Here is a 113,386-nt window from a genome sequence, read left to right as displayed (position 1 = left end):
CGTGGAGTCGGTCGAGGCCGTGGTGGACGAGCCGGAGGCGGCGCTGGCCGGGGCGGCGTCGCCCGGGCTGGACGGCGATCCGGCCGACGGGCTCGACCCGGGCTTTGGATCCGGTCTCGGCGAGGGCCCCTACCTCGACGATTCGGGCGGCCCGTCGCCGATGTGAGGGGCGGCCCGTCGCCGGTGTAGCGGGGCGGCCCGTCGCCGGACTGAGGGGCGGGCCTGTCGCCGGTGTGACGGGCAGGTCCGCCGCCGGTGTGGAGGGCAGACCCGTCACCTGCGCGAGGGGAGTCGTCCGGCGGGTGGGAACCCGCCGGGCTTCCGCGGTGTAGGAGAAGTGACAGCAGTGCAGCAGGGGGCGGCGCTCACGGGGGCCGCCAGTAAGGAGGCAGTCATGGTGGACTCGACGCGCCCGGCCCCGGACACGGTCGGCTTTCTCTACCCCGGATACTCCGCCGAGGACGAATACCCCCGCCTGGAAGGCATGCTCGGCGGCGACAGCGGCGATATCCGGCTTCCCCTGGTCCATACCGACATCGGTGAGGACGCCCATCGGGTGGACGCCCTGCTGGAGATGGGTTCCGCGGCCCGCCTCGCGGCCGGGGTCGCCGAGCTCGCCGAGCGCGGTGCCCGGGCCGTGGTCTGGGCCTGCACCAGCGCCAGCTTCGTCTTCGGCTGGGAGGGTGCCCATGAGCAGGTGCGCGAGCTGAGCGAGACGGCCGGCTTGCCCGCCTCCAGCACCTCCTTCGCCTTCGCCCACGCGGTGCAGGCGCTCGGCGCCGAGCGGGTGGCCATCGCCGCCACCTATCCGGAGGATGTCGCCGACCACTTCAGGGCATTTTTGAAGGCGGCGGGCGCCGAGGTGGTCGCGATGCGCGGCAGCGGGATCATCACGGCCGCGGAGGTCGGCACCTGGGGCCGGGAAGAGGTGCTGGAGCTGGCCCGCGCCGGGGACCACCCCGAGGCCCAGGCGGTGCTCCTGCCGGACACCGCCCTGCACACCGCCGCCTGGATTCCGGATCTGGAGGCGGAGCTGGGCAAGCCGGTGCTCACGGCCAACCAGGTCACGGTCTGGGAGGGGCTGCGGCTGCTGGGCCGCGATCCGGTCCATGACCGGCTGGGCACGCTCTTCGCCCGGAGCGGCGGATAGCGGCGGGTGGTCCGGCCGCGGAGGGGCGCGGCACGGTGGCCGAGAAGGCCGGTGACGGGGAGCTGAATCCCGGCGGAATTCCATGTCGCTCTTTCGCCATCATGGCATTCCGCTTATCGGACTGCGCCTAGCATGCAGCCGTGCGTCGCCAACATCTCTCCCCGGTCCCGCCGGCACGTCATCTGCTGGTCGCCGGTGCGGTGACGGTGGCCGCGGCCGTCGGAATCGGCGTGCTGGCGGTCGGCGGAGACTCCTCGGACGGCCCTCGTGCGAACCCCTCCGCGAGCGGAAGCGCGTCCGCGAAGGCATCGGACGGGCTTCGGCACACCTCCGTCGAGGTGTCCGAGGGCGGCTGCGGCCGTGGCTGGACCGATGCCACCCGTGGCAAGCAGGTCTTCGATCTGCGGAACACCTCCAGCAGACCGGCCGAGGTCTATCTCACCGATCCGGCGAACGGCGCCGTCTACGGAGAGGTGGAGGGCCTGGGCCCCGGCACCAGCAGACCGCTGAGCGTCACGCTCGGCGGCGGCTCCTACGCCTTCGTCTGCCTGCCCGAGGAGGTGGACGCGGTCACCGGACCCACCGTCACCGTCCCCGGACCGGCGCGGGGCGGTGGACCGGCCGCGGTTCCGGTCGGCCAGCAGGATCTGATCCCGCCCACCATCGCCTACCAGAAGTGGGTGACGGGCCGGATGGACGAGCTGGTGCGGCGCACGGACGCGCTGCGCTCGGCCATCCGCTGCGGTGATCTGGCCACGGCCCGTGCGGCCTGGCTGCCCGCCCATCTGGTGTACGAGCGGATGGGCGCCGCCTATGGTGCCTTCGGCGACGCCGACGGGGCCATCAACGGCACCACGGCGGGGCTGTCCGGCGGGGTCCATGACCCGGACTTCACCGGATTCCACCGCCTCGAGTACGGCCTGTGGCACGGCCAGTCCGCGAGCTCCCTGCGCCCGGTCGCCGACCGGCTCGTCAAGGACGTCCGAGGGCTGCGGGACCACTGGCCGCAGGAGCGGATGGACCCGGCCGACCTGGGCCTGCGGGCGCACGAAATCATGGAGAACACCGTGCAGTTCGAGCTGACCGGCCGCACCGACTACGGCAGCGGCACCAATGTGGCCACCGCGCGGGCCAACCTCGACGGCACCCGGGCCGTGCTGACCCGGCTGGAGCCGCTGCTGAAGACCCGTGCCCCGTGGCTGCCCGAGCTGAAGAGCGATCTGGACCGCACCGAGCGGACCGTGGAGCGCGCGCACCACGGGGACCGCTGGACCCCGCTGGACCGGCTGAGCCGCACCGACCGCCAGCGGCTCAACGCGGACGCGGGCGCGCTGGTGGAGCGGCTGGCGCAGGTGGCGGCGCTGATGGATGTGCGGAGGACCCGGTGAGCGAGGTGCTGCGCAGGGGCTTTCTGCTGGGCGCGGCCGCGGGCACGGTCGGCGCGGTGGCGGGCGTGGCCGGGGGTACGGCGGCCGCGAAGGAGGGGGAGCGGGAGAAGAAGCCCACCCGCGTGCCCTTCCACGGCGCCCATCAGGCCGGCATCCTCACCCCGCCCCAGCGGGCCACCGCCCTCATCGCCTTCGACGCCATGGCCGAGGGGCGCGAGGAGCTGGCCGACGCCTTCCGTACGCTCACCGAGCGGTGCCGTTTTCTCACCACCGGAGGCACCCCCGACCCGGTCGGGATCACCGCGCCGCCCGCCGACTCCGGCACCCTGGGCTCCCAGGTGGCCGCCGACCGGCTGACCGCGACGGTCGGCGTGGGCGCCTCGCTCTTCGACGAGCGGTACGGACTGCGGGACCGCAAGCCCCGGCGGCTGACCGCGATGCGGTCCTTCCCCGACGACGATCTCGACCCCGACTGGTGCCATGGCGATCTGAGCCTTCAGCTCTGCGCCGACAGCACGGACACGGTGCTGCACGCGCTGCGCGATATCGCCCGGCACACCCGGGGCGCGCTGCAGATCCGCTGGCGCGTCGACGGCTTCGTCAGCCCGCCGCGCCCGTCCGGCACCCCGCGCAACCACATGGGGTTCAAGGACGGCACCGCCAACCCGGACACCGATGACGCCCGTGCGATGGACCGTCTGGTGTGGGTGGGCGCCCACTCCGCGGAGCCGGCCTGGACGACCGGCGGCAGCTATCAGGTGATCCGGCTGATCCGGATGCTGGTGGAGTTCTGGGACCGGGTCTCGATCAGCGAGCAGGAGCGCATGTTCGGCCGCAACCGGGACTCGGGCGCCCCGCTGGACGGTCAGCACGAGTTCGACACCCCGCGCTACGCACAGGACCCCAAGGGCGACATCATCCCGCTGGACAGCCATATACGGATGGCCAATCCGCGCACCGCCCGGACCGAGGATCAGCGCATACTCCGCCGTGCCTACAACTACGACCGGGGCATGGACGCCAACGGCACCTTGGACATGGGGCTGCTGTTCTGCTGCTATCAGCAGGATCTCGTGCGTCAGTTCGAAACCGTGCAGAAGCGTCTGGCGGGGGAGCCGCTGGTGGACTACATCACCCCCTTCGGCGGCGGCTATTTCTTCGCGCTTCCCGGTGTGCAGGACCGCTCCGACTGGCTGGGACGGACCCTTCTGTCCTGACACCGCCCCACCTTCCGGTCAAGAACACCTCAAGAGTTCCTTGGATTCTTCTGACCCTCTATTCACTCGGCCGCCTCCATGGATTCCATCGGAGAGTCCTGCCCGCGGCACAGGATCAGGCGCAGGCGTGAATCGCGAATCGTGTGGAGGCATGGCATGGGCGGCACGGCAGGATCCGAAGGCGGCCGACGACGTGGCCGGGTCGCGCGCTGGGGTGCCCTGGCCGGCGCCGCGGCCCTGGCGACCGTGGGCGGGGTGGCCCCCGCATGGGCCGCGCCCGCCAAGGGCGGCGACACCGCGACCCCGGTGAAGCATGTGGTGGTGATCTTCGACGAGAACATCTCGTTCGACCACTACTTCGGCACGTACCCGAAGGCGGCGAACACGGACGGCACGAAGTTCACGCCGTCCAAGCACACGCCCAAGAACATCGACACCCTGGCGCACGCCGGGCTGCTGAAGAAGAACCCCAATCTCTACAAGCCCAAGCGGCTGGCCAGTGACCAGGCCATGACCTGCGACCAGAACCACTCCTACGGTCCCGAGCAGTACGCGGCCAATGGCGGCAAGGCCGATAAATTCGTGGAGAACACCGAGGTCAGCAAGTGCACCGGGCTGTTCGGCGAGCCCGGCCTGGTGATGGACTACTACGACGGCAACACTGTCACCGGCCTGTGGAACTACGCCCAGCACTATGCGATGAGCGACCGTTCCTTCAGCTCGGCCTACGGTCCCTCCACTCCCGGAGCGCTGGAGCTGATCTCGGGCCAGACCCACGGCGTGATCTCCACCGACCCCAAGTCCTCCACCGAGAACCCCCAGCAGACCGACAAGCCGGACGCGTACACGGTGGCCTCGCCGGATGCCAAGGGCGTCGGCACGATGATCAACGACCCGGATCCGGCCTTCGACGACTGCTCCAACAAGGACCACACCAGCGCGAACGCCCTGGCCCGTATGCAGGGCAGGAACCTCGGTGATCTGCTCAACGCCAAGGGCGTGACCTGGGGCTGGTTCCAGGGCGGCTTCCGGCCCAGCACCGCCTGGGACGGCGAGCAGGACCACTACGCCAAGTGCTCCGGCACCACCCATAAGAACGTCGGCGGCGCCGAGTCGGTGGACTACAGCCCGCACCACGCGCCGTTCCAGTACTACAAGTCCACGGCCAACCCGCATCACCTCCCGCCGAAGAATGTGCGGGAGATCGGCCGGAGCGGTCAGGCCAACCACAACTACGACCTCACCGACTTCGACGCGGCGCTCAAGACGGGCCATCTGCCGGCCGTCAGCTTCCTGAAGGCCGCCGAGTACCAGGACGGCCACGCCGCTTACTCCGACCCGATCGACGAGCAGCACTTCCTGGTCAAGCAGATCAACGCGATCCAGAAGTCGCCGCAGTGGAAGGACACCGCTGTCGTCGTCGCGTACGACGACAGCGACGGCTGGTACGACCACGCCTACGCCAAGCCGCTCAACGGTTCGAAGGACAAGACCGCCGGCTCCAACGGGAAGGCCACCGACAGCCCCGCCTGCCAGTCCGGCCCCGAGCCCGCGGCCGGCTACCAGGACCGCTGCGGCCCCGGCCCCCGGCAGCCGCTGCTGGTGATCTCCCCCTTCAGCAAGGCCAACAAGGTCGACCACACCCAGACCGAGCAGACTTCGGTCACCCGCTTCATCGAGGACAACTGGCACACCGGCCGGATCGGTGACGCCTCCTTCGACAGCCGGGCGAACTCCCTCTCCGGGCTGTTCGACTTCCGCCACCCCAACAACACCCAGGTGCTGCTGAAGTCCGACGGCTCGGTCGCGTCGGTCCACAAGGCCGGTCACTACACGACCTCCGCACTGGCCGCCCACGCCCCGATCGTGAACGCGGCGGCCGCCAACGCGCTGACCACCCGGCGTCTCGCCGACGACCGGGGCACCTCCGTCGCCCTGCCCATCGGCCTCACGGCGGGTGTGCTGGTGCTCGGCGGTGCCGGTACGGCGCTGGCCATCCACCGCCGCCGCACCGTGCGGACCGCGGGCTAGGCCCGTCCGCGCGAGCACGGCACACCGCCGTCGGGTCCGCCGCCACACCTCCTCCCCAGGTGGCGGCGGACCCGGCCATATGCGGGGGCGGGGAGACAGCGGCGGGGTGCAGCGGCGGGGAAGCAGCGGCTGGGAATAAAGCGGAGCCTTTCTCCGGTTGAATGCAGGCGGTAGACGTAGAGGCGTACCCGGACAGACGTACGCGCACCGCAGTGCGACCAGGGAGGCGGGCCACCGTGGCCGATGAGCAGGACCGGCGAGACGACCAGCACGACACCATCCGGGCCCGGCCCCTTGGCAGCGCACCGGTGCCCCTGTCGGTGCTGGACCTCGCGACCGTCGGCAGCGGGGTGACGGCCGCCGAGGCGCTGCGGACCACCACCGAGCTCGCCCGGCTCACCGAGCGCCGGGGCTTCCACCGCTTCTGGGTGGCCGAGCACCACTCCATGCCCGGGGTCGCCAGTACCTCCCCGGCGGTGATCCTCGCCCATCTCGCCGCGTACACCGAGCGGATCCGGCTGGGCTCCGGCGGGGTGATGCTCCCCAACCACGCCCCGCTGGTCATCGCGGAGCAGTTCGGCACCCTGGAGGCGCTCGCCCCCGGCCGGGTGGACCTCGGCCTCGGCCGCGCGCCCGGCACCGACGGGGCCACGGCCGCCGCCCTGCGCCGCACCGACCGGCTGCGCGAGGGCGCCGACGACTTCCCCCAGCAGCTCGCCGAGCTGACCCGATTCCTCGACGACGACTTCCCCGACGGCCACCGCTACGCCCGTATCCACGCGGTGCCGGGGCCGGTGCAGGGCACCGTGCCCGGCGGGGTCCAGTCCGCCGACCGGCCCTCGATCTGGCTGCTGGGCTCCAGTGGATTCAGCGCCCGGCTCGCCGGGATGCTCGGTCTGCCGTTCTCCTTCGCCCACCACTTCTCCGCGGCCAACACCGTCCCCGCGCTCGACCTCTACCGTGAGACCTTCCGGCCGTCCGCCGCGCTGGACCGGCCGTACGCCTCGATCGGCGTCTCGGCCTTCGCCGCCGAGGACGAGAAGGAGGCCCACCGGCAGGTGCTCACCGGCGCACTGGCCATGGTCCGGCTGCGCACCGGACGCCCCGGCCTGGTGCCGACGCCCGAGGAGGCCGAGGCGTACGAGTTCAACGAGATCGAGCGCGACTTCATCAACAGCTGGCTCGCCAACGTCGAATACGGCACCCCGGACCAGGTCCGCGAGGGGCTCGACGGGCTGATCAAGCGCACCGGAGTGGACGAAATCAAGATCACGGCCAATGCGCACGGCCGTGACGCGCGTCTGCGCTCGTACGAGCTGATCGCGGATGCCTACGATCTCCCGACGGCGCAGACGGAGGCGTAGCCCTAGCCGGACGCCGGGCAGGTGATCATCGTCTGTATGCGGTCCGGCGGCACCGGACGGGAGTAGAACCACCCCTGTCCCGTGTCGCAGCCGATCCGCCTCAGCCGCTCCGCCTGCTCGGCGCTCTCCACGCATTCGGCCGTCACGGTGAGGCCCAGCCGGTGCGCGAGCTGCACCAGCGCCTCGACGATGGTCTCGTCGGCCGGATTCGGATGCTCCTCCGCCCGGAACCCCTGGACGAACGAACCGTCCAGCTTGAGCGTGGAGACCGGCAGCCGGCTGAGATAGGCGAGGTTGGAGTAGCCCGTCCCGAAGTCGTCGATCGCGATGGGCACCCCCATGTCGCTGAGCCGCTGCAGCGCCTGCAGCGGACGCCCCGTCGACCCCATCACCGCCGACTCGGTCAGCTCCAGCTGCAGCAGATGCGGCGGCAGCCCGGTCTCCGCCAGGATCGTGCCGACATCGGCGACCAGGTCGGAGTCCCACACCTGGCGGACCGCCACATTGACGCTGACCACCAGCGGATGGGTCGGATTGGCCAGCTGCCAGGCGCGGGCCTGGCGGCAGGCGGTGCGCAGCACCCACCGCCCCAGCGGCACGATCGCGCCGTTCTCCTCGGCCAGCGGGATGAACCGGTTCGGCGACAGCCGCCCGAACTGCGGATGGTCCCAGCGCACCAGCGCCTCCACCCCGCGGACGACCCCGTCGCCCAGCCCCACCAGCGGCTGGTAGTCGAGCACGAACTCGTCCCGCTCGACCGCCGGGCGCAGGGTGCTGGACAGCGCCTGCCGGGTCATCCGATGGGCGTTGCGCTCCGGGTCGAAGAGGGTCCAGCGCGCCTTGCCGTCCTCCTTGGCCCAGTACAGCGTGGTGTCCGCGGCCTGCATCAGCCAGGTGGTGTGGGTGCCGGCCGCGGGCCGCTCCACCACGCCGATGCTCGCCGACACCGACAGCCGCTGCCCGCCCACGTCGAACGGGTCCTGCAGGGCGGCCAGCAGCGACCGGGCGAGGTCGCACAGCTGCTCGGTGCCGGTGGAGTTGCGGACCAGCAGGGCGAACTCGTCCCCGCCGAGCCGCGCCACCAGATGGCCGCCGGGCGCCGCGCATTCGGTGAGCCGCTGGGCGACCGCGCCGAGCAGCCGGTCGCCGACCCGGTGGCCGAGGGTGTCGTTGACCGCCTTGAAACCGTCCAGGTCGAGATAGCAGAGCCCGATCCGGCCGGTGCCTCCGTGGTCGTAGGTGGCCGCCTCCAGTGCCGAGGTCATCCGCTCGAAGAACAGGCTGCGGTTGGGCAGCCGGGTCACCGGATCGTGCATCTGCAGATGGCGCAGCCGTCCCTGGAGATCCCGCTGGTCGCTGATGTCGGCCATCGACAGCAGCAGACTGCGGCTGTCCGGCGCGGGCTCGATGGTGACCTCGGCCCACAGGGCATGGCCGTCGGCGCGCAGCAGACGCCGGGTGCGGCGCAGCCGCGCGAGACGGCCGCCCAGGACGTCCCGGTACTCCTTCCAGGTGCGCGGATCCTCGCGCAGATTGGCGAGATCCGCCGCGCTGCGGGTGGTCAGCACGGCCGGATCGGTGCCGAGCAGGGCGCCGAGCGCGGGGTTGGCGTCGCGCACCCTGCCCTCGCGGTCGACGACGGCCATGGCGAGGCGCGCCACATTGAAGGCGGCGCGGTAGTCGCCGGGCGCGGGGCCCGGGGTTGGGCCGGCGCCCGGGGGCGCGCCTGACGCCGAGGGCGCCCCCGGTGTCGGAGCCGCCCCCGGTGTCGGGGGCGCGCCCAGGGCTGGGGGCGCGCCCGGGGCTGGGGGCGCGCCCGGGGCTGACGGCGCGCCGATGGCCGGGCGAGGTGCGCCGGCGTCCTCCGCAACAGGGAGGACGCTGGGGGCAGCATCACGCTCTGTGATCGTCGGCAGCGTCGCGCCCAGGGCGCGGCCCTGCCCGTCAGGGATTCCGCTCACCGCTCGCTCCCGCGTGGCGTTCGTTGTGTCCAGGTTGTTCGTACGCATCTTGTTGTCTCACACCGGGTGCCGGGCAGACCGTAATTTCCTGCCTGAAGGGGGATTCCCCGCTGGACATGTGCCGATCATAGGGGCTCGTACTCCGGGCGTTCCATCGACGTCATCGCGCTCACCGCCGTCTTGACAATGTGTTTGGTCGTATCTGTTCGACTCTGCGCGGGCCAACAGTCGCTCTGACCGATTGTGACCGTCTGTTACGTACCCGGATCGCGGCCTCTTCACTCGACCAGCCCATCCCAACAGGGCGTGCCCCGCCAATTCACCTCAGGGTGGAGTGGGTGTTCGGACTACGCCCGGGAGGTCGACATGGCGCGTCCTCAGGTACCCGAGGGGGTGCACCGACAGCCTCGGCTGCGCCGGACCGGGGCCCTGCTGACCTCGTTGAGCGCGCTCATCGCGACCACCGTGGTGGCGGGCCCCGCTGTCGCGGCCGGCCCCGGCGGACCCTGTGACCTGGAACGTACCGACGCCCACCACTCGGAGGGCCTGGAGACCTGGAACTCCCGCTATCCGCGCCCGGTGCGTCGACTGGACGCGGCGATGGTCTTCCTGTCGTTCCCGGACGCCAAGCCCAGAGTAACCCCGGCCCGGTTGGCCGCCGACCATATTCCCGCGACTCCCGACTTCTTCAAGCGGGCGTCCTACGGGAAGTTCGCGCTGCGGGTGCATCCACTGCGGCGCTGGCTCACCATGCCCCAGCGCTCCACCGCGTACGCCATACAGCGCGACTGGAACGCCAAGCGCCGCGCCGCGTATCTGCGCGACGCCATCGCGTCCGCCGATCCGCACCTCGACTTCGGCCGCTATGACCTCGTCTATCTGGTCGCCGACCCCGATGCTCCCGGTGTGGACGCCGACGCGACGAAAGTGGTCAACTTCGAAAAGCCACTGCGCGCCGACGGTGTTGATCTGCGCCGTCTGGTCACTGTTTTCGAACACCATCCGCCGGACCGCAATGTCCTGGCCCATGAGACCGGCCATGTCTTCGACCTGCCCGACCTCTACCACCGGCCGAAGGACACCGACGCCAGCGCCGAATGGGACACCTACGTCGGCGACTGGGATCTGATGGGAAGCCAGTTCGGCATGGCACCCGATCCGTTCGGCTGGCACAAGTGGAAGCTGGGCTGGCTCGGCGCGCGCCAGGTGGTCTGCGACCGCGCCATCGGTCCGCGCCGGTACACCCTCCAGCCCCTCGCCGCGCCCATGGGGCGAGGCAGGCCCGGCGCCGACACCCGCACCCGGCTGGTCGTGGTCCGCACCGGGCCCACCACCGCGCTGGCCATCGAGGCGCGCGGCGGCCGTGGCAACGACGCGGGCACCTGCACCGAGGGCGTGCTGGTCTACCGCGTCCACAACGACAAGGCGTCGGGCGACGGCCCCGTCCAGGTGCTGGACGGCCACCCCGCCACCTCCGCCTGCTGGAACGAGTCGGTCTACCCCGAACTCGCCGACGCCCCGCTCGGCGTCGGCGACAGCCTGTCGGTCAAGGAGGACTCCGTACGGATCACGGTGGCCGGCCGCGCCGCCGACGGGGGCTGGACCGTCCGGGTCAACCGCCGGGCGCGGTGATGACGGTGCCGCGCCGACGTCCAGCCGCGCCGATGCCCAGCCGCGCCGACGTCCAGCCGCGCCGATGTCCAGCCGCGCCGCTGACGACGCCCCGAAGATGACCAGGTCGGGCCGCTGACGGAGCCGCGCCGATCGCCGGGGCGCGCTCATAACCGGTGATCAAGTCGGCTTCGAGGTGCCGCTTCGAGACTGTGGGCCCCTTTCCGACGTCGGGCGCCCGGGAGTTGAGAATGCCGCGACACGCGAATCTGGCCGAGGCCCTGAAGGAACGGGCCCTCCGGCACGCCGACGGTACGGCGCTCGCCCACCCCGCCGACGACGGCACCGAACACCGCGTGTCATACGCCGCGCTCGACGCCCGCGCCGACGCCGTGGCCGTCTGGCTGCGCGCCCGGGACGCCGCCGGCCGCCGGGTGCTGCTCGCCATGGACCCCGGTCCGCACGCCGCGGTGGCGCTGCTCGGCTGTCTGTACGCGGGCGCCGTCGCGGTGCCCGTCCCCGCGCCGTCCGCCTCCCGGACCGATACCGAGCGCACCGCCTCGATCGTCCGTGACGCCGCCGTGGACCTCGTCCTCACCGAGACCGCCCACGCCACTGAGACCTCCCGCAGGCTCTCCCGGGTCGGCCGCGCCGGTCTGACCTGCCTCGCCGTCGACGGACTCCGCCCCGACGCGTACGCCGACGCGCCCTGGCAACCCGTCCGCACCACCGTCGACAGCCTCGCGCTGCTCGCCTACGACTCGGGGCCAGCCACCGCCCCACGCGGCGCCCTGCTCACCCATGGCAGCCTTACGGCGGCCATGGCCGGGCTGCGGCGGACGCTCGGCACCGACCGCCACTCCCGGATCGGCGGCTGGCTGCCCCGTTGCCACACCCCCGGGCTGATCGGGCAGGTGCTGCATCCGCTGTGGCTGGGCGCCACCGCCGTGACACTTCCGGCGGAGCCGTTCCGCACCGATCCGCTCGGCTGGCTGCGGGCCATCAGCCGCCACGGCATCACCGAAACCGTCGCGCCCGACATCCTCCACGCCCGCTGCGCCGCCCTCCTCGGCGACGAGCCACCGGCCGGGCTCGACTTCTCCCGCTGGCGGACCGCGCTGAACGCCGGGGAGCCGGTCTCGGCCGGGACCATGGCCGCGTTCCCCCACCGCTGCGCGCCGCTGGGGCTGCGCCCGGGCACCCTGGTGGCCGGATACGTCCCGGCCGAGGGATCCCCGGTGGCGCTGGCCACGGGGCGCGCACCGGTGCCGGGCGCGGACTTCGCCGTCGCGGACCCGCTGACCGGGCGCCGGCTGCCGGACGGGGCGCCCGGGGAGATCTGGGTGCGCGGCCCCGCCGTCGCCACCGGCCACTGGGGCGGTCCTCCGGACACCGCGCTGCTGTTCGCCGCCCGCGTCGCCGAGGGCCCGGGCGGCTTTCTGCGCACCGGTGACCTCGGCCTTACGGTGAACGGCCGGCTCCGGATGACCGGCCGGGTCCGTGACGCACTCCTGGTGGACGGCCACACCCTGCATCCACAGGACGTGGAGCGCGAACTGCTGCGCTGCGCACGGGCGCTGGGGTCGGCCCGGGTGTTCTGCGCGGGGCCCGGCGCGGGGGCGCTGGTGGTCGTCCAGGAGGTCGTCCGTACGGCGGGCGGGGCGCGCACCGGGCTGCCCCGGCTGGCGGCGCGGATCCGCGCCCTGATCGCGGAGGAGTTCGGCGTCGTGACCGGCGCGCTGCTGCTGGTGCGCCCCGGCACCGTGCGCGGGGCGGGAACCGCCAAGGTGCGGCGCGCCCTGCTGCGCGAGCGCTATTTACGAGGTGAAGTGCGCGCCCTGCACGCCGAGTTCGGTCCGGAGGTCGGTGAGCCCTGCCGGGGTGGTGCGGCATGACACGGGGGCGCGCGGTAGCGCTCGCGCAACGAGATATGCGTTCGACGGGCGTATTTGCCCGCGAATCTATGGAAGGGCCGGGAGAGCGCGGGAATAATCGGCATGCGGGTGATGACGGGGCGGGGAAAGCAGGGGGCGGAATGGTCAGGGTGCTGATCGCGGAAGACATGCATATGTTGCGCAAGGCATTGGTCGCCCTGCTGGAGTTCGAACCGGACATCGAGGTGGTGGCCGATTTCTCCAACGGCGCCGATATCCTGCCGCGCGCCCGTGAACTCCGCCCGGATGTCGCGGTCCTCGACATCGATCTGCCGGGTATGGACGGGCTCACCGCCGCGGCCGAGTTGAGCACCGCCGTTCCAGAATGCCGCACCATGATGCTCACCAGCCTCGGCCGCCCCGGAAATCTGCGCCGGGCGCTGGCCGCCCATGTCTCCGGCTTTCTGCTGAAGGACAGCAGCCCCGAGAAGCTGAGCGACGCCATCCGCGCCGTCGCCCAGGGCGAGCGAGTGATCGATCCACAGCTCGCGCTGGCCGCCCTCGACGACGGTCCGCAGCCGCTGACGCCGCGTGAGCTGGAAGTCCTGCGGTTCGCCGCGAAGGGGGAGGAGTCCGCGCAGATCGCGGCCAAGCTCTTTCTGTCGGTGGGCACGGTGCGCAACTATCTGACGTCCGCCGTGACCAAGCTGGACGCCCGCAACCGGGTCGACGCCATCCGGATCGCCCGCGAGGCGGGCTGGCTGTAGACCGCGTCAGCCCGTCACGCCCGTCGGGCCCGCACGCCCGTCACGCCGTCACGGCCGGCCCCGGGCCGTACTCCTCCTTCGAGTCCTTCGAGTCCTTCGAACCGCGCTCCCGGCCGCTCCGCGGCGGCGCGTCCACGGACACATCCAGCTCCGCCCGTAACTCGAAGCAGCCGTCCGGCCGTACGCCCGCGCGCAGCCGCCCGCCGAGGTTCTCCACCCGGACCCGGAGGTTGCCGATTCCGCTGCCGCCGTCCGTGCTGTCGGTGCGCAGGATCGTGGACGGCCGGCCGACCCCGTCGTTCACGAGGGTCAGCCACACCTGGTGCCCGCTGCGCCGCGCCTCGATCGCGCAGTGGTCGGCCTTGCTGTGACGCAGCACATTGGTCAGCCCCTCGCGCAACACGCTCGCCAGCACCGTGTCCACCAGCTCCGGCAGCGGCCCGCAGTCGATCGCGGACGTGGCGCTGATGCCCGCCGCGGCCAGCATCGAGCGGGCCGTCGCCGACTCCGCCGACAGCGACATCTTGCGATAGCCGCTGGCCACGGCCCGTACGTCGGCGAGGGCCTGACGGGCGGTCTGCAGGATCTCGGAAAGCTCCTGCTGGGCACGGGAGTTCTGCCGGGGCACCAGCCGGTGCACCAGCTCGCATTTGAGGGTGATCGTGGACAGGCTGTACCCGAGCAGATCGTGCACATCCCGGGAGAACCGCAGCCGCTCCTGGGCGACCGCCAGCCGGGCCAGCTCCGCCCGGGACCGGGACACCTCGGAGACCAGCCCGGACAGCCGTGAGAGCCCGAAGACCACCAGCCCGGTCAGCGCGGTGGAGACCGAGGTGTACGCGACCTGGCCCCAGCCGAAGCCGACCTGGAACAGCAGCACATCCGTGCACAGCAGGATGGCCGCGAACGCCGGCCACGCCAGCGCCGGTGCCAGCACCAGCAGCGAGGAACCGGCCAGAAAGCCCGGCATGCCCAGCCAGGCGTGCTTGAAGACCGCGAAGGGGGCGAAGGTCAGCACCGCCTGGAGCGTCAGCGTCCAGCGGCGCGCGCCGCTGAGCCGGGGCGCGAGACCGGGGAAGGAGTGCAGCATCTGGAGGCAGAGCAGCATGGTCATCGGCAGCAGGGCCAGCCCGAGCATCGCCGCGTCGATCGTCCTGCCCGAACGATTGCCGTCGACCACATAGGTGACGGCCACGGCGAAGTAGCCCACCAGCACGAGGACCGTGATGACGACGGCCAGGCGCGGCGCCAGATTGTCGTGCTGGCGCGGTGGGTGGTTCCCGGCATCGTCGGGCAAGAGGCTCCCCTGCACTCGTCCTCCGGATGGTCGGGCCGGATTGGGCGGCTTGCCCGAGAGTATCCGATCTTTGCCGGGGGTGGAGAGGCCGCGTGGAAGGCTCATGGTGTACGCAGAGTTACTCGTTATCACGGGGGATCACAGGAAAAACGGAATCGGGTTGAGGTCCGCGTAGAGCGTGGGCCCCGGCAGCCGCCCGAGCGCGACCGGGACGTCGAAGAGCCGGCCGGGCGCGAACCGGGCCCAGTGCGGGCGCATTCCGGGCGCCAGCACCTTGGCCACCGGCAGCCCCACATCCGGCCGGGTCTGGTCCAGCACCAGCAACTCCATCCCGCGTTGCCGCGCCAACTCCCTTACGGCGGCGAGTGCGCCGCCCTCCGGGGGGCCGGATATCCCCGAGGGCGGTACGGCGGCCGGGTCGGGCGTCAGATACGGGTGGCCGGCCACGGTCGCGGTGCGGAACCAGCGCAGCGCCTCGGGCTCGGCGGCGCCGTAGCCCCCGCCGTCGGCGCGGGCCTCGACCACCGCCGGGAGCATCTGGTTCAGCTCGGCGAAGGCGTGGCACAGCGCGGTGTGCCGGTCGAAGTGGGCGCCGAAGCCGAGGGTGATGTCCTCCGCGGGCTTGTCGAGGCGCCGGGAGAGCGCGGCGACTACCGGGATGCCGAAGTCCGTGGTGAGGTCCAGGGCCCACACCTCGCGCCGCAACCCCCGGTGGGCGGCGCGCACTTCGGCCAGCCACGGGTCGTCGAAGGCGTCGAGGGCCACGGCGGGCTGCCGGGTGCGGTTGTACCACCACAGGGCGACCGCGTCCCGCTCCACCAGCTCCAGGAAGCCCCGTACGACGGCGTCGGCCAGCGTGCCGCCCGCCGCCGCGCCGTTGGAGTCCGCCCGGCAGCAGCGGTGGCCCGGGGGCTGCGGGGCGCCGTAGTACAGCAGCGCGGTGGGCAGCAGCCGGTGGCGCTCGGCGGTGAGCGACCACATCGGGGTCCAGTCCAGCTCCGCGCCCTCGTCGAACGGATCGCGGATCCGGTGGCGCGCGGGGAGGGCAGGGTCACGGAACTGGCGCGGGTCGAAGAGCTGGACGGTGTCCGGGTGCACCGCGTCGTCCGGGTGCAGATCGCGGTAGCGGGCGCGCTGCCGTGGCTCGTCCCCCTGGAAATGGCCGCTGTAGTGCTCCAGGGCCTCGCACAGCGCGCTCGCCCGCGCCTGCTCGGCGGTGCGGCCCTTACCGTGGGCGGCAGCCCGCAGCCCGGCCCTTACGGCGTCCAGGCCGCTCTGGGGGCCCGCTCCCGCGTACGAAGGGTGGCGGGCGTGGAAGCAGTTGAGGACGGCGGGGCCGCGCGGATCGCGCCGGATCTCGGTGACCAGCCCGGTGACGGGGTCCACCAGATGTCCGTAGCGTTCCATGATCCGGCGCGGGGAGGTGTCGGTGCCGGTTTCGGCCAGCGGCTCCCGTGGCGACGGCAGCGCCAGGGGCGCCCGTATCCGGGCCGCGACGAGCGCCGGATCGCCGCAGCCGGCGCACTGCGGGCGGCGGGAGAGCGGATGGCGGTCCACGGTGGCGGTGAGGCTGTCCAGGGTGCGCAGCTCCCGCTGGCCCGGATGCCGGTGCCCGGCCAGCCACTTGGCGGCCTCCAGTGCGGCGAGCTGGAGCGCGGCGGCGCGGCTCGCGGGCAGTGAGGCGGGCGGGCGCGGCACCGGTCCGGGGCGGCCGAGCCGGTGCTGGAGATACGCCTCGGCCTGCCGTCCGCGCCACAGCCGGTCGGCCAGACAGACCCAGCACGGGTCGTCGGGGGCGCCGAGGAACGGGCCCAGCCACGCCTGGGTGCCCACTGGTTTGACGGGCAGCCAGCGCCGGCCGGCGGCGCGGTGCGCGGCGTCCACGGCGGCGAGCCGCGGATCGAGGTAGTCATCGCACACCACAAGGGTGAGTTCTGCGTCGCCATATTGACGGGGGGCGATTTGACATATCTCGCGCCGAGGGCTAGTGGCCCCGGAAGCCGGCGGATCGCCGTCCGCCGCCTTCCCGTCCACGGTCCTCAGGTCCGCGATCCTCAGCCCCGCGGCGCGCAGCGCCCGGACCACCTCGCCCGGGTCGGCCGAGCCGAGGACCAGCGGGGCCACGGCGGGGCGGGTGGGCTGGGGCGCGGGGGCCGGGGCGGAGCCGCCCGCGGTGTTCAGCCCGGCCAGCTCCCAGTACGCCTCCTCGGGGGTCCAGGTGTGGTCCCGCTCGGAGACCAGCCCGGCCGCGCGGAGGCGGGCGATCACGCGCTCGGCCTGCCCGGCCGGGACCGCGCCGGGCGGGACCGCCCCGGGCGGACCCGCGGCGCGGGCGGGCGCGGCGGCCTCGGTGAGGATGTGGGCGAGGTCCCGCGACCCGTCGAGCAGCGGCGCGAGCGCGGCGATCGCCCGCCCGTGCAGCGCCGTGACCCCGTGCTCGGAGACGAGATACACGGCCTCGCCCGGTACCGGCTCGACCCGCAGATGTGGTGTGAAGCCCAGTTCGCCGGTCATCGGCCGGTTATTCGGCGCCGACGGTGCAGATGCAGATGGCGGGCGCGCCGATGGGCCAGGCGGCGTCGGAGAGGTCCTCGATGACCAGGTCGTCGTCCTCGGCGGGCGGCTGAAGGGCCTCGGCGGCGGTCCCGATGGACCCGGCGGTGGTCCCGATGGCCCCGGCGCGCCGGGTGATCCTGGCGCGCTCGGCGATCTCGACGACTCCGGTGACCTCGGTGTTCTCGGCGGAACGAGCCAGGACGGCGGGGCTCGTGGACTCATGTGGGACGGGCGTATCGGTCATCGCGGACTCTCTCATCGCCAGGGTGTGAATTTGTCATGGTGCGACGCTCTGGAACTCATATCGATCTCGTTACTCCGGCACTGGCCGCACAGGTCGCCCACAAGCGAGGCTCTTAAATGCCTCGGTGGCAGGCCGCGCGGCCAGGAGGCACTTGACGGACCGTTGACGGAGGTACACGACCATGGACATCAAGGTGTTGGGGCCGCTGAGCGTCGAGGCGTGCGGTCAGTCGATCGTGCCCAGCGCGGGCAAGCCGCGCCAGATCCTTGCACTGCTTTCCGTCTACGCCAACCAGATGCTGCCGGTGCCCACTCTTATGGAGGAAATCTGGGGCACGCAGATGCCGCGCAGCGCGCTCACCACTTTGCAGACCTACATCCTGCAGCTGCGCCGCAGGCTGGCCACGGCCTACGGGCCGCAGGCCCCGCAGGCTTCCAAGGACGTCCTGGCCACGCGCTACGGCGGATATGTGCTGGAGGCCCAGCCGGGCGCGGTGGACATCCATGAGTACGACCGGCTGGTGGCCGCGGGGCGGGACGCGCTGGACGCCGGGGACGATGTCCAGGCGTCCCTGCTGCTGCGCCAGGCGCTGGCCGTCTGGCGCGGCCCCGCGCTGGTGGATGTGAAGGTCGGGCCGGTCCTGGAGATCGAGCTGGCCCGTCTGGAGGAGAGCCGGCTCGGCGTCCTGGAGCGCCGTATCGAGGCCGATCTGCGGCTGGGTCGCCATGCCGAGCTGCTCACGGAGCTCACCGAGTTGACCGCCCGTCATCCGCTGCACGAGGGGCTGCACGCCCAGTGCATGGCCGCTCTCTACCGCGCGGGCCGCCCCTGGCAAGCGCTGGAGGTCTACCAGGGGCTGCGCGCCAGACTGGTCGAGGACCTCGGACTGGAGCCGTCGCCGCGACTGCAGAAGCTCCAGCAGGCGGTGCTCGCCTCCGACCCGGCGCTCGATCTGGATCTGGACGGCCAATGGCGCCGCCCGGTGCTCGACCTGTTCGCCGCATAGCCCAACAGCCAACAGTCCACAGCCAATAGCCAACAGTCCACAGCCGATAGCCCCCACAGCCCCGACACGGCCCTCGTCCGGAGCCCGTTAGCCCCCCCACCAGTCGTCCCCGTCCGGCGAACCATCCCCCCCAAGAACGCCCGGCGCCGCCCTTCAGCCGGGCTCGCTACGGCTCCGCTGCCCGATCCCCCCGCGCGGGCAAGCGGAGCCGTAGTGCGTCCAGGGGATGCCACAGGCGCCCGATGCCCATGTCCTGGAGCTCGACCAGCAGGAGGCGCGATGACGCGCGAGATCGACACCGATGTGTGCGTGGTCGGCGGCGGCCCGGCCGGTCTGGTGCTGGCGCTGCTGATGCTGCGGTCGGGGGCCCGGGTGACCGTGGTGGAGTGCGCCCGCGCGCATCAGCGCGTGTTCCGCGGCGAAATCCTCCAACCCGGCGCGATGGCGCTGTTGGACGCGCTCGACGTGCTCGCCGGCGCCCGCGCCCGCGGTGCCGAGCACGACCGATTCCTGGTCATCGAGGGCGAGCGAGTGCTGCTGGAGGCCGACTACCGGCTGCTTGCGGCCCCGTACGACCACCTGTTGAGCGTTCCGCGCCCCCATCTGCTGGATGAGCTCCTCGCCCGCTGCCGCCGCTCGCCAGGCTTCCGCTATCTGCCCGGACGGCGGGCCGGAGCCCTGCTGTGGCGGGAGGAGCGGATCGCCGGGGTCATCGCCGAGGGACCGCCGGACCGCTGTGCCGTGCGAGCCCGGGTCGTCGTCGGCGCGGACGGCCGGTTCTCGCGGATCCGGCGGCTGGCGGGCATCGGAGCGGGCCGCGCCGACGCGTTCGCCCAGGATGTGCTGTGGTGCACGCTCATCGCGCCCAGGGAAGAGCCGCCGCGAAGCGATGTGCGGGTGTTCCGCACCGGCGGCGGCCCGGTGCTGGTCTACGGCTCCTGGCCGAACCGGATCCAGATCGGCTGGACCCTGCCGCACCGGCGCTACGGCCATATCGCCGCCCTCGGCCTCGACCATGTCAAGGAGCGGCTGGTGCGTGCCGTGCCGGGGTACGCCACGCTGATCCGCGATCAGATCCGCACCCCGGCCGACCTCGGCGTGCTCGAGGTCTTCTCCGCACGCGCCGAGCGCTGGGTCGCCGATGGGCTGGTGCTGATCGGCGACGCCGCCCACACCCACAGCCCGATCGGCGCCCAGGGCATCAACCTCGCGGTGCAGGACGCGGTGGTGCTGCACCCCCTGTTGGCCCGCGCCCTGGCCGAGGGCGACACCAGCGCCGAGCGGCTGGCGGAGTTCGAGCGGCGGCGCGGGCCCGATATCGCGGCGGTGATGCGGATGCAGACCCTGCAGAGCCGGGCGATCCTCTCGCAGGGCACGTTCACCACCCGGGTGCGCCCCCGTCTCGCGCGGGCGCTGCGTCGTACGCCGCTCTATCGCAAGATCCTGCAGCGCATGGCCTACGGCAACCCGTCGATCCGCATCGCCGACGCCGGAGCGTGTGGCCGGATATGACACCCCGGAGCGCGATGGCTGGAAAACACTACTGCACCGACTTATCGCCACCCCGACTTCGACCGCATATGCCGCACCGCCTAAGTTGAGGCCATGCACACTGTCGTGATCCTGGCGCTGGACCAGGTCATCCCCTTCGATCTGGCCACCCCGATCGAGGTCTTCACCCGCACCCGGCTGCCCGACGGCCGGGAGCCCTACCGGGTCCGGGTCTGCGGCCCCGCCCCCAGCGTCGACGCCGGGGCGTTCGCTCTCCAGGCCCCGTACGGGCTCGAGGCGCTCGCCGAGGCCGACACGATCGTCGTACCCGGCCGCAGCGACGCGCTGCTCCCGGTCCCCGACGAGGTGATCGACGCGTTGCGGGACGCCGCCGACCGGGGCACCCGTATCGCCTCGATCTGCTCCGGAGCCTTCGTCCTCGCCGCCACCGGGCTGCTCGACGGACACCGCGCCACCACCCACTGGCTCGCCGGTGCGCTGCTTTCCGAGCTCCATCCGAAGATCCAGGTCGACCCGGATGTGCTCTATGTGGACAACGGCCAGATCCTCACCTCGGCGGGCGCCGCGGCCGGGCTCGATCTGTGTCTGCACATGATCCGGCGCGATCATGGCTCCGCCGTGGCCGCCGACGCCGCGCGGCTGTCCGTGATGCCCCTGGAACGGGAGGGCGGCCAGGCCCAGTTCATCGTTCACGACCAGCCGCCCGTACCGCGCGGATCGCTGTTCGAACCGCTGCTGCGGTGGATGGAGGACAACGCCGGACGGGACCTCACCCTCAACGAGATCGCCGCCCACATCGGCATGAGCACCCGCACCCTCAACCGCCGGTTCCGGGAGCACACCGGAACCACCCCGCTGCAGTGGCTGCACCGCGCCCGGATCCGGCAGGCGCAGTATCTGCTGGAGGCCACCACCCACCCGGTCGAGCGCATCGCCACTCAGGTCGGCTTCGGCTCGCCCACCTCCTTCCGGGACCGCTTCAAGCGCGTCGTCGGCACCAGCCCGCACAGCTACCGCTCCGCCTTCCAGCGAAACGCCGGATAGCCGCCGAGCGGTCCCCTGGGCAGCCTCGGGCACAGGTCGAGGCGTACTCGAGTCACGGCGGCGACCATGGCCTTCTCAGTGGGAACGACCGCGAGGAGCGCCCATGTTGGACCTCGGCCTTGAGGGGCGCACGGTCCTGGTCACCGGGGCCACCGGGGCCATCGGCCGGGCCGCCGCACGCGCCTTCGCGGAGCAGGGCGCCCGGGTGGCGCTCGCCTTCCGGCACCACCGCGAGGCCGCCGAGGCGCTGGCCGCCGAGCTGTCCGGACCGGACGGTGGCAGGGCCTTCGCCGTGCCGTACGCCCTGGACGACGCCGCGTCGCCGCGCTGGGTCGTGGCCGCCGTGGAGGAGCACTGGGGCGGGCTCGACGTGCTGGTGGCGGCCGCCCGGCAGCGGGGCGCGCGACGCGATCCGCACACCCGGTTCGAGGACGTACCGGAGGAGCACTGGCGGCCCCTCGTCGCCGACGGCTTCGTGCCCGCTATGCGCACCGTCCAGTGGGCCGTCGCCGGGATGCGCAAGCGCGGCTGGGGCCGGATCGCGCTGGTGGCCTCGCCGCAGGCACCGGACGGCGCGGTCGACGGTGAGTTCCACGCGGTGGCGCGGGCCGGGCTGCACGGTCTGGTCCGCGGTCTGGCGGGCGAAGTGGGCGGCGATGGAGTGCTGATCAACGCCGTGTGCCCCGGGCCGACCTCGCCCGACCGGCCGTCGACTCCGCCTGACCGGCCGCCCGCCTCGCCTGACCGGCCGCCCACCACCCCCGAGGACATCGCCCGCGCCCTTCTCTTCCTGTGCTCGGCGGCCAACGGCACGGTCACCGGCGAAGCGCTGACGCTCGGGGGGTGCCGCTGAGCCCGGCGAGGGGAGCGATGGGTCGGCTCGGTGTCATGTCCATCGGCCGGACCGGGCGGTCCGGCCGGCTCAACCTCTGCGGGAGGTGAACCGTGCGCGTCCTCTTCACGACCTGGGCCTCGGGCGCCCATCTCGTTCCCATGGTGCCGCTGGCGCGCGCCCTGCTCGGAGCCGGGCACCAGGTGCGGGTCGCGGTGCCGTCCGAGTGCGCGGCGGCCGTCGCCCGGACCGGCCTGGTGCCGGTGCAGATCGGTGCCCTGCCCGTGGCGGTGGTCAGGGCACCGGACGCGACGCGGCGCCCGCGCGGCGTCTGGCCGACGGACTGGCCGGTGCGGCCCGCCGCGCTCACCGCGGAGCAGCACGGCGTGCTGCGCGCGTTGGGCGATCGGCAGGTGCGGATCGCCGAGGCGATGGCCCAGGGTCTGGTGGCCTTCGCCCGCTGCTGGCAGCCGGAGCTGGTGGTGCATGACGCCAGCGCGTACGCGGGCACGGTGGCCGCGGGGGCGCTGGGGGTGCCCGCGATCGGCCAGCTGTGGGGGAGCGCGGCCGTGCTGCGGTTGGACCGGCAGCGGCTCGAAGGCCCGCCGCTGCCCGGCTACGCCCGGCTGATGCGGCGTTACGGCGCCGACCCGGCGCGCGAGCCCGACCTCTGGCTCGACCCCTGCCCGCCGAGCCTCGCACTGCCCTCGCGGGCGCGGCGGATGCCGGTGCGCCTCGTTCCGCAGGACGGCTCGTCGCCGCATGAGGCGCCGTCGCCTTACGAGGCCCGCCGCGCCGGGCCGTACCCCGCGCGCCAGGTCACCGTGTCGAACGGGCGGCACGGGCCGGGCGGCCCGAGGCGCTCCGGGCCGGTGCGGGTGTGCGCGGCGTGGGACGACGCCAGTGGCCCGCCGGACGCCGTAAGGGCCGCACTGTGGGCCGCAGAGGCGCGGGGCGTGGAGGTCGTCCGGGTCGGCAGCGCTGCCGAGGGGCGGCCGCCCGCCGGGCCGCTGCACCGGGTGCTGCCGGGCTGCCGGGCCCTGCTCCACCAGGGCGGGGGCGCGGCGGTGCTGGCCGCCGCCACGGCCGGGGTGCCGCAGCTGGTCGTCGCGCCCCGCCTCGAGCAGCAGCTGAACGGAGCGCGGCTGGCCCGGGCGGGCGCCGGGATGTATCTGCCCGTCGACGCCCTCGACGGCACGCGGCACGGGGCGCGGGCGGCGGGCGGCCGACTGGCCCTGGACCTGTTCACACTGCTGGAACAGCCCTCGTACGCCGCGGCGGCGCACGCCCTGCGGCGGGAGGCGCTGGCGATGCCCGGCCCGGACAAGGCGGTGCTGGCGGTCACCCGGCTCACGGGCCCGGCGACGTGAGGGTCGTCGTACGCGAAAGGCCCCTCACCGAAGTGAGGGGCCTTTCGCTGTCTGTGCGCCGCCAGGGACTCGAACCCCGGACCCGCTGATTAAGAGTCAGCTGCTCTAACCAACTGAGCTAGCGGCGCCTGCTGACGTAGGAGACCTTAGCACCCGGACGCCACGGAGCGAAAATCGATAACTTTCAGCCCGGAAAGACGGCGGGTGTGCTGGTCACAGCCGTGCCGACAAGATCACAACCGGCGGCGCGGGCCGCCCTCACACAGGCCCACAGCAGCACCTCGGGACCGGGCAGCCAGGGCTTGCGGACATCGGGCGCGACCAGCCAGCGCGGCGACGGCACCGGGGCGCACTCCCGGGCGCCGGGCTCATGGGTCCCGGTCTCCCGGGCGTCGCGCTCCAGGGGCGCCGCCTCCGGCGGATCGGGGTCCGGCGGGAACAGTGGCGGCACGGTCACCGCGTCGCCCCGCCCGTAGCAGAGCAGTGGGGGAGCGGTCGCGCCCCACTCCTCCCAGCCGAGCAGCGCCGGCAGCCGCTGGGCGGTGCCCGGGGTGGCGAAGAGCATGACGCGCCCGCCCCGGGCCGCGACCGGCCCGGTGCCGGGGCCGTCGGTCCATAACCGGCCCACCACCCGGCGGCCGAAGAGCGCGTCCATGCTGATGACGTCGAACGCCGTACCGCACGGCAGCGTCACCGCCGCGGTCGGGGCTCCGGCCCACAGGGCCTGCACACCGCGCGGCGAGGCGCTGGCCGAGGCGAGCCAGTCCGCGCCCGCCGGGGTGACATAGGCGGCGGTGTGCAGTGCGTCCTGCGGCGTTCTGGTCATGTTTCCACCTTTACCGTCGGCGATGACGGTGTAGAGAGATGAGGCGAAACCGGGACATCGGGTGTCGGCATCGGGTATCTTCCGCCCGCATATGCCCCAGGCTCACGCCTGCCGTCAGTCCGGCACCTCGCCGCTCCGCATCAGCTCACGGCCGAACTCGACCATCTTCTTGGCGTAGTCCTCGGTCCACTCGGCACGCTCGGCGATCACGGCGGGAGTCAGCCGATCGAACCGCCTCGGGTCGGCGAGCTGGGCGGCCGCCATCGCCTGGAACTCCATGGCCCGGTCCGTCGCCGCGCGGAACGCCAGCACCAGCTCCGTCGAGCGGGACAGCAGCTCACGCGGGTCCTCGATCGACTCCAGGTCGAAGAAGTGCGCCTCGTCCGAGGCGGCGGCGGCCGGTTCGAAGAGCAGGGGCGCTGGTTTCAGCCGCCGGGGCGCAGAGCCGTGCCGGCCTTGAGCCGCATCCGGCTCGGGCATGTGATCTCTCCTCCTGGGTCGTGAGGCACCTACGGTTCGCGGTGGTTCTGTTGTCTCCATTGTCGCGCGTAGGGCAAGGGCGCCCCCGCCGTACGCCGCCGACCTGGGGTCTCTCCCCACCCCGCCGCCCCCTGAACCATGGCCGGACCGTCGCCCCTGGTGACGCACCGTACGGCCGCCGGTGACGCGTCGCCCTTACGGCCGCCACCGACACGCCGCTACGGCCTTACGGCTGCCGCCGACACAGCCTTACGGCCGCTGCCGACACACCCTCACGCCAGCAATGGCCGCCGCCAACGCGCCCTTACGGCCGCCATGTCACGCGGTGCTCGGCCAGATGCGCCAGCACCGCGTGGTTGGCCTCCCAGCCATCAGGGAACTTCACCGTGACGCCCAGTTGCACCGGCTCCGTGGACGGATGCTCGTCCAGCAGCTCGGCCACCCCCGCCCGGCACACCACCACACACGCCTGCCGGTGCCGCGACGCCAGCACGCACAGCCGCCCCGTCTCCAGATGGAAGGCCGTGGCGTCCGGCCGCCCCGACAGCGGGTGCAGAACGACCGTGACCTCGAACTCACGCCCTTGGAGTCGATTGGCGGTGTCGACGGTGACGCCGGAGACCCCGAGCCCCGTCAGCGCAGCCCGGACCGCCGCCGCCTGGTCCCGGTGGGCCGTGCCCACCGCGATCCGGTCCGCCGCGACCGGCAGCGGTTCGTCGGACCGCTCGCTGACCGCCACCGCGCCCCGGTCCAGCAATCGCCGCACCACCTGGGCCACGGCCGCCACCGCCTCCGGGTCGGTGCGCGGGGTGCGCCGGGCGGGCAGCTCCAGCAGGCCCCAGCCGGACGCGGCGGCCTCGTCCAGCACCCGGTCCGGCCCGGAGCCGTCGGAGGCCACCCCGAAGCTCAGCCGCCGCTCGCCGTGGCCGGTGCCGCTGCGGAAGGGCGTGTACGGATAGAACGCGTCCGAGACCAGCGGCGCGGCCGAGGCCGGCAGCCGCCAGGAGACCGGCAGCCGGTGCTGCGGAAGCCGCGGATTGTGCGCGAGCAGGGTGGTGACCGCGCTCGCCGACGGGTCGTACGAAAGCCCCGCCCACTGGTCGGCGCCCACCACGCTGAACGGGTCGAGCTGCCCCGGGTCGCCCACGAACAGCGCCCGCTCGAACAGCCCGGCGACCGCCAGCAGCGCGTCGGAGCGCATCTGGTACGCCTCGTCCACGATCGCGTGCCGCCATGGCTCGACGTTCTTGATGTGCGCCCACTTGGCGGCCGTGGAGACGACGATGTCGAGCCCGGCGAGGTCGGCGATCTTCGCGGAGGCGCGGACCGACGCATGACCGTCGAGCACCGGGTCGTACGGATGCGGATCGCTGCTGTGCAGCCGCCCCACCGGCAGGTCGGGGTCCGCCGTGGCCAGCCGGTCCACCAGGTCGTCCACCTGGGCGTTGGTCTGCGCGACCACCATCAGCGGCCGCCCGGCGGCGGCCAGCTCCCGCGCCGCCCGCACCACGAGTGTCGACTTGCCCGCACCGGGCGGGGAGTCCACGACGACGCCGCGGTCCGCTCCGTGCAGCGTGTCCCGCAGGATCGCCTCGGTCGCGCGCGCCGCCGCGGCCGACGGGTCGAACGGCTCGCCCGCTCGGGCACGGCCCGGGTGGGCCGCGGCGGCGGCCGGGTCCGCGCCGATCACAGATAGTCCTCCTCGGTCATCGGGTCGGGCTCGGGGCCCTGAGCGGGCGCGGCGGCGTCCGGCGGGCCGCCATGGGTCCACGGAGTGCTCTCCGCGTCGGGCAGCTCCGGGCCGCCGCGCGGGGCGTGCTCGAACAGCGTCCAGCACACTCGGTCGCCCTTCTCGGGCACCGAGCCCGGCTCCGGCTGCTTGCCCCGGCCCATCCCGCCGGTCAGCCGCACCACCAGCGCGCGGGCCGGGTCCTCCGCGGCGCCCGAAGCGTCCGCCTCGTCGATGCCGTCGGGCTCGACGGCTTCACCAGGATCGTCGGTGTCCGCGAAACCGGCGAACTCCCCGCTCTGCGCCTTGCCGTCGGCCATGACCCGGTGCAGCTTGACCCGCTCGGCCAGATGCGGACGGTCCTCGGTGCGGACCGTGACCAGCGGGCGCGGGCGTGGCACCTTCGCGTCCGACCAGGCCATCTCCACATCGATCACCTCGCCCGCGAACGCCTCACCGGCCAGCCGCCGCCCCGCCATGACCAGCGGATCGTCCAGCGCCTCATGGGCGTCCAGCTGGGCCTGCGCGGTCTCGCGCGCGGCGAGCTTCTGCGCCGCCGTCACCGCGTCGTCCCGCTTGGGCTGCGGCGGCTCCCCGGCCCGGACCCGGTCCCGGTGGCCGGTGTAGGACCAGCGGTCCCGCTTCCAGCGGTCCGCCACCCGCGTGCCCTCCGGGAGGGCGCGCAGCAGATCCACCCCGTGCCACAGCGCGTCCCAGGTGGGCCGTAGCTGCGACTCGATCAGCCCGCGCAGCTCCGCCTCGGCGAGCCGCAGCCGCGCCTCGCCCCCGGCGATGCCCTGGGACGTCTCGGTACGCGCCGCGTCGTAGCGGGACATCGCCGGTGCCAGCAGCTTGTTGTCGAAGGCGGGGTCGGTGGCCGGGCCGGCGGGCGGGCAGCGCAACTGGCCGTCCTCGTCCCGCTCCGACTCCGCCCGCAGCGCCGCCTCCGCCCCCGGTACGTCCTCCGGGGGGTCGATCCAGGCCAGCAGCGAGCCCAGGTGCTGATCCTCCAGGTTGCTCTGCCCGGTCGCCCAGTGACGGCTCAGCAGCTCGGTGAGCGACAGCAGCAGAGACGAGCCGGGCACCCGCGACCGCTCCCCGTAGTGGGTCAGCCAGCGGCCGAGCAGCGGCACCCGCGCGGGCGCCGGGAAGGGCGTCTCCGGGTCCTGCTCGGCGGTCCGCCGGAACCGCATCGACCGGCCCAGCAGCCGGACGAACGCCACGCCCGCGGCGCTGGGCACCAGGAGCTGCGGCGCGTCCTCGCACAGCTCGACCTGGACCGGCACCTTCTTACCGGTCTCCGGATCGGTCTCCTTGCGCTCCTCCAGCTCGACCTGGTCCGCGTACGAGTCCAGATACGGCTGGATCTCCTCCGCGAGCGCGGCGAGGAACGCGAACCGCAGGTCGCGGTCGCGCGGCTGGGCCACGATCAGCAGCCGCGGCGCGTCCCGGTCGGTGCCCACCAGCGCCCCGAGCGGCGCCCCCGCCTCACCGGCGGTGGTGAGCGGGACGAACGCCAGCGGACGCTCCGACAGATGGCGGTGGCGCACGGTGGTCAGGGGCTGGGCCCGCCCCTCCCGGACCGCCTCCATCCGGGCCAGGGTGGTGATCAGCGACATGCCACCGCCTCGGGGTGGGACGCGAGTGCCTCGGCGCGCAGGGCCGCCGCGCGGCGCAGGGCATCCACGGTGGGGTCGCCGGTGGGGGCGTCGTCGGCGGGGCGTTCCATGGCGGCCGTAAGGACGGCGTCCATGGTGGTGAGCCCGCCCAGCTCGCCTCGGACGCCACGGCCCAGCGCCTCCACCCGGCCCGCCGCGCGGGACCGCGTCCGGCAGTGGGCGGCCAGCTCGCACGTGGACAGGCACTCCGGGGCGTACGCCGCGTCCACCGCCTCGACGGCGGCCGTCAGCTCCTCGACCGGCCGGGTCGGGGTCCGGCCGTCGTCGGTGAGCCGGAGGTCGAAGGTGGTGCCCTCGGGGAGGGCGGCGGCGATCTCCTCGATCCGGGTCAGCCGGTCCAGCTGCCGCCGGGTGACCGCGAGCTGCTTGCGCACGTCGACCATTTCGGCGGTCGGCAGGTTGGAGAAGTCCTTGGGGCAGACGAGCAGCACGTGATGCCGCACCCGGGCCCGCAAAGCGGCCTCCGCCGGGGTCACCGGGCGCTCCCGCGCCGCCGTTCCGGCCGGGTCATCCGAGGCTGCCGCCTCCGCCGGGGCCACCGGACCTGCCGTTTCAGCTCCCCCGGCCGCCTCAGCCGTCTTCGCCGCGCTCGCCGTCTCCACGGCCACGGCGTCCACGGCGTCTGCCGCGTCCGCCGTGTCGCCCCCGTCCTCCGGCAGTCGGCGGATCATCGACGCCACCCGCTCCAGCGCCAGGGTGTAGACCGCCGACTGGCGGGCCGCCGCGCCCACCTTGGCCGGGTCGGCGGAGCCGTCCACCATGGGAAAGGACTTGATCTCGACGACCGTCCACGACCCGTCGGGGTGGACCACGACCGCGTCCGGCTCCAGGAAGGCGGGCGAGCCCGCGACCTCCAGGCTCACCATCGGATGGTCCAGCAGCGCCCAGCGCCCCGCCTCCGTGGCCTCGCGCAGCGCTAGCGCCGTACGGGCCGTGCGGCCCTGCGGCCCGGGCGCGGTCAGATCGGGGGTCGCGACGGCGCCGGGACCGGGCGGCTCCGAGCCGTCACGCAGCCGCTCGTGCAGCAGCCGCACCAGATCCGCGCCGCCGTCGGCCTTGACCCGGGCCTCGAAGGAGTTGCCGCGCTGATGCGCGAACTGCGACTGGCCGAAGTTCGCGGGAGCCCCCAGCGCCGACGCCAGCGCGCCCTTGTCGACCCCGGCCCCGTCCAGCAGCGCGCGGCGGCGGCAGCCCGGGTTGGCGGCCAGCGCCGCCAGCGCGCGGGCGTCCATCGGATGCGGAACGGTGGCCGGGCCGCGCAGCTCAGCGAGCCGCTGCCGTAGCCCCGTCACCTGCCGCGGGGGCCGGGCCGCTCGCAGTGGCTTCCCGGCCGCCTCCGGCACTGGCACCGGCTCCCCGGCCGCCGTCATCCGCGGCACCGTCGGTGCGTTGCCTGTCCGCGCCCCTGCCCTGCTGTCGGGGGATCCGTTCCCGTTCACGCGCCGAAGTCTCGCACTTGTCACCGACATTCGCGGGCACACCCGCGTTTCGGGAGGCGGCGACGGTCTCGCGGGCCGGGCGCAGGCGGTTGCGCAGCGACTCCGTGAGCCGCAGCGCGGGGACCGTCAGCAGCGCCCCGAGCCCCATGGTGGCGGCGCCGGCGGCAGCGTCCAGGAAGTAGTGGTTGGCGGTGCCCATCACCACGAGCGTGATCGCCAGTGGATAGCCGACCGCGCCGATCTTGGTCCACGTCGAGCGTCCGTGCCGCCACAGGGCGACCCCGCACCACAGCGCCCATCCCACGTGGAGGCTGGGCATCGCCGCGTACTGGTTGGTCAGCCCGCCCAGTCCGCGCGGTGCGCTGGCGTCCCCGCCCCACCAGCCGTACGACCTGTACTGCGCCATGGTGTCGACGAAGCCGTGGCTCCCCTCCAGAAGCCGCGGCGGGCAGGTCGGCAGCAGCGTGAAGCCGATGAGCCCGATGATCGTGGAGACCAGCAGCCAGGTGCGCAGAAAGCGGTAGTCCGACGCCTTACGGCGCTTCCACATCCATATCAGGATCGCGGGGGTCAGGACGTAGTGCAGCGAGGCGTAGGCGAAGTCCGCCGGTATGCCTATCACCGCGTGGGCCGTGAACAGATCGTTCAGCGGCGACTCGAAGTCGATGTTCAGACGCTGTTCGAAATGGAGGATCGCCAGACCATGATCGACGGCGCTGGACACGTCGCCGCGGGCCAGCAGCCGACCGGCCGAGTAGGCGGCGTACACCACCGCTATGAGCGGCAGTTCGGTCCACCAACGGGGCCGACTGCCCTGTGCTGCTCCGGCACGGGGCACCGTATGGGGCATTCGGACGCTCTCCAAAGTTCGGGCGGCCACAAGAAGGCGCGCGGTCAACCGTACGGTGTAGGCGAAGCGACCAACGCACCGCCCCCGTCCGCGAGCGGCGCCCACTGTCGGAACCCCCCTGGCGGACCCGCGCGCAGACTGGAAGACGCCAGGAGTGACCCGGAGGTTGCCCGCCGATCACATGCGCGATGATGGAGGGATGGCGATCGGCCATGTGCCGGTCCCGAAGAGTGCATGAAACCGCAGGCAGCGGCGTGTAATGGCGCACGGCGCCGCGGCGGTGCGAAACCGGTGAAAGAAGGCAGTACCCATGCCCCCACGCATCCTCCTGGCCCGGCACGGACAGACGCGGTGGTCGCTCTCCGGGAAGCACACCGGCCGTACGGACATCCCGCTGCTGGACGAGGGGCGGCGCGGTGCCAAGCTGCTCGGCGAGCGGCTGCACCACGGCCCCTGGGCGGGCCTTCCGGACGTCGAGGTGCGCACCAGCCCGCTGTCGCGGGCGAAGGAGACCTGCGGGCTGGCCGGCTTCGGCGACCGGGCGCGGGAGTGGGACGCGCTCCTGGAGTGGGACTACGGCGCGTACGAGGGGATGACCCCCGCCGAGATCAAGGCCACCCGGCCCGACTGGCTCATCTGGCGCGACGGGGTGCCCGAGGGCGAGTCGATCGCCTCGATCGCGGCGCGGGCCGACGAGGTCGTGGAGTGGGCGCGCTCGGCCGACCGCGATGTGCTGGTCTTCGCACACGGCCACATCCTGCGGACGCTGGGCGCCCGTTGGCTCGGCCATGACGCCTCCTTCGCCGCCCGTATCCGGCTCGATCCGACGTCCCTGTCGGTGCTCGGCTGGGCCTACGGCGAACCCGCCATCGAGCGCTGGAACGACACCGGCCATCTCGACTGAGAGCCGAACCGGCGTCAGACCGGGCAGGCGCGGCCGGCCGCCTCAGGGTGGGTGACGGCCGCCTCGGGACGGGTGACGGTCGCCTCATGGCGGTCGAGGAAGTCCGCGACCGCCTCATCGCGACCGTAAGGACGCAGTATCCGGGCCGTGTCGTCGAGCATCCGGCGGATCCGCGACGACTTCACCTGGTCCAGCAGGCCCAGGGCCCGGTCGGCCGCGGCGGCGGCGGCGTCCGGTGCGCCCCCGGCCACCAGATCGCTCGCCAACTCCGTGGTGAACAGCGCGATATTGCGCGTGAAGTGCGGGTTCTGGAGGGCGACCGCGCGCCGGGCGTGCTCCGCGGCGCGCTTCCAGTCGCCGAGCGCCGACCAGCACTGCGCCTCCAGCCCCTCCAGTTCGGCCTCCCCGAAGAAGCTCATCCACTCGGGGTCGGCGTCGCAGGGCCCGCGCCCGAACTGTGTCCGGGCGCGCAGCAGCGCCCGCTCACAGCCGCCCCGGTCGGGCAGCCAGGCGAGCCCCCCGGCCTCGCGCAGCGCGAGCAGCGACAGCAGCCGTGGCGAGGCGAGCCGCTCGGCGACCCGCTGGGCCGCCTGCGCCGCCCGTACGGCCTCGCGGGGGCGCCCGGCGTCGCGGGCGAGGAAGGCGGTGTTGCAGAACGCGTGCGTCTCCAGGGCGGCGTCGCCGGAAACCCGCGCGGTGGCCAGGGCCTCGGCGTAGTGGGACCGTGCGTCGGACAGCCGCCCGGAGTCATGGGCCAGCCAGCCCACCGAGATGGCCAGTTCACCGGCGCCCGCGAAGAGCCGCTCGGCGATCGAGCGGCTGTAGCCGCCCGCGTCGAGCAGCGCGTAGGCGGCGCTCAGCGGTTTGGCGGTGTGCGCATAGAGGGGATCGGCGCCGTGCTGGTCGTCCAGTACCCGGATCCGCCGTACGGCCTCCTCCACGGCGGCGGCCTCGGCCTCTCCTACCCGTCGCCCCGTCCGCCGGGGCGGCGTCCCGGCCCGGGGGGCGGCGGCCACGGCGGCGGCCGCCGCCCCACCGGCCATGAACGAGCGCCGTAGCAGTTCGCTCTCCTCGAAGATGTCGACGGTCCCCTTGTCCTGGGGCTCGGAAGGCCCGGGGCGCGGGCCGGGGAGCGATACGGGCACGGTCAGGGGTACGTGAGGGCCCGCGGGGCCGCGGGCCTGGTGGCCGCGCACCGACTCACGGGAGGCGAAGCCGAGATCCGTAAGGGTGCGGCCGGGGAACATATGGCGGAAGACCCGCTCGTAGGCGTAGTTGGGGCAGCGGATCGCCCCCGACTCGACACGGCCGATATAGCGGGCGTCGCAGGAGACCTGCTCGCCGATCTCTCGGGCCGCGCGGCGCACGGATGCCGCGAACTCCGCGGGCGAGAGCTGTCCGCGCAGTCGGCGGAACGCGGTGTTCGGCCGGGGAGGCGGGGGCTCCGGAAGCGGCGTCATGCTGTGCCTCTCCCTTGGTGAGGCCAGGTGGGCGGGGGAGAACCGTACCGGCTGCGAGATCTCCGACACTCGGAGATTTCCGGCAAACGTTACATCTCGCCCGTGATCTGCCATGAACTGCCATCCTTTACGGCGGCATTCGGCCGTAGCCGTTGACACCGCCGCGCGTTGAATCAGGTGCGACCCGATGAAGAGGGAGGCCGGAGTGGACATCAGCCGCTCGCGGACGACTGCCCAGCACCCCCAGCGCCAGGACTGCGATCTCGTCACCGTGCCCGCCCGCCAGGGGCTGGAGGCGGTGGACATCCTGCGTCGTGCGTGTGACGGCCTTGGTCCCGTCCTGCATGACAACGCCGGCGACACTCTCGGCTTCCTGGTGCCGCCCGGAACGGCGGACGGCTGGGATCTGCCGGGCTCGGCGTGTACCCAGACATCCGGGCGTGGAATCCGGATAAATATCGGCTCCGGCACCGGCACCCCCGCCGAAGCCGGAGACCCCCAATCCGCAGAGACCCGAGCCGGGGACATCCCGTCCGGAGACGCCGCCTACGGAGACACCGAAGCCGGAGACATCGAATCCGGAGCGGCCGGGGACGACGCGCCGCCCGGCATCGGCACCGGCTGGCTGGTGCCGCCCGACGCGGCGTACACGGTCGCCACCGACCCCGCCGAGCTCCGGGCGGCGCTCGGCGAGGCGGCCCGCACGATCGAGGCCGTCGACCGCTGCCAGTGAGGCGGTGAGGCGGTGACCATCCGCCCCTTCCTGCCGGCGACCGGCTGTCAGTGGTCCGCCGCATACTGGGACACATGGCGAAAGGCACGAACAAGCGAGCCGCGCGCGGGCGCGGAGCGGCGCGGGGGCGCAGCCCCGAGCCGGTCACCGCATCCGTCGACGGGGGGCTCGCCGAGCTCGTGCCGGACCGGGACCGGCCACGCGGCTGGACGCTGCTGCTCGACGGCAAGCCGCAGTCGCATGTGGATCTCGACGACCCCGCGTATCTCGACTTCGAGTACCAGCGCAGATTCGGCCATGTCGCCGATCTCGTCGCCCCTCCCGGCCGTCCGCTGCACGCGGTCCATCTGGGTGGCGGTGCCTTCACGCTCGCCCGCTATATAGCGGCGACCCGCCCCCGTTCCACCCAGCAGATCATCGAGATCGACGCCCCGCTCGTCCAGTTCGTCCGCGGTGAGCTGCCGCTGGACCCCGGCGATCGGATACGGGTGCGCGGCGCCGACGCCCGGGCCGGGCTCGCCAAGGTGCCCGACGGCTGGGCGGATCTGATCATCGCGGATGTCTTCAGCGGGGCCCGTACGCCCGCCCACCTCACCAGTGTGGAGTTCCTGGCCGAGGTGCGGCGCGCCCTGCGCCCGGACGGGTGGTACGCCGCGAATCTCGCCGACGGTCCGCCGCTGGCCCATCTGAAGGCCCAGATCGCCACCGCCCGCGCCGCGTTCGGCCAGGTGTGTCTGACTGCCGACCCCGCCCTGCTGCGCGGCCGCCGCTTCGGCAATGCCGTGCTGCTGGCCGCCGACCGTGACCTGCCGCTGGCCGAGCTCACCCGCCGGGCCGCCGGAGATCCGCACCCCGCCCGGGTCGAACACGGGCGCGGGCTCGCGGACTTCACCGGTGGCGCGGCCCCGGTCACCGACGCTACCGCCGCCCCCTCCCCGGCCCCGCCGCCCGCCGTCTTCACCTGACCGGAGACCAGCACGGCCTCAGTAGATCGGCGGAAGTCGGCCGCGGTGCGAAAGGCGCCGTGAAGGGGGGCGGGGCTGTGCCGATGTGCGGCTCCGCCGCGTGGGACCGGCCACGCCGCCGCCGCGGACGATCGACGGCAGGTCAGGGCACTTCCAGTGAAGTGCTCAGTGCTCGTCGATGCGGACCTGCGGCGGGCCGTCATGCCAGGTGCAGAAGATCGTGGTGGTGTCGGCCCCGGAGACGAAGTCCACCCGGATCCACTCGCTCTGCTTCCACACCTGCATCTGCCAGCCGCCGTCCGGTGTGGCCGAGACCAGATCCGCCGACGCCGCCCGGATGTCGAAGACCGCCCGGCCGCCCTTGGCCGGATAGCTGCGCACCTCTCCGCTCTCCTCCGGCCGTGCCGTTTCCCGCCGGGTCGGCACCTGCGTCGGCTTCCGGGTGCGCCCGGCAGAACCGGACCCCTTGTCCTTGTCTCCATCGGCCCCCGCGTCCGCCCCGGGACGTGAAGGCGAGGACGGGGAAGAGGGTGAAGTCGCCGAGGACGAGGGCGGTTTGGGCCGGTGCGTCGAGGAGGACCAGGCCCCGGTCGCCGAACGGGAGCCGTCCGCGATCGGAAGTGCGCGCGGCGGATCGTAGGCCGTCCCGGTCAGCACGGTCCGCACGCCGTACCACGACAGCGTGACCGCGGCGCCGGTCGCGAGGACCCACGCCAGACATTGGACCAGACCTCTTCGCATCTTCCCCATCTTGCCTCACCCGAATGGCGTACGGTGCCGCTCATGGCAAGTGTGCTCGTGGTCGAGGACGACCAGTTCGTACGCTCAGCCCTCATACGGCAGTTGACCGAGGCGTCCCATACCGTGCGCAGCGTCGGCACCGCCCTGGAGGCGTTGCGCGAGGTGGCACAGATCGGATTCGACGTCGTCATCCTTGACCTCGGCCTGCCTGATCTGGACGGGGCGGAGGCGCTCAAGATGCTGCGCGGCATCACCGATGTGCCGGTCATCGTGGCCACCGCCCGTGACGACGAGGGCGAGATCGTCCGGCTGCTCAACGACGGTGCCGACGACTACCTGGTCAAGCCGTTCTCCGTGGCGCATCTCTCCGCCCGGATGACCGCCGTGCTGCGCCGCGTCCGCGGCGGCGGGGCGGGCGAGCCGGGCGGTGTGGCGGCGCCCCCGGCGGTGCTCCGGGTCGGCGGTCTCGCCGTCGATCCGCTGCGCCGCCAGGCCCAGTTGGACGGGGTGACGCTCGATCTGACCCGGCGGGAATTCGATCTGCTGGCCTATCTCGCCGGGCGGCCCGGCGTCGTGGTGCCGCGCAGGGAGCTCCTCGCCGAGGTCTGGCGGCAGGCGTACGGGGACGACCAGACGATAGACGTCCATCTGTCCTGGCTGCGCCGCAAGTTGGGCGAGACGGCCGCCCGGCCGCGCTATCTCCATACGCTGCGCGGGGTCGGCGTCAAACTGGAGCCCCCGGCGGAGCCCGCGTGAGATGGGCCCTGGTCAAGGTCTGCCTGGCGGTCACCGCGATGGTGGTGGTCGCCTTCGCCGTACCGCTCGGCCTCGTCGTCAAGGAGCTGGCCCGGGACCGTGCGTTCGCCGATGCCGAGCGGCAGGCCGCCACCATCGGCCCGGCGCTCGCCATCACCACCGAGCGGGCGCGGCTGCAGCGCGCGGTCGCCAGCACCCAGGCGGGCGGGGACGGCCGGATGGCGGTGCATGTCCCCGATGAGCCGGGCGAGCGGGGGAGCGGCTACGACCTCGGCAAGAGCCGTGCCGCCAAGGGCGAGCTGGCCACCGCGCGGCGACTGGGCCGCGCCTCGGTGTCCACCGTCCCCGGGGGCTACGCACTGCTCCAGCCGACCGCGCTGAGCAGCGGTCAGGTCGCGGTCGTGGAGGTGTATGTCCCGCGTGGGGTGGTCACCAGCGGGGTGACGACGTCCTGGCTGGTGCTGGCGGGCGTCGGCCTGGCGTTGATCGTCGGCGCGGTCGCCACCGCCGACCGGCTCGGCACCCGGCTGGTGCGTCCGGCCGGGCGGCTCGCCGAAGCCGCCCACGACCTGGGCCATGGCGAGCTCGGGGTGCGGGTCCCGGAGGACGGCCCGGCCGAACTCCGGGCGGCCGCCGCCGCGTTCAACTCCATGGCCGACCAGGTGGTCCAGCTCCTGGCCGGTGAGCGCGAGCTGGCCGCCGACCTCTCCCACCGGCTCCGTACGCCGCTCACCGTGCTGCGCCTGAACGCCGCTTCGCTGGGCGAGGGACCGGCGGCCGACCAGACCCGGGCCGCCGTCGCCCAGTTGGAGGGCGAGGTCGACCAGATCATCCGCACCGCGCGCCAGCAGAAGACGCATACCCCTTCCGGCTGTGACGCCTCCGAGGTGATCCGGGACCGGATGGAGTTCTGGTCCGCGCTCGCCGAGGACGAGGACCGTACGGTGCGGCTGGCCGGGGTCGACCGGACCGTTCGGGTGCCGGTGGCCCGCCCCGAACTCGGCGCCGCGCTGGACGCCCTGCTCGGCAATGTCTTCCGGCACACGCCCGAGGGGACGGCGCTCGCGGTCGACGTCCACAACGGCGAGGACAGTGTGATCATCCTGGTCTCCGACGCGGGCCCCGGCATCGCCGACCCGGACGCGGCGCTCCGCCGTGGCCATGGCGACGGCGGCCCCGGCTCGACCGGCCTCGGCCTGGACATCGTGCGCCGGGTCGCGGAGTCCACGGGTGGCGATCTGCGGATCGGGCGGTCGGTGCTGGGCGGCACCGAGGTACGGGTGTGGCTCTCGCTGAACGGCGGCGGCTCGGCGGACCCGCGGCAGCGGCGGCGCGGCCGTAAGCGGAAGACCCGGGGCCGCACTCGGCCCAAGGAGCCCGCGGAGCATTAATCGCCGCCGATGGGTTCCTTAAGGCAGCCATAAGATCCGTGGCCGGTGCACGGATCCTGCCGTTTGTCCGACTTCCCCTCGCTAGCGTGGCGCCCGCACCATCACCCCCCACATCCGCACAGCGAAGGCAGGGACCTGATGAGCAGCACGCACCGTCGCAAGGCGAGCCGGACCACCAAGGCGATCGGCGCGACCGTCGCCGCCGTCGTGGCCGGCGGCACGGCGTTCGCGCTCAGCGGGGCGGCGAACGCGGGCACCGTCTCCGAGAAGCCCGCCGCCTCCGAGAAGGCCGCCGCGGCGGCGAGCGGTGGCTTCGCCCCGTACATCGACACCTCGCTCTACCCCGCCTACGACATGGTGGGCACCGCCGAGAAGACCGGCGTCAAGCAGTTCAACCTCGCCTTCATCACCTCCGGTGGCGGCTGTACCCCCAAGTGGGGCGGCGTCACCGAGGTCGGCGACGACGCCGTGGCCAAGCAGACCGAGCAACTGCGGGCGGCCGGCGGCGACGTCCGGGTCTCCTTCGGCGGGGCGTCCGGCTCCGAGCTGGGCCTGGCCTGCACCTCGGCGGACGAGCTCGCCGCCGCCTACGGCAAGGTCGTGGACACCCTCAAGCTCACCAAGGTCGACTTCGACATCGAGGGCAGCGCGCTTCCGAACAAGGAGGCCAACACCCGCCGCGCCCAAGCCATCGCCAAGCTGCAGCAGAACAACCCCGACCTGGACGTCTCCTTCACCCTGCCGGTGCTTCCGACCGGCCTCACCCAGGACGGTGTCGACCTCGTCGCCGACGCCAAGAAGAACGGGGTGAAGGTCTCCGCCGTCAACATCATGGCGATGGACTACGGACCCTCCTTCGGCGACGACATGGGCCAGTACGCCATCGACGCCGCCACGGCGACCCAGGGCCAGATCAAGGGCGCCCTCGAGCTGAGCGACGACGAGGCGTGGAAGGCCGTCGCGGTCACCCCGATGATCGGCGTCAACGACGTCAAGAACGAGATATTCAAGGTCGACGACGCCTCCCAGGTGGTGGAGTTCGCCAAGTCCAAGGGGCTGGCCTGGCTGTCGATGTGGTCCGCGACCCGCGACAAGCAGTGCCCCAGCCCGCAGGACACCGCGTCGCCGACCTGCAGCTCGATCGACCAGGAAGAGTTCGCCTTCACCAAGGCGTTCGGCGCCTACAACGGCTGAACGGCTGACGCCGGCTGACACCGGGGCGGCCCCGCACCGCCTGTCAGCCGCATAAGCCGCGGGGCCTGTCAGCCCCATGGGCCCCACCATCACCACCCCCCACGGCACCCCCCCACACGGCGGGGCGCGGACGGAATCCCCCACCCGCCGCGCCCCGCCGTTTCCGTCGCCTTGAGGGGTGTCGTCACAGGTCACGCCCACATCCGGCTTCGCCGTGGCGGGGCCGCCTGGATCAGGTCGCGTGGAGAGCGAGGGTGGGGGACAGATGGGAGGCGCGGACCGCTGGGTAGAGGCCCGCGAGGGTGCCGATGGCGAGGGTGGCGCCGAAGCCGCCGCGGATCGTCCACGGCGGGATCACCCAGGGAACGCCGCTGCTGATCGTGTAGATGCCGGTGGCGGCGGCGCCCAGGAAGACGAGACGGTCGCGGTCGTCACCGCCGGACTCTCCGACGAGGCCCACGAAAGGCGATTACGGTCACGACCACCGTGGAGCCGCTGACGGTTCCGGGCGACCCGGTCCTGCTCGCCCATCTGGTCCGTAATCTCGTCGCCAACGCGGTGGCGTACTACCACCAGGGTGGCCGCATCCGCGTCGACCTCACCGGCCGGGTGCTGCGGGTTTCCAACACCGGCCCGGAGATCCCCGCGGACACGCTCCCCCGGCTCTTCGAACCGTTCCGCCGTCTGAACGAGCGCGCGCACACCGCCGGGGAAGGCGCCGGACTCGGCCTGTCCATCCTCGCGTCCATCGCGCGCGCCCACGGCGCCGAGGCCACCGCGGACGCCAACCCGGGCGGCGGCCTCTCGGTCAGGATCCGCTTCCCATAAGGGAGCTAGGGGCGCTGGGGCTCCTCGGCCCTCTCCTCCTCCTCGTGCTCCTCGTGCTCCGCCACCTGCTCCTTCGTGGGCTTGGCGATCTGGCCGTCGATACCGAAGTAGCTCCGGGACAGCGAGACGCGCAGCCGCTCCATGAAGGAGAGCTTGCGGGCGACCCCGGCCTCGTCGACCGTCGGTGGCAGCTCCAGCGGCTCGTACTGTTCGTACGCGGTCAGCGTGTACCTCTCCGCCGCCGACAGTGGCTCGTGCACTTCGACGAACTCGCCGTGCGGCAGCCGCTCGATGATGCCGGTCTCGCGGCCGTGCAGCAGCAGTTCCCGGTCCTTGCGCTGGAGGCCGAGACAGATCCGCTTGGTGATGACGAAGACCACGACCGGCGCCACGAAGAAGCCGATCCGGCAGGTCCAGGTGATCGCGTTGATCGACAGATCGAAGTGGGTGGCGATGAGGTCGTTGCCGCCGCCCGCCAGCAGGACCGCGTAGAGGGCCATCCAGGCGGTGCCGAAGGCGGTGCGGGTCGGGGCGTTGCGCGGGCGCTGGTTCAGATGGTGCTCGCGCCTGTCCCCGGTGATCCATGCCTCCAGGAATGGATAGAACCAGATGACCAGCAGCACCGTGGGGAAGATCAGGAACGGGATCAGCACCCCGAGTACCAGAGTGTGGCCCCAGAGATTGATCTCCCAGCCCGGCATCAGCCGGATCAGCCCTTCGGAATAGCCCATGTACCAGTCGGGCTGGGCGTCGGTGGACACCTGGTCGGGCCGGTAGGGGCCATAGGCCCACACCGGGTTGATCTGGGCGATGGCCGACATCAGCGTGGTGACGCCGAAGACCAGGAAGAAGAAACCGCCGGACTTGGCCACATAGACCGGCCACAGGGGCGGCCCCACGATATTCATGTTCCTTCTGCCGGGCCCCGGGAGATGCGTGTGCTTGTGGTAGACGAGCAGGATCATATGGAGCGCCAGCAGCCCGAGCATGATGCCCGGAATCAGCAGTACGTGCACGGTGAACAGCCGTGGCACGATGTCGGTTCCCGGGAATTGACCGCCGAAGAAGAAGAACGACAGATAGGTGCCGACGATCGGGATCGACAGGATCGCGCCTTCCATGAAGCGCAGACCGGTGCCGGACAGCAGATCGTCGGGCAGTGAATAGCCCATGAAGCCGTCGAACATCCCGAGAAACAGCAGAGCGGCGCCGGAGAGCCAGTTGATCTCACGGGGTTTGCGGAAGACGCCGTTGAAGAACGTCCGCATCATATGGGCGAGCATGCTGGCGATGAAGACGATCGCCGCCCAGTGGTGGACCTGCCGCATCAGCAGCCCGCCGCGCACATCGAAGCTGATGTCCAGTGTGGACTCGAAAGCCTGCGACATGCGGATGCCGTTCAGCGGCGTCCACCGGCCGTGGTAGACCACCTCGTTCATCGCCGGTTTGAAGAACAGGGTCAGATAGACCCCGGTCAGAATGATGATGACGAACGTGTAGAGGGCGATCTCGCCGATCAGGAAGGTCCAGTGGTCGGGGAAGACCTTGCGCAGATTGGCCTTGCCCATCTTGAAGAGGCCCACCCGACCGTCCAACCAGTCGGCGAGGGCCTCACCTTTTCCGGCGGGCGCGCGCCGACCGGATCCCTCATTGCGGAACCTCTGTCGGCGCTCCGGAAATGCTCTCATGTCTCAATGGGTTTACCAGGCATTCTCCATGGATGACGGCTCTCTTCGGCCGGGTGGATCAGGGTGTAACCCCTTTGAAGGAAGAACGCACCGGCCCGGTTGCGCCCCTGCGCCCCGCCTCGACTGCCGTCCGCGGCGCCGCCCGCCCCCCGGCGGGCGGCGCCGCGGACGCGGGTCCGCTACGCCGCCGGAAGCTCTCCGGTGCGGGCCACCTGGGCATACCAGCGGGCGCTGGACTTCGGCACCCGGGCCTGCGTCTGATAGTCGACGTAGACCGCGCCGAAGCGCTTGCTGTAGCCGTACGCCCATTCGAAGTTGTCCATCAGCGACCACAGGAAATAGCCGCGCAGATCGGCGCCGTCCGCGATGGCCTGGTGGGCGACGGCCAGATGGTCCCGGAGGTAGTCGATCCGCCGCGGGTCGTGGACCGCGCCCTCCGCGTCCGGCTTGTCGTCGAACGCGGCGCCGTTCTCGGTGATGTACAGCGGTACGCCCGGCGCCTCACGGCTGTAGCGCATCAGCAGGTCGTGCAGTCCGGTCGGGTCGATCGTCCAGCCCATCTCGGTGCGCTCGCCCGGCGTCTGGTGGAAGGCCACCTGCTCCGAGCCCGGCCAGGGGGAGTGGGTGCTGGCGCCGTGGCCGTCGTGGCGGGCGGGCGAGCCCTCGTTGTCGGTGCCCGCTGCTACCAATGACGGTGTGTAGTAGTTGATGCCCAGCGCGTCGAGGGGGTGCTTGATGACGGCCAGATCTCCGTCCCGGACGAACGACCAGTCGGTGATCGAGGCGGTGTCCTTGATCAGGTCGGTGGGGTACGCACCGCGCAGCAGCGGCCCGGTGAAGACGCGATTGGCCAGCGCGTCGATACGCCGCGCTGCGTCCAGGTCCTCGGGCTTGTCGCTGAGCGGCCGGACCACCGCCGGGTTGAGGCTGATGGCGATCTGGGCGCGGGCGGGGAGCGCGGCGCGCAGCGCCTGGGCGCCGAGGCCATGGGCGAGGTTCAGATGGTGGGCGGCGCGGAGCGGGGCCAGCCGCTCGGTGCGGCCCGGGGCGTGCACCCCCGAGCCATAGCCCAGGAAGGCGCTGCACCACGGCTCGTTGAGGGTGGTCCAGAACTCGACGCGGTCGCCGAGCGCCTCGGCCACGATGCCCGCGTACTCGGCGAACCGCTCGGCGGTCTCGCGCTCCGGCCACCCGCCAGCGCTCTCCAGCTCCTGGGGGAGGTCCCAGTGGTAGAGGGTGAGCACCGGCTGGATGCCCGCGCCCAGCAGCTCGTCCACCAGCGAGCGGTAGAAGTCGAGCCCGCGCTGCACAGCCGGTCCCCGGCCGGTGGGCTGCACCCGGGACCAGGACACCGAGAAGCGGTACGCCGCCAGGTTCAGCTCCGCCATCAGCCGGACGTCCTCGCGGAAGCGGTGGTAGTGGTCGACGGCGACATCACCGGTGTCACCGGCGAGCACCTTGCCGGGGGTGTGGCTGAAGGTGTCCCAGATGGACGGGGTGCGGCCGTCCTCCTGCGCGGCGCCCTCGACCTGGTAGGCGGCCGAGGCAGCGCCCCACAGGAATCCGGGCGGGAAGGTAAGGGTCATGGAAGCGCTCCCATTCGAGGTCGTGGGGAGGGGAAACGGGGAGGGAGGACTGAGTGGTGGTGGCGGGCCGCTCAGCCCTTGACCGCGCCCTGCATGATGCCCCCCACAATCTGCTTGCCGAAGAGGACGAAGGCGATCAGCAGCGGCAGGGTGCCCAGCAGCGCCCCCGCCATGATCAGTGATTGATCCGGGGTGTACCCCCGGCTCAGACCGGTCAATGCCACCTGCATGGTCGGGTTGCCGTTCTGCGTGAGCGCGATGAACGGCCAGAAGAAGTCGTTCCACGATTGGACGAAGGTGAGCATTCCCAGCACCGCCATCGCCGGACGCGCCGCCGGGAAGACGACATGCCAGATGATCCGCAAGCTGCTCGCGCCGTCCATCCGCGCCGCCTCGATCAGCTCGGTCGGCAGCGCCTGGGTGAGGTACTGCCGCATGAAGAAGACCCCGAAGGCGCTGACGAGTGTCGGCACGATGACCGCCTGGAGCTGGTCGGTCCACTCCAGCTTGGCCACCATCATGTACAGCGGCACGACGCTGAGCTGGGGCGGCACCATCATCGTCCCGATGGTGAGCATCAGCAGGATGTTCTTGAAGCGGAAGCGCAGCTTGGCGAAGGCGAAGCCCGCGATGGTCGAGAACAGCACAGTCGACGCCGCGACCGTGCCCGCCACCACCGTCGTGTTGAGCAGCGCGGTGCCCATGTTGGCGCCGTTCCACGCCTTGTCCAAGTTGTTGAGGAGGTTGCCGCCGAACCACAGGGGAGGGGGTGTCTGGGCCAGCCGGGTGTTGGTGCGGGAGGCGGCGATGGCGGTCCACACCAGCGGGAAGAGCGAGCCGATGGTGAACAGGATCAGCACGGCGTAGGTGATCTTGCCCCCGTGCAGCTGCCTGCCCGCTCGGCCGCGGCCCTTTCCGCCCCGCGGAGTGGTGCGCGCGGGAGCTGCCGGATCGAGTGTCCGCCGGGAAGAGACAGTGGCGCTCATGGTTCTCCTCGTCTCCCTCACTGGCTCTTTCGCAGCCGTCGCGCGAACAGCGCGTTGGCCGCGGCGATCAGCAGCAGGATCAGGAACATCGTCCAGGCGATGGCGGAGGCCCGGCCGAGGTGCAGGTTCACCCAGCCCTGCTCGTACATGTACAGGCCGAGCGTCTGGTACTGGTGATCGGCGCCGCCGGTGGCCGTCCCCGCGGTGTTGAACAGCAGCGGCTCACCGAAGAGCTGGGTGGCCCCGATCGTGGAGACGACGACCGTGAAGAGGATGGTGGGCCGCAGCGACGGGACGGTGACATGCAGGAACTGCTTCCAGCGCGAGGCCCCGTCCAGCGCCGCCGACTCGTACAGATCGTTCGGCACGGCCTGCATGGCGGCCAGGTAGATCAGCGCGTTGTAACCGGTCCACCGCCAGATGACGATCGTGGAGACCGCGATCTGCGAGGTCCAGGTGCCGTTCTGCCAGTCGATGCCGTCCAGTCCGACCAGCCCCAGAGACCAGTTGACCATGCCGTAGTCATGCCCGAAGAGCAGCGCGAACACCAGCGTGGCGGCAGCGACGGAGGTGGCGTACGGGGTGAGGATCGCCACCCGGAAGAACATCGAGGCGCGCAGCCGGTAGTTGAGCAGATGCGCGATCCCGAGGGCCATCATCAGCTGGGGAACGGTGGAGATCACCCCGATGGTGAAGGTGTTCCGCAGCGCTTTCCAGAAGAACTCGTCTTCCCACAGCCTGGAGTAGTTGTGCCACCCCGCCCACTCCATGTGGGTGGGGTTGGTGAGCTCCACTTGGTGCAGCGAGGCCCACCCTGTGTAGAGCAGGGGGAAGAGGCCGAAGGCGGCGAAGAAGACGAAGAAGGGGGCGACGAAGGCGTACGGGCTCCATCGCACATCCCAGCGGTAGCGGCGGCTGCGCCGGTCGCGACGCCGCTGCTCGGCCGGGTCGGGCGCCGGCGCGGTCGCGGCGCGCGGGGCCGCGCCCCCCTGCCCTGCGGGGGGCGCGGCCGTATCAGGGGTGAAACCGGAAGGTGCGGTCATGTCCGGGTCACTGGTCCAGCGCGTTGTCGTTCGTCTTGATCGCGGCCTTCCAGCCTTCGTTGGCGGACTTGCCCTGCTGCTCGACCTGGAGCAGGCCGACATCGGTGAAGTTCTGCTTGATGACGGCGTCCTTCGGGCCCAGGACCTGCGTCGGACTGTCCTTCGCGGCCTGGGAGAAGATCTTGCCGATGGGCGCGTTGTTGAAGTAGGGGAGCTTGGCGTCGGCCACCTGGGGCAGGTCGTACGCGGCCTGGGCGCTGGGGAAGCTCGCCTGCTTCTCGAAGAGCTTGGCCTGCTGCTCGGGTGCGGTCAGCCAGGTGGCGAGCTTGACCGCCTCGTCCTTGTTCTTCGCCGCCTGCGGCACCGAGAGGAAGGAGCCGCCCCAGTTGGCGGGCTTGGGGGCGGCGGCGACATCCCACTTGCCCTTGTACTTGTCCCCGGCGTACTCCTTGATCTGGCCGAGCATCCAGGCCGGGCAGGAGGCGGTGGCGAACTTGCCGTTGGCAAGCGCCTGCTGCCAGGGCTTGGTGAACTCCTGTAGCCCTGCGGAGAGTTTGGCCGTGGACGCGTCGGTCGCCAGCTTCCACGCCTTCTTGACGGCCGGGCTGTCCTTGTAGATGGGCTTCCCGCTCTTGTCGTAATAGACCTCCGAGCCGCCGGAGACCGCCGCGTTGAACAGCCCGCCGGCCGAGTCCAGGAACGCGGCTCCGCCCGGCGCCTTCTTCGCATAGTCCTTGCCGGCGTCGAGGTACTTCTGCCAGTCGCCCGCCCAGAGCTCGGAGACCGCGTTACGGTCGGCCGGGAGCCCGGCCTGCTGGAAGAGGTCCTTGCGGTAGCAGATCGCCATCGGGCCCACGTCCGTGCCGAGGCCGATCGTCTTTCCGTCCTTGGCGGTGGCCTGCGCCCACTTCCAGTCGAGGAAGTTCTCTTTTTTGACGCCGTCCGCCTTCGAAAGATCAACGAACTTGTCGGCCTGGGTGGTGGTGACCTCATTGATGTTGCCCACCTCGACCGCCTGGATATCGGCGAGCCCGCTGCCCGAGCCGAGATGGGTGAGCAGCTGCGGGTAGTAGTTCGAGGCCGGGTCGATCACATTCTCTTCGATCTTGATATCCGGGTGCAGCTTTGTGTACTCGTCATAGAGCCCGGCCTGTTTGAAACCCATGACGCCGTACGTGCCGACGGTCACGACCGTCTTGCCCTTGCTGTCGCCGCCGCCGGAGGAGCCGGCGGATCCGTCGTCGCCGTCATCGGCGCAACCGCTGAGCAGCCCAGCTCCTAAAGCGGCGACGGCCGCGAGGACCACGGCTGTGCCGCGGTGACTACCAGTGTTCCTGCGCATTCCGTCCTCCTAGCGCCCCGCCCAACGGCTTCCGGCCAATAAGTAGCGATACATGGGTCTTTGAGATGCATCGAGCCGGGTGGACATCGTGCGGGTTGTGTATGGCTCAGGTACTGTGGGAGCGCTCCCAGCTGTGATGTGTTGAAGGGTCGCGGCTCCCCGCTGGGGTGTCAAGGGAGTGCGCGAAACAACTTCCCGAAACCACACTGCTGTTGAATGACTCCGCAGCCGCCCATTGGGGGGTTGGAGCTGCTGGGTACGGACGGCTGGAGGCGCGATATGGCAGGAACGCGGCGGCATGGCGGGGGGCGGGGACGGCCGACCCTCGAGGAAGTGGCGGCCCGCGCCGGAGTCGGCCGCGGCACCGTCTCCCGCGTGATCAACGGTTCGCCGCGGGTCAGCGACCGCACCCGGACAGCCGTCGAGCAGGCCGTCGCCGAACTCGGCTATGTGCCCAACCGGGTGGCCCGCGCGCTCGCCGCCAACCGTGCCGACGCCGTCGCCCTGGTCATCCCCGAGCCCGAGACCCGGCTCTTCGCCGAACCGTACTTCTCCGACATCATCCGCGGCGTCGGCGCCGAGCTCGCCGACACCGACCTGCAACTGCTGCTGACCCTCATCCGCACCCCCAAGGAACGGCAGCGGCTCGCGGACTACCTCTCCGCGCGCCGGGTCGACGGGGTGCTGCTGGTCTCCGTGCACGCGGACGATCCGCTGCCGGACCTGCTGGAGCAGATCGAGATGCCCGCGGTGCTCAGCGGCCGCCGCTCGGCGCATGAATCGGTCCCGTACGTCGACTCGGACAACACCGGGGGCGCCCAGTCCGCCGTGGAACACCTCATCGGCCGCGGCCGCACGACGGTCGCCACCATCACCGGACCGCTGGACATGTATGTCGCCCAGTGCCGCCTGGAGGGCTACGGCGCCGCGGTCCGGGCGGCGGGCCGGGAAGTGGAACCGGAGCTGGTGGCTTCCGCGGACTTCACCGAGGAGGGTGGCCGCCGGGCCATGCGCCAACTCCTCGACCAGCGCCCGGACCTGGACGGCGTCTTCGCCGCCTCGGACGTGATGGCCGCGGGCGCCCGGCAGGTGCTGCGCGAGAGCGGGCGCCACGTCCCGGACGACGTGGCGCTGGTCGGCTTCGAGGACTCGGCCGTCGCCCGCCATATGGACCCTCCGCTCACCAGCGTTCGGCAGGCCACGGAGGAGATGGGCCGGGCGATGGTGCGGGTGCTGCTGGAGGAGATCGAGGGGCTGTCGGACCGCACCTCCAAGCGGCCGCAGATGGTACTTCCTACCCAGCTGGTGCGGCGGGAGTCTTCCTGAGGGCACGGCTCGCGCATCCGGGTGCTGGGGTCTTCCGGCCGGGGGTACCTCCCAGCGGTAGCTGGGGGAGGCTGAGGCGCCCCGGAGGCGAACCGGGCCCCGAAAAGGAGCGGGGCCGGTGGACAGTGTCCACCGGCCCCACGATCAGGGGACGGGCCAGGCGCTTACAGCGCCGGGTAGGCGTTCTTCAGCAGTTCCTGGAACTGGGCCGAGAACCAGTGGCCCGACAGCGGAGCGTTCGCCAGCGCCCCCGACATGTTGTTGCCGTTGCGCGGGTTGCCGGTGTACGTCGGGTCGCACATCCGGTCGAAGCCCTTGCCCTCGTCGTTCGGAATCGAGGAGCTGGAGCCGTCCGACTCGCCCGGGGGCTTCATCCACACATACGCGTCGATCCCGGACGCGGGTGCCGCCTTGGGCCGCTCACCGAGTCCGGCACCGGACTGGTTGCACCAGTTGCCGATGTGGATCCGGCGGTCGTAGCGCCCGCCGTTGACGTACGTGTCCACGTCCGACTTCGCGCCGGGGCCGCTGGGCCGGGCGCTGCCGCCCCAGCCGTTGCGGGAGGTGTCGATCAGCGCGCCGACGTTGCTCGGGAAGCCGACGTTGACCAGCTCCTGGCGGAACGCCTGGGCGAAGGAGAGCTCGTCGACGTACCGGTTCCAGTCCACCCACTTCGACTGGCGCACGGTGGTCCCGTTGACCGAGTCGTCGATGGTGTAGTTGTTCTCCTTCAGCGCGCTGTAGTTGGCCGTGTTGACGATGATGCCGGCCACCTTGTCGACCGTGCTGCCCTCGGCCGTCGCCGCCTGCTTGAGCACCTGGGCGGTGGCGTTGAAGTTGTCGTCCCAGCCGATCCAGCCGTGGTGCCCGGCGTCCACATAGTTGTAGACGTTGCCGATGGCGCCCAGCTTGTTGAGGGCGTAGCCGACGCCCTTCACGTAGTTGCCGTTCGCCTTCATCGTGTCGCACTGCGGGGTCGCGGTGGGACGGCCGCCGGTGTTGGTGACCAGGTTGGGCAGTGAGTCGATCTCGATCGTGGTCACGATCCGCAGATTGGAGTTGGCGTACTTCGACTCGGAGAGAATCGCCGCGATCGGGTCGATGAACTGCGTCTTGTACTTGTCGATCTCGGTCGGGCCGAGCTCGCCGTTGGACGCCAGCGCGGCGCAGTCACGGCCGGGCAGGTCGTAGACCACTAACTGGACGACGGTCGGGCTGCCGGCCGACTGCTGCAGCGCCTTGTCGAGGTGGGCGCGCAGCCCCATCGCGCCGTTCGCGCCGTTGATCGCGGCGATGCGGTCCAGCCAGACGCCGGTCGGCTGGTTGGAGATCTTGCTGCCGCCCGGTTCGGCGGCGGCCTTCGCCGACCAGTCGGGGTTCACGTACACCTTGGCGCCCGCGTACGGGTTGTCGACCTTCGTGGCGGCCGCCCTGCCGCTGTCCACCTGGGCGGACGCCACACCGGTCAGCGCCCCCATGGTCAGCGCGGAGGCGGCGAGCAAAGTGCCCGCCATTCGGATTCTGCGGCTCATCTGATCTCCTCCGAGGAAGGAAGCCCCGCCCTTCAGGGTGGGGAGGAATCGGACTCCTGCGGAGCAGGGGCAAGGAAAGCCGGTTCGCCGTCAGGGCGGACCGGCGTCCACCCCCAACTATCCGCAGTGAGTCACAAGTTGATGCGTTAGCGTGTGAGACGTGAGGACCACGCACGTGAAACGGGCGTATCGGTACCGCTTCTATCCGTCCGATGCGCAGGCGGCCGAGCTGTCGCGCACGTTCGGGTGCGTGCGGAAGGTCTACAATCTGGCCCTGGCAGCGCGCACCCAGGCGTGGGCGCTGCGGCAGGAGCGGGTGAACTACAACGCCACCTCGGCCATGCTCACCGCGTGGAAGAAGACCGAGGAACTCGCCTACCTGAACGACGTTTCCTCCGTCCCCCTGCAACAGACCCTGCGCCACCTTCAGGCAGCGTTCACCCACTTCTTCGCCAAGCGGGCCCGGTACCCGCGGTACAAGTCGCGCAAGAAGTCCCGCAAGTCGGCGGAGTACACCACCAGCGCGTTCCGCCTCCAGGACGGAAAGCTGACCCTGGCGAAGATGACCGAGCCGCTGGACATCGTGTGGTCCCGCCCCCTGCCGGAGGGGGTCGCACCGTCCACGGTGACCGTTTCGCAGGACGCGGCCGGACGCTGGTTCGTGTCTGTGCTGTGCGAGGACCCCCGTGTGAAGCCACTTCCCACCACGGACGCGGTGGTCGGCGTGGACGCCGGGCTGGACCACCTGCTGACCCTGTCGACCGGGGAAAAGATCACCAACCCCCGCCACGAGCGGCAGGACCGTGCACGGCTGGCCAAGGCGCAGCGGGAACTGGCCCGTAAAGCCAAGGGGGACGGAGCCAACCGGAGCAAGGCCCGCCGGAAGGTCACCCGCATCCACGCCCAGATCGCCGACCGGCGGCGCGACACGTTGCACAAGATCACTACTCGGCTCGTTCGTGACAACCAAACGATCGTGATCGAGGACCTCACCGTTCGGAACCTGCTCAAGAACGGCAGGCTGGCCCGCGCCATCTCGGACGCGGCCTGGTCGGAATTCCGCACGATGCTGGAGTACAAGGCCCAGTGGTACGGCCGCGCAGTGATCGCGGTCGACCGCTGGTTCCCCTCCTCCAAGCTGTGCTCGAACTGCGGAACCCTGCAGAACACGATGCCGCTCAGCGTCCGCACCTGGACCTGCGGCAGTTGTGGCGTCACCCATGACCGCGACGTGAACGCGGCGCGGAACATTTTGGCCGCCGGGCTGGCGGTGTCGGCCTGTGGAGCAGGTGTAAGACCTCAACGGAGCTCTCCGGGCGGGCAGTCGGCGATGAAACAGGAACCTCTACGGCGCGAGCCGTAGGAATCCCCCCTTCCGGAGGGCGGAGGAAGTCAATGCATTCCCTTCAGGTGATCGCGGAGTCCCACGCCGAAGTTGGTCGACGTGCCGTTGTCATCGCTGATGGCCTTGACGGACGCGTCGTCCATGGGGCCGTCGAAGATGCCACGCCCCCGGACGCACATGAACTCACCGCCGGAGCGGTTGACGCCGAGCAGCCGCCGGGTGGCGCCGTTCTCGTCGACCAGCTCGTTGCCCGAGGCGCGCAGCTTCGGCGGTGCGGCGTTCGGGCGGAGCGGCTTGGACGGCGCGTCGGCGGGGGCGACCGACGCGGTGGTCATGGCCGGGCCGCTCGCCGCCGACGCGGTGGTGGGCGCCAGGGCGGTGCCCACCACGGATAAGGCCGCGGCGGCCACCAAGGCATAAAGGCGCGGGGGTGCTCGCATGGAGCGACTCCTTGAGGTCCAAGCGCCGTTCGATACGGCGCAGACTGCTGGAACCGCTCCCACTGGTTGAAGTGAAGGTAGCGCTCGACGGGCGCATGTCAACAGTTCCCGTTCACGGAATTATCGGTAGAAGACCTCTGAGCAGCCGGTGTTGTTCAAAGACTTGACACCTCATCAGCCTGATATGAACCTTGGGAGCGCTCCCACTGGTTCGCACTTTCCCCCACCACCCGCACGAACCGCGAGGAGGTCCCCCGATGCGCGTACAGCGTGGCTCGCCCTTATCCGGCGCACGACTTTCAGGGGCACGGCTCTCAGGGGCACGACGACGCATGAGACGGCTGGTGACCGCCCTGGCCGCCGCGCTCTCGCTCCCCGTGGCCATGACCGCGGCGGGCGGCGCCGCCCCCGCGCACGCCGCGGCGGTCCAGTGCGGGGTCGACTACAAGACCAACGACTGGGGCTCCGGCTTCACCGCCGACCTCACCCTCACCAACCCCGGCGCCGACGCCATCGACGGCTGGACCCTGACGTACGACTACGCCGGCGACCAGAAGCTGAGCAACGGCTGGAACGGTAGCTGGTCGCAGTCCGGCAAGACCGTCACCGTCACCAACGCGGGGCACAACGCGAAGATCGCGGCCGGGGGCAATGTCACCACCGGCGCCCAGTTCACCTACAGCGGCACCAACGCCGCCCCCACCTCCTTCGCCGTCAACGGCGTGGCCTGCCGGGGCGCCCATCAGCCGCCCATCGCGGTGCTGAGCAGCCCGTCCCCCGGCGCCGTCTTCACCTCCGGCGGCACCGTCCCGATGACGGCCACGGCCGCGGCGGCCGACGGGGCGACGATCACCAAGGTCGAGTTCTACAGCGACACCAAGCTCCTCGGCACCGACACCACCTCCCCGTACGCCTTCGACCACCAGGACGTCCCGGCGGGCGACTACTCGCTCTATGCCAAGGCGTACGACAGCCAGGGCGCCTCGGCCGAGTCCACCCCCGTCGGCATCCATGTGGCGGGCGGCCCCACGCTGGTGGCGAGCCCCGGTCAACTCGGGGTGCAGCAGGGCAAGAGCGGGACGTTCGGCGTCAAGCTGTCCACCAAGCCGTCCGCGAACGTCAGCGTCTCCGTGGCCCGCACCTCGGGCAACACCGGGCTGACGATCTCCTCGGGCGCCACCCTCACCTTCACCCCCGCCAACTGGGACACCGCCCAGCAGGTGACCGTGGCCGCCGCCAACAGCGGCACCGGCGCCGCCACCTTCACCGCGACCGCCGCCGGCCACACCAAGGCCGAGGTCACCGTCACCCAGCTGGCCGCCGCGAAGGTCTACGACGCCCGCTTCCTGGACCTCTACAACAAGATCACCGCACCGTCGGCGGGCTACTTCTCGCCCGAGGGCGTTCCGTACCACTCGGTGGAGACCCTGATCGTCGAGGCCCCCGACCACGGCCATGAGACGACCTCCGAGGCGTACAGCTATCTGATCTGGCTGCAGGCGATGTACGGCAAGGTCACCGGCGACTGGGCCAAGTTCAACAACGCGTGGGACATCATGGAGAAGTACATGATCCCCACCCACGCCGACCAGCCCACGGGCGGCTTCTACAACGCCTCCAAGCCGGCCACCTACGCGCCCGAATGGGATCAGCCCTCCCAGTACCCCTCCCAGCTCAACGGCAATGTGCCGGTCGGCAACGACCCCATCGCCGCCGAGCTGAAGAGCGCGTACGGCACCGATGACATCTACGGCATGCACTGGATCCAGGACGTCGACAACGTCTACGGCTACGGCAACGCGCCCGGCAAGTGCGAGGCGGGCCCGAGCGACACCGGCCCGAGCTATGTCAACACCTTCCAGCGCGGCCCGCAGGAGTCGGTCTGGGAGACCGTGACCCAGCCCACCTGCGACGGCTTCAAGTACGGCGGCAAGAACGGCTATCTGGACCTGTTCACCGGCGACGCCGCCTACGCCAAGCAGTGGAAGTTCACCAACGCCCCCGACGCCGACGCCCGCGTCGTCCAGGCCGCTTACTGGGCCTCGGAGTGGGCCAAGGCGCAGGGCAAGGGCGGCCAGATCTCCGGGAACATCGCCAAGGCCGCCAAGATGGGCGACTATCTGCGCTACGCGATGTACGACAAGTACTTCAAGAAGATCGGCAACTGCGTCGGCGAGACCGGCTGCGCGGCGGGTAATGGCAAGAACAGCTCCCACTACCTGCTGTCCTGGTACTACGCCTGGGGCGGCGCCACCGACACCTCCGCGGGCTGGTCCTGGCGCATCGGCTCCAGCCACGCCCACGGCGGCTACCAGAACCCCATGGCGGCCTGGGCCCTCAGCTCGTACGCCGACCTCAAGCCCAAGTCCGCGACGGGCGCGAGCGACTGGTCCACCAGCCTCAAGCGCCAGCTCGAGTTCTACCGCTGGCTGCAGTCCAGCGAGGGCGCCATCGCGGGCGGCGCCACCAATAGCTGGCAGGGCCGCTACGCCACGCCGCCGTCGGGCACGTCCACCTTCTACGGCATGTACTACGACGAGAAGCCGGTCTACCACGACCCGCCGTCCAACCAGTGGTTCGGCTTCCAGGCATGGTCCATGGAGCGGGTCGCGGAGTACTACAACCGCACCGGCGACGCCTCCGCGAAGACGGTCCTGGACAAGTGGGTCAAGTGGGCGCTGTCCAAGACCACCGTCAACGCCAACGGCACCTACCAGATCCCGTCCACCCTCCAGTGGTCCGGCCGGCCCGACACCTGGAACGCCTCCAGCCCCGGCGCCAACGCGAGCCTGCACGTCACCGTCGCCGACTACACCAATGATGTGGGCGTGGCGGCCGCGTACGCCAAGACCCTGTCCTACTACGCCGCCAAGTCCGGCGACACCCAGGCCAGGGACACCGCGAAGGCGCTGCTGGACGGCATGTGGAACAACTACCAGGACGCCCTCGGCATCGCGGTCCCCGAGTCCCGCGCCGACTACAACCGCTTCGACGACCCGGTCTACGTCCCCAGCGGATGGACGGGGACCATGCCGAACGGTGACAAGATCGACGCCGGCTCCACCTTCCAGTCGATCCGCTCCTTCTACAAGAACGACCCGGCCTGGTCGAAGGTCGAGGCGTATCTGAAGGGCGGCGCGGTGCCCAGCTTCACGTACCACCGGTTCTGGGCCCAGGCGGACATCGCGCTGGCGATGGGGTCGTACGCGGACCTCTTCGAGTAGCGGCACACGCACGAACAGCGGCACACACCTCCCGGGACGCGCCACCCGGGACGCGGGGCGGGGCTCCACCAGGAGCCCCGCGCTCGCTGCTCTCAGACGGGCACCGGGTCGTTCCGTTCGGCCAGTGCCCGCTCCAGCCGCTGGATGTGACGGTGCTGCAGCCGCGCCGAGCGCTGCAGCGTCATGACCACCCGCAGAAACTGGTCCATATCGGCCGCCCGGGTGAGGATGTCGTCGGGCACCCGATCATCGGCCAGGCACTCCCGCTCGTCCTGGGCGAGCACGGCCTGTGCCCAGGCCAGGGTGACCGGCTTGAACATCGTGGGGTGGCCCGCCACGATCCTGGCGCGGACCGCCAGGTCGTTCTCGGCCGCCTCCACATGCAGTCCGTCGTCCTTGTTGCGCGCCCCGAACAGCGCGTCGTGGAGGTGATGGGCCGTGAAGCCGCGCTCGGCGCAGGCGATCCAGAAGTCCCAGTCCTCCCCGGCACGCATGTCCTCGGCGTAGCCGCCCACCGTCTGCCACACCTCGCGGCGGTAGAGCGAGCAGTAGAACATGATCAGCCGCCGCAGCAGCAGGTCCTTGTCGTAGGCCGGGAGCTGCAGCGCCTGCGCGGGCAGTCCGTCGTCGGTGAAGACGGAGACGTCTGTGGAGACGATGGCGATGTCCGGCCTTTGGTCCAGCACCGCCACCGTACGCTCCAGCATGGTGGGGGCGATCACGTCGTCGGCGTCCAGCGGCAGTACGTAGCGGCCGGTGGTGGCCGCGATGCCCGCGTTACGGGCGGCCGAGACACCCGCGTTGGCCTGGCGCAGCAGCCGGATGCGCCGATCGGGGTGGTCGGCGATCAGCGACCGGGCGACCGCCGCGGTGTCGTCGGTGCTGCCGTCGTCGACCACGACGAGCTCCCAGTCCGGGTGGGTCTGGGCCAGCACGCTGTGCACCGCCTGCGGCAGGTAGTGGCCGTAGTCGTGGCAGGGGATGACCACCGAGACCAGGGCAGGCGAGCCGCACCCCTCGGACGGCGACGCCGACGACGCTGCGGCCCCCGGGAGGCATCCAGCCTCCAGGGGGCCGCGTTCCGGGCCGGAGGGAGCCGAGGTCATCGGAGCCCGTTGCCGTACCGGCTTTGCCCGGACCCGCCGGGCTGGGCCGCCTTGGACCTCGGTTGGCCGGAGACGGCGATGTTGGCGCAGTGCGAGCCCGTCCCGGAGCCGCCGGGGGGAACGACGATGGTCACGTTGGCCGAGGTGCCGACGGTGGTGTCGCAGTGGTTCTGCTGCACCACGCCGTGCGGGTCGCCGAAGATCTGCGCGAAGTTGAGGCAGTGCGACCCCGCCCCCGGCCCCGAGACGCCCACCCCGCGCTTGGAGTCGCAGTCGTTGACCTGCTGGGTGGCGTTGTCCCAAGAGAGCGCGCCGGCGTCGCCCCCGCCGAAGGCCACTGCCCCGGCCGCCGCTGTCACCAGCGCCGCCGTCTTGCCGATGTTCATGTGATTCTCCTCCTCTTCGCAGAGACCTGCGGACGCCTGGCTAACGACGCTCGACGCCACGGGCTTCGCTCTCGGTGGCGGCTTCACCTGCCTGGCTCAGCGGGCCACCACCCGGGTGGGCGGGGTGCACCACTTCCACCCCGGGCAGCGCCCAGCACGTGACGCCCATGTCCTGGGCCAGTGCGGCCAGCCCCTCGGTCTCGATGAGCCGCCGGTAGGGGACGGCCGGGAACACCAGCCCGTCGCGGTGCAGATCGGCGTGGACCAGCAGGGCCGTACCGCCGACCGCGTCGACGCGGACCCGCTCGTGCCCGCGCAGCTCGTCGAGATAGCTGCGGGCGAATCCCTTGGGCGGCTGCAGGATCCCGTCCCGGAGCCATCGGTCCCAGTCCAAAGCGCCGGCGTCCGGGTGCAGGACGAAGGTGTTGAGGTCGAAGCTGGGCCCGCCGGGCTCGGTGACGCAGTGCGCGGTGACGATCTCCTCACGCGCGCCGAGCAGCCGCTGGACGAGGTCGGCCGGATGGTCCGTCACATCGACGTCGAGCCACAGGACCCACCGCTCGTCCGCGAGCGCGCGCGACAGGAGGTGGTTACGGGCCATGGCCAGCGCCGACCGCCGCTGCCGCTGGACGCTCCGCTCCCAGCGCGGCCCGGTGAGCCGCAGGCCGAAGTGGCGTCGTACGAGGGTGACCCGCCGGAAGTCCGCCTCCAGCGCGGGCAGGGCGTCCTGGAGGGCCTGCCAGGTGCCGTCACGGCTGTCGCCCTCCAGCAGGCCGACAGAGAGCGCGTCGCGCGGGTGGTCGAGAGCGCGCAGGTTGTCCAGGTAGCGGGGGAGGAAGGCGGCGGCGTCCTTGAGGGGGGTGAGGACGAGCAGCGGCGGGTGCCCGTCCGCGTCCGCGTGTACGTACACGGGGGCGGGCCGTCTGGCGTGAGGGACGCGCGCCGACGGGTCGGGGGTGTTCTCCGCGGTGTCTTCCGCGGTGTCTTCCGCCTCCGGGACATCCGCCGAGTCGAGGGGCAGCCGCGCCGCCATCGCGTGCACCTGGTCCACGTAGGCGCTCCCCGTGGACCACACCTGGGTCGCGGCGTCGAAGAGGCTCGTGAAGTGCGGCTCGTCGAAGGTGTTGGCCCCGTGGAACACATAGGTGTAGAGCTCCGGCGCGTCCAGGGACACCGTCCGTCCGCCGCGCACCACGGCCTCCGCGACCGGGGAGTCCTCGCCACGCCGCAGCTGGGGATAGCGGGGAAGTGCCTCCTTCGCGCAGAGCATGGAGCCCTCCCACACCCGTACCCCGGAGATCGCCATCGTGCGGCGAGCGGGCCACCACAGCCGCTCCCGGGCCAGGAAACACGCCGTGGCATCCAGCGCGAGAACCGCCGCCAACTGCACTTCGATCCGCTCCGGGTCGTACAGGTCGTCGTCGTCCCACTGGCACACGTAGGACCCGGTGGCCAGGTCCACGGCGATGTTGCGCAGCTCGCCCAGCGTCCGCCCCTCCGGTGGCAGCCGGTGCAGCCGGATCCGCTCGTCGGCGAGGTCTCGTACGTGGTCCTCGATGGCGCCGTCCGCGCCGTCGTCGACCACGACCAGCTCCGCGCGGGAGTAGGTCTGGGCGAGGAAGCACCGGATCGCCCGCTCGGCCAGCGGCAGCCGGTCCTTGGTCACCATCAGACAGGACACCGTGGGCGCGGGCGAACCCGCGGCCCAGCGCCTGCGCTGGGCGTCGAGGTCGACCAGGCCGTGGGCGCAGGGCTGCAGATCCTGGCTCGTCCAGAAGCTGACCTGGCGCCTGGTGGAGACCCCCGTTGCCCCGGAGTCCTCCCGGTCCCAGCTGCCCGACCAGTGGTGCACGGCATGCGCCCGGTCCAGGTCCACCTGCCGCGGCCCGAACAGCTCCGCCGCGGCCGGGCTCAGCTTGGGGTACAGGACGTCGGCCTCCAGTAGCGTGGGGGAGCAGCCCTCGGGGGCGCTGTCGACCGCGCGCGTGAGGAAGAACGGGCCCGTCGCGCCCAGCGGGTCGGACAGGGTATGGGCGCCCACCAACTGCCGGTGCGCATGAGACCAGAACGGATGGCCGGGCCGCGACGCCATGAACGCGTTGCAGACGATGCGCCGCATACCGTTCCGGCGGCTCCATGGCAGCCGGGCGTGCTCCCCCGGTTCGAGACCGAGGACGAGCTCCTTCCCGGAGAGGAGCCCGGTCACCGGGCGCAGGCACTCGAAGTCCATGTCGACGTACAGCCCGCCGAAGTGGTCGAGCAGGAAGTAGCGGATCGCGTCGGCCCGTTTGATCGGCTCGGGATAGCCGTCGTAGACGGGCAGGAACCACGCGTAGTGCTCCTCGAGGAACGCGCGGTTGTCCTCGTCCGTCCACAGCCGGTACTCCCAGTCGGGGTGGTGCCGGCGCCAGGACTCCGACCAGGTCCGCCATTCGTGCGGTACGTCCGTGTTCTTCCAAGTCTGGTGGATCAGGGGTGCGATTCCCCGCTTCTCGGGCATCTGTGCAGTATGTTCGCGGGTCGTGTCCACCGGCGGGCGGCGCGAGAGGGGAACATCGCCCGTCCGGCCCAGCGCGCGCGTCGGACCGGGCGGGAAAGGTACTGCTGGCGGCGGTTGGCCGAGTCAGGACAACGGCACCGAGAACAGCACTCGTTCGGTACCGACCCGGTGTTCGGCCGCAAAGCAACATTCGCACGATGGTGGTATGCGCTTCGTTTCCAGTATCGCGTCACCTTGACGCCCGGCCAGCGCATCCGTGCTGCCAGGGGCCGTGCTGTCCCTGCCCTGCATGCCAGTCCGCCCCGCCAGGGAGAACGCGCGTCACGCCCGCACGCGTGAAACCCCGGGGTACACGGCGGCCACGTTGTCCGTCGGCTTCGGCCGGTGCTCCGCGCAGGGGCCCGCCGCGAAGGCGCGCAGCAGATTCTCCGTGGTGCGGGTGACGAAGGCCCTGGTGCGTGCGTCCATCCCGTGATCGCGCCCGTTCTCATGGGTCCCCGCCATCAGGGCCTCCACCCAGCGCATCGTCCCCGAGGCGAAGACCCCCGCCCCGCTCGCCACGGTGTAGTACGCGGAGTCCGAGTGGCTGTGCCGCCCCCGGCAGACCAGGGGGGAGTGGGCGATGATCCGCAGCGGCGCCGGGGTGGGATAGCCCGGGGTGACCCGGTCGTACTCCACACCCACCAGATGGTCGAAGGAGTCGCCGTCGTCCACCCCGGCCCCGGCGAACAGCCAGTGGCCGCTGTCCAGGACGACGTACGGGGCGTCGGTCGGGTAGCCCTCGTAGAGGACGCCGGTCAGCGAGGACTCGGGATCGGGCGCGGGGGGCTGACGGAAGTCGGTGGTCGCCAGGTCGCGATGGTTCACCAGATACGGGTCATCCCGGTAGGCGGTCTTGTAGCAGACCACGGTGCGCGCGGGGGCACCGCCGGGGCCGGGCTCCAGCCGGATCCGGCGGAAGCAGGTGTTGGCGCCGAGGAAGGCCAGATTGGTGCCGTCGTCCCGGGCCCGGGTCACGTACCGCCGCTGCTGCGGGCTCCAGTACTCGTCGTGACCGAGCGACAGGGCGGCCGAGGCGCCCTTCAGCACGGCCGGTCGCAGATGGACGTCCACGCCCGTGGTGTACGCGAGCGGAAGGCCCAGCCGTTCGGCGAGGACCACCAGGGCCCGCTCGTAGACCAGGAACTTCTCCGCCCCGCTTTTCGCGTACGGCCGGTCGAAGCTGACGGCCAGCGAGCGGCTCCCGTACGCACCGTCCCGGCCCTGGTAGAGGCTGTAGCCGCCCCAGGTGTTGTACGCCTGCCAGGTGGCCGGTGCGTGCATCAGCAGCGTCCGGCCCCGCGCCTGCCGTGAGCGCACGATCAGCGGCACATAGCGCTGATGGCCGTTCGAGGCGTCCAGCCGCAGCAGATACGCGCCCTCCGGCCAGTTCCGGGCGCGTATGCGCAGTGAACGGTCCCAGTCGGCCCGCACCGTGCGGGTGGCGTCGAGAAACAGGGGCACGCCTTGCTTTCTGCCGTCCACCCGGCCCGACCGCCACACCAGCCGCGCCTGCGCCCCGCCGTACCAGCCGATCCGGTAGGCCGATACGCGGAAGGCGGGGGCGGTGGTCGACACATGGAGGCCGACCTCCTCGTCGGGCAGCACGCTCACCTGGTCGGTATAGCCCTCGATGGCGTCGGGCGGCCCCGTCGAGCGGATGCGCCAGTCGGCACTGCCCGGCCGGGCCCGTTCCGCCTCCTCCGCCTGGCGCGCGGCGTCGGCGCGACGGGAGGGGCGGGCGCGGTGGCCATCGCGTCCGGAGGAGTCGCAGCCCGTCGCGGCCACCCCGGCGGCCCCGGCACCGGCCGCCGCCGCGGCCCCGAGGAAGCCCCGGCGGACCAGCCCGCCGGTTGTGCGGCCCTGTTCTCCGTCCACCGGATCATCGTGGGCCGCGCCGCGGACGCGGGCGAGCCGGTGCGGTCCGACGGAGTATCCGGCCGCGCGGTCCGGCGCCTCCGAGGTGCGGCGTGGGGGCGCGGGGAGCAGCCTGGGACATATGACGGAATCCCAGGCGCCGCGCATTCACCGGCCTCCGATCGTGGTGCTCGGCGTGCAGCAGAACGACCCCCCGTACCGTCTGGTCGAGATCGCCGGTGAGCTGGCGGGCAAGGCGCACTCGGTCCTGGACGTCATCGAGATCGCCCGGGAGGTGGGTCTGGACGATGTCGATCTGGACGATCCGGATGTGGTCCGGTGGGTGGGCGGCGACAAGTTCACCTGGACGTCGTTCTGGCCCCCGCATCGGTCGCACCACGAGCACCGCGGCTAGGCGGGCCCGCGGGCGGCTCGAGCTTGGATTCACTGTCAACCCGACGTTGACACCCTGCGGAGTGTCAACCTATGGTTGACGCATGACGAAACCAGTCGGACTCAGTCATCCCGTACGCCTCGACGATCTGATCGAGGCCATCAAGAAGGTCCACACCGACGCCCTCGAGCAGCTCACCGACGCGGTGATCGCCGCCGAGCACCTCGATGAGGTGGCCGACCACCTCATCGGTCACTTCGTGGACCAGGCCCGCCGCTCCGGCGCCTCCTGGACCGACATCGGCAAGAGCATGGGGGTGACGCGGCAGGCGGCCCAGAAGCGCTTCGTCCCCAAGGCGCCCGGCGAACCCTCGGACCTCGACCCCAGTCAGGGCTTCAGCCGCTACACCCCACGGGCGCGGAACACGGTGATGGCGGCGGCGAACGAGGCCCGCGCGGCCTCCAGCGGCGAGGTGCGCCCCGAGCACCTGGTCCTGGGCCTCCTCCATGAGCCGGAGGGCCTCGCCGCGAAGGCGATCCTCGCCCAGGGCGTCCTGCTCGACACCGTCCGCCAAGCGGCCACCGAGGCCCTTCCCCCGGCCGCCGAGGAGGTGCCCGAGCTCATCCCGTACGACGCGGGCGCCCGTAAGGTCCTGGAGCTCACCTTCCGCGAGGCGCTGCGGCTGGGCCACAACTACATCGGCACCGAGCACATCCTCCTGGCCCTCCTCGAACACGAGGACGGCGCGGGCCTGTTGACCGGCCTGGGCATCGACAAGGCCACCGCCGTGGACACCCTCACCAAGGCACTGACCCGAATCGCGGAGGCCATCAAGGACGAGATGGAGGGGTGATCGAGCGCCCCTCGACGGCCCAACGGCGGGGGTGCGGCGGCCGGAACAGCGAAGCTGTGCCGGTCAGGCCGAGGACTCGCCCGACCGCGCGACTCGGGGAGCGGACGATGACCGTCTTGCCGTGTGCGAGCGCCTCGCGGCGAAGCCTCAGCAGTGCGTTGAGCCCCGAGCAGTCCCAGAACCTCACCGCTCTCAGATCCACGTCGACGCCCTCGGCGGAGGCGTGGAGGGCCGTGTGCAGGGCGGCGGACACGGCGGGGGCGGTCTCGTAGTCCACTTCCCCCCGGATCACGACAACCTTCCGGGGTCCCTCCTGGTAGCTGTCGGTGATGAGGGCGGACGGGGGCGTGGACGCGGGCCGCGACGGCGTCGGCCCGACCGTCGCCCCGAGTGCCGCATCGTGTGCGGGCCGGTACGGAGAGCGATGCCCGGGCTCGGGCGTGGAGACGTCTCGGGCGTGCATCTGTCTCTGTCTCCCCTCAAGTCGTCCCACCGGCATCACACGACTTGCTTTACACGAAGCATAATTCATGTGTCCAGATGCGTCATCATCGCTTCGGCAATATCATGAGCGCATGGGAGGAGTGCCTGAATCGCACACTGGGTGGACGTTCCTGACGAACCACGCCCGCGTGCTGGCCGCGATCGCCGACGACGCGAACGTGCGGATCCGCGACATCGCCGCACACTGCAGGCTGACGGAGCGCGCCGTCCAAAAGATCATCGCCGACCTGGAGCAGGACGGCTATCTGTCCCACACCCGTGAGGGGCGCACGAACACGTACCGCATCGAGCCGGGGAAGGTCCTGCGCCACCCGGCCGAGGCCGGACTCCCCGTGGCCTCGCTCCTCTCCCTGCTCGTCGAGGACGAGGCCCGGCGCAAGAACGCCGACGGGCCGATCGGCGGCGGGAACCCGAACCCGACAGCGCACTGACGCTCCTGCCCTCGACTACTCTGAAACGACCCTTGACGTCAGAGGTAGGAGTCACGGTGCGCATCGGCGAACTCGCCGCCCAGGCCGGCGTCAGTGTGCGAGCGCTGCGCTACTACGAGGAGCAGCACCTGCTCACCTCGGAGCGCAGCCCCAGCGGCCAGCGCCACTACCCGGACACCGCGGTCGCCCACGTTCTGATGATCCAGTGCTTCTACGCCGCGGGCCTGTCCAGCAAGGCCATCCGCGAACTCGTCCCCTGCATGCACACCGGCGTCGCCACCCCCTCCATGCGCGCCCGCCTGACCTCCGAACGCGACCGTATGAACGCCCAGATCGCCGACATGGCCAAGGCCCGCGACCACCTGGAGGCCCTCATGACCGCGGCCGACGGCATGGTCGACGGCGAGATCCGGTGCGCCCCGCTCAGCGCTTGATCCACCGTAGCGGCGGCGCGGGAGCAGGCAGGGCAGACGGCCGGTCAGCGGCGGGCGCCGCGGGGGCCGCTCCCGCCGTGGTAGCCGAGTTCGAGGTAGCGGGCGCGGGTACTCCAGGAGCCGAGGTCGGGCGCGTTGGCCAGGACGTCGTGCCAGTGCGAGTCGCCGGAGGCCGCCTTACCGGAACGGCCCCCTGAGCCATGCGCGGGGCGCACGGCCCAGAGCCGCACCCCCGACCGCGCCTCGGACTCGCGGACCGGCTCCCACAAGCCCACCGAAAACATCCCGGCGAGCTGGTGCATGGCGATGAAACTGGCTATGCCCCCTTCGGGATCCGTGGAGTCCGGGCGCTCGGTGAGGGCGTGCCACAGGAAGTACGGGTTCGGTAGCCGCACATCGGGCTGGAAGCGGTAGACGAGCCGCACCAGTCTGATCGAGCCGATGCGCGGCAGCTTTATCCGGCTGAGCGGGACGACCTCGCGCTTCCCGCCGGTCCAGGTCAGCGTCTTGTTGCGGCCCATGTAGCCGGGCTCGCTGTAGACCGTGGCGTGAAGGCGTTCCCTGCGATCGGGCCGCCGGTTGTGCACCATGCCCGCGCCGACGATGGCGCCGCCCACCGAGGCCAGGCCCGCCAGGAGAATTCTGGTCTTGCGCTTCATCGGAACGCGACACCTCGCTTCTGACGGGACGACCGCCTTCATCATGTGCCACGCCGAGGAGAACCTTCATGGTTCCTTGCATCCCGCAACCCGGCCCAACTCGGCCACGTCTATCCCTGGTGAGACGGTCACGAGGACCGTAAGAACGAATGCAGGGGTAGGGAACATGACTGTTCTGGTGCTGCTCGGCGCCTTGGCACTTGCCATCGGCGGATGCGCGTGTGTGGTGTGGGCCGAACGCGGCGGGCCCCGCTGGGCCCGCGTCGTGGCGACCGTGACGCTTGCCGTGGGGGAGCAGTTGCGGCGCTCCCGGAAGAACCGGCGCCGAAGCCTGAACCGGACCAGCGGTGACGGTTGACCAGGGTTCCCCTGGATACAAGGCGGTGAGGCCACGCGGACGGCCGTGCTGCGGGTGCTCGGCGCTGCGGATGATCAATCGCACTTCAGCTCACCCCAGACCTGCTTGCCCCAGCGGTACCGGTCCGTCCCCCATCGGTCCGTGAGGGCGTCGACCAACAGCAGCCCCCGGCCTCGGGTGTTGTCGCCGTTCGAGTCCGTCCGCAGATAGGGAACGTTGCGGGACCGATCCACGACGCCGAGGCGGACGAACTTCTCGGACGGTCGGGTGACGACGACCCGGATCGACCTCAGACGGGCATGGTCGACGGCGTTGGAGACCAGCTCGGTGATCACCAGCGCGGCGTCCTCGACCAGGTCCTCCTGGCCCCAGGCGGCCAGTGCGGTCCGCACCAGCTTGCGGGCGACCTCTGCGCTCTCCGGTGCGCGGCGCATGGTCTGGGAGTATCCGGGGTGCCCCGTGGGGCGAGGTGTAGCGGTCACGGACATCAGGACCTCAGTGGGTGCGAAGTGAGCGGCCTTGTCCGAGTGAACGACGGCTCGCCGCACGAGAGGAGGAAGTGTCGCCCCCGTGTGCAAACCGCCCAGCCGGAAATTTCTGGTCGACTCCCCTCACGGAGGGGGCTCTCATGGCTACGGTGGGTACGTGGAGGGGAACGAAAGCCTCAATAACGCCATGCAAGAGATCGGCCTCACTCAGGCCGAGTTGGCCGACGCGGTGAACGTCCGCCTGATGTCCCAGGGGTATGAGGGCACGGTGAGCGACCGGACGGTTCGCAACTGGCTGACCGGAAAGACGGGTTGGCCGCACCCTCGGCAGCGGGCAGCCTTAGAGGCAGTATCCGGATGTACGGCCGAAGAACTGGGATTCGTCCCACCGGTCCGAAGATGTCCCACCACCGAACCGGAGGAGCCCGTGAGGCGCCGGAATTTCCTGACCGCCACCACCGGTACGACGGCCGCGGTCGCTGTGCCTCTCGTCGCACAGCACTCCGTAGGCACCTCCGACGTGATCCGGCTCCGTTCCGGCTTGGACGCCTTGGTGGCGCTGGACGCCAAACGGGGAGGTCACGATGAACTGGAGCGTATGGCCCTCGCCGGGGCGGCCGAGGCGCTGGAAAAGCAGAAGCTCGGTGCCTCCCAGCGCATCCGCCAGAGGCTGTTCAGCGTGGCCGCCGATTACACATGCCAGGCCGCTTGGTCAGCCATCGACGACAAGCGGACCGACCGGGCCAGGGGCTTGCTGGACCGGGCGCTTTATCTGGCTGGGATGGCCAAGGACCCCACTGCAGAGCTGGAAGCCTGGAACCTGTACTCCAGCCTCTCCCACCATCGCGGTGCGTACACCGAGGCCGTCCACTGCGGCTATGCGGCCCAGGCGACGGCCATCGCCCGGCGGGACCCGTTCTACGGCTCCCTGGCCCACGTCCGGACGGCGCTCGCCCACTCCACCCTGGGTGAACGGCAGGCCGCCTTACGCTCCCTCGGGTGCGCCCACGAGGCGTTGGGCAAGGCGTCCTTGAATGATCCCCGGCCGATCTGGACCGCCTTCTACGGACCTGGCGAGCTGCTCGCCCTCACGGCCATCGTCCGGGACAATATCGGCGAACCCGTGGAGGGCGAGGCCGCCTCTCACCAGGCCCTGGCGGGCATCCCGAAAGCGTTCCGCCGCAACCGTGCCCTGGCCACCGCACGGCTCGCCCTGACCCAGCTTCACCAGCGCGACATCGATCAGGCGTGCGCTACTGCCTCCACGGTCTTCGAGCTGATGGCGGGGCACCCGATCCCTGGCCGAATGCGCTCACTTCTCGGTGACTACTACCGTGACTTGATCACTGTCGCCCCGGACGCGGGCGTCGCCCGAGAGTGGGGAGACCGCTACCGATCCGAATGGAGCCGATCTTGAGTGCCGCTGGTCTGGACGTCCGCCACTTCACCCACGCGGACCTTCCGGAGATCCGCCAGACGCTGATCGATGTGCACGCCGACGCCCAAGGCGAGGCGATGGAGGATGAGTTCAACCAGCGCTTCCCCTGGTTCGTCGACCACTGGGGCGGCCTCCCCGGGTTCTCCTGCGTGATCGCGTTCGACGGCGACAAGGCAGTGGGCTTCGCGTACGGCGCCCCGGCCAGCCCCGGTCGTGAGTGGTGGCGCGACTACCTTGACCCGGCGCCGGAGAAGGACTTGACCTTCTCGTATTCCGAGCTGGCCGTGATCCCGGAGTGGCGCAAGCAGGGACTGGCCGAGCGGCTGACCCGGACGCTGATGGCAGGGCGGGACGAGGTCCTTGCGGTCCTGCTCGTGGACACCGAACATCCCCGGGTACAGGCCCTGTACGAGTCCTGGGGCTTCCGGAAGGTGGGGGAGCGCCAGCCCTTCCCGGACTCTCCGCTCTTCGCCGTGATGCTCGCTGAGCTTCCGCTGCCGAGCTGACTGCCGGGCCTCGGGTTGGGAGTCGAGGACCTTGGGCTGAGGGGCCCTCGCGGGAGCCGTCCTCACGTCATCGGGCCCGGCCCGCAGGTCAAACGAAGGGGCGCGCGGTGACCGGCCGATGATCCGCCCGTGGAGATCTCCGACAGACGCATCAACCTCAGAAAGCGGCCGACGCCGAGCACGCCAAGCTCCGTGGCCTCGACGGCGAAGAGCACACCGCCCAGTGGATTCGCTGGCGTGCCGCCGCCGAAGCGATCCAGGCCGGCCGCGGTGAAGCAGGCCGTACACCACCCAAATTCGAGCTGAGCTCTGGCCTCGACTGGGACATTTGGGGCTCTACGATCAGGAAGGGTCCCGATGATCGGTAAGTTTGGCCGGGCCTGGGGCGTTCTCGCCCTGGGCACCGCTCTGCTCGCAGCCGGAGCGGCTGTACCCGCCACTGCGTTTTCCGCGTCGGCAGCGGCGTCCGCCTCCTCTCAGGTGCGTTCCCTGCCCCCTCAGCAGAACGTCCCCAGCCTGGACGCGGGCGGGCCGGCGAAGACCGTCGACTATCCGCCGGACGGGCAGCGGTACCACCAGCCCAGCTCCATCAGCATCCAGGCACCGCCGCACACTCGCATTGTCGGACTGGATCTGCGATGCACAGGGATGTCGTGCCCGGTGCAGATCGCCGGGGACGGCAGGTCCGCCACCGCGCAGGGCTCGGCCAGCACGTGGGACTTCATCCGGCCCTTCACCGTCCACGTCGTCGCAGACAGCGATGCTCCTCTGGCCGGGGGGACGTTCACCGGGAGCTTCACCCTGAACGGGGCGACCCAGCCGCTCACCGTGTACATCGCCCCCGGCATCCAGGGCATCATCGCGGGCAACCTCAAGAACACCAGCCCTGCGGGCGGAGGCGTACGAGTGCTCGCCGTCGACCCGGGCAGCAGCACCGAAGCCGCAGGACTCCTGCCCGGTGATGTCATCACCGAAGTCGCGGGAATCCCCACCCCCACCGTCAACGACCTCGATGCGGTCCTCAGCGGTAAGAGGTCGGGCGCCACCTACCCGGTCGTCGTCAGGCGTGCAGGCGCACTCGTGACCCTTCAGATTCCGCTGGACCCGGAGCCGTAAGCGGCATCGAGTAGATGTGTGCCCCAGACCGGGGTCAGCAAGAGCACGAGGAGATGCCCCCTCCCGGCCGCGGCCGGGAGGGGGCATTGACGATCGCCGTGAAGAATTCACGCAGGCCCATCCGGGCGGCGCGGAAGACGAGCAGCCCGGCCCGTGCGGCCCGACGCCTGGCGGCGGTGTCTCATTCGGCGTCGCCTCCTGACCGGTCCTGCCGCGCAGCCGCCTCGTAGACGCTGAGCAGCCGCTCGCCCTCCGAACACGCGGCGCCAGGCGTCCGGCAGGCCAGGCACCCTGTGGCGTGCTCCAGGACTGCGCGCCATTCGGTCTCGGCGGCCGGGCCTCGCAAACTCGGGGCTGTGACGACGACCTTCTGGGAGTGGCCGTAGCTGCTGCCCTCATCGCGCCACCGCCACTCGACGCGGGATGACACGGTCAGCTCCCGCCGAGGTTCTCGTAGTGGTCGCACAGGGCGTTGACGGAGCGGGCGAGCCGCTGGGCGTGCGCCACTTTGGCGGGCAGCGTAGCGCCGGGTTCCAGGCGCATCCGCATGCGGGCCTCGCCGATGCAGGCGCGTGCGCAGGCACGTGCGCAGGCGCGTCGCGTGTCGTCCTCGGGGAGACTGCCGGCCAGCTGCTCGACTTCGGGGACGGCGACCATGATGTGCCCGCGCAGCCGGAGGGTGAGCGTCTCCAGTTCCTCGGCCGTGGGGAGTTCGGTGTCCTCGGCGAGCAGACGGCGCGTACTGGTACGCATCGTCTGGATGTCGATGGGGCGTTGGTCCCGTTCTTCGCTGGCCGGTGGACGGGTGGCAGAAGTGGCCATGCTGGCGCTCCTTGTGGCGTTGCCGTGCCCCGGGAGGCGCCGCCGCCTCGCCGGGTTTCGTCGTATCCGTCGACGCTAGGAGTGAGGTGTGCAGCACAGCCAGCTATGTGCAGTTCTTTGCAGAGTGAGCCTATGAGCCCGTGAGTTGCCAGGTTCGCACCCTTGACGCGGGTCTCTGACTGCCTGATTGTGGCGCAAAGAACTGCACATCACATGGATGGAGACAGGCGTGCCGTTACGGTTCATCGGGATCGATCCCGACACCAAGACAGGAGACTCCCCGACCGTGTGGGTCGACCAGGAGGAGCATGAGCTCGTCTTCCAGGGCTGGAAACCGGGCCCTGAACTCGAAGCCGAGTGTGCGAGGTTCGAGGTGCCGGGGCATGCCGTCGGCATCCCGGACGATGAGGCTGTGATTCGTATCCCCGCCAGGATGGTGCACATGATCAGGGAGGCGTGCGATGCCCTCGAGCATCCCGACCATCACTGACCTGTTGGCTGACTGCGCGCGCTTTGCCGTGCACCTCGAGATGCGGGACCACTACGGAGTAACCGCGGAAGCGGACGAGTTCAGGGAGTGGCAGCAGACCGGCAGTGTGGACACCGACCCCCGCTCGCCGGGTTGGGCACCCTGGGTCGATGCCGTCTCCAGCACGGTGGCACGCGGTGTCGTCGTGCGCCGGGCCCGGATCGTGTCCGAGCCGGTTACCGACTACATCCGATACGAGCACGCATCCACAGTCGTCAACGTGCACGCAGGCGAGCAAGTGAGCTGGCTGCCTCGTCGGCGCGCCTCGGACATCGCGCTGCCCGGCAACGACTTCTGGCTGTTCGACGATCACCTGATCCGCTGGGGCTTCTTCTCCGGGAACGGCGCCCTCATCGGCCACGAGATTTCCACGGACCCGGCGGCCGTCAAGCTGTGCGCGGAGGCATTCGACGCCGTCTGGGCACGCGCCATGCCCCACGACCAGTACCAGATCCACTGACCAGGAAGCACTGGCTGCCAGCTCATGCCCCTCTCGCCGTCCTCATCTGCCCAGGCCGCACGTGAAGCCGTTGCCCAGCGGCTGCGCGACCTCCGCAAGGAAGCCGGCCTGACGGTCGTACAGCTGGCAGCCGCGTGCGGCTGGCACTACTCCAAGACCAGCCGCATTGAGAACGCCCTCACCGGGCCGTCCGCCACGGACATTCGCCGCTGGTGCGCCGCCACCCACGCCGACGAGCAGGCGCAGGAACTCGTCGTCCAGTCCATCAGTGCTGAGACGATGTACCGGCAGTGGCGCGACCAGGTTCGGGCTGGACTCCGTCACATTCAGGAGAGTCGCGTCCAGGCGTTCCAGGCAACCGAGGTGTTCCGCATCTACTCCTCCAGCCTCGTGCCCGGCCTGCTACAGACAGAGGGCTACGCGCGAGCCGTCCTCGGGATCGCCGCGAGCGTCCACGACCTGCCTACAGACGACAGTGCGGCCGCGGCCCGGGCGCGGATCGAGCGGTCCCGGATCATCCACGAGCAGGGACACCGCTTTGTCGTGGTCATCGAGGAGTCGGTGTTGTACTGCCGGATCGCGGACACGGACGCCATGGCCGCCCAGTTGGGTTACCTGCTGACCGCTGGTGCGCTGCCCGCGGTGTCGCTCGGGATCATCCCGATGGCGGCCCGGCGGACGCACTGGACCGAGGAGACCTTCCACATCTACGACGACCGGACGGTGTCCGTAGAGCTGGTGACCGCCGAGGTGAACGTGACCCAGCCCGGCGAACTCGCCCAGTATCTGAAGACCTTCGAGCGGCTGCGCAGCATGGCCGTGTACGGGGCCGAGGCGCGGGCGTTGATCCTGAAGGCCATCGAGGCCCTGCGCTGACTCCGGGCGCGGCAAAAGCCCCCCGCCCGGTCCGGCGGCCGGACGGGGGCAGAGGGCGTGGAGGGAAGGGAGAGCCTTCTCAAGATCCCGGGTGGCCACCGGTGTGGCTGCGGGGAGATACGAGAAAGAGGCCGCTGTCCCACTTACACAGGTCAGCGGCCTCTTCGCAGAGGGTGAGTAACGGGACTCGAACCCGCGACATCCTGGACCACAACCAGGTGCTCTACCAGCTGAGCTATACCCACCATGACCGGCGCTTTCCGCACCGGCCGAGAAAAAGTGTACAGGGTCCGAAGGGGTGCTCGCTCCCGGCTTTCGGGGTGTCGGGAGCGAGCACCGGGTCGGGCCGGCCCGGGTCAGGTCTGCCGGGCGGGCAGGACGTGCTTGGCCGCGATGGTCTTCGCCGTGTCCGAGTCCGGTCCGGGCGCGGGGACGAAGATCGCTTCACGGTAGTAGCGCAGCTCGGCGATGGACTCGTGGATGTCCGCGAGCGCGCGGTGGTTGCCGTTCTTCTTGGGGCTGTTGAAGTAGGCCCGCGGATACCAGCGGCGGGCCAGCTCCTTGATCGAGGAGACGTCGACGATCCGGTAGTGGAGGTAGCTCTCGAGCGTCGGCATGTCCCGGAGGAGGAAGCCCCGGTCGGTGCCGACCGAGTTTCCGCACAGCGGGGCCTTGCCGGCCTCGGGGACGTGCTCGCGGATGTAGGCCAGGACCTGGTCCTGGGCGTCCTCGAGCGTGGTCCCGCCCTCGAGCTCGGCGAGCAGTCCGGAGGTGGTGTGCATGTCGCGCACCACCTCGGGCATGGTGACCAGCGCTTCCGCGGGGGGCCGGACAACGATGTCCACTCCCTCGCCCTGGATGTTGAGCTCGGAGTCCGTGACCAGTGCGGCCACCTCGATAAGCGCGTCGTTCGCCAGCGAGAGCCCGGTCATCTCGCAGTCGATCCACACCATGCGATCGTTCATACGTCTCACCCTACGGGGCGTTCCCGCTGGCCGGGCAGGGACGGACGGCCCGGAGCGCGGCCCGTCGCCTGTTCGGGCAGCCGTGGGGCGTAGGCGTCCGACTCCGGTTTGCCAGGGTCCGGATGCGGAGCGTGATGGTGGTGCGGAGGATGCCCCGAGTGACCGGTGGGACCGCCGGGCGCGCCCTGCCGCCGCAGCGGCAGGGAGTGGTCGCCCGAGCGGGGTTCGATCACCTCGGCGCGGTCGGGCCGGTCGGCCCGCTCCAGCCGCTCCAGGCGGTCGGGGCGGTCCGTACGCTCGACCGGCCCGCCCTGGGGCCTGCGGGCGCGGTACGCGGCCCGGTAGGCGGCCGGGGAGGACCCGAGCTGCCGCCGGAAGTGCCCGCGCAGCGCGACCGGCGAACGGAAGCCGCAGCGGCCCGCGACCTCGTCGACCGAGTAGTCGGAGGTCTCCAGGAGCCGCTGCGCCTGCAGCACCCGCTGGGTGATCAGCCACTGCAGTGGAGCGCTCCCAGTGAGCGAGCGGAACCTGCGGTCGAAGGTTCTGCGGCTCATATAGGCGCGGGCCGCCAGGGCCTCGACGTCGAACTGCTCATGCAGATGCTCGAGCGCCCACGCCACCACCTCGGCGAGCGGATCCGCCCCGATCTCCTCTGGTAACGACCTGTCCAGATAGCGCTCCTGCCCTCCGCTGCGGCGTGGCGGGACGACCAGGCGCCGGGCGAGGGCGCCGGCGGCGTCCGCGCCGTGGTCGGTGCGCACGATGTGCAGGCACAGATCGATCCCGGCGGCGGTGCCCGCCGAGGTCAGTACGTCGCCGTCGTCGACGAAGAGCTCGCGGGGGTCCACATGGACCGACGGATAGCGCTTGGCGAGCGTCGGCGCGTACATCCAGTGGGTGGTCGCCGGGCGGCCGTCCAGCAGCCCGGCGGCGGCCAGTACGAAGGCCCCGGTGCACAGGCCCACGATCCGCGCGCCCTCCTCGTGCGCGCGGCGCAGCGCGTCGAGCGCGGCGGCCGGTGGCGGCTGGGTTATCGACCGCCAGGCCGGTACGACGACGGTGCCGGCCCGGGAGAGTGCCTCCAGGCCGTATGGTGCGGTCAGTTCCAGTCCGCCAGTCGTTCGCAGTGGCACATCTTCGCCCGCGCACACCAGCAATCGGTACCGAGGGACTCCGGCGTCCTGCCGGTCGATACCGAAGACGGAGAGCGGGATGGAGCTTTCGAAGATGGGGCCGCCGCTGAACAGCAGCACCGCGACGATTTCTCGTCGCCGGCGTCCGGAGAGCTTGCGCGAGGTCTCCGGTACGGTCGTGGAGTCCTGGCTCATGGCACTAAGCCCCCCTCGGTGGTCGCGTCCTCTCGGTCCTGCACGTTTCCCCTCGGTCCTGAACGGTTCCCCCGCCGGTCATGGCCAAGATCGAATCTACTGTGTCGCGTGTGGTCGCCGTGACCAGTTCACCACCCGCCACTATGTCGACATGGGAACTTGGCGCGAAGCATTCGATCACGAAGCGTTGCACTCGTAGCCCTCGCTGTGAAGTACGCCTTGTGCGGACACCCACTTCCCGTAGGGGGTACGTGTGCCGCTGACCCCTTTCCACGCTGGCCGGACGGGTGTTGAGCACGGCGTTTGCCAAGGGAAGAAGTGTGGCCCGAAGTTGGCTTAAAACAAGCGGGCGCACGCGTACGGATGCGTCATGCGACCGGCGTACGGCCGGCTCGTACATCCTTCGGGCTCGAGCGACGCTCCAGCGGCGCTCCATCAGCGCTGAGTGTACGGAGCGCTACGGACCGCGTCCCCGGCCCCGGTCCCTTCGCGCGTCCTCAGACGCGGCGGCCGCCCCGGTGCGCGCCGATCCCCGTACGGCCGTGGCGGCCCCGGTGCGGGCTGACGCCGTCCGCGTCCAGCCGGGCCGCGGTGCGCTCGGAATGGCGGAGCAGGGCGCGGCTGGCGGCCGTCACTGCGGCCAGACCCGCACCGGCACCCAGGGCGCCGCCGACGGGTAATCCGCACATGAGCAGGACGACGGGGACCACGGCGCAGCCGAAGGCCGCCCAGCGGATCACCTCGCTCACCGCGTCGCTAGCGGTGGGCTGGACCGGGGCTCGAGCGGGGCTTGGAATATGGGGCCGTCCGGGTGTCCCGGCCGTGTCGCCGGGGATGCCGCCGGGGGCGTCGTACTCGCGGGCGACGGACACGGGCAAGGCTCCTCTCGAGCGGCCGGCGAGATGTCGGCAGGGCGCTCCGCGCGGGGGTGGGGAGGGGCGGCGGGCCGGGGATCCGGGCAGGTGAGCGGGTCGGGCCGGGGCCGCCGCAGCGGCTGCCGCTACTACAACGCCCGGCCCGCCCCCAGGTCACTGCCGGGCGGCGGCGCGGCGTACCGCGGCGGTCCGGCCGGGCCGGGCACCGGGCCGGTGCCCGGGCGTGGCGGGGACCACTTGGGGCATTGCGTTACGGGCCGCCCTCCGGCATGCTCCGGGGAACGCTTCGGGCGGCTCCGCTCCCGTGGCTACCTCTGGGCAGGTGGTGGAATGCCGCCGTACCCTTGGGGGTAAGGGCTTGGAAAGATGAATCCCGGACGGATTTCGACCCCTCGAGATCGTCCCCGAGCTCCAGCGGAGCTCAAGTCCCCCGACAACCCCCAACCTGAGCCCCCGCCGATCCCTCCGCACGAGGACATCCTTCGCCGAGACACCGATGGCCGGTCACGAAATCCCCGAACCCGCGGACCGCAAGCGGGTCGCCGATCACATGGCGACCCCCGAAGCGGCGGAAGAAACACGTCATTCCTGCGATCCAGCGTTCCAGCACGGTGTTGTGGTGGGATTCGACGGCTCCATGTCGAGCGAACGCGCCCTCGCCTACGCCATCGGCATGGCCCGGCGCTCAGGCTCAGGTCTGATCATCGTCCACGTGGCCAACCGGCTGCCGACGACGGTGTGGGCGGGCTGTGAGCCGCCGGTCTTCGTCGACGTCCCCGATCACCGCACCGAGGTGCTGGGGCTTGAGCTGGCCTGTGCCGATCATCTCTCCGAGGTGCCCTGGATCCTCGTCGAGCGAGGCGGGGACATCTGCCATGAGCTGGAGGAGGTCGGCCGGGAGTACGCGGCCGACGCCATTGTGGTGGGCTCCACTCATGGGCTGGTGGGGCGGATCTTCGGCTCGGTCGCGGGGCGGCTCGCCCGGCGGGCGCAGCGGCCCGTCATCGTCATCCCCTGAGCGTCGGCTGAGCGTCCCTTGACGTCGGCTGGGCACCCCTGAGCGTCCGCTGGGCCCCCGAGCGTGCGCTGGGCACTCCCCGAGCGTCCGCTGGGCATTCCCTGGACGTCCCCTGGGCGCCCGCTGAGCATCTCCCGAGTGTCACCGGGTGCTCCGTGCCTCCTGGTGCCTCGGAGTGCTCCAGGCGCTCCATAGTCCCCGAGCGGCCCCCGAGCGCCCCTGAGCGGCTTCTCCGGGGCTTTCCGGCCCCTCCAAGTCCCCGTGCCCTGGCACGCCGTGCCCCGGCACCTGTTCGTCAAGCGCGGTTGTTCAGCACAAAACCTCTTCCGTCGGCACGACTTGGCGCGGACGCCTGGAACCGGACACCCCCAACTCCCCTTGACCGCAGGTGAGATGGCGTCAAGTTCATCTTGACAACGGACAAACCTACCCGCGCGTAGAGGTGGATTGTGCGTTTGTGAGGGGTACAAAACGTTCGATCGTGCCGACGCGCGGGAAGTGACGGTTCCCGCGCGTCGGCCAGCCGCCGGCGTATAGGGCGACGCCGGCGCAGGGGAGGCGGCCCCCGCGTGCGTGGTGGCACACGCGGGGGACCGCCGAGGGGCTCGCGGAGGGATTCGCCGAGGTCGCGCGGGTGCGCGGGGCTATTCGACCGTCACCGACTTGGCGAGGTTGCGGGGCTTGTCGATGTCCCGGCCGAGCGCCAGCGCCGTGTGATAGGCGAGCAGTTGGAGCGGGATGCCCATGAGGATCGGGTCGAGTTCCACCTCGTTGCGGGGTACCACGATCGTGTGGTCCGCCTTCTCCTGCTCCCGATGGGCGACGGCCAGGATCCGGCCGCTGCGGGCCTTGATCTCCTCCAGCGTCGCGCGGTTCTTCTCCAGCAGGTCGTCGTCCGGCAGGACGGCCACGGTCGGCACCTCGGGCTCGATCAGCGCGAGCGGCCCGTGCTTGAGCTCGGAGGCCGGGTACGCCTCGGCGTGGACGTAGGAGACCTCCTTCAGCTTCAGGGACGCCTCGCGCGCCACCGGGTAGCCGCGGACCCGCCCGACGAACATCATGCTCTTTGCGTTCGCATATTCCGCGGCGAGCTTTTTGATCTCTTCCTCGCCGCTCAGCACCTCGGCGATCTGCTCGGGCAGCTTGCGCAGCCCGGCGATGATCCGCTTGCCGTCGGCGACCGAGAGATCGCGGATCCGGCCCAGGTGGAGGGCGAGCAGCGCGAAGGCGACGGCGGTGTTGGTGAAGCACTTGGTGGAGACGACGCACACCTCCGGGCCCGCGTGGACGTAGACCCCGCCGTCCGTCTCCCGGGCGATGGCGCTGCCCACGACGTTGACGACGCCGAGCACCCGCGCGCCCTTGCGCTTGAGCTCCTGGACGGCCGCCAGGGTGTCGTAGGTCTCGCCGGACTGGCTGACCGCGATGTAGAGGGTGTCCGGGTCCACGACCGGGTTGCGGTAGCGGAACTCGCTCGCGGGCTCCGCGTCCGCCGGGATCCGAGCCAGCTCCTCGATCAACTGGGCACCGATCAGGCCAGTGTGGTACGCCGAACCACAGCCGAGGATCTTGACCCGGCGGACCCCGCGCGCCTCGCGGGCGTCCAGGTTGAGCCCGCCCAGCCGGACGGTGGAGAACCGGTCGTCGATCCGGCCGCGCAGCACTCGGTCCACGGCGTCGACCTGCTCGTGGATCTCCTTGTGCATATAGGTGTCGTGGCCGCCCATGTCGTACGACTCGGCCTCCCACTCCACGGTGGTGGGGGAGGTGGAGGTGCGGCTGCCCTCGGTGGTGTAGGTGCGGTAGTCGTCGGCCTTGAGGGTGGCCATCTCGCCGTCGTCCAGGGTGACCACCTGGCGGGTGTGGCTGACCAGCGCGGCGACGTCGGAGGCGACGAACATCTCCTTCTCGCCGATGCCCAGCACCACGGGCGAGCCGTTGCGGGCGACGACGATGCGGTCCGGGAAGTCGGCGTGCAGTACGGCGATGCCGTAGGTGCCCTCGACCATCGAGAGCGCGTGGCGGACCTTCTCCTCCAGGGTGGGCGCCTGGGAGCGGCCGATGAGGTGGGCGAGCGCCTCGGAGTCGGTGTCGGAGGCCAGCTCGACGCCGTCGGCGGCCAGCTTGGCGCGCAGATCGTCGGCGTTGTCGATGATGCCGTTGTGGACGACGGCGACCTTGCCGTCCGCGTCCAGATGCGGATGCGCGTTGGTGTCATTGGGCGCGCCATGGGTGGCCCAGCGGGTGTGGGCGATTCCGGTGGTGCCCGCGAACCGCTTGGGAAGCCTGGCCTCCAGCTCGCGGACCCGGCCCTTGGCCTTGGCGGTCTTCAGTCCGGCGCTCTGGGCGCCCTTGGCGGGCTTGCCCTGGATCGCGATACCCGCGGAGTCATAGCCGCGGTACTCCAGGCGCTGCAGCCCCTCCAGCAGCAGTGGTGCCACATCGCGCTTGCCGATGTATCCGACGATTCCGCACATGGTGTTCAGGCCCTCCCATTGATCGCTTGTGCATGCTCGTGCTCGAGTCCGGCGGTGGCGGCCGCCATCGTGGACCGGTGCCGTGGACCGGTGTCGTCAGCCGTAGACGATGCGGCGCAGCTGGCGCAGCGAGAGTTCGGGCGGGGCCACCGCGCGGTACGGCAGCTCGGCCGTGATCCGCTCGAAGATGTCCGCGTTGCTCAGCCCGCCGGACTGCAGCTCGCGGTGGCGGCGCCGGACGAACTCCTCTGTCGTCTCGTCGAAGTACGCCAGTACGTCCAGCACCACCCGACTCGCCTCGCCGCGGCTGAGCGGCGTACTGCGGACCAGGTGGTCGATCAGGTCATCGTGGGACATTCGGCGGTCGAGCATCCGTAGATACTGCGATGCGGCGAAGTGTTTCGCAACATTCCTGCCCGATATCGGGCAGGACTGGGCCTCAATGGCGTGAAAACCGCTCCTCGGCGGCGCGAGCCCGCGACTCAGGCGCCGGAAAAGCGGCGGAGTACGGCCTGTTTGGCGGTGGTGAACTCCGCCTCGGTGAGGATCCCGCTCTGGTGAAGATCGCCGAGTTCGCGCAGCCGTCGCAGCAGGACGTCGTGATCCACCTCACTCTCGTCGCCCCCGGTGGGCGGGGTGTCCACGGGCGGCTCGGGGGCGGGCTGCTGGGCGGGGAGTGCCTTCGCAGGGGCGCCCGGATGCGGCATCCGCGCGATGACGGCCGCCGCGACCAGCGCCATCAGCGGATCCTTCTTGAACCCGTAGAGCACCACGGCATGCGGGTCGTACTTGGGCGCGGCCGTCGCCGTGGCCTTCGCCACGACGAAGCGGAGGTAGCCGTTCTCCAGCCCGGCGGCCGGGACCCACTCCACCAGCTCCAGGTCCGGCAGGAGGATCGTGCGGGGGCCGCCGGACTTCTTCGACTCCTCGGTCTTCCAGTTCCAGTCCAGCCGGATCCGCTCACCGTCGAACGAGGCCGTGGCGTCGCCCGCCGAGGCCGAGACCGGCACCGAGGGGCCGGGCAGCACATAGTGGTCGCAGGGGCCGGACGGCACCTGATCCAGGGCCAGGCCCTGGCGGACCTCGTCGACCAGATACTCGGCGAGATCCCTGCGCTCCGGTTCCACCGAGAGCTGATACGGATCGGCGGCGTCCGGCAGCTTGCCGCCGGTGGTCTGCAGCAGCGGGTCCGCCCCCTCGCGCAGCCGCAGCCGAAGCCGGCCCGACTTGCGCCCCGGCTCATAGGCGACACCGGCCAAGGCCACCAGGGGTACCGTCAGTTCGCCGAGCGCCTGCCGTACGGCGTGCACGCTGCGGTCCCGCCCCGGGACGATCCGGATCGCTTCCCCGTCAAAGCTCCAGGCGCCATCGCGCTGGGTTATTTCCGCCATGCGGTGAATTCTGACAGGCCCACAGCGACACATTGGTCTACACCTTGACCGCAACTGAGCCTCGCGGTACCCAAGATGCCACGTGCCGTTGAAGGGACCCCCTGTGAGACGACGTCGTGCCCGACTTCTGTGTTCCCTGCTGCTGACCGTGGTGGCCGGGGCGGGGACCGCAGCCTCCTCCGCCTCCGCCGCTCCGGCTGCTCCCTCCTCCTCCGCGCCGGACGCCGCGGCCGCCCCGACCCCCCTGGACCGGGTCGTGCCCGCGCCCGCGTCCGTACGGCCCGCGGCGGGCTCGTACGCGATCCACCCCGACACTCCCATCCGGGTGTCCGGCTCCGACGGCTCAGCGCGCTCGGCACGCCGGGTGGCCGACTACCTCGCGACGGTGCTGCGGCCCGCCACCGGCTATCGGCTGCCCGTCACCGCGCGGGCGGGCGGCGACGGCATCCGGCTGCGGCTGACGCCCAAGGCCGCCGCGGTGTCGAAGCTGGGCGCGGAGGGATACCGGCTGGCGGTGACCGGCCGCGCGATCACCGTCACCGCGCGCAGCTCCGCGGGGCTGTTCCACGGCGTCCAGACGCTGCGGCAGCTCCTGCCCGCGTCCATCGAGCGCACCACCCGGCAGGCGGGCCCCTGGCGGGTCTCCGCCGGCACCATCACCGACGAGCCGCGCTATGCCTGGCGGGGCGCGATGCTCGATGTCTCCCGGCACTTCTTCGGCGTGGACCAGGTCAAGCGCTATATCGACCAGCTCGCCCTCTACAAGATCAACAGGCTGCATCTGCACCTCTCGGACGACCAGGGGTGGCGGATCGCCATCGACTCCTGGCCGCGGCTGGCCACGCACGGCGGCTCCACCCAGGTCGGCGGCGGCCCCGGCGGCTACTACACCAAGGACGACTACCGCGAGATCGTGAGCTACGCGGCCAGCCGTGAGCTGACCGTCGTCCCCGAGATCGACATGCCGGGCCACACCAACGCGGCGCTCGCCTCCTACGCGGAGCTCAACTGCGACGGCGTCGCCCCGCCGCTCTACACCGGCACCGAGGTCGGTTTCAGCTCGCTGTGCGTGCCGAAGGACGTGACGTACGACTTCGTGGACGACGTCATCCGCGAGCTCGCCGCGCTCACCCCCGGCCCCTACCTCCACATCGGCGGGGACGAGGCCCACTCCACCAGCCATGAGGACTATGTGGCCTTCATGGACCGGGTGCAGCCGGTGGTCGCCAAGTACGGCAAGACGGCGGTCGGCTGGCATCAGCTGACCGGTGCGCATCCCGCGAAGGGCGCGATCGCCCAGTACTGGGGGACGGACGGGAGCGAGAAGGAGGTCGCGGAGGCGGCCAAGGCGGGCACCAAGCTGATCCTCTCACCGGCCAACCGGGCCTATCTGGACATGAAGTACGACGCCAACACGCCGCTGGGGCAGAACTGGGCCGGGTACGTCGAGGCGAAGCAGTCCTACGACTGGGACCCGGGCACGTACATCAAGGACGCTCCGGCGTCCTCGGTGCTCGGTGTCGAGGCGCCGCTGTGGTCGGAGACCCTCGAGACCAGCGCGAACATCGAGTACATGGCCTTCCCCCGTCTCCCCGGCATCGCCGAACTCGGCTGGTCCCCCGCGAGCGCACATGACTGGGACAGCTACCGGGTCCGGGTGGCGGCGCAGGGCCCCCGCTGGGACGCCATGGGCATCACGTACTACCACTCCCCGCAGATCCCCTGGCCCACGAGCTGAGCCTCTCCCGGCACGGTGCTGGTGCTGGTGCTGGTGCCGGTGCCGGGGATGGGTCCCGGGGGCGCGCTGCCCCCGGGACCCACTCCGTGGTGGCTCAGCTCGCGAAGCCCAGCTCCCGCGCGATCAGCATCCGCTGGACCTCACTGGTGCCCTCGCCGATCTCCAGGATCTTGGAGTCGCGCCACATCCGGGCCACCGGGTACTCGTTCATGAAGCCGTAGCCACCGTGGATCTGGGTGGCCTCGCGGGCGTTGTCCACCGCGATCTCGGAGGAGTAGAGCTTCGCGATGGACGCCTCCTTCTTGAACGGCTCGCCGAGGACGAGGCGGGAGGCCGCGTCCCGCCAGGCGACCCGGGCCATATGGGCGCGCATTTCCATATCGGCCAGCTTGAACTGGATGGCCTGGTTGGCGCCGATGGGGCGGCCGAACGCCTCGCGGGTCCTGGCATACGCCACCGACTCGTCCACACAGCCCTGGGCGAGCCCGGTGGCCAGGGCGGAGATCGCGATCCGGCCCTCGTCCAGTATCCGCAGGAACTGGGCGTAGCCCCGGGCCTCCGCGCCCAGCAGATTCGCGGCCGGGACCCGGCAGTCGGCGAAGGACAGCTCGCGGGTGTCCGAGGCGTTCCACCCCACCTTGGAGTAGGGGGCGGCCACGGTGAAGCCGGGGGTGCCGGACGGCACGATGATCGAGGAGATCTCGGGGCGGCCGTCCTCCTTGCGGCCGGTGACGGCGGTGACGGTGACCAGCGTGGTGATGTCCGTACCGGAGTTGGTGATGAAGCACTTGGTGCCGTTGATCACCCACTCGCCGGTGGCCTCGTCCAGCCGGGCCGTGGTGCGGGTGGCGCCCGCGTCCGAGCCGCCGCCGGGCTCGGTCAGGCCGAACGCGCCCAGCGTCTCCCCGGAGCAGAGCCCCGGCAGCCAGGTGCGCTTCTGCTCCTCGGTGCCGTAGAGGAAGATCGGCATCGCGCCGAGCGAGACCCCCGCCTCCAGGGTGATCGCCACCGAGGAGTCCACCCGGGCCAGCTCCTCCAGGGCGAGGCAGAGCGCGAAGTAGTCCCCGCCCATGCCGCCGTACTCCTCCGGGAAGGGCAGGCCGAACAGGCCCATCCGGCCCATCTCGCGGATGATCTCGTACGGGAACTCATGGTGCTCCCAGTACTCCCCGATCTTGGGGGCGATCACATCATGCGCGAACGCCTCGACGGTGCGGCGCAGTTCCTCGTGTTCGGGGGAGAGTCGGTGGTCGATCGACATGGCTCAGGTCTCCTTCTGGGAGAGGGCGCGGACGGTGCGGGACGGGCTGGGCCGGCCCAGATGCCGGGCCATCCACACGCTGGTGGCGGTGAGACGGCCGATGTCGACCCCGGTCTCGATGCCGAGGCCGTCGAGCATCCACACGAGGTCTTCGGTGGCGAGATTGCCGGTGGCGCTCTTGGCGTACGGGCAGCCGCCGAGGCCACCGGCGGAGGCGTCGACGGTGGTCACGCCGTGCTGGAGCGCGGCGAGGGTGTTGGCGAGTGCCTGGCCGTAGGTGTCGTGGAAGTGCACGGCCAGCCGGTCGTTCGTGACGCCCGCCTCGTCGAGCGTGGCCAGCAGTTCCCGCACATGGCCGGGGGTGGCCACGCCGATGGTGTCGCCGAGGCTGATCTCGTCGCATCCCATGTCCAGCAGGCGGCGGCTGACCGAGACGGTCTGGGAGATCGGGACCTGCCCCTCCCACGGGTCGCCGAAGCACATCGACAGATAGCCGCGCACGGCCACGCCCGCGTCCTTGGCCTTGGCGACGACCGGCTCGAACATCTCCAGCGCGCCGTCCACCGTACGGTTGAGATTGGCCTTGGCGAAGGACTCCGTGGCGCTGGCGAAGACGGCGATCTCGCGCGCGCCCAGCGTGAGGGCGCGGTCGAGACCGCGCTCATTGGGCACGAGCACGGGGAGCCGGGCGGCCACGTCGTCGATCAGCGGCATCAGCTCCTCGGCGTCGGCCAGTTGGGGCACCCACTTCGGATGGACGAAGCTGGTGGCCTCGACGGTGGTGAGACCGGCCTCGGCGAGCCGCCGGATGAACTCGGCCTTGACGGCCACCGGGACCAGCGCCTGCTCGTTCTGCAGCCCGTCCCGCGGGCCCACCTCATGGATCCGGACCCGGGTGGGCAGCCCGGGGGCGGGGACGGTCATAGGGAGGGTCATCGCTCACGCTCCTCGCTCTCGTGCGGGGTGACGACCGCCAGGAGCTGGTCCATGGCGACCGTGCTGCCGGGGGTCACATCGAGCTCGGTGACGGTGCCGTCGTGCGGGGCGGAGATGAGGTGCTCCATCTTCATCGCCTCGACCACCAGCAGGCCCTGACCCGCGGTGACCTCGTCACCGACGGCCGCCTTCACGACGGTGACGGTGCCGGGCATGGGCGCGGTCAGCTCCCCGGCGTGGGCGGCGGAGGCGCCTCCGCGCAGCGCCTCCTCCACGGGGTCGTGCCCGACCACGCGCCAGGTGTCCCCGTCCCGCCCCAGCCAGTGGCTCGCGCCGTGCGCGGCATGCCGGAAGCGGTGGGTGACCCCGCCGAGGTCCAGCAGCACGGTGCCCTCGTCGAGGGCGATGAGCCGCGCCCGCGTGCCCGCGCCCGCGTCGACGGCCGGGCGCGGGTCCGCCGTGGCGGTCATGTCCGCCGCGCCCGCCGCGCCCGCCGCGCGCGGGGCCGTGTCCGCTGCCGCGTGCGCCCCGCCGGGGCGGCGGTCCGCTGCCGCGTGCGCCCCGCCGGGGCGGCGGTCCGCTGCCGCGTGGTGGGCGGCGGCAGCCTGCTCGTCCGCTTCCGCTTTCGGGGTGCGCACACTGGCGCCGGTGACGGTGCCGTCGTGGCTGGTCCGGGTGGCGGGGACATCCGCGCCGCCTTCGCCCGCGGCGCCCATGGGCCGGGCGGCCTCGGCGGCCGCCCCCTGCGGCCCGCCGGTCCGGCCGGTGGCGGGGGCCCCCGCGCCGCCTTGGCCCGTGCCCTGGGGCCCGCCGGGCTGGTCCTTCGCCCCGGCTGCCGCCGAGGTGCCGTCGGGGTGCTCGATGAGGAGCTCCGCGTCCTGGGCGCGGCCGCGCACACGGACCGTCACCGGGGGGTGGCCCGCTACACGGAGGCGGTGGACCGTCCAGGCGGGATCGCCGCCGAGGCGCCAGCCGGTCGGCACCGAGAACGGATCGACCCAGACGTCCGCGGCCGGGGCGCCGAGGCCGGAGCTGCCGGGCTCCGGGCGCCCACCGGATCCGCCGCCACGCGAAGTGGCGGGCTCCAGGGCCGCCTGGCGCAGCAAGGCCGCCGCCGCGTAGATCTCCTCCGGTATGGCCGGTGGGATCAGCGAGGCCGCCGCGCGGTCGACCAGGCCCGTGTCGAGCTCGCCCGTGGCGACCGAGGGGTGGGCGGCCAGCCGGCGCAGAAAGCCGGTGTTGGTGTCCACGCCGAGGACGGTCAGGGAGCCGAGGGCGGCGCGCAGCCGGCGCAGGGCGGTGGGGCGGTCGGGGCCGTGGGCGATGACCTTGGCGAGCATCGGGTCGTAGACCGTGCCGACCTCGGTGCCCGCGCTCAGCCCGGAGTCGACCCGCACCCCCTCGCCCCCCGGCTCGTCCAGCGCCAGCACGGTGCCGGCCGAGGGCAGGAAGTCCACCCGGCCGTCGGCCGCCGCGCGGGCGGTCTCGGCGCAGATACGGGCCTCCACCGCATGGCCGCTGAAGCCGATCTCGTCCTGCCCGAACGGCAGCGGCTCGCCCGCGGCGACGCGCAACTGCCACTCCACCAGGTCCAGACCGGCCTGCCCGCCGACCGACACTGTCAGCTCGGTGACCGGATGCTCCACCTGGAGCCGGGTGTTCATCTCCATGAAGCAGTACGCGGACGGATCGGCGCCCGGCACGATGAACTCGACCGTGCCCGCGCCCACATAGCCGCACGACCGCGCCGCCGCCACCGCGGCCTCGCCCATCCGCGCCCGGGTGGCCTCGTCCAGCAGCGGGCTGGGCGCCTCCTCGATGATCTTCTGATGGCGGCGCTGCAGCGAGCACTCGCGCTCCCCGAGGTGCACGGCATGCCCCTGGCCGTCCGCCAGCACCTGGATCTCGATATGCCGGGGCCGGTCGATCCAGCGCTCCACCAGCAGCGTGTCATCGCCGAACGCCCCGCGCGCCTCGCGCCGGGCGGCCGCGATCTCGTCGGTAAGCAGCGCCTCGTCGCGGACCAGCCGCATGCCCTTGCCGCCGCCGCCCGCCGAGGGCTTCAGCAGCACGGGCATGCCGATCTCCCGGGCGGCGGCGGTGAGCTGGTCGTCCGTCAGTCCGCTGCCCGAGGAGCCCGGCACCACCGGCACCCCGGCCACGTGCACGGTCTCCTTGGCGCGGATCTTGTCGCCCATCAGCTCGATGGCTTCGGCGGGGGGCCCGATGAAGGCGAGGCCCGCGTCGGCGCAGGCGCGGGCGAACGCCCCGTTCTCCGCGAGGAAGCCGTAGCCGGGGTGGACGGCCTGGGCGCCGGTGCGCGCCGCGGCGTCCAGCAGCCGCTCGATGGACAGATAGCTCTCCGCGGCGGGGGCGGGGCCGATCCGCACCGCCGTGTCCGCCTCGCGCACATGGCGGGCGTCCGCGTCCGCGTCGCTGTAGACGGCGACCGAGCGCACGCCCAGCCGCCGCAGGGTGCGGATGACGCGCACGGCGATCTCGCCGCGGTTGGCCACCAGCACGGTGTCGAACATCGCGGGCGACGGGCTCGCCGCACGCTGACCACTCGTCGAGCTCACTGGGCTCATCGGGCTCATCTGGTGCATCCCCCTCACATCCGGAAGACGCCGTAGCCGGGCGCCGCGGGCTCGGTGGCCGTACGGCCGGGCAGCGGTGCGTTGGCGCAGGCCGTAAGGGCGAGGCCGAGCACCGTGCGGGTCTCCAGGGGGTCGATCACACCGTCGTCCCAGAGCCGGGCGGTGGCGTAATACGCGTTTCCCTGCGCCTCGTACTGCTCGCGGACCGGAGCCCGGAACGTCTCCTCCTCCTCGGCGCTCCACTCCTGCCCGCGCGCCTCCATCTGGTCGCGCTTGACGGTGGCGAGCACGGAGGCGGCCTGCTCACCGCCCATCACCGAGATCTTGGCGTTGGGCCACATCCACAGGAAGCGCGGCGAATAGGCGCGCCCGCACATCGAGTAGTTGCCCGCGCCGTAGGAACCGCCGATCACGACCGTCAGCTTGGGGACGCGGGTGCAGGCCACGGCGGTGACCATCTTGGCGCCGTGCTTGGCGATACCGCCCGCCTCATAGCTGCGGCCCACCATGAATCCCGAGATGTTCTGCAGGAAGACCAGGGGGATGCCGCGCTGGTCGCACAGCTCGATGAAATGGGCGCCCTTCTGGGCCGATTCGGAGAACAGGATGCCGTTGTTGGCGACGATGCCCACCGGGTGGCCCATGATCCGCGCGAAGCCCGTGACCAGCGTGGTGCCGAACTCGGCCTTGAACTCGGCGAACCGCGAGCCGTCCACCAGCCGCGCGATGACCTCCCGCACGTCGTACGGCGTGCGCGAGTCGACCGGAACCGCCCCGTAGAGCCCCGCCGGGTCGACCGCGGGCTCCTGGGAGGGCTCCAGCGCCCACGGCGGCGACCCCTGCCGCATCGCGGACGGCGGCAGGGTGGCGACGATGGAGCGGACGATCCGCAGCGCGTGGGCGTCGTCCTCCGCCAGATGGTCGGTCACGCCCGAGACCCGGGAGTGGACCTCGCCGCCGCCCAGCTCCTCCGCCGAGACGACCTCCCCGGTGGCCGCCTTCACCAGCGGCGGCCCGCCCAGGAAGATCGTGCCCTGCCCGCGCACGATCACGGCCTCGTCGCTCATCGCCGGGACATACGCCCCGCCCGCCGTGCAGGACCCCATCACCGCCGCGACCTGCGGAATCCCGGAGCCGGACAGCCGCGCCTGGTTGTAGAAGATCCGCCCGAAGTGGTCGCGGTCCGGGAAGACCTCGTCCTGCATGGGGAGGAAGGCGCCGCCGGAGTCGACCAGATAGACGCACGGCAGGTGGTTCTCCAGCGCGACCTCCTGGGCGCGCAGATGCTTCTTCACCGTCATCGGGTAGTACGTGCCGCCCTTGACGGTGGCGTCATTGGCGACCACGACCACCTCACGGCCGGCCACCCGCCCGATCCCGGCGATCACCCCCGCCGCCGGGGCCTGGCCCTCGTACATCCCCTCGGCGGCGAGCGGGGCCAGCTCCAGGAACGGGGAGCCCGGATCCAGCAGTGTGTCCACCCGGTCGCGCGGCAGCAGCTTGCCGCGCGAGGTGTGCCGCGCCCGCGCCCTCTCCCCGCCGCCCAGCCGCGCCACGGCCAGCTTCTCGCGCAGCCGCGCGGCCAGCTCGCGGTGCGCTGCCTCATTGGCCTTCCAGGCGTCGGACGCCGGGTCGGCGCCGCTGTGCAGCGCCGGTGCCTGCTCCATGGCTGCGAGCCCCCTCGCTCGGTACTGTTAGTGAACGTTAACTAGTTACCACCAGGTTAACGACCACTAACCCGGCTGTCTAGAATCGATTTCATGAGCACGCAAGCAGCCGCCCCGACCCGCCGTGAGCAGATCCTCAAGGAGGCCGCCCGCCTCTTCGCCGAGCGCGGCTTCCATGGCGTCGGCGTCGATGAGATAGGCGCCGCGGTCGGCATCAGCGGCCCCGGTCTCTACCGCCACTTCCCCGGCAAGGAGGCGATGCTCGCCGAGCTGCTCGTCGGCATCAGCGGCCGGCTGCTGACGGGCGGCAAACTGCGCGCCGCCGAGGGGGAGGGAGCCGGGCTCGCCCCCGCCGAGGTGCTGGACTCGCTGATCGAGGGCCATATCGACTTCGCCCTCGACGACCGCCCGCTGATCATCCTCCACGACCGCGAGCTGGACCGGCTCCGGGACACCGACCGCAAGCTGGTGCGCTCGCTCCAGCGGCAGTACGTGGAGCTGTGGGTCGAGGTGGTGCGCGAGGTCTACCCCCGGCTCGCCGAGGCCGAGGCCCGTGCGTGTGTCCATGCCGTCTTCGGCCTGCTCAACTCCACGCCCCACCTCGGCCGCCCCGGCGCCCTCCCGGGGCGCGCGGCCACCGCCGCCCTGCTGCACCGCCTGGCCCTCGGAGCCTTCGGCGGTGCCCACGGTGTGGATGGCGAGGCGAACCGGGCCTCATGAAGCGAACGGGCCTCTTGGGGCGAACCACGCCTCATGAAGAAGAAGGGTGGGCAGAATAAGGAGGCTGGACAGCCCTGGTGACTCACGGGTAGCTTTCACTGAGCAAGCGCTTAGGTGAGTGTTGCCAAGCTATCAGTTGAGGAATCACGACGGCGGTAGGCCGGTCCGCGCAGCGGCGGCGGCTCAGCCGTAAGGAGGGCCGCGCCAATGCGCCGCACGGTGTTCAACGAGGACCACGAGGCGTTCCGGGAGACCATCCGCGACTTCATCGCGGCCGAGGTCGTGCCGTACTACGACCAGTGGCGGGAGGCCGGCCAGGCCCCGCGCGACTTCTACAAGAAGCTCGGCGAGCTGGGTGTCTTCGGCATCGAGGTGCCCGAGGAGTACGGCGGGGCGGGGGAGACCAGCTTCAAGTTCAACGCCGTCATCACCGAGGAGACCGCCCGCGCCGGGGTCAGCTTCGGCGGCAGCAGCGTCCACACCGCGCTGTGCCTGCCGTACCTCCTCAAGTACGCCAACGAGGAGCAGAAGCGGCGCTGGCTGCCCTCCTTCGTCACCGGCGACCTGATGACCGCCATCGCCATGACCGAGCCCGGCACCGGCTCCGACCTGGCGGGCATGAAGACCACCGCCAAGCTCTCCGAGGACGGCACCCACTACGTCCTCAACGGCGCCAAGACCTTCATCACCGGCGGCGTCCTGGCCGACCGGGTGCTGGTCTGCGCCCGCACCGCCCCGGCCACCCCCGAGGACCGCCGCGGCGGCATATCCATCCTCGTGGTCGACACCAAGAGCGAGGGCTACGCGGTCGGCCGCAAGCTGGAGAAGCTGGGCCTGAAGACCTCCGACACCGCCGAGCTCTCCTTCACCGACGTCAAGGTGCCGGTGGAGGACCTGCTGGGCGAGGAGGGCAAGGCGTTCGGCTACCTCACCCACAATCTGCCGCAGGAGCGCCTGGGCATCGCCGTCGGGGCGTACGCACAGGCCGCGGCGGCCGTCCGGTTCGCCACCGAGTACGTCCGGGACCGCACCGTCTTCGGCCAGGCGGTGGCGTCGTTCCAGAACACCAAGTTCGTGCTCGCCGACTGCCAGTCCGAGGTGGACGCGATGCAGGCGGTCGTGGACCGGGCCCTGGACGCGCACGACGCCGAAGAGCTGACCGCCGCCGACGCCGCCTCCGCCAAGCTCTTCACCACCGAGCGCGCCGCCGTGGTCATCGACAAGTGCCTGCAGCTCCACGGCGGTTACGGCTACATGATGGAGTACCCCATAGCCCGGCTGTACGCGGACACCCGCGTCAACCGGATCTACGGCGGCACCAGCGAGGTCATGCGGTCCATCGTCGCCAAGTCGATGGGGCTGTGACGACCGTCATGAGCAGCGGCAACAGGACCGCAATCCAGGTCTGCAAGACTGCTTGAACCATGAATGACGCACTTCAGAGCCTTCTCGATCTGCTCGATCTCGAGCAGATCGAGGAGGACATCTTCCGTGGCACCAGCGACGCCGCCCCCCTCGTACCGCGGGTCTTCGGCGGTCAGGTCGCCGCCCAGGCCCTGGTCGCCGCGGGCCGCACCGTCCCCGAGGACCGCCCGGCGCATTCGCTGCACGCGTACTTCCTGCGGCCCGGCGACCCCGGGGCGCCCATCGTCTACACCGTCGACCGGATCCGGGACGGCCACTCCTTCACCACCCGCCGGGTGGTCGCCGTCCAGCACGGGCAGCCGATCTTCCATCTCTCGGCCTCCTTCCAGCTCTACGAGAACGGCCTCGAGCACCAGGAGCCGATGCCGGACGTACCGGACCCGCTGACCCTGCCCACCGCCGATGAGCTGCTGCCCCGCTATGAGCACCTCTTCGGCCCCGGGGTGACCGAGCGGATGCTCCAGGCGCGGGCCTCGATCGATCTGCGGTACGTGGACGAGCCGCCCTTCGGCAGCGTCGGACGGCCGCGTGAGCCCAAGTCGCAGGTTTGGTTCCGGACCAACGGCAAACTGGACGGCGTCGCCGACCACCCGCTGCTTCACGTCTGCCTGGCGACCTATGTGTCCGATATGACGCTGCTGGACTCCATCCTGCTCGCCCATGGGCGCGGCGGCTGGGCGGTCGGCGACATCGTCGGGGCCAGCCTGGATCACGCCATGTGGTTCCACCGGCCGTTCCGGGTGGACGACTGGCTGCTGTACGACCAGGAGAGCCCTTCCGCCTCCGGCGGACGCGGCCTGGCCAAGGGCCGTATCTTCACCGCCGACGGGCGGCTGGCCGTCTCCGTGATCCAGGAGGGGGTCATGCGGGTGCCGCGCGAGAAGAAGAAGTGAGCGTGGCGGGCGGCGGGGCCGGGCTCACCGGACGCCCGCAGGGACGGCCCGGGCCCACCAGACGTCCGTAAGGACGGTCCGGGCCGGCCGGGCGCCCGCGGGGGCGGCCAGGACCCGCCGGGCGCCTGCCGCGGCGGTCCGGCGCCGTCAGAACTGGGCCGACAGCCCCGCCGCGTCCAGCAGATACGCCGTCATCGGGTCGTAGAACCGCGGGCTGGTGACGTGGTCGTCCAGCGGGACCACCACCGACAGAGTGCCCTCGGACTCGCCGAGGAAGAGCGCCGGGTCGTTGCAGTCCGCATAGCCGACCGCGTCGATGCCCCGCTGTCCCGCGCAGCCCGCCCAGCCGTGGTCGGCGACCACCAGATCGGGCAGCGGCCGCCCCTCGTGGGCCAGCCCGTCGAGGATCGCCGCCATGGGCGCGGGGGAGTGGGTGTGCCACAGCGTGGCGCCCCGCTCCAGCATCGCCACATCGCAGAACTGGAAGACATACCCCTCGTCCGCCTGCAGTCCGCCCGGGATCTCCACGATCTCGCAGCCGGCGTCCCGCAGTGCCGCCGCCGTGGCCCGGTGGACCTCCAGCAGCCCGCCCGGATGCCCGGTGGCGAACAGCACCCGCTCGTTCGCCTCCGCCGCCTTCCGCAGCACCGAGGCCATCCGGTCCAGCGCGCCGACCGTCAGCTCCGGGTCGATCGTGTCCTGCCCCGAGCGGTACTCCGGGTCGTCCACCACGCCGCACCGCTCCGCCATGACCGCCAGCACGTCCTGCTCATCGGTCCAGCGGTCGCCCAGCTCCAGGCCGAGCCAGTAGTGGCGGTCGCCGTTCGCGAGCTTGCGGTAGTGGGAGAGGTTGTTCTCACGAGGAGTGGCGACATCGCCCGCGATGCGCGTGCGGATGAGGTGGTCGATCAGTTCGGCACGGCTGGGCACGGCGCTGGGTATCGGCATGTGGCCCATTGTCGCCTCTCCGACGAGGGAATGGGGACATCCGCCGCCGGTCGGGCGTGATGCGACCATGGCGAAATTCCGGATGTCGGCCTGGACGGCCGCCGCCCGGGCCCCCGTATCGGGCCTAACGGCCGGGGCGACGGCTCCGGGCGGAGCGACGGGGGGCGCCGGGACGGCGCGCACGCTGCGGTTGGGGCTGGGGCGCGCTGATGATCACGGGCACGCCGGAGGGTTCCTGGGCGCCGGTGATCCGGGTGAGTTCGGGGTCGGCGGAGTGGACCTGGGCGGTCTGCGGGGTGATGCCCGCATCGGCCATGAGACGGCCCATCTCCCGGCGCTGGTCCGGGGTGACCAGCGTGATGACGCTGCCGGATCCGCCCGCACGGGCCGTACGGCCGCCACGGTGCAGATAGTCCTTGTGGTCCGCGGGCGGGTCGACATTGACCACGAGGTCGAGATCGTCCACATGGATGCCCCGGGCCGCGACGTTCGTGGCCACCAGCGCGGTGACATGGCCGGACTTGAACTGGTCCAGGGTCCGGGTGCGTTGCGGCTGGGACTTGCCGCCGTGCAGCGCCGCCGCCCGTACACCGCTGGTCAGCAGATGCCGGGTGAGCCGGTCGACGGCGCGCTTGGTGTCCAGGAAGAGGAGGACGCGGCCGTCCCGGGCGGCCACCCGGGTGACGACGGAGCGCTTGTCGGTGTCCGCGATGTGCAGGACGTGGTGCTCCATCGTGGTGACGGCACCGGCGGACGGGTCGACCGAATGCACGGCCGGGTCGTCGAGGAACTGGCGCGTCAGCTTGCTGATGTCATGGTCGAGGGTGGCGGAGAACAGCAGGCGCTGGCCGTCGGCGGGGACCTGCCGCAGCAGCCGGGTCACCTGGGGCAGGAAGCCCATGTCGGCCATCTGGTCGGCCTCGTCGAGGACGGTGGTGCGCACCTGGTCCAGCCGGCAGTCGCCGCGTTCGATCAGGTCGTAGAGGCGCCCGGGGGTCGCGATGACCACCTCCGCGCCATGGCGCAGGGCATCGGCCTGGCGGTTGATCGACATGCCGCCGACCACCGTGGCCGCACGCAGCCCCAGCCGCCGGGCATAGGGGGTGAGTGCCTCGGTGACCTGCTGGGCCAGCTCCCGGGTGGGGACCAGCACCAGCGCTAGGGGGCGGCGGGGCTCCGCGCGCTGCCCGGCGGTGCGGGCCAGCAGGGCGAGGCCGAAGGCGAGGGTCTTGCCGGAGCCGGTCCGGCCACGGCCCAGTACGTCCCGGCCGGCGAGCGCGTTCGGGAGGGTGGCCGCCTGAATGGGGAACGGCACGGTGACGCCCTGCTGGGTCAGCTCCGCGATCAGTTCCTTCGGCATGTCGAGCTCGGCGAAGGACGCGACGGCGGGCAGCACCGGGGTGGAGCCGGGCGCCAGGGCGAATTCGCTTGCGCCGGAAGAGCGGGGGCGCCCACTGACGGCGGAACGGGAGGTTACGGGTTTTTTGCGGCGGTGCGAACGGGTGGATCGGGTCAACGCGATGCCTTTCGGCTGGGCGTGGTCTGTGGAAATGCGTACGAGCCGGGGCCCGCACCCCTTCAGGTGCGGGCCCCGGCTCGTGACAGGCGCTGCTATCAGGCGGGAACGATGTTCTCGGCCTGCGGGCCCTTCTGGCCCTGCGTGACGTCGAAGGTCACCTTCTGGCCTTCCTGCAGCTCACGGAAGCCCTGGGTGGCAATGTTCGAGTAGTGGGCGAAGACGTCGGCGCCGCCGCCATCCTGCTCGATGAAGCCGAAGCCCTTTTCCGCGTTGAACCACTTCACGGTGCCAGTAGCCATGTCATTCTCCTTTTACCTGGGATCGGTCCGGAACGCGCAGGAAACGCGTCCCGAGTCGCCGAAATGACCCCATCCGGAAATGACCGGCAGAAACAAAAAATGCGCCGGACGCTACATATCGTCAGGCGCACACAAGTCCATGGGTACCAAAACTGCAACTAGTAAGGACCCTATCACGTGCCACCTCGGAACGGCGGGAACCACGTGGGCGATTTTTGCCGCCGGGCTGTGCCATCCCGCTTCGAGGTGTGACACGCTGGTCGTCCCGGCTCCCTTCTCTCCCCGTTGAGGCACTATGCGCTGCATCATCGCCAATTTCGCCTTTGACCTGACCGCGCGCGAGGTGACGGACGCGATGAGCGGCGTCAGCCCGGAACCGATCACCGGCCCATCGGTGCAGATCGGCCGCCGTGCCTACCCGGTCAAGCAGGTCGGCGCGGTGGTCACCCGCCAGGACCGCCGCGACTTCACGGCGGGCGAGGTGATCCGTGCCATGACGCGCCTCGGCTTCACCTGTCACCCGGCGCCCGCGGTCGCGGCTGCCGACCCCATCGAGACCGCCTCGGACCTTCTGGGGAAGCCGATGGAGGGCTGACACCCACCGGCGCGGCGCGGCACGGTAAGGGCGTCGAGGACGCGCCGGCCTCCCGCACTTCCGCGAGTGGGCGGAATCACGCGGCCGTCGACGGTGGCGTGAGTGTATTTAAGCGTTGACTTATATAAGCGGCGACTGTCATAGTCCTGGCGTGCACGCACTCGATGTCCTCGGAGACCCCGTTCGGCGCCGGATATTGGAGCTGCTGGCCGCGGAGGAGCGATCCTCCGGCGAGGTCAGCACCGTGATCCGGTCCGAGTTCGGCATCTCGCAGCCCGCCGTGTCACAGCATCTACGGGTGTTGCGGGAGGGCGGATTCGCCTCCGTACGGGCCGAGGGCACACGGCGGTTATACGCCGTCGAGGCCGCGCCCCTGCGGGAGGTCGACCGGTGGCTGGATCAGTTCCGGGGCTTCTGGGAGCAGCGGCTGGACGCGCTGGGGACCGAACTGGCGCGAGGCAAGCGGCAGCGGCGGCTCGATCAGGGGCGCGGCGGCGACAGTCGAACCGGTGAGGAAACATAAGTCATGAGCGAGATCGTCGACCAGATCAACGACGTCCACCGCGAGGTCGGCACCCGTGAGGTGCCCGACGGGGAGGCCCGTACCGTCCTGCTGCGGCGCACCTACGACGCCGCGATCGAGGACGTATGGGACGCGTGCACCGACCCGCAGCGGATCGGCCGCTGGTTCCTGCCGGTGAGCGGCGATCTGAAGCTCGGTGGCCACTACCAGCTGGAGGGCAACGCGGGCGGAGAGATCCTGCGTTGCGAACCTCCGCGGCTGCTCGCGGTGAGCTGGCTGTTCGGCGAGAACCCCGGCTTCAGCGAGGTCGAGGTGCGGCTGAGCGCCGAGGGCGAGGAGCGGACCGTCTTCGAGCTGGAGCATGTCGCCGTCGTACCGCCCGAGATGTGGGACCAGTTCGGCCCCGGCGCGGTCGGCGTCGGCTGGGACGGCGGACTGCTCGGCCTCGCCCTGCATCTGGCGGGCCGGACGCCCGCCGACCCGGGGGCATGGCAGACCTCGGACGAGGCCCGGGAGTTCATGACCCGCTCCAGCGCGGCCTGGGGCGCGGCATACGAAGCCTCGGGGGCGCCGGCGGAGGTGGCGGCCGCCACGATGCGGGCGACCACGGAGTTCTACGTACCTCAGGGGTAGTCGCGCGGGCCCGCCGTGCCCGCCGTGAGGGTGTCCCGGAGCGGGTCATAGCTTCAGCCGTGCCGCCACCGGCAGGTGATCGCTGTCGGTCGCGGGCAGCGTCCAGGACGAGCGCGGCTCCACGCCGCGGACGAGTATGTGGTCGATCCACGCCACGGGAAACGACGCGGGCCAGGTGAGGCCGAACCCCGCGCCCAACCAGGAGAGCTGGTCCGGTATGCGGTCGACCAGCGGCTTGGCCGCCTCGAACGCGTCGGTGTCGACATAGCTGCGCAGCGGCAGCCCGTGGGGGCCGCGGCCCCGGATCTTCTTGTAGTGCCCGACACCGACCTGGACGACCTGGGTGGAGATCTCGGCGGCGGTCGAGAAGACGGTGGTGGCGTCGTCGCCCGCCGTCGTCCGTGAACGCGGCGTCCCGATGCCGACGGCCTGAAGGTCCTTCGGCGCGGTGACGCGGAAGGTGAACCGGGCCTTGTCGGTGGGGTAGTCGTTGGCGGGGAAGAACATATGCGCGCGGTCCGGCTGGCCGAACACCACGAAGCCGTCCTTCTTGTTCACCCACGGGGTCAGGCGCGGTGCGGGGCTGGTCGGGTCGCCGGGCCGGGCCCGGTTGTCGCTCCGGTCGACGCGGTAGGCGATGTTCACGTCGAACGACCGGCCCTTGCCGAGCGCCTGCCGAGGGGTGATGTCCAGCTTCTCGCCCGCCTTGTCCACGGCGAAGCGGGCCGGCTCGCCCTGGACGGTGACCGTCTTGATCTCGTCCACGGCCGCGTCGAGGCTGAACCGGGACAGCGCCTGGGTGGCGGTGGCCCGGATCCGTACGGAGGAGTCCATCAGCGTGGTCCTGGGCCGGTAGGTGTAGCCGACGTCGTACGAGCGGACGTCGTAACCGCCGTTGCCCAGATACGGCAGCAGCCGGTCACCGGCGCTCCGGGCGCCCGGGGAGGCCGGGTCGCCCGCGGGGGCACCGGCCCAGCCGGGCGGACCGGCCGCGACGGTCGCCATCGCCGCCGTCGAGGCCGCCATGGCCATGAGCACGGTACGGCGGCGGCGCGCCCGGTGGGTGGGGGCAGGGGACATCGTGACCTCCTACGGTGAGACCGGTGCGCCGCGTCGGCGCACCGGCGTCACCGTGGGCGAAGGAGATCTCTCCTTCGGCGGAGCGGGGCCTCCGGGGTCGCTCAGCCGTGCATCAACCGCGTATCAGCCGTAGCCGCGTATCAACCGCGTATCAGCCGTCACCACGTATCGGCCGTGGTCCCGGGCCCCACCGCGATGCGGTTCGCGACCACCGCACCGGGCCGACCCCCTACCCGTAGTACCTGGGGACTACCCCGCGGATGCACTCCCCGGTGGGACGCCAACCACACGGCCGACTCCATAACTTCCGTACTCACACCACCTGTCGGTACGGAAGGAACAGCCATGGCGTCCCGTCTTCGTCGCGCCCTGCTCGCGGCGCTCGTCACCACCTCGGTGGTGGTGCCCCTGATGGGGGCCGCAGGGCCGAGCGAGGTGCCGGCGCCCGCACCCTTGGCGCTGGGGCCCGTGAGCGTCCAGGGGCTGGACCACCGGTACGAGGCCAACCGGGAGGGGATCGCGGCTGCCGAGGCGATGGCGGCCCGGCACGGCGACCGCGCGCGGGAGCGGGCGCTGCGGAAGATGAGGAAGCCGTCGCGGCACTTCCTGTCCTTCGACGGGCGGGACGGCGGCCGTGCCGTCGAGGTGTACGGGGACCTGGGCCGGGCCACGCGCGTCGCCGTGCTGGTGCCGGGGTCGGACACCAACCTGGAGACGTACGACCGGTTCCGGGCCGGGGCCCTCGCGCTGAGCCATCGACTCGGCAGCCGTACGGCCGTCGTCGGCTGGCTCGGGTACAAGACGCCGGGCACCGTGGGACCCGAGGTGCTGACCACGGGCCGGGCCGCCGGTGCCGCTCCCCGACTGGCCGCATTCGTACGGGAGTTGAACGCGGCCAAGCCCCGGGCCCGGATCTCGCTCCTGTGCCACTCCTACGGTTCGGTGGTCTGCGCCCGGGCCGCGCGGGGGCTGAACGCCGCGGACATCGTCCTGTACGGCAGCCCCGGTACGGGGTTCGACGACGCCCGGCAGTTGCACACCCGGGCCACCGTCTGGGCCGGGCGGGGTGGGAACGACTGGATCGGCGGGGTGCCGCATGTGCGGATCCGGCTGCTGGGCACGACCGTCGGCTTCGGGACGGATCCCGTCTCCGGGCGGTTCGGCGCACGGAAATTCGACGCGGGGGACGTCGGGCACAGCGACTATCTCAAGCCCGGATCCGCCGCTCTGGCGAGCATGGGCCGGATCGTGGAGGGCCGCGATGCGTAACACCGTTCGTACGCGTGACACGTTCCGTACGCCTGACACGGTTCGTACGCGTGACACGTTCCGCTTGCGTGACCTCGTCCGGCGGATCGAGGCCGCCACCCCGCCCGACCGCGACCGCGCGGTGGACGCCCTGCGGGCCATCGCCATCCTCGGCGTGGTGCTCGGCCACTGGCTGGTGACCGCGCTGGTCGCCGACAGCGGCACCCTGCGCGCGGCCAGCCCGCTGCTGTACCAGCCCGAACTCACCCCCGTCTCCTGGGCGTTCCAGACCCTCGCGGTGTTCTTCCTGGTCGGCGGGCAGATGGGCGCCCAGAGCCACGCCTGCGCCCGCGCCCGGGGCATCGGCTACCGGCAGTGGCTGCGCGCCCGGCTGGCCCGGCTGTTCCGGCCCGTCGCCGCCGTGCTCGCCGTGTGGGCCGTGGCGGCGGGGGCGATGCTGGGCTCCGGGGTGAGCCTGCTGACCGTGCACACGCTGCTCAAACTCGTCCTGTCCCCGCTGTGGTTCCTGCTGGTCTACGCGGTGCTCACGGCCGCGACCCCGCTGGTGGCGCGGCTGCATCCGCTGTGGCCGCTCGCCGTCGTGCTCCATGTCGACCTGATCCGGTTCGGCTTCGGCGGCCCGGCCTGGCTCGGCTGGATCAATCTGGCGGCGGGCTGGCTGGTCCCGTACTGCCTGGGCGCCACCTGGGGCCGGGGCATGCTGCGCGGCCGGACGGCCGGGTGGGTGCTGCTGATCGGCGGCGCGGCGGTCACCGCCGGGCTCGTCCTATTCGGCGGCTATCCGGCGGCGATGGTCGGGGTGCCCGGCGCCCCGATCTCCAACCTCAACCCGCCCACCCTGGCCGCCGTCACCTTCGGTCTCACCCAGTGCGGCGCGGCCCTGCTGCTGCGCGGCCCCCTGCGCCGCGTGCTGGCGCGGCCCGCCGCGTGGGCGGTGGTGGCGCTGGTCAACCTCTCCGCGATGACCGTGTTCCTGTGGCACCAGACCGCGATGATGGCGGTCAGCGTGACCACCCTGCGGCTGTACGGGCCGTTGTCCGGGCTGCACACCGTGCCCGACGGCCCCGGCTGGGTGCTGGCGCGGCTGTGCTGGCTGCCGGTGTTCGCGGGGGCGCTGCTGGTCTGCTGGGCGGCGTTCCACGGGTACGAGGCGGGGCGACGCAAGGGTGGCGGCGGGATTGTCCGCGGTGGTGGCGGGGCCGTAGGCGGTGGGAGCCGCATCGTCCGCGAGGGACGTTCGGCCCGGGAGGCCCGGCATGTGGAGAAGCCCAGTGTCTAAAGTCAAGGCCATGACGGGCGGGCGGATGGCGGACCGGCTGGCGGAGGGCGCGCGCGCCCTGCCGCGCACGATGGGCGAGGGGCTGCGCGCGGCGCCGGGCATCCTCCGCGCGGACCTGTGGACGATGGCGCGCGACCCGCTGCCGCGGATGCGCTGGCTGGGCCGGCTGCCCCATGGCCATGTGGTGTTGTTCGCGGTGCTCATGGCCTGGCTCAGCATGGCGCAGTTCCAGGAGCCCGCCCGCCCGGGGACGGCCCAGGACCCGGTGCCCGTGATCGGTCTGGTGGTGCTCGAAGCGCTGGCCGTCCAGGTGGCGCTGACCCGCCCGATACCGGCGTGGTGGCTCTCGACCGCGATGCTGTTGGTGACGGCGCTGGAGGTGGACGGCCGTGTCCCCGTATATGTGCTCTACCCCTGGAACTACGGCCAGATCGCGCTGCACACCGTCGTGCTGCTCCTCCTCGCGCTGCGGGTCCGCCCCCGGATCGCCGCCGAGGCGCTGATACTGACGCTGCTGGTGGGGACGGTCACCGCGGCCCTCGCCACCCGGCCCCACGCGGACGGCCTGGACGAGGCGTTCGTGTCCTTCACGACCGCCGTGGTGGTGGGCGCCGCGCTGCGCGGCCGCCGGGTGGCGCGGCGGCGGCTGGTCGAGCAGGAGGAGCTCACCGCGGAGGAACGGGCCCGGCGCACTCTGCTGGAGGAGCGCAACCGCATCGCCCGCGAGCTGCACGACGTGGTCGCCCACCACATGTCGGTGATCTCCATCCAGGCGCAGGTCGCCCCGCATCTGGCCGAGAACCCCTCCGACGACCTGAAGGAGAACCTCGCGGGCATCCGCCAGAACGCGGTCGAGGCCCTGGCCGAACTGCGCCGCGTGCTGGGCGTGCTGCGCTCCGAGGACGCCCTGGCCGACGGCGCCCGGCATGCCCCGCAGCCCACCCTGGACCGGCTGGACGAACTGGTGGGCACGGTGCGCGGGACCGGGATCACGATCCTTACGGATGTCACCGGGGAGCGGCGGCCGCTGCCGCCGGGCGTCGAGCTGTCGGCGTTCCGCATCGTGCAGGAGGCGCTGAGCAATGTGATGCGGCACGCGCCGGGCGCTGAGGCGCGGGTGGAGCTGGGGTACCAGCGGCGCGGGCTCACCGTCCGGATCGTCAATACGACGCCGGACCGGCCCGCCCCGCCGTCGCCGGGCGCCGGGCACGGGCTGCTCGGGATGCGGGAGCGCGCTGCGATGCTAGGGGGTGAGCTGACTACTGGCCCGACGCCGGACGGCGGTTACGAGGTGACCGCCGTGCTGCCCACGCACCACCCCGACCCGTCCACCGCCGCGACCGAAACCGCCGAGGACCCCGCATGACGACGACCATCCGCGTTTTGATCGCCGACGACCAGATGATGGTCCGCCAGGGCTTCACGGTGCTCCTCAACGCCGAACCGGACATCGAGGTCGTGGGCCAGGCCGTGGACGGGGCCGACGCCATCGACCAGGTCGCCGAACTGGCCCCGGACGTGCTCCTGATGGACATACGGATGCCGGGAGTCGGCGGTATCGAGGCCACCCGGCGGCTCACCGAACCCGCCGGGGCCACCGTCAAGATCCTGGTCCTCACCACCTTCGACCTCGACGAGTACGTCTACGAGGCGCTGCGCGCGGGCGCGTCCGGGTTTCTGCTGAAGGACGCCTCGGCGGCTGAACTGGCCCATGCGGTACGGGTGGTGGCGGCCGGTGACGCGCTGCTGGCGCCGAACATCACCAAGCGCCTGATCGGCGAGTTCTCCCGGGTGAGCGCCGCCGCCCCGCGCGGTCCCCTCCGGGGCCGGGTGGGCGATCTGACGGAGCGCGAGACCGAGGTGCTCACCCTGATCGCCCAGGGGCTGTCGAACGCGGAGATCGCCGCACGGCTGGTGGTGGCCGAGCAGACCGTGAAGACCCATGTGAGCCGGATCCTGTTCAAGCTGGGGCTGCGCGACCGGACCCAGGCCGCCGTCTTCGCGTACGAGACGGGGCTGGTGCGCCCGTCCGCGTTCTGACGCACCCGGCACGCGCCTCGGGCATCGAGGAGTTGCGGGTGACCCGGGCCAAGTGACGCCCTGGGCGGCCGGGATGACGCGGTCCGTGCGCAGAGGATGGGATCCGTGCACAGAGGATGCGGTCCGTGCACAGAGGATCAAGGCACTGTGCACAGGATGCCAATGACATCCCGGCCCCGCTCGGCCCATGCTGATCAGTGACGGGTGAGCAGGGTTACCACGGGGGGAGCCCCGCTCACCTGTTCGTCCACAGCGCCGTATGGCGGAAGTCCCGTGGGGGCACGCCATAGGCGCCGCGGAAGGCACGGCTGAAGTCCGCGGCGTGGCTGAAACCCCAGCGGGCGGCGATGACATGGATGGGGGTGTCGCCCAGGGCGGGATCAGCCAGGTCGCGGCGGCAGCGTTCCAGGCGCTGGGCGCGGATCCACGCGGAGACCGTGTGCCCCTGCTCCTCGAAGAGGCGGTAGAGGTACCGGAGCGAGATGTGATGGGCCGTGGCGATCGACGCCGGGGTGAGCCCCGGGCTGTGCAGGTTCTGCCGGACGAATTCCTCGATGCGTAACCGCAGGGTGCGCCGACGGCTCTCGGGGGTGAGCCGGTTCTCGGCGCGCGCCTCGGCACCGGCGTCCAGCTCATGCGCGAGCAGCGCGTTGAGCAGATCGACGGCGACGGTGCCGAGGCGCGGTGCGTCGGCCGGGCCGTAGCGGTCGGAATCGGCGGCCAGGCGGGTGAGGAAGTCGGCGAGCATGGCCCCGATGCCGGACCGCCCGGACAGCCGACGCCCGAGCAGCCGGTTGAGCTCGGCCGCCGGGAACGGCAGCAGCGAGGGGCGGAGGGTGATCGACATCCCGTCGACCCTGCCGCGCTCGCACACCGCCACATACGGCGTGGAGGTCGAGGTGAGCATGAGCTGCCGGGCGCCGACCGTGGCTTCGGTGTCCCCGTGGCGCACATCGCTCTCACCGCGCAGGATGAGCCGCAGATGGTAGAGCTCCGGGTCGGAGCGCCGGATATGGGCCGCCGTCCGCTCGTTCCGCAGTGACGGTACGGAGGTGGAGGTCAGCATCACCTCGCCGAGGCTCACTCCGCCCCGTACGCTCGCGCGGAAGTCGTGCTCATGGTCGCTGCGGAGCTCCATCGGTATCGCCGTCAGCTCGCACAGGGCGCGCCAGGCCGCGAATCGCTCCGCGGGCGGGATGTCGTCGATCTGGAGTCCCGTCACGATCATCACCCTTTCGCCGTACGGTGGTGAGCTTTTCGGTGGACGCGACCTTAGACAGCCCTGCTAAGTGTTTGATGAACGGTCCGGTATTGAACAGTCCGCTTTTGGGCGATTCCGCGAACGCGTATCCGGGCGGGGCGGCGCGGGCCGAGGCGGCGGCCTGGCCGGATGTGACCCGGTCCGATTGTTGCCGAAGGATGAAATCCGCACATCAGTGTGTTGGTGCCTTCCGGAAGCGTGTGCGGATCGGGAGGTCAACGGGTGGCGGACGTAGTGACGGACGCAACGGATGAAACGGGCAAAAAGGATACGGGTGGACCGGATGCGGACGGGCCGGATACCGGGCAGGGCTGGGTAAGGCGGCTGTTCGGCTATTGCTGGCTGTACCGCAAGGATGTGCTGCTCGCCCTGGGTGCCTCGCTCGCCGGAATGGCCGTCATGGCGCTCGTCCCGCTGGTGCCGAAGCTGATCATCGACGATGTGATCGTCCAGCACGACCGGTCGCTCGCCCCCTGGGCCACCCTGCTGATCATCGCCGCCCTCGTGGTCTACGTCCTCACCTACATCCGCCGCTTCTACGGCGGACGGCTCGCCCTCGACGTCCAGCACGCCCTGCGCACCGAGATGTACGCGTCCATCGCCCGCTTCGACGGCAGACGGCAGGACAATCTCTCCACCGGCCAGATCATCGGCCGGGCCACCAGCGACCTCCAGCTCATCCAGGGCCTGCTCTTCATGGTGCCGATGATGATCGGCAACATCCTCCTCTTCCTGGTCTCGCTCGTCGTGATGGCGACGCTGTCGCCGCTGCTCACCGTCGTCGCCCTCGCCGTCGCCCCCGCCCTGTGGATCCTCGCCTCGCGCAGCCGCATCCGGCTCTTCCCGGCCACCTGGTACGCCCAGGGGCAGGCGGCCGCCGTCGCGGGTGTCGTCGACGGGGCGGTGACCGGTGTCCGGGTGGTCAAGGGGTTCGGGCAGGAGGCGCAGGAGACCGACAAGCTGCGGGCGGTCGGCCGCCGGCTGTTCGCCGCCCGGCTGCGGACCGTACGGCTGAACTCCCGCTACACCCCCGCCCTGCAGGCCGTCCCCGCCCTCGGCCAGGTCGCCATGCTGGCGCTCGGCGGCTGGATGGCCACCCGCGGCCAGATCACCCTCGGCACCTTCGTGGCCTTCTCCACGTATCTCGCCCAGCTCGTGGGCCCGGTGCGGATGCTCACGATGCTCCTGACCATCGGGCAGCAGGCGCGGGCCGGGGTCGAGCGCGTCTTCGAGCTCATCGACACCGAGCCGGTCATCGACGAGCGCCCCGGCGCCCGGGAGCTTCCCGAGGACGCCCCCGCGACGGTCGAGTTCGACCGGGTGAGCTTCGGCTACGACCCCGAGCGCCCGGTGCTCTCCGAGGTGTCCCTGCGGATCGAACCGGGCGAGACCCTGGCCGTCGTGGGCGCCTCCGGAAGCGGCAAGTCGACGCTGTCCATGCTGCTGCCGCGCTTCTACGACGTGTCGTCGGGCGCGGTGCGGATCGGCGGCCACGATGTGCGGGAGCTGACGTACGACTCGCTGCGCGGCGCGGTCGGACTGGTGCCGGAGGACAGCTTCCTCTTCTCCGACTCCGTGCGCGCCAACCTCGCCTACGGGCAGCCGGACGCGAGCGAGGAGCGGATCCTGGCCGCCGCCCGCGCCGCCCAGGCCGACGGCTTCATCTCCGCACTGCCGCACGGCTATGACACCGAGGTCGGCGAGCAGGGGCTGACCCTCTCCGGCGGCCAGCGCCAGCGGCTGGCCCTGGCCCGCGCGATCCTCACCGATCCCCGGCTGCTCGTCCTCGACGACGCCACCTCGGCGGTGGACGCGCGCGTCGAGCACGAGATCCACGAGGCGCTCCGGGGTGTCATGGCGGGCCGTACGACCCTGCTGATCGCCCACCGCCCCTCCACCCTCGCCCTCGCCGACCGCATCGCGGTCCTGGACCGGGGCCGGGTCGTGGACGTGGGCACCGACGAGGAGCTGAGGGCGCGGAGCGCCGTGTACCGGCGGCTGCTGGCGGACGACGCCCAGCCCGCCGCCGCCCGGGGCGGGGACGATCCGGAGCACGCGGTGGGCCTCGCCGGTGGGTTCGGCGGGGAGTCCGCCGCGACGGCGCTGGTCGAGCCCTGTCTCGACGGTGAACCGCACGGGGACGGCGACCAGGTGGCGGAACTGCTGCCGCACGGAGACGGCGACCACGTGGCGGAACTGCTGCCGCGCGGCGGGGACGACCCCGAGCACGCCGACGGCTGCCCCCACCCCGGCGGGGTGACCCCGGAGCTATGGGTGCGGCCCGATGGTGACGGCCGTAAGGACGGCACGGGAGCGGGAGCCGGGGCGGCGGCCGTGGCCGGGCCCGGGATCGCCGGGGCGCTGTCCGGAATGCCCGCCACCCCCGAGCTGCTCGCCAAGGTCGCCGCCCTGCCGCCCGCCACCGACACCCCCGACATCGACGAGGAGCAGGCCGCCCGCCCCGAGGAGACCTACGGGCTGCGGCGGCTGCTGCGCGGCTTCGGGGCGCCGCTGTCGGTCGCGCTGCTGCTCGTCGCCGTGGACGCGGTCGCCGGGCTGCTGCTGCCCGTGCTCATCCGGCACGGGATCGACCAGGGCGTCCAGCGGCTCGCGCTCGGGGCGGTGTGGGCCGCCTCCGGGCTCGCGCTCCTCGTGGTCCTCGTGCAGTGGGCCGCCCAGATCGGCGAGACGCGGATGACCGGGCGGACCGGTGAACGGGTGCTCTACGCACTGCGCGTCAAGATCTTCGCGCAACTGCAGCGGCTCGGTCTCGACTACTACGAGCGCGAGCTGAGCGGCAAGATCATGACGCGGATGACCACCGACGTCGACGCGCTGTCCACATTCCTCCAGACCGGCCTGGTCACCGCCGTCGTCAGCCTGCTGACCTTCTTCGGCATCCTGGTCGCGCTGCTCATCATCGACGTGGGCCTCGCGCTGGTGGTCTTCCTGACCCTCCCGCCGCTCATCATCGGCACCATCGTCTTCCGGCGCCTCAGCGTCAAGGCGTACGAACTGGCCCGCGAGCGCGTGAGCGTGGTCAACGCGGATCTGCAGGAGAGCGTGGCGGGGCTGCGGATCGTGCAGGCGTTCCGGCGCGAGCGGTCCGGCCGGGAGCGGTTCGCGGCGCGCAGCGACGCCTACCGTCAGGCGCGGATGCGCGGTCAGCGGCTGATCTCGGTGTACTTCCCGTTCGTCCAGCTGCTGTCGTCCGTGGCCTCCGCGCTGGTGCTCATCGTGGGCGCCGGACGGGTCGGGGACAACACGCTGTCGGCCGGCGCGCTGGTGGCCTATCTCCTCTACATCGACCTGTTCTTCGCCCCCGTCCAGCAGCTCTCCCAGGTCTTCGACGGCTATCAGCAGGCATCGGTGTCACTGGGCCGCATCCAGGAGCTGCTGCGCGAGCCCACCACCACACCGGTCGCCGACGACCCGCGCGAGGTGCGCACCATGCGCGGCGAGATCGCCTTCGACGACGTGCGGTTCCGGTACGGGGACGACGAGGAGGCGCTGGCGGGCATCTCGCTCACGATCCCCGCGGGGCAGACCGTGGCGTTCGTCGGGGAGACCGGGGCCGGTAAGTCCACCCTGGTCAAGCTGGTGGCCCGGTTCTACGACCCGACCGGGGGCGCCGTGCGGGTGGACGGCGCGGATCTGCGCGAGCTCGACCTCACCGGGTACCGCGGCCACCTCGGGGTGGTCCCGCAGGAGCCGTATCTCTTCCCCGGGACGGTGCGCGACGCCATCGCCTACGGACGGCCCGGCGCGAGCGACGCGGAGGTGGAGGCCGCCGCGCGGGCGGTCGGCGCCCATGCCATGGTGGCGTCGCTCGACGGTGGCTATCTGCACGAGGTCTCCGAGCGCGGGCGCAATCTCTCCGCCGGGCAGCGGCAGTTGATCGCGCTGGCGCGCGCCGAGCTGGTGAACCCGGACATCCTGCTGCTCGACGAGGCCACGGCCGCGCTCGATCTGGCCTCCGAGGCCCTGGTCAACCAGGCCACGGACCGGCTGACGGGACGGCGCACCACGCTGGTCGTCGCACACCGGCTGACCACCGCCGCTCGTGCGGACCGGGTGGTGGTCCTGGACCATGGCCGGGTCGTCGAGGACGGCACTCATGAGGAGCTGGTGGCGCGGGGCGGCCGGTACGCCGCGCTGTGGCGCACGTTCATGGGCGAGACGGCCCCCGCGACCGTCTGAGCGCGCCGCTGGAAGTGCCCCGACCTGCCGTCGTGAGAGCGTCACTTGGAGCCCGCCGAGAGCTCGCCGGTGGCCCCGCCGACGCGTGGGCCCTTCGTCGCGTGGGCCCTTCGTCGCGCGGCAGCGCGGCGGATGGGCCCGCGTCGCAGGGGCGGTGTGGGTGGTGCGGTGGGGTGCGCACCGGTCATCCGCCGTACGGCGGTGACGCTTAGCGTTCGCCCACTGTTACGTACGGTAACGTCACGGTTCCATGCCGCTGGCCCTCGCGATGGCCTCCACCTCCCGCCGGTCCTGCTCCCGCTGCTCCGCCTCGGCCGCCACCCGCTGCTTGTGGCGGTGCAGGAAATCGGGGTCTCCGGCCCGCTCCTGAGGCACCAGCACCTTCATGCCCTTGGCGTGCGGGCTGTCGCCGAGGTCGACCACCACCCGCTCGTCCTGGGAAGTGAGCAGGCCGAACAGCACCAGCAGCTCGGCCTGGAGAGCGGGGGTGAACAGCTCTTTCTCCTCCGGCCCCATACCGAGCTCGTACGTCCCCCGCGGACGGCCGGTGAGGTGCTCAACTCGCGCAGCAGCCGCATCAGCAGCTCGAGCGAGCGGGGATCGATTCGTTCCTGCAATTCGTTCAGATACCGCGTCAGCCGCTCGGCCCGTTCACTCCGGTCGTGCCGTTCGTCTCGGTCCATACAGGCAGCATGAGCCATCACAGCCCGCTACGAAAGAGGGCGACGGTAACAACTCTCCGTATTCGGCGTCGTGTTGGGGCACCGACGACCTCTGGCGACCCGAGCGTGTGCCCGGATAGGTTCTCGGCGGCCTGTGGGAATTCTCGGGCCGTGAGGGTCATCACGGCAACAAGGGGAGGGTGCATGCGCAAGATGCTCAGATGGCTGTTGGCGCTCGCGATACTGATGGGGGCGGTCGGTGCGGGCGCCGGAGGCGCGTCCGCGGAGCCGGCCGCCCCCGCTCAGCCGGATATCAAGGACCGCGTCCTGGCGATTCCCGGGATGCGTTTCGTGGAGGAGCAGCCCTACGAGGGCTATCGCTTCCTCGTCTTCACCTACGCCCAGCCGGTGGACCACCGGCATCCCTCCAAGGGCACCTTCCAGCAGCGGTTCACCCTGCTGCACAAGGCCACCGACCGGCCCACGGTCTTCTACACCTCGGGCTACAACGTCACCACCGCACCGCGCCGCAGTGAGCCGACGCAACTGGTGGACGGCAACCAGGTGTCCATGGAGTACCGTTTCTTCACTCCTTCCCGGCCGCAGCCCGCCGACTGGTCCAAGCTGGACATCCGGCAGGCCGCGAGCGACCAGCACCGCCTCTACCGGGCCCTGAAGCCCATCTACGGCAAGAAGTGGCTGGCCACCGGCGGCAGCAAGGGCGGTATGACGGCCACCTACTACCGCCGTTTCTACCCGCACGACATGGACGGCACCGTCGCGTATGTCGCGCCCAACGACGTGGCCAACAACGAGGACTCCTCCTACGACCGCTTCTTCGCGGGCGTCGGCACGGCCGAATGCCGCACCAAGCTCAACGCGGTGCAGCGCGAGGCGCTGGTGCGGCGCGACGAGATCGTGCAGCGCTACCAGAAGTGGGCGGACGACGAGGGGCAGACCTTCACCGTCGTCGGCAGCGCCGACAAGGCGTACGAGAACGTCGTCCTGGACCTGGTGTGGGCCTTCTGGCAGTACCACCTGCTGAAGGACTGCGCGGACGTCCCCGCCCCGACCGCGTCGACCGACGAGCTGTACGGCTTCATCGACGAGATCTCGGGCTTCTCCGCCTACACCGACCAGGGCCTGGAGACCTACACGCCGTACTACTACCAGGCGGGCACCGAGCTCGGCTCGCCCACCTTCGAGACCCCGCACCTGGACGGGCTGCTGCGCTACCCCGGCATCTACGCCCCGCGCAACTATGTGCCCCGCGACATCCCGATGCGGTTCAAGCAGGGCGTGATGCGGGACGTCGACAACTGGGTGCGGCATGACGCACGGCGGATGCTCTTCGTCTACGGCCAGAACGACCCCTGGGGCGCCGAGCGCTTCCGGGTCGGCAAGGGCGCCAAGGACTCTCACGTCTACACGGTCGCCGGTGGCAACCACGGCTCCAGCATCGCCCAGCTCGCGGGCGAGGAGAAGGCCGAGGCCACGGCGGAGGTGCAGCGGTGGGCGGGCGTCAGCCCGACCAGCGAGCCGCTCGCCCGGCATGACGCCAGGCTGGACCGCCGCGAGGTCGAGCGCGAACCGGCCTTGCGGCCGTAAGCGAGCCCATTCGTGGCGACGAGGGTGTCCGCTCCGGCGGACACCCTCGTCGCGGGCAAACTGGATCATGTCTCCATCCGTATCCATATCCGTATCCGGGGACATGACCGAAGGACACCACGATGGACCTGAAGCTGACGGGCCGCCGGGCCCTCGTGACCGGTTCCAGCTCCGGGCTCGGCGCGGCGATCGCCCGGCTGCTCGCCACCGAGGGCGCCGATGTCGTGGTGCACGGCCGGGACGAGGCCCGGACCCACGGGGTGGCGGAGGAGATCGGCGCGGTCGCCGTGGCGACCGGCGACCTCGCCACGGACCAGGGCGCCGACGCGGTGGCCGCTGTCACCGTTGAGGCCGACATCCTGGTCAACAACGCCGGTGCGTACGGCCACCCGCACCGCTGGGCCGAGGCCACCCCGGACATGTGGGCCCGTTTGTACGAGATCAACGTGATCTCCGCCGTACGCATGATCCAGCGGCTGGTGCCGGGGATGCGCGAACGCGGCTGGGGCCGGGTGATCCAGATCGGCGGCGGCCTCGCGTCGCAGCCGATGCCCGAGCAACCCCACTACAACGCCACGCTCGCCGCGCGTCACAACCTCGCCGTCTCGCTGGCGCGCGAGCTGAAGGACACCGGGGTGACGTCCAACGTGGTCTCTCCCGGGGCGATCCTCGTCGACTCGGTCAAGGAACTGGTGACCGATCTCGCGCCGGAGCACGGCTGGGGCGAGTCCTGGGAGGAGATCGAGCCCAACGCCGCGCGCGACTTCGTGCCCAACGACATCGGCCGATTCGGCCGCCCCGAGGAGATCGCGGGCGCTGTCGCCTATCTGGCCGGTCCGTACGGCGCCTACGTCAGCGGCGCCACGCTCCGCGTGGACGGCGGCACGATCCGCTCGGTGATCTGACCGACGCTCAATACCCCAGCCCGTGCCCGATCGGGTACAGCACCCGGGACGGGTCGTCCGCGCGCCGCACCGCGACCGGCAGCTTGCCTCGCGGGGTGACCCGCCCCGCGATCACCCGGGCGGCGGCGCGCAGTTCCACATCCGTCCAGCAGTACGTGGCCAGCGACGCCCCGGGCTCGGTGCCGCGTCCGCCCAGCCGCGCGATGTCGTACGGGTCGCGCAGCGCCAGATGCACCACCGGCACCCCGGTGGCCACCAGCCGTGCCACCAGGGTGCGCTGGGCGGATCCGGGCGTGATGTCGTACGTCGCCACGATCACCGCGTCCCGTCCCCGCGCCGCCGCGACCGACGCCTCGATCCGCTCGGGCGAGGGGCCGGGCGCGCTGCCCGTGCCGGTGGGCAGCGCCTCCGCCTTGAAGCCGAGGCCGGACAGGGCGCGGGCCAGAACGGCCGTCGGCGGGCCCCCGGTGCCCGAGGGCGCGGCGGCGTCCACCCCCACCACCAGCAGGTCGTGATGGCGGCGCGGTGACAGCGGCAGCAGCCCGCCACGGTTGGTGATCAGGGTGGTGGTGCGCTCGGCGATCCGGTCGGCGGTGGCACGGTGCTCCCGGGTGCCCACCGTGCGGTTGACCGCGCGGTCGCTGGTGTACGGATCGTCGAACAGCCCCCGGCGCGCCTTGAGTTCCAGGACGCGCCGCAGTGAGCGGTCGATCCGGTCCTCGTCGAGCTCGCCCGCCCGGACGGCCTTGCGCACGCCCTCGAAGGCACGGGACAGGTTCGGCGGGTTCAGCAACTGGTCCACCCCCGCCTTGAGCGCGAGCACCGGCACCCGGTCGTCGCCGTACTTCTCCCGCACGCCCTGCATGCCGAGCGAGTCGGTGACCACCACCCCGTCGTAGCCCAGTTCCTCGCGGAGCACACCGGTGAGGATGGGGCGGGAGAGCGTGGCGGGGTCGTCGGCCGGGTCGAGCGCGGGGAAGAGAAGATGCGCCGTCATGATCGAGTCGATCCCGGCCTCGATCGCGGCCCGGAACGGCGGCGCGTCCAGCCGCTCCCACTCCTTGCGGGAGTGAGTGATCCGCGGCAGGCCGACATGGCTGTCCACGGAGGTGTCGCCGTGGCCGGGGAAGTGCTTGGCGGTGGCCGCGACCCCGGTGCTCTGATAGCCCTCCACCTGGGCCGCCACCAGCCGGGCCACGGCCTTCGGATCGGCCCCGAAGGAGCGCACGCCGATCACCGGATTGGCGGGGTTGACGTTGACGTCCGCGATCGGGGCGTAGTCCTGCCGGATGCCGAGCGCGGCCAGCTCCGCCCCCGCGGTGCGGGCGGCCGTACGGGCGTCGGCCGCGCTGCCGCCCGCGCCGAGCGCCATGGCGCCCGGGAACAGCGTGGCGGGCGCGCCGATCCGGGCGACGGTGCCGTACTCCTGGTCGGTGGAGAGCAGGACGGGGACGGGCACGGATGCGGCCAGCGCGGCCTTCTGGATGCCGTTGGAGAGCGCGGCGACCTGGTGGGGGTCGCGGATGTTGTGCGCCCAGCGGATGTACATCACCCCGCCCACGTGGTACTTCGAGATCAGCTCGGCGGCGTTGTCGACGCCGATGTCCTTACGGTTGGCCGCGACATCGGCCGGGTCGGGGCGGGTGGCCGAATGGCCGTACACCCGCATCACGAAGAGCTGGCCGATCTTCTGGTCCAGCGTCATCCGGCCGATGAGCTCGTCGATCCGCCGGCGGTCGCGCTCCTGGTCCCGGCCGGGCTGTGTGGTGGCTCGTGAGGGCGTCGCGGAAGGGCCGCCGGAACCGGCGGTGATGCGGCGCGCGGGGGCCGCGGGCGCGGGGGAACTGTTCGTCGGCGCACTGCAGGCACCGGCCGCGGCGGCGGCCAGAGTGGCGGTGAGCAGGGCGCGGCGAGACGTCGTCGTGTGCACCCGCACTCCTTCCATGGGACGTTCGGAGGGGGTGGCCGAAGGTGGTGCAGGACACGCTGGGACACAAAGCGCTGCCGGGTCAAGGAGAGTTGGACTTCCTGACGACCCGGAAGCGTAAAGGAAAAGACTCGTTAAAGACAGGGATCTGGTGCTCGTGCGAAACCGGCGCTAATGTATCGATCGGGTATGCGCACTATTTGTATGAGGCATCCGTCCTCGCTTAGGTTCCGTTTTCATGACCCCATCGACGGGTGCCAAGCCCCCCACACATATCGCCATGTTCGGCATCGCGGCGCACGGGCACGTCAACCCGAGCCTGGAGGTGATCCGCGAGCTGGTGGCCCGCGGCCACCGGGTTACCTACGCCATCCCCGAGTCGTTCGCCGAGAAGGTCGCCGAAACCGGCGCCGAGCCGAAGACCTACACCTCGGTCCTCCACGGTGAGAATGTGCCGGGCGCCAGAGGCTCCGAGCTGATCGACTACATCGAGCCGTTTCTCACCGAGGCGGAACAGGCGTTGCCACAGCATCTGGCGGCCTACGAAGGCGATGAGCCGGATCTGGTGATGTACGACGTCACGGCGTACCCGGCGCATGTCCTCGCCCATCGCTGGGGCGTGTCCGCCGTCGAGCTCGCCCCCAGCTTCGTGCCCTGGGACGGGTACCGCGAAGAGGTCTACGAGCCGATGTACGCGCAGCTTCGGTGCTCGGAGCGAGGCCGGGCCTACTACGCGCGCTACCGCGCCTGGCTCGAGGACAACGGACTGGCCGGCACCGACCCCGACCGGCTCATCGGCCGCCCCAGCCGCTGTGTCGCCCTCATCCCCGAGCTGCTCCAGCCCAACGCCGACCGCGTCGACCCGTCCGTCTACAGCTTCGTCGGCGGCTGCCAGAGCGCCCGCCGCGACGTGGCGGAGTGGCGCCGCCCGGAGCGGGCCGCCGAGACCGACCGGATCCTGCTGGTCTCGCTCGGCTCGACCTGGACCAAGGAGCCCGGCTTCTACCGCGCGTGCGTGGCGGCGTTCGGCGATCTGCCGGGGTGGTACGTGGTGCTGCAGATCGGCGAGTTCGTCGACCGGGCCGACCTCGGCGAGATCCCCGCCAATGTCGAAGTGCACAGCTGGATACCGCAGTTGAGCATTCTGCGGAAGGCCGACGCCTTCGTCACCCACGCGGGGGCGGGCGGCGCTCAGGAGGGGCTGGCCTGCGGGGTGCCGATGGTCGCCGTACCGCAGGCCGTCGATCAGTTCAGCAACGCGGACACCCTCGAAGCGCTCGGGGTCGGCCGCCATCTGCCCAAGGAGGAGGCCACCGCGTCGGCGCTGCGCAAGGCGGTGCTCGACCTGGTGGACGACCCCGAGGTGGCCGCCCGCTGTGCCGCGCTCAAGGCGCGGATGGCCGCCGAGGGGGGACCGGACCGCGCGGCGGACCTGATCGAGGCGGAGCTGCCCGTCTGAGGGCTGCCCGTCCGACGGCCGCCGTAAGGGCGGACCGTGCCGCCGTAAGGGCGGACCGTGCCGCCGTAGGGGCGGACCGTGCCGCCGTAAGGGCGGACCGTGCCCCCTGGGGTGCCCCTTTGGGTGCCCCTCGGTGTGGCTTTTGGGCGCCGCCGACGCTCTGGGAGGGGTGTCGCGTCGGCGGCGGGGTGCTGCTGGCCGCGGGCGGCGGTGAGGTGGTCAGCGTCGCAGCCAGCGGCGAGGCCGATTACCGCCATGCGGAGACTCCCCATCAGCACACCGCTTCGACGCGTGGCGGCGCGCGCCGGTTCCGTACGGGGGGTGCGCGGCGCGGATCGGTGAGGAGGGGCGTACGCGCCCCAAGTGGCAGCACGGGGCAACCAGTTGAGCCGATGCGGTGTTGATCGTCGGCCGGTGCTCAGGCCGTGCGCTGCGGCCAGAGGCCGCCCATCAGCCGCACCGTTTCGGTGATGGCGGGACGGCGGGCCGCGCCGGTGCGCCACAGGGCGTACAGCCGCCGTACCGGGACCGGCTCCAGGGGCAGCGCCAGCACCCCGTCCGGCAGCGGACCGCGCCCCAGACGGGGCATGAGGGCAACGCCGAGACCGGCCGCCACCAGGGCGATCTGGGTGTGGTTCTCCGCCGCCTGATAGGCCAGGTCCGGCTCATGGCCCGAAGCGCGCAGCGTACGGACCAGCCAGTCGTGGCACACCGACCCGGGCGGCTGGCAGATCCACCGCTGGCCCGGCAGGTCCTCGCGGCGCAGCGCCCGCCGCGCGGCCCGCTCGGCCAGCGGATGTCCGGCCGGGACGAGCAGATCGCACAGGTCGTCGCCGATGGCCGCCCGTTCCTGCCCCTCCGGGGCGGGCAGCGGGGCGATGTCCCAGTCGTGGGCCACCGCCAGGTCGATGACCCCCTGCGCCACCAGGTCCACCGACAGATGCGGATCCACTTCGAGCAGCCGGGCGTCCAGGGAGGGGTGTTCGGCCACGAGCGCGGCCAGCACCACGGGCATCAGCCCGCGCGCCGCCGAGGCGAAGGCGCCGATCACCAGCCGGCCCGTCGGCTGTCCGCGCCGCTCCTCCAGGGTGGTCTCGGCCGCCTCGACGATGGCGAGCAACTGCTGGGCGGTGGCGGCCAGATGCCGGGCCGCGTCGGTCAGCGCGATGCCCCGGCCCTGCCGTTCCAGAAGGGTGGTCCGGGTCTCCCGCTCCAACTTGGCGATCTGCTGCGATACGGCGGACGGGGTGTAGCCGAGCGCGGTCGCGGCGGCGCTGACCGAGCCGTGTACGGACACCGCGTGCAGCGCCCGCAGCCGGGCCAGATCGAGCATGCGCCCTCCCCTCACACCTTTGGCTGGTACCGCATCTTTGAACCGGTCCCGCATCTTTAACCGTTACTGCATCCAAGCATGAAGACATCCGCGCTGGTGCTACAAGGTCCCGGCACCTGATCCTCGACCCATGCGACCTGTGCACATAGCCCTCGCCGTGCTGGTCACGGCCCTGTGGGGGGTCAACTTCGTGGTCATCGAGGTGGGCCTCGACCACTTCCCGCCCCTGCTCTTCTGCGCCCTGCGATTCCTGGTGGCCGCGCTGCCCGCCGTCTTCCTGGTCGGCCCGCCGAGGGTCGCCTGGCGATGGATCCTGGGGGTGGGGCTGGCTCTGGGCGTGGCCAAGTTCGGGCTGCTGTTCATCGGGATGCACGAGGGGATGCCCGCCGGGCTGTCCTCGCTGGTGCTGCAGATCCAGGCGGTGTTCACCGCGCTGTTCGCGGCCGTCGTACTCGGCGAACGCCCTGGCCGACGGCGGCTGCTGGGCATGGCCGTCGCCCTCGCCGGGATCGCGGTGGCCGCCGTGGACGAGGGCACCTCGGGGCCGCTCATCGGCTTCGTCCTCGTCGTCGCGGCGGCCGCCTTCTGGGGCGTCTCCAACGTCCTCACCCGCAAGGCGGCGCCGCCCGACGCCCTCAACTTCATGGTGTGGGTGAGCTTGGTGCCCGTACTGCCGCTGCTCGGGCTCTCGCTGATGTTCGAGGGCGCGCGGCCCGACCTCGACGCGCTGAGCAGGCTCGACTGGGCCGGAGTGGGCGCGATCGTCTACGTCGCCTGGGTCACCACCGTGTTCGGCTTCGGGGTCTGGGGCTTCCTGCTGCGCACCTACGACGCCTCGACTGTCGCCCCCTTCTCGCTGCTGGTGCCCGTCTTCGGGATGTCCTCGGCGGCGCTGGTGCTGGGGGAGGGGATCAGCGCACCGCGCTGGCTGGCGGCGGCGCTGCTGGTGGGCGGCGTGGCCCTGACCTCGCTCCCGCGCTTGCGCCTACGGCGTGGGCCGCGCCGTCGAGCTGAGGTGCCCGGGGCGGGCGCCCGCCCCGATGCGCCCGGAGTGGACCCCCGAGCCGATGCGCCTGGGCCGGACCGCG

96 protein-coding genes, 2 tRNA genes and 3 pseudogenes (2 of these 101 cut by a window edge) are annotated in these 113,386 nt (G+C 71.4%); 52 read left to right on the top strand and 49 right to left on the bottom strand.

The window, feature by feature from the left end; all coding sequences use genetic code 11:
* The 6 genes from CGL27_RS19275 to CGL27_RS19250 all read left to right on the top strand — a co-directional run.
* On the top strand, positions 1-166 hold the 3' portion of the coding sequence (locus tag CGL27_RS19275; RefSeq protein ID WP_119988833.1) for a decarboxylase. Its footprint begins 821 nt before the window's first position; 166 of the gene's 987 nt are visible here — the last part of the coding sequence; its start codon lies beyond the left edge, outside the window; its stop codon occupies positions 164-166.
* Between the two features lie 228 nt (positions 167-394).
* Complete coding sequence (locus tag CGL27_RS19270) at positions 395-1,150, top strand: aspartate/glutamate racemase family protein (RefSeq protein WP_014060956.1); 756 nt, start codon at positions 395-397, stop codon at positions 1,148-1,150.
* A 140-nt stretch (positions 1,151-1,290) separates the two neighbouring features.
* Complete coding sequence (locus CGL27_RS19265) at positions 1,291-2,538, top strand: EfeM/EfeO family lipoprotein (protein WP_119988830.1); 1,248 nt, start codon at positions 1,291-1,293, stop codon at positions 2,536-2,538.
* A complete protein-coding gene (gene efeB, locus CGL27_RS19260; protein WP_119988828.1) occupies positions 2,535-3,755 on the top strand; it encodes an iron uptake transporter deferrochelatase/peroxidase subunit in 1,221 nt (406 codons plus the stop codon). Before CGL27_RS19265 ends, efeB begins: the two co-directional genes overlap by 4 nt.
* A 156-nt stretch (positions 3,756-3,911) precedes the next feature.
* A complete protein-coding gene (locus tag CGL27_RS19255) occupies positions 3,912-5,786 on the top strand; it encodes an alkaline phosphatase family protein (RefSeq protein WP_119988825.1) in 1,875 nt (624 codons plus the stop codon).
* A 236-nt stretch (positions 5,787-6,022) separates the two neighbouring features.
* A complete protein-coding gene (locus tag CGL27_RS19250) occupies positions 6,023-7,150 on the top strand; it encodes an LLM class flavin-dependent oxidoreductase (protein ID WP_203348452.1) in 1,128 nt (375 codons plus the stop codon).
* Positions 7,151-7,152: 2 nt separating this feature from the next.
* On the opposite strand, the gene CGL27_RS19245 is transcribed toward CGL27_RS19250, so the two are convergent.
* Positions 7,153-9,159 (bottom strand): EAL domain-containing protein, encoded by a 2,007-nt coding sequence (locus CGL27_RS19245; protein WP_276147865.1) that lies wholly within the window; start codon positions 9,157-9,159, stop codon positions 7,153-7,155.
* 318 nt (positions 9,160-9,477) lie between these two features.
* On the opposite strand from CGL27_RS19245, the gene CGL27_RS19240 reads away from it, so the two are divergent.
* The 3 genes from CGL27_RS19240 (at position 9,478) to CGL27_RS19230 (ending at position 13,363) form a co-directional block, all read left to right on the top strand.
* On the top strand, positions 9,478-10,743 hold the full coding sequence (locus CGL27_RS19240) for a M6 family metalloprotease domain-containing protein (protein WP_119988821.1): 1,266 nt from the start codon (positions 9,478-9,480) through the stop codon (positions 10,741-10,743).
* 230 nt (positions 10,744-10,973) lie between these two features.
* Positions 10,974-12,617, top strand: a complete 1,644-nt coding sequence (locus tag CGL27_RS19235) for an AMP-binding protein (RefSeq protein ID WP_119988818.1) — start codon at positions 10,974-10,976, stop codon at positions 12,615-12,617.
* Between the two features lie 140 nt (positions 12,618-12,757).
* Entirely contained in the window at positions 12,758-13,363 is a 606-nt protein-coding gene (locus CGL27_RS19230) for a response regulator transcription factor (protein ID WP_014060949.1), read from the top strand.
* 40 nt (positions 13,364-13,403) lie between these two features.
* On the opposite strand, the gene CGL27_RS19225 is transcribed toward CGL27_RS19230, so the two are convergent.
* From CGL27_RS19225 to CGL27_RS19215, 3 genes are all read right to left on the bottom strand, one after another.
* Positions 13,404-14,660, bottom strand: a complete 1,257-nt coding sequence (locus tag CGL27_RS19225) for a histidine kinase (protein WP_240450559.1) — start codon at positions 14,658-14,660, stop codon at positions 13,404-13,406.
* Positions 14,661-14,798: 138 nt separating this feature from the next.
* Positions 14,799-17,174 carry a TOMM precursor leader peptide-binding protein gene (locus CGL27_RS19220; protein ID WP_119988813.1) on the bottom strand — a complete coding sequence of 792 codons (2,376 nt, stop codon included), beginning with the start codon at positions 17,172-17,174 and terminating at the stop codon, positions 14,799-14,801.
* A 7-nt stretch (positions 17,175-17,181) separates the two neighbouring features.
* Positions 17,182-17,460 (bottom strand): hypothetical protein, encoded by a 279-nt coding sequence (locus CGL27_RS19215; RefSeq protein WP_119988810.1) that lies wholly within the window; start codon positions 17,458-17,460, stop codon positions 17,182-17,184.
* A 181-nt stretch (positions 17,461-17,641) separates the two neighbouring features.
* On the opposite strand from CGL27_RS19215, the gene CGL27_RS19210 reads away from it, so the two are divergent.
* The 5 genes from CGL27_RS19210 to CGL27_RS19190 all read left to right on the top strand — a co-directional run bounded on the left by CGL27_RS19210 (position 17,642) and on the right by CGL27_RS19190 (position 23,224).
* The gene (locus tag CGL27_RS19210; RefSeq protein ID WP_119988808.1) at positions 17,642-18,466 is read left to right on the top strand and encodes an AfsR/SARP family transcriptional regulator; all 825 of its coding nucleotides are present in this window, start codon (positions 17,642-17,644) and stop codon (positions 18,464-18,466) included.
* Positions 18,467-18,745: 279 nt separating this feature from the next.
* Positions 18,746-19,978 (top strand): FAD-dependent monooxygenase, encoded by a 1,233-nt coding sequence (locus CGL27_RS19205; RefSeq protein ID WP_119988805.1) that lies wholly within the window; start codon positions 18,746-18,748, stop codon positions 19,976-19,978.
* A gap of 93 nt (positions 19,979-20,071) precedes the next feature.
* Positions 20,072-21,022 (top strand): helix-turn-helix domain-containing protein, encoded by a 951-nt coding sequence (locus CGL27_RS19200; protein ID WP_119988802.1) that lies wholly within the window; start codon positions 20,072-20,074, stop codon positions 21,020-21,022.
* Between the two features lie 103 nt (positions 21,023-21,125).
* Complete coding sequence (locus CGL27_RS19195; RefSeq protein WP_119988800.1) at positions 21,126-21,875, top strand: SDR family oxidoreductase; 750 nt, start codon at positions 21,126-21,128, stop codon at positions 21,873-21,875.
* Between the two features lie 92 nt (positions 21,876-21,967).
* The gene (locus CGL27_RS19190; protein WP_119988798.1) at positions 21,968-23,224 is read left to right on the top strand and encodes a nucleotide disphospho-sugar-binding domain-containing protein; all 1,257 of its coding nucleotides are present in this window, start codon (positions 21,968-21,970) and stop codon (positions 23,222-23,224) included.
* Positions 23,225-23,278: 54 nt separating this feature from the next.
* Here CGL27_RS19190 and CGL27_RS19185 read toward each other — a convergent pair.
* The 7 genes from CGL27_RS19185 to CGL27_RS19155 all read right to left on the bottom strand — a co-directional run bounded on the left by CGL27_RS19185 (position 23,279) and on the right by CGL27_RS19155 (position 30,227).
* Positions 23,279-23,352: transfer RNA gene (locus CGL27_RS19185), tRNA-Lys, on the bottom strand.
* 56 nt (positions 23,353-23,408) lie between these two features.
* The gene (locus CGL27_RS19180; RefSeq protein WP_119988795.1) at positions 23,409-24,050 is read right to left on the bottom strand and encodes a bifunctional DNA primase/polymerase; all 642 of its coding nucleotides are present in this window, start codon (positions 24,048-24,050) and stop codon (positions 23,409-23,411) included.
* 114 nt (positions 24,051-24,164) lie between these two features.
* Positions 24,165-24,530 carry a hypothetical protein gene (locus CGL27_RS19175; RefSeq protein WP_078641609.1) on the bottom strand — a complete coding sequence of 122 codons (366 nt, stop codon included), beginning with the start codon at positions 24,528-24,530 and terminating at the stop codon, positions 24,165-24,167.
* A gap of 304 nt (positions 24,531-24,834) precedes the next feature.
* Positions 24,835-26,217, bottom strand: coding sequence for an AAA family ATPase (locus CGL27_RS19170; RefSeq protein ID WP_237299894.1), 1,383 nt, complete (start codon positions 26,215-26,217; stop codon positions 24,835-24,837).
* Positions 26,217-27,878: a hypothetical protein gene (locus CGL27_RS19165; protein WP_119988793.1), complete on the bottom strand. Its 1,662-nt coding sequence runs from the start codon at positions 27,876-27,878 to the stop codon at positions 26,217-26,219. Before CGL27_RS19165 ends, CGL27_RS19170 begins: the two co-directional genes overlap by 1 nt.
* Entirely contained in the window at positions 27,869-29,170 is a 1,302-nt protein-coding gene (locus CGL27_RS19160; RefSeq protein ID WP_240450997.1) for a hypothetical protein, read from the bottom strand. Before CGL27_RS19160 ends, CGL27_RS19165 begins: the two co-directional genes overlap by 10 nt.
* Before the next feature lie 31 nt (positions 29,171-29,201).
* Complete coding sequence (locus tag CGL27_RS19155) at positions 29,202-30,227, bottom strand: phosphatase PAP2 family protein (protein WP_119988790.1); 1,026 nt, start codon at positions 30,225-30,227, stop codon at positions 29,202-29,204.
* Positions 30,228-30,537: 310 nt separating this feature from the next.
* On the opposite strand from CGL27_RS19155, the gene CGL27_RS19150 reads away from it, so the two are divergent.
* A complete protein-coding gene (locus CGL27_RS19150) occupies positions 30,538-31,131 on the top strand; it encodes a histidine phosphatase family protein (RefSeq protein WP_078641605.1) in 594 nt (197 codons plus the stop codon).
* Positions 31,132-31,145: 14 nt separating this feature from the next.
* Here the strand turns inward: CGL27_RS19150 and CGL27_RS19145 are convergent, their stop codons facing one another.
* Positions 31,146-32,591, bottom strand: coding sequence for a tetratricopeptide repeat protein (locus tag CGL27_RS19145; protein WP_119988787.1), 1,446 nt, complete (start codon positions 32,589-32,591; stop codon positions 31,146-31,148).
* 187 nt (positions 32,592-32,778) lie between these two features.
* Between CGL27_RS19145 and CGL27_RS19140 the strand changes: the two genes are divergently transcribed.
* The gene (locus tag CGL27_RS19140; RefSeq protein WP_240450558.1) at positions 32,779-33,324 is read left to right on the top strand and encodes a hypothetical protein; all 546 of its coding nucleotides are present in this window, start codon (positions 32,779-32,781) and stop codon (positions 33,322-33,324) included.
* 74 nt (positions 33,325-33,398) lie between these two features.
* Entirely contained in the window at positions 33,399-34,289 is an 891-nt protein-coding gene (locus CGL27_RS19135) for a fused MFS/spermidine synthase (RefSeq protein ID WP_119988785.1), read from the top strand.
* A 165-nt stretch (positions 34,290-34,454) separates the two neighbouring features.
* Here the strand turns inward: CGL27_RS19135 and CGL27_RS19130 are convergent, their stop codons facing one another.
* Positions 34,455-35,030 carry a hypothetical protein gene (locus CGL27_RS19130; RefSeq protein WP_119994455.1) on the bottom strand — a complete coding sequence of 192 codons (576 nt, stop codon included), beginning with the start codon at positions 35,028-35,030 and terminating at the stop codon, positions 34,455-34,457.
* Between the two features lie 42 nt (positions 35,031-35,072).
* Here CGL27_RS19130 and CGL27_RS19125 point away from each other — a divergent pair, with 42 nt between their 5' ends.
* The 3 genes from CGL27_RS19125 to CGL27_RS19115 all read left to right on the top strand — a co-directional run bounded on the left by CGL27_RS19125 (position 35,073) and on the right by CGL27_RS19115 (position 38,371).
* A complete protein-coding gene (locus CGL27_RS19125; RefSeq protein WP_205587719.1) occupies positions 35,073-35,786 on the top strand; it encodes a response regulator transcription factor in 714 nt (237 codons plus the stop codon).
* Positions 35,783-37,177, top strand: a complete 1,395-nt coding sequence (locus CGL27_RS19120) for a HAMP domain-containing sensor histidine kinase (protein WP_119988779.1) — start codon at positions 35,783-35,785, stop codon at positions 37,175-37,177. The genes CGL27_RS19125 and CGL27_RS19120 overlap by 4 nt, the downstream gene beginning before the upstream one ends.
* 138 nt (positions 37,178-37,315) lie before the next feature.
* Positions 37,316-38,371, top strand: coding sequence for a chitinase (locus CGL27_RS19115; RefSeq protein ID WP_107439068.1), 1,056 nt, complete (start codon positions 37,316-37,318; stop codon positions 38,369-38,371).
* Between the two features lie 232 nt (positions 38,372-38,603).
* On the opposite strand, the pseudogene CGL27_RS19110 reads toward CGL27_RS19115, so the two are convergent.
* A pseudogene (locus CGL27_RS19110) lies at positions 38,604-38,786 on the bottom strand (ABC transporter permease); the annotation flags it as partial.
* A gap of 71 nt (positions 38,787-38,857) precedes the next feature.
* Here CGL27_RS19110 and CGL27_RS19105 point away from each other — a divergent pair.
* Positions 38,858-39,199 (top strand): ATP-binding protein, encoded by a 342-nt coding sequence (locus CGL27_RS19105; protein ID WP_240450557.1) that lies wholly within the window; start codon positions 38,858-38,860, stop codon positions 39,197-39,199.
* Between the two features lie 5 nt (positions 39,200-39,204).
* Here the strand turns inward: CGL27_RS19105 and CGL27_RS19100 are convergent, their stop codons facing one another.
* From CGL27_RS19100 to CGL27_RS19080, 5 genes are all read right to left on the bottom strand, one after another.
* Entirely contained in the window at positions 39,205-40,767 is a 1,563-nt protein-coding gene (locus CGL27_RS19100; RefSeq protein WP_240450996.1) for a ubiquinol-cytochrome c reductase cytochrome b subunit, read from the bottom strand.
* 299 nt (positions 40,768-41,066) lie between these two features.
* Positions 41,067-42,473 carry a beta-glucosidase gene (locus CGL27_RS19095; protein WP_078641597.1) on the bottom strand — a complete coding sequence of 469 codons (1,407 nt, stop codon included), beginning with the start codon at positions 42,471-42,473 and terminating at the stop codon, positions 41,067-41,069.
* 71 nt (positions 42,474-42,544) lie between these two features.
* Positions 42,545-43,459: a carbohydrate ABC transporter permease gene (locus tag CGL27_RS19090; RefSeq protein ID WP_078641596.1), complete on the bottom strand. Its 915-nt coding sequence runs from the start codon at positions 43,457-43,459 to the stop codon at positions 42,545-42,547.
* Positions 43,460-43,476: 17 nt separating this feature from the next.
* The gene (locus CGL27_RS19085) at positions 43,477-44,502 is read right to left on the bottom strand and encodes a sugar ABC transporter permease (RefSeq protein WP_119988771.1); all 1,026 of its coding nucleotides are present in this window, start codon (positions 44,500-44,502) and stop codon (positions 43,477-43,479) included.
* A gap of 7 nt (positions 44,503-44,509) precedes the next feature.
* Positions 44,510-45,844: an extracellular solute-binding protein gene (locus CGL27_RS19080; RefSeq protein WP_119988768.1), complete on the bottom strand. Its 1,335-nt coding sequence runs from the start codon at positions 45,842-45,844 to the stop codon at positions 44,510-44,512.
* Between the two features lie 279 nt (positions 45,845-46,123).
* Here CGL27_RS19080 and CGL27_RS19075 point away from each other — a divergent pair, with 279 nt between their 5' ends.
* Positions 46,124-47,170: a LacI family DNA-binding transcriptional regulator gene (locus tag CGL27_RS19075; protein WP_078641593.1), complete on the top strand. Its 1,047-nt coding sequence runs from the start codon at positions 46,124-46,126 to the stop codon at positions 47,168-47,170.
* A 164-nt stretch (positions 47,171-47,334) separates the two neighbouring features.
* Here the strand turns inward: CGL27_RS19075 and CGL27_RS19070 are convergent, their stop codons facing one another.
* Positions 47,335-48,702 (bottom strand): glycoside hydrolase family 6 protein, encoded by a 1,368-nt coding sequence (locus CGL27_RS19070; protein WP_119988765.1) that lies wholly within the window; start codon positions 48,700-48,702, stop codon positions 47,335-47,337.
* A 160-nt stretch (positions 48,703-48,862) separates the two neighbouring features.
* On the opposite strand from CGL27_RS19070, the gene CGL27_RS19065 reads away from it, so the two are divergent.
* On the top strand, positions 48,863-50,065 hold the full coding sequence (locus tag CGL27_RS19065; protein ID WP_119988762.1) for an RNA-guided endonuclease TnpB family protein: 1,203 nt from the start codon (positions 48,863-48,865) through the stop codon (positions 50,063-50,065).
* A gap of 92 nt (positions 50,066-50,157) precedes the next feature.
* On the opposite strand, the pseudogene CGL27_RS19060 reads toward CGL27_RS19065, so the two are convergent.
* Positions 50,158-50,487: pseudogene (locus tag CGL27_RS19060) on the bottom strand (glycoside hydrolase family 5 protein); the annotation flags it as partial.
* A gap of 332 nt (positions 50,488-50,819) precedes the next feature.
* Here CGL27_RS19060 and CGL27_RS19055 point away from each other — a divergent pair.
* Positions 50,820-53,711, top strand: coding sequence for a glycoside hydrolase family 48 protein (locus CGL27_RS19055; RefSeq protein ID WP_119988759.1), 2,892 nt, complete (start codon positions 50,820-50,822; stop codon positions 53,709-53,711).
* Positions 53,712-53,803: 92 nt separating this feature from the next.
* On the opposite strand, the gene CGL27_RS19050 is transcribed toward CGL27_RS19055, so the two are convergent.
* From CGL27_RS19050 to CGL27_RS19035, 4 genes are all read right to left on the bottom strand, one after another.
* Complete coding sequence (locus CGL27_RS19050; RefSeq protein ID WP_237298932.1) at positions 53,804-54,700, bottom strand: glycosyltransferase family A protein; 897 nt, start codon at positions 54,698-54,700, stop codon at positions 53,804-53,806.
* Positions 54,701-54,813: 113 nt separating this feature from the next.
* On the bottom strand, positions 54,814-55,203 hold the full coding sequence (locus tag CGL27_RS19045) for a hypothetical protein (RefSeq protein WP_205587718.1): 390 nt from the start codon (positions 55,201-55,203) through the stop codon (positions 54,814-54,816).
* A gap of 40 nt (positions 55,204-55,243) precedes the next feature.
* Positions 55,244-57,703, bottom strand: a complete 2,460-nt coding sequence (locus CGL27_RS19040) for a glycosyltransferase (RefSeq protein ID WP_119988757.1) — start codon at positions 57,701-57,703, stop codon at positions 55,244-55,246.
* A 321-nt stretch (positions 57,704-58,024) separates the two neighbouring features.
* Complete coding sequence (locus CGL27_RS19035) at positions 58,025-59,620, bottom strand: N,N-dimethylformamidase beta subunit family domain-containing protein (protein WP_240450556.1); 1,596 nt, start codon at positions 59,618-59,620, stop codon at positions 58,025-58,027.
* A 121-nt stretch (positions 59,621-59,741) separates the two neighbouring features.
* Here CGL27_RS19035 and CGL27_RS19030 point away from each other — a divergent pair, with 121 nt between their 5' ends.
* Positions 59,742-60,014, top strand: coding sequence for a hypothetical protein (locus CGL27_RS19030; RefSeq protein ID WP_119988754.1), 273 nt, complete (start codon positions 59,742-59,744; stop codon positions 60,012-60,014).
* A gap of 82 nt (positions 60,015-60,096) precedes the next feature.
* Positions 60,097-60,846: a Clp protease N-terminal domain-containing protein gene (locus CGL27_RS19025; protein WP_119988753.1), complete on the top strand. Its 750-nt coding sequence runs from the start codon at positions 60,097-60,099 to the stop codon at positions 60,844-60,846.
* Here the strand turns inward: CGL27_RS19025 and CGL27_RS19020 are convergent.
* Complete coding sequence (locus CGL27_RS19020; RefSeq protein ID WP_205587717.1) at positions 60,824-61,309, bottom strand: STAS domain-containing protein; 486 nt, start codon at positions 61,307-61,309, stop codon at positions 60,824-60,826. The two genes, CGL27_RS19025 and CGL27_RS19020, sit on opposite strands and share 23 nt — an antisense overlap.
* Positions 61,310-61,421: 112 nt before the next feature.
* Between CGL27_RS19020 and CGL27_RS19015 the strand changes: the two genes are divergently transcribed.
* Together CGL27_RS19015 and CGL27_RS19010 are read left to right on the top strand one after the other, a co-directional pair.
* Positions 61,422-61,781 carry a helix-turn-helix domain-containing protein gene (locus tag CGL27_RS19015; RefSeq protein ID WP_078641583.1) on the top strand — a complete coding sequence of 120 codons (360 nt, stop codon included), beginning with the start codon at positions 61,422-61,424 and terminating at the stop codon, positions 61,779-61,781.
* 56 nt (positions 61,782-61,837) lie between these two features.
* Positions 61,838-62,215: a MerR family transcriptional regulator gene (locus CGL27_RS19010; RefSeq protein WP_119988750.1), complete on the top strand. Its 378-nt coding sequence runs from the start codon at positions 61,838-61,840 to the stop codon at positions 62,213-62,215.
* Between the two features lie 44 nt (positions 62,216-62,259).
* Here the strand turns inward: CGL27_RS19010 and CGL27_RS19005 are convergent, their stop codons facing one another.
* Positions 62,260-62,874, bottom strand: a complete 615-nt coding sequence (locus tag CGL27_RS19005) for a hypothetical protein (RefSeq protein ID WP_119988747.1) — start codon at positions 62,872-62,874, stop codon at positions 62,260-62,262.
* Between the two features lie 166 nt (positions 62,875-63,040).
* Between CGL27_RS19005 and CGL27_RS19000 the strand changes: the two genes are divergently transcribed.
* Entirely contained in the window at positions 63,041-63,232 is a 192-nt protein-coding gene (locus tag CGL27_RS19000) for a hypothetical protein (RefSeq protein ID WP_078641580.1), read from the top strand.
* 74 nt (positions 63,233-63,306) lie between these two features.
* On the opposite strand, the gene CGL27_RS18995 is transcribed toward CGL27_RS19000, so the two are convergent.
* Positions 63,307-63,666, bottom strand: coding sequence for an ATP-binding protein (locus tag CGL27_RS18995; protein ID WP_346345736.1), 360 nt, complete (start codon positions 63,664-63,666; stop codon positions 63,307-63,309).
* A gap of 481 nt (positions 63,667-64,147) precedes the next feature.
* Between CGL27_RS18995 and CGL27_RS18990 the strand changes: the two genes are divergently transcribed.
* The 3 genes from CGL27_RS18990 to CGL27_RS18980 all read left to right on the top strand — a co-directional run bounded on the left by CGL27_RS18990 (position 64,148) and on the right by CGL27_RS18980 (position 66,780).
* Positions 64,148-65,137, top strand: coding sequence for an XRE family transcriptional regulator (locus CGL27_RS18990; RefSeq protein WP_346345735.1), 990 nt, complete (start codon positions 64,148-64,150; stop codon positions 65,135-65,137).
* Positions 65,122-65,664 (top strand): GNAT family N-acetyltransferase, encoded by a 543-nt coding sequence (locus tag CGL27_RS18985; protein WP_119988740.1) that lies wholly within the window; start codon positions 65,122-65,124, stop codon positions 65,662-65,664. The genes CGL27_RS18990 and CGL27_RS18985 overlap by 16 nt, the downstream gene beginning before the upstream one ends.
* Before the next feature lie 357 nt (positions 65,665-66,021).
* Positions 66,022-66,780 carry a PDZ domain-containing protein gene (locus CGL27_RS18980; protein WP_119988738.1) on the top strand — a complete coding sequence of 253 codons (759 nt, stop codon included), beginning with the start codon at positions 66,022-66,024 and terminating at the stop codon, positions 66,778-66,780.
* Positions 66,781-66,961: 181 nt separating this feature from the next.
* On the opposite strand, the gene CGL27_RS18975 is transcribed toward CGL27_RS18980, so the two are convergent.
* Both CGL27_RS18975 and CGL27_RS18970 read right to left on the bottom strand, forming a co-directional pair.
* Positions 66,962-67,210, bottom strand: a complete 249-nt coding sequence (locus CGL27_RS18975; RefSeq protein ID WP_119988735.1) for a hypothetical protein — start codon at positions 67,208-67,210, stop codon at positions 66,962-66,964.
* A gap of 2 nt (positions 67,211-67,212) precedes the next feature.
* A complete protein-coding gene (locus CGL27_RS18970; RefSeq protein WP_119988732.1) occupies positions 67,213-67,602 on the bottom strand; it encodes a DUF6415 family natural product biosynthesis protein in 390 nt (129 codons plus the stop codon).
* 229 nt (positions 67,603-67,831) lie between these two features.
* On the opposite strand from CGL27_RS18970, the gene CGL27_RS18965 reads away from it, so the two are divergent.
* The 3 genes from CGL27_RS18965 to CGL27_RS18955 are packed head-to-tail and all read left to right on the top strand — an operon-like array spanning position 67,832 to position 69,467.
* Positions 67,832-68,092, top strand: a complete 261-nt coding sequence (locus CGL27_RS18965) for a hypothetical protein (protein WP_119988729.1) — start codon at positions 67,832-67,834, stop codon at positions 68,090-68,092.
* Positions 68,064-68,591 carry a DUF6879 family protein gene (locus tag CGL27_RS18960; protein WP_119988727.1) on the top strand — a complete coding sequence of 176 codons (528 nt, stop codon included), beginning with the start codon at positions 68,064-68,066 and terminating at the stop codon, positions 68,589-68,591. The genes CGL27_RS18965 and CGL27_RS18960 overlap by 29 nt, the downstream gene beginning before the upstream one ends.
* A gap of 24 nt (positions 68,592-68,615) precedes the next feature.
* A complete protein-coding gene (locus CGL27_RS18955; RefSeq protein ID WP_119988725.1) occupies positions 68,616-69,467 on the top strand; it encodes a helix-turn-helix transcriptional regulator in 852 nt (283 codons plus the stop codon).
* A gap of 172 nt (positions 69,468-69,639) precedes the next feature.
* Here the strand turns inward: CGL27_RS18955 and CGL27_RS18950 are convergent.
* The 4 genes from CGL27_RS18950 to CGL27_RS18935 form a co-directional block, all read right to left on the bottom strand.
* Positions 69,640-69,712: transfer RNA gene (locus CGL27_RS18950), tRNA-His, on the bottom strand.
* Positions 69,713-69,823: 111 nt separating this feature from the next.
* Positions 69,824-70,432 (bottom strand): oligoribonuclease, encoded by a 609-nt coding sequence (gene orn / locus CGL27_RS18945; protein ID WP_078641577.1) that lies wholly within the window; start codon positions 70,430-70,432, stop codon positions 69,824-69,826.
* A 5-nt stretch (positions 70,433-70,437) separates the two neighbouring features.
* Positions 70,438-71,760, bottom strand: a complete 1,323-nt coding sequence (locus CGL27_RS18940; RefSeq protein WP_078641576.1) for a helix-turn-helix domain-containing protein — start codon at positions 71,758-71,760, stop codon at positions 70,438-70,440.
* Between the two features lie 497 nt (positions 71,761-72,257).
* Positions 72,258-72,632 carry a hypothetical protein gene (locus CGL27_RS18935; RefSeq protein WP_308124784.1) on the bottom strand — a complete coding sequence of 125 codons (375 nt, stop codon included), beginning with the start codon at positions 72,630-72,632 and terminating at the stop codon, positions 72,258-72,260.
* Positions 72,633-73,131: 499 nt separating this feature from the next.
* Here CGL27_RS18935 and CGL27_RS18930 point away from each other — a divergent pair, with 499 nt between their 5' ends.
* Complete coding sequence (locus tag CGL27_RS18930; RefSeq protein ID WP_014060893.1) at positions 73,132-73,653, top strand: universal stress protein; 522 nt, start codon at positions 73,132-73,134, stop codon at positions 73,651-73,653.
* 644 nt (positions 73,654-74,297) lie between these two features.
* Here the strand turns inward: CGL27_RS18930 and glmS are convergent.
* The 3 genes from glmS to CGL27_RS18915 form a co-directional block, all read right to left on the bottom strand.
* Positions 74,298-76,130 carry a glutamine--fructose-6-phosphate transaminase (isomerizing) gene (gene glmS, locus CGL27_RS18925; RefSeq protein ID WP_078641574.1) on the bottom strand — a complete coding sequence of 611 codons (1,833 nt, stop codon included), beginning with the start codon at positions 76,128-76,130 and terminating at the stop codon, positions 74,298-74,300.
* Positions 76,131-76,226: 96 nt separating this feature from the next.
* The gene (locus CGL27_RS18920; RefSeq protein ID WP_078641573.1) at positions 76,227-76,502 is read right to left on the bottom strand and encodes a hypothetical protein; all 276 of its coding nucleotides are present in this window, start codon (positions 76,500-76,502) and stop codon (positions 76,227-76,229) included.
* Between the two features lie 110 nt (positions 76,503-76,612).
* Positions 76,613-77,521: a DUF4429 domain-containing protein gene (locus CGL27_RS18915; protein ID WP_119988722.1), complete on the bottom strand. Its 909-nt coding sequence runs from the start codon at positions 77,519-77,521 to the stop codon at positions 76,613-76,615.
* A 103-nt stretch (positions 77,522-77,624) separates the two neighbouring features.
* Here CGL27_RS18915 and CGL27_RS18910 point away from each other — a divergent pair, with 103 nt between their 5' ends.
* Positions 77,625-79,259 carry a beta-N-acetylhexosaminidase gene (locus CGL27_RS18910; RefSeq protein WP_119988719.1) on the top strand — a complete coding sequence of 545 codons (1,635 nt, stop codon included), beginning with the start codon at positions 77,625-77,627 and terminating at the stop codon, positions 79,257-79,259.
* Between the two features lie 94 nt (positions 79,260-79,353).
* Here CGL27_RS18910 and CGL27_RS18905 read toward each other — a convergent pair whose 3' ends face one another.
* The 4 genes from CGL27_RS18905 to CGL27_RS18885 all read right to left on the bottom strand — a co-directional run bounded on the left by CGL27_RS18905 (position 79,354) and on the right by CGL27_RS18885 (position 85,720).
* Positions 79,354-80,520 (bottom strand): acyl-CoA dehydrogenase family protein, encoded by a 1,167-nt coding sequence (locus tag CGL27_RS18905; protein WP_205587716.1) that lies wholly within the window; start codon positions 80,518-80,520, stop codon positions 79,354-79,356.
* Positions 80,521-80,523: 3 nt separating this feature from the next.
* Positions 80,524-81,456 (bottom strand): hydroxymethylglutaryl-CoA lyase, encoded by a 933-nt coding sequence (locus CGL27_RS18900; protein WP_119988716.1) that lies wholly within the window; start codon positions 81,454-81,456, stop codon positions 80,524-80,526.
* Positions 81,453-83,990: a biotin carboxylase N-terminal domain-containing protein gene (locus tag CGL27_RS52110; RefSeq protein WP_240450993.1), complete on the bottom strand. Its 2,538-nt coding sequence runs from the start codon at positions 83,988-83,990 to the stop codon at positions 81,453-81,455. Before CGL27_RS52110 ends, CGL27_RS18900 begins: the two co-directional genes overlap by 4 nt.
* Positions 83,991-84,067: 77 nt before the next feature.
* Entirely contained in the window at positions 84,068-85,720 is a 1,653-nt protein-coding gene (locus CGL27_RS18885; protein ID WP_119988714.1) for a carboxyl transferase domain-containing protein, read from the bottom strand.
* 93 nt (positions 85,721-85,813) lie between these two features.
* On the opposite strand from CGL27_RS18885, the gene CGL27_RS18880 reads away from it, so the two are divergent.
* The 3 genes from CGL27_RS18880 to CGL27_RS18870 all read left to right on the top strand — a co-directional run bounded on the left by CGL27_RS18880 (position 85,814) and on the right by CGL27_RS18870 (position 88,758).
* Entirely contained in the window at positions 85,814-86,440 is a 627-nt protein-coding gene (locus CGL27_RS18880) for a TetR/AcrR family transcriptional regulator (RefSeq protein ID WP_078641568.1), read from the top strand.
* Between the two features lie 207 nt (positions 86,441-86,647).
* Positions 86,648-87,805, top strand: a complete 1,158-nt coding sequence (locus CGL27_RS18875) for an acyl-CoA dehydrogenase family protein (protein ID WP_119988711.1) — start codon at positions 86,648-86,650, stop codon at positions 87,803-87,805.
* 59 nt (positions 87,806-87,864) lie between these two features.
* Positions 87,865-88,758: an acyl-CoA thioesterase II gene (locus CGL27_RS18870; RefSeq protein WP_119988709.1), complete on the top strand. Its 894-nt coding sequence runs from the start codon at positions 87,865-87,867 to the stop codon at positions 88,756-88,758.
* Positions 88,759-88,905: 147 nt separating this feature from the next.
* Here the strand turns inward: CGL27_RS18870 and CGL27_RS18865 are convergent, their stop codons facing one another.
* The 3 genes from CGL27_RS18865 to CGL27_RS18855 form a co-directional block, all read right to left on the bottom strand.
* Positions 88,906-89,706 carry a phosphatase gene (locus CGL27_RS18865; protein ID WP_078647435.1) on the bottom strand — a complete coding sequence of 267 codons (801 nt, stop codon included), beginning with the start codon at positions 89,704-89,706 and terminating at the stop codon, positions 88,906-88,908.
* Positions 89,707-89,830: 124 nt separating this feature from the next.
* Entirely contained in the window at positions 89,831-91,222 is a 1,392-nt protein-coding gene (locus CGL27_RS18860) for a DEAD/DEAH box helicase (RefSeq protein ID WP_119988706.1), read from the bottom strand.
* Between the two features lie 98 nt (positions 91,223-91,320).
* Positions 91,321-91,524 (bottom strand): cold-shock protein, encoded by a 204-nt coding sequence (locus CGL27_RS18855; RefSeq protein WP_010986199.1) that lies wholly within the window; start codon positions 91,522-91,524, stop codon positions 91,321-91,323.
* 295 nt (positions 91,525-91,819) lie between these two features.
* Between CGL27_RS18855 and CGL27_RS18850 the strand changes: the two genes are divergently transcribed.
* The 3 genes from CGL27_RS18850 to CGL27_RS18840 all read left to right on the top strand — a co-directional run bounded on the left by CGL27_RS18850 (position 91,820) and on the right by CGL27_RS18840 (position 93,275).
* Positions 91,820-92,119, top strand: a complete 300-nt coding sequence (locus CGL27_RS18850; protein ID WP_119988703.1) for an SCO5918 family protein — start codon at positions 91,820-91,822, stop codon at positions 92,117-92,119.
* 151 nt (positions 92,120-92,270) lie between these two features.
* Positions 92,271-92,642: a metalloregulator ArsR/SmtB family transcription factor gene (locus CGL27_RS18845; RefSeq protein WP_119988700.1), complete on the top strand. Its 372-nt coding sequence runs from the start codon at positions 92,271-92,273 to the stop codon at positions 92,640-92,642.
* A gap of 3 nt (positions 92,643-92,645) precedes the next feature.
* Positions 92,646-93,275: an SRPBCC family protein gene (locus tag CGL27_RS18840; RefSeq protein ID WP_119988698.1), complete on the top strand. Its 630-nt coding sequence runs from the start codon at positions 92,646-92,648 to the stop codon at positions 93,273-93,275.
* Between the two features lie 354 nt (positions 93,276-93,629).
* On the opposite strand, the pseudogene CGL27_RS52105 reads toward CGL27_RS18840, so the two are convergent.
* Positions 93,630-94,280 (bottom strand): annotated as a pseudogene (locus CGL27_RS52105) (M1 family peptidase); the annotation flags it as partial.
* Between the two features lie 420 nt (positions 94,281-94,700).
* Here CGL27_RS52105 and CGL27_RS18830 point away from each other — a divergent pair.
* The 4 genes from CGL27_RS18830 (at position 94,701) to CGL27_RS18815 (ending at position 98,943) form a co-directional block, all read left to right on the top strand.
* The gene (locus CGL27_RS18830) at positions 94,701-95,624 is read left to right on the top strand and encodes an alpha/beta hydrolase (protein ID WP_119988692.1); all 924 of its coding nucleotides are present in this window, start codon (positions 94,701-94,703) and stop codon (positions 95,622-95,624) included.
* A 64-nt stretch (positions 95,625-95,688) separates the two neighbouring features.
* The gene (locus tag CGL27_RS18825; protein WP_119988689.1) at positions 95,689-96,903 is read left to right on the top strand and encodes an acyltransferase; all 1,215 of its coding nucleotides are present in this window, start codon (positions 95,689-95,691) and stop codon (positions 96,901-96,903) included.
* 10 nt (positions 96,904-96,913) lie between these two features.
* On the top strand, positions 96,914-98,269 hold the full coding sequence (locus CGL27_RS18820) for a sensor histidine kinase (protein WP_240450555.1): 1,356 nt from the start codon (positions 96,914-96,916) through the stop codon (positions 98,267-98,269).
* A complete protein-coding gene (locus CGL27_RS18815) occupies positions 98,266-98,943 on the top strand; it encodes a response regulator transcription factor (protein ID WP_119988682.1) in 678 nt (225 codons plus the stop codon). Before CGL27_RS18820 ends, CGL27_RS18815 begins: the two co-directional genes overlap by 4 nt.
* A gap of 235 nt (positions 98,944-99,178) precedes the next feature.
* On the opposite strand, the gene CGL27_RS18810 is transcribed toward CGL27_RS18815, so the two are convergent.
* Positions 99,179-100,171, bottom strand: coding sequence for a helix-turn-helix domain-containing protein (locus CGL27_RS18810; protein WP_119988679.1), 993 nt, complete (start codon positions 100,169-100,171; stop codon positions 99,179-99,181).
* A gap of 357 nt (positions 100,172-100,528) precedes the next feature.
* Between CGL27_RS18810 and CGL27_RS18805 the strand changes: the two genes are divergently transcribed.
* Positions 100,529-104,404 (top strand): ABC transporter ATP-binding protein, encoded by a 3,876-nt coding sequence (locus CGL27_RS18805; RefSeq protein ID WP_205587932.1) that lies wholly within the window; start codon positions 100,529-100,531, stop codon positions 104,402-104,404.
* 240 nt (positions 104,405-104,644) lie between these two features.
* Here the strand turns inward: CGL27_RS18805 and CGL27_RS52100 are convergent, their stop codons facing one another.
* A complete protein-coding gene (locus CGL27_RS52100) occupies positions 104,645-104,920 on the bottom strand; it encodes a hypothetical protein (RefSeq protein WP_228052990.1) in 276 nt (91 codons plus the stop codon).
* A 350-nt stretch (positions 104,921-105,270) separates the two neighbouring features.
* Between CGL27_RS52100 and CGL27_RS18795 the strand changes: the two genes are divergently transcribed.
* Both CGL27_RS18795 and CGL27_RS18790 read left to right on the top strand, forming a co-directional pair.
* Positions 105,271-106,674, top strand: a complete 1,404-nt coding sequence (locus CGL27_RS18795) for a S28 family serine protease (protein ID WP_119988674.1) — start codon at positions 105,271-105,273, stop codon at positions 106,672-106,674.
* Positions 106,675-106,796: 122 nt separating this feature from the next.
* On the top strand, positions 106,797-107,579 hold the full coding sequence (locus CGL27_RS18790; RefSeq protein ID WP_119988672.1) for an SDR family NAD(P)-dependent oxidoreductase: 783 nt from the start codon (positions 106,797-106,799) through the stop codon (positions 107,577-107,579).
* Between the two features lie 7 nt (positions 107,580-107,586).
* On the opposite strand, the gene CGL27_RS18785 is transcribed toward CGL27_RS18790, so the two are convergent.
* Positions 107,587-109,509, bottom strand: coding sequence for a glycoside hydrolase family 3 protein (locus tag CGL27_RS18785; protein WP_119988669.1), 1,923 nt, complete (start codon positions 109,507-109,509; stop codon positions 107,587-107,589).
* Positions 109,510-109,744: 235 nt separating this feature from the next.
* Between CGL27_RS18785 and CGL27_RS18780 the strand changes: the two genes are divergently transcribed.
* On the top strand, positions 109,745-110,965 hold the full coding sequence (locus CGL27_RS18780; RefSeq protein ID WP_119988666.1) for a macrolide family glycosyltransferase: 1,221 nt from the start codon (positions 109,745-109,747) through the stop codon (positions 110,963-110,965).
* A 418-nt stretch (positions 110,966-111,383) separates the two neighbouring features.
* Here CGL27_RS18780 and CGL27_RS18775 read toward each other — a convergent pair whose 3' ends face one another.
* Entirely contained in the window at positions 111,384-112,298 is a 915-nt protein-coding gene (locus CGL27_RS18775; protein ID WP_119988664.1) for a LysR family transcriptional regulator, read from the bottom strand.
* A 130-nt stretch (positions 112,299-112,428) separates the two neighbouring features.
* Between CGL27_RS18775 and CGL27_RS18770 the strand changes: the two genes are divergently transcribed.
* Positions 112,429-113,386, top strand: partial view of an EamA family transporter gene (locus tag CGL27_RS18770; RefSeq protein ID WP_119988662.1) — the 5' portion only. It continues 152 nt past the right edge of the window; 958 of the gene's 1,110 nt are visible here — the first part of the coding sequence; the start codon lies at positions 112,429-112,431; its stop codon lies off the right edge, out of view.

Source organism: Streptomyces sp. 11-1-2, assembly GCF_003595545.1.
Lineage (GTDB): Bacteria > Actinomycetota > Actinomycetes > Streptomycetales > Streptomycetaceae > Streptomyces > Streptomyces hygroscopicus_B.
The sequence above is the reverse complement of the archived record's forward strand: the minus strand, read 5'-3'. Positions and strand labels throughout refer to the sequence as shown.

What these genes read in the sequence shown, in the direction of transcription:
- CGL27_RS19270 (WP_014060956.1), top strand. Translation starts at nt 395, where the DNA reads ATGGTGGACTCGACGCGCCCGGCCCCGGACACGGTCGGCTTTCTCTAC.
- CGL27_RS19255 (WP_119988825.1), top strand. Translation starts at nt 3,912, where the DNA reads ATGGGCGGCACGGCAGGATCCGAAGGCGGCCGACGACGTGGCCGGGTC.
- CGL27_RS19245 (WP_276147865.1), bottom strand. Translation starts at nt 9,159, where the DNA reads ATGCGTACGAACAACCTGGACACAACGAACGCCACGCGGGAGCGAGCG.
- CGL27_RS19240 (WP_119988821.1), top strand. Translation starts at nt 9,478, where the DNA reads ATGGCGCGTCCTCAGGTACCCGAGGGGGTGCACCGACAGCCTCGGCTG.
- CGL27_RS19235 (WP_119988818.1), top strand. Translation starts at nt 10,974, where the DNA reads ATGCCGCGACACGCGAATCTGGCCGAGGCCCTGAAGGAACGGGCCCTC.
- CGL27_RS19230 (WP_014060949.1), top strand. Translation starts at nt 12,758, where the DNA reads ATGGTCAGGGTGCTGATCGCGGAAGACATGCATATGTTGCGCAAGGCA.
- CGL27_RS19220 (WP_119988813.1), bottom strand. Translation starts at nt 17,174, where the DNA reads ATGACCGGCGAACTGGGCTTCACACCACATCTGCGGGTCGAGCCGGTA.
- CGL27_RS19215 (WP_119988810.1), bottom strand. Translation starts at nt 17,460, where the DNA reads ATGACCGATACGCCCGTCCCACATGAGTCCACGAGCCCCGCCGTCCTG.
- CGL27_RS19210 (WP_119988808.1), top strand. Translation starts at nt 17,642, where the DNA reads ATGGACATCAAGGTGTTGGGGCCGCTGAGCGTCGAGGCGTGCGGTCAG.
- CGL27_RS19205 (WP_119988805.1), top strand. Translation starts at nt 18,746, where the DNA reads ATGACGCGCGAGATCGACACCGATGTGTGCGTGGTCGGCGGCGGCCCG.
- CGL27_RS19200 (WP_119988802.1), top strand. Translation starts at nt 20,072, where the DNA reads ATGCACACTGTCGTGATCCTGGCGCTGGACCAGGTCATCCCCTTCGAT.
- CGL27_RS19195 (WP_119988800.1), top strand. Translation starts at nt 21,126, where the DNA reads ATGTTGGACCTCGGCCTTGAGGGGCGCACGGTCCTGGTCACCGGGGCC.
- CGL27_RS19180 (WP_119988795.1), bottom strand. Translation starts at nt 24,050, where the DNA reads ATGACCAGAACGCCGCAGGACGCACTGCACACCGCCGCCTATGTCACC.
- CGL27_RS19175 (WP_078641609.1), bottom strand. Translation starts at nt 24,530, where the DNA reads ATGCCCGAGCCGGATGCGGCTCAAGGCCGGCACGGCTCTGCGCCCCGG.
- CGL27_RS19165 (WP_119988793.1), bottom strand. Translation starts at nt 27,878, where the DNA reads ATGTCGCTGATCACCACCCTGGCCCGGATGGAGGCGGTCCGGGAGGGG.
- CGL27_RS19160 (WP_240450997.1), bottom strand. Translation starts at nt 29,170, where the DNA reads ATGGACGCCCGCGCGCTGGCGGCGCTGGCCGCCAACCCGGGCTGCCGC.
- CGL27_RS19155 (WP_119988790.1), bottom strand. Translation starts at nt 30,227, where the DNA reads ATGCCCCATACGGTGCCCCGTGCCGGAGCAGCACAGGGCAGTCGGCCC.
- CGL27_RS19150 (WP_078641605.1), top strand. Translation starts at nt 30,538, where the DNA reads ATGCCCCCACGCATCCTCCTGGCCCGGCACGGACAGACGCGGTGGTCG.
- CGL27_RS19145 (WP_119988787.1), bottom strand. Translation starts at nt 32,591, where the DNA reads ATGACGCCGCTTCCGGAGCCCCCGCCTCCCCGGCCGAACACCGCGTTC.
- CGL27_RS19140 (WP_240450558.1), top strand. Translation starts at nt 32,779, where the DNA reads ATGAAGAGGGAGGCCGGAGTGGACATCAGCCGCTCGCGGACGACTGCC.
- CGL27_RS19135 (WP_119988785.1), top strand. Translation starts at nt 33,399, where the DNA reads ATGGCGAAAGGCACGAACAAGCGAGCCGCGCGCGGGCGCGGAGCGGCG.
- CGL27_RS19130 (WP_119994455.1), bottom strand. Translation starts at nt 35,030, where the DNA reads ATGCGAAGAGGTCTGGTCCAATGTCTGGCGTGGGTCCTCGCGACCGGC.
- CGL27_RS19125 (WP_205587719.1), top strand. Translation starts at nt 35,073, where the DNA reads ATGGCAAGTGTGCTCGTGGTCGAGGACGACCAGTTCGTACGCTCAGCC.
- CGL27_RS19115 (WP_107439068.1), top strand. Translation starts at nt 37,316, where the DNA reads ATGAGCAGCACGCACCGTCGCAAGGCGAGCCGGACCACCAAGGCGATC.
- CGL27_RS19100 (WP_240450996.1), bottom strand. Translation starts at nt 40,767, where the DNA reads ATGGGCAAGGCCAATCTGCGCAAGGTCTTCCCCGACCACTGGACCTTC.
- CGL27_RS19095 (WP_078641597.1), bottom strand. Translation starts at nt 42,473, where the DNA reads ATGACCCTTACCTTCCCGCCCGGATTCCTGTGGGGCGCTGCCTCGGCC.
- CGL27_RS19090 (WP_078641596.1), bottom strand. Translation starts at nt 43,459, where the DNA reads ATGAGCGCCACTGTCTCTTCCCGGCGGACACTCGATCCGGCAGCTCCC.
- CGL27_RS19085 (WP_119988771.1), bottom strand. Translation starts at nt 44,502, where the DNA reads ATGACCGCACCTTCCGGTTTCACCCCTGATACGGCCGCGCCCCCCGCA.
- CGL27_RS19080 (WP_119988768.1), bottom strand. Translation starts at nt 45,844, where the DNA reads ATGCGCAGGAACACTGGTAGTCACCGCGGCACAGCCGTGGTCCTCGCG.
- CGL27_RS19075 (WP_078641593.1), top strand. Translation starts at nt 46,124, where the DNA reads ATGGCAGGAACGCGGCGGCATGGCGGGGGGCGGGGACGGCCGACCCTC.
- CGL27_RS19070 (WP_119988765.1), bottom strand. Translation starts at nt 48,702, where the DNA reads ATGAGCCGCAGAATCCGAATGGCGGGCACTTTGCTCGCCGCCTCCGCG.
- CGL27_RS19055 (WP_119988759.1), top strand. Translation starts at nt 50,820, where the DNA reads ATGAGACGGCTGGTGACCGCCCTGGCCGCCGCGCTCTCGCTCCCCGTG.
- CGL27_RS19045 (WP_205587718.1), bottom strand. Translation starts at nt 55,203, where the DNA reads ATGAACATCGGCAAGACGGCGGCGCTGGTGACAGCGGCGGCCGGGGCA.
- CGL27_RS19040 (WP_119988757.1), bottom strand. Translation starts at nt 57,703, where the DNA reads ATGCCCGAGAAGCGGGGAATCGCACCCCTGATCCACCAGACTTGGAAG.
- CGL27_RS19030 (WP_119988754.1), top strand. Translation starts at nt 59,742, where the DNA reads ATGACGGAATCCCAGGCGCCGCGCATTCACCGGCCTCCGATCGTGGTG.
- CGL27_RS19025 (WP_119988753.1), top strand. Translation starts at nt 60,097, where the DNA reads ATGACGAAACCAGTCGGACTCAGTCATCCCGTACGCCTCGACGATCTG.
- CGL27_RS19020 (WP_205587717.1), bottom strand. Translation starts at nt 61,309, where the DNA reads ATGCACGCCCGAGACGTCTCCACGCCCGAGCCCGGGCATCGCTCTCCG.
- CGL27_RS19015 (WP_078641583.1), top strand. Translation starts at nt 61,422, where the DNA reads ATGGGAGGAGTGCCTGAATCGCACACTGGGTGGACGTTCCTGACGAAC.
- CGL27_RS19005 (WP_119988747.1), bottom strand. Translation starts at nt 62,874, where the DNA reads ATGAAGCGCAAGACCAGAATTCTCCTGGCGGGCCTGGCCTCGGTGGGC.
- CGL27_RS19000 (WP_078641580.1), top strand. Translation starts at nt 63,041, where the DNA reads ATGACTGTTCTGGTGCTGCTCGGCGCCTTGGCACTTGCCATCGGCGGA.
- CGL27_RS18995 (WP_346345736.1), bottom strand. Translation starts at nt 63,666, where the DNA reads ATGCGCCGCGCACCGGAGAGCGCAGAGGTCGCCCGCAAGCTGGTGCGG.
- CGL27_RS18985 (WP_119988740.1), top strand. Translation starts at nt 65,122, where the DNA reads ATGGAGCCGATCTTGAGTGCCGCTGGTCTGGACGTCCGCCACTTCACC.
- CGL27_RS18980 (WP_119988738.1), top strand. Translation starts at nt 66,022, where the DNA reads ATGATCGGTAAGTTTGGCCGGGCCTGGGGCGTTCTCGCCCTGGGCACC.
- CGL27_RS18970 (WP_119988732.1), bottom strand. Translation starts at nt 67,602, where the DNA reads ATGGCCACTTCTGCCACCCGTCCACCGGCCAGCGAAGAACGGGACCAA.
- CGL27_RS18960 (WP_119988727.1), top strand. Translation starts at nt 68,064, where the DNA reads ATGCCCTCGAGCATCCCGACCATCACTGACCTGTTGGCTGACTGCGCG.
- CGL27_RS18955 (WP_119988725.1), top strand. Translation starts at nt 68,616, where the DNA reads ATGCCCCTCTCGCCGTCCTCATCTGCCCAGGCCGCACGTGAAGCCGTT.
- orn (WP_078641577.1), bottom strand. Translation starts at nt 70,432, where the DNA reads ATGAACGATCGCATGGTGTGGATCGACTGCGAGATGACCGGGCTCTCG.
- CGL27_RS18940 (WP_078641576.1), bottom strand. Translation starts at nt 71,760, where the DNA reads ATGAGCCAGGACTCCACGACCGTACCGGAGACCTCGCGCAAGCTCTCC.
- CGL27_RS18930 (WP_014060893.1), top strand. Translation starts at nt 73,132, where the DNA reads ATGGCCGGTCACGAAATCCCCGAACCCGCGGACCGCAAGCGGGTCGCC.
- glmS (WP_078641574.1), bottom strand. Translation starts at nt 76,130, where the DNA reads ATGTGCGGAATCGTCGGATACATCGGCAAGCGCGATGTGGCACCACTG.
- CGL27_RS18920 (WP_078641573.1), bottom strand. Translation starts at nt 76,502, where the DNA reads ATGCTCGACCGCCGAATGTCCCACGATGACCTGATCGACCACCTGGTC.
- CGL27_RS18915 (WP_119988722.1), bottom strand. Translation starts at nt 77,521, where the DNA reads ATGGCGGAAATAACCCAGCGCGATGGCGCCTGGAGCTTTGACGGGGAA.
- CGL27_RS18905 (WP_205587716.1), bottom strand. Translation starts at nt 80,520, where the DNA reads ATGTCGATCGACCACCGACTCTCCCCCGAACACGAGGAACTGCGCCGC.
- CGL27_RS18900 (WP_119988716.1), bottom strand. Translation starts at nt 81,456, where the DNA reads ATGACCCTCCCTATGACCGTCCCCGCCCCCGGGCTGCCCACCCGGGTC.
- CGL27_RS52110 (WP_240450993.1), bottom strand. Translation starts at nt 83,990, where the DNA reads ATGTTCGACACCGTGCTGGTGGCCAACCGCGGCGAGATCGCCGTGCGC.
- CGL27_RS18885 (WP_119988714.1), bottom strand. Translation starts at nt 85,720, where the DNA reads ATGGAGCAGGCACCGGCGCTGCACAGCGGCGCCGACCCGGCGTCCGAC.
- CGL27_RS18880 (WP_078641568.1), top strand. Translation starts at nt 85,814, where the DNA reads ATGAGCACGCAAGCAGCCGCCCCGACCCGCCGTGAGCAGATCCTCAAG.
- CGL27_RS18875 (WP_119988711.1), top strand. Translation starts at nt 86,648, where the DNA reads ATGCGCCGCACGGTGTTCAACGAGGACCACGAGGCGTTCCGGGAGACC.
- CGL27_RS18870 (WP_119988709.1), top strand. Translation starts at nt 87,865, where the DNA reads ATGAATGACGCACTTCAGAGCCTTCTCGATCTGCTCGATCTCGAGCAG.
- CGL27_RS18865 (WP_078647435.1), bottom strand. Translation starts at nt 89,706, where the DNA reads ATGCCGATACCCAGCGCCGTGCCCAGCCGTGCCGAACTGATCGACCAC.
- CGL27_RS18855 (WP_010986199.1), bottom strand. Translation starts at nt 91,524, where the DNA reads ATGGCTACTGGCACCGTGAAGTGGTTCAACGCGGAAAAGGGCTTCGGC.
- CGL27_RS18850 (WP_119988703.1), top strand. Translation starts at nt 91,820, where the DNA reads ATGCGCTGCATCATCGCCAATTTCGCCTTTGACCTGACCGCGCGCGAG.
- CGL27_RS18840 (WP_119988698.1), top strand. Translation starts at nt 92,646, where the DNA reads ATGAGCGAGATCGTCGACCAGATCAACGACGTCCACCGCGAGGTCGGC.
- CGL27_RS18830 (WP_119988692.1), top strand. Translation starts at nt 94,701, where the DNA reads ATGGCGTCCCGTCTTCGTCGCGCCCTGCTCGCGGCGCTCGTCACCACC.
- CGL27_RS18820 (WP_240450555.1), top strand. Translation starts at nt 96,914, where the DNA reads ATGACGGGCGGGCGGATGGCGGACCGGCTGGCGGAGGGCGCGCGCGCC.
- CGL27_RS18815 (WP_119988682.1), top strand. Translation starts at nt 98,266, where the DNA reads ATGACGACGACCATCCGCGTTTTGATCGCCGACGACCAGATGATGGTC.
- CGL27_RS18810 (WP_119988679.1), bottom strand. Translation starts at nt 100,171, where the DNA reads ATGATCGTGACGGGACTCCAGATCGACGACATCCCGCCCGCGGAGCGA.
- CGL27_RS52100 (WP_228052990.1), bottom strand. Translation starts at nt 104,920, where the DNA reads ATGGGGCCGGAGGAGAAAGAGCTGTTCACCCCCGCTCTCCAGGCCGAG.
- CGL27_RS18795 (WP_119988674.1), top strand. Translation starts at nt 105,271, where the DNA reads ATGCGCAAGATGCTCAGATGGCTGTTGGCGCTCGCGATACTGATGGGG.
- CGL27_RS18790 (WP_119988672.1), top strand. Translation starts at nt 106,797, where the DNA reads ATGGACCTGAAGCTGACGGGCCGCCGGGCCCTCGTGACCGGTTCCAGC.
- CGL27_RS18780 (WP_119988666.1), top strand. Translation starts at nt 109,745, where the DNA reads ATGACCCCATCGACGGGTGCCAAGCCCCCCACACATATCGCCATGTTC.
- CGL27_RS18775 (WP_119988664.1), bottom strand. Translation starts at nt 112,298, where the DNA reads ATGCTCGATCTGGCCCGGCTGCGGGCGCTGCACGCGGTGTCCGTACAC.